At 59.0% G+C, this 105,809-nt stretch carries 103 protein-coding genes, 2 tRNA genes and 1 pseudogene; 47 read left to right on the forward strand and 59 right to left on the reverse strand.

Features of this window, described 5'->3' with window-relative positions; translation table 11 throughout:
* Positions 1 to 115 precede the first annotated feature (115 nt).
* From ACW9UQ_RS00570 to coxB, 5 genes are read right to left on the reverse strand one after another with little or no spacing between them, the layout of a single operon-like run.
* Positions 116 to 922 carry a cytochrome c oxidase subunit 3 gene (locus ACW9UQ_RS00570; protein WP_458929041.1) on the reverse strand — a complete coding sequence of 269 codons (807 nt, stop codon included), beginning with the start codon at positions 920 to 922 and terminating at the stop codon, positions 116 to 118.
* A 23-nt stretch (positions 923 to 945) separates the two neighbouring features.
* Positions 946 to 1,524: a cytochrome c oxidase assembly protein gene (locus tag ACW9UQ_RS00575; protein WP_458929042.1), complete on the reverse strand. Its 579-nt coding sequence runs from the start codon at positions 1,522 to 1,524 to the stop codon at positions 946 to 948.
* On the reverse strand, positions 1,521 to 1,715 hold the full coding sequence (locus ACW9UQ_RS00580) for a hypothetical protein (RefSeq protein WP_458929043.1): 195 nt from the start codon (positions 1,713 to 1,715) through the stop codon (positions 1,521 to 1,523). Before ACW9UQ_RS00580 ends, ACW9UQ_RS00575 begins: the two co-directional genes overlap by 4 nt.
* On the reverse strand, positions 1,712 to 2,665 hold the full coding sequence (locus ACW9UQ_RS00585) for a heme o synthase (protein WP_458929044.1): 954 nt from the start codon (positions 2,663 to 2,665) through the stop codon (positions 1,712 to 1,714). Before ACW9UQ_RS00585 ends, ACW9UQ_RS00580 begins: the two co-directional genes overlap by 4 nt.
* Positions 2,666 to 2,673: 8 nt before the next feature.
* Positions 2,674 to 3,594 carry a cytochrome c oxidase subunit II gene (gene coxB / locus ACW9UQ_RS00590; RefSeq protein ID WP_458929045.1) on the reverse strand — a complete coding sequence of 307 codons (921 nt, stop codon included), beginning with the start codon at positions 3,592 to 3,594 and terminating at the stop codon, positions 2,674 to 2,676.
* Positions 3,595 to 3,913: 319 nt separating this feature from the next.
* On the opposite strand from coxB, the gene ACW9UQ_RS00595 reads away from it, so the two are divergent.
* The 7 genes from ACW9UQ_RS00595 to topA all read left to right on the forward strand — a co-directional run bounded on the left by ACW9UQ_RS00595 (position 3,914) and on the right by topA (position 12,535).
* A complete protein-coding gene (locus ACW9UQ_RS00595) occupies positions 3,914 to 5,338 on the forward strand; it encodes a TldD/PmbA family protein (protein ID WP_458929046.1) in 1,425 nt (474 codons plus the stop codon).
* A gap of 101 nt (positions 5,339 to 5,439) precedes the next feature.
* Positions 5,440 to 6,189, forward strand: coding sequence for a trypsin-like serine peptidase (locus ACW9UQ_RS00600; protein WP_458929047.1), 750 nt, complete (start codon positions 5,440 to 5,442; stop codon positions 6,187 to 6,189).
* 46 nt (positions 6,190 to 6,235) lie between these two features.
* Complete coding sequence (locus ACW9UQ_RS00605) at positions 6,236 to 6,727, forward strand: GNAT family N-acetyltransferase (RefSeq protein WP_458929048.1); 492 nt, start codon at positions 6,236 to 6,238, stop codon at positions 6,725 to 6,727.
* Positions 6,724 to 7,221 carry a hypothetical protein gene (locus tag ACW9UQ_RS00610; RefSeq protein ID WP_458929049.1) on the forward strand — a complete coding sequence of 166 codons (498 nt, stop codon included), beginning with the start codon at positions 6,724 to 6,726 and terminating at the stop codon, positions 7,219 to 7,221. The genes ACW9UQ_RS00605 and ACW9UQ_RS00610 overlap by 4 nt, the downstream gene beginning before the upstream one ends.
* Positions 7,222 to 7,288: 67 nt before the next feature.
* Positions 7,289 to 8,419 carry a DNA-processing protein DprA gene (gene dprA, locus ACW9UQ_RS00615; RefSeq protein ID WP_458929050.1) on the forward strand — a complete coding sequence of 377 codons (1,131 nt, stop codon included), beginning with the start codon at positions 7,289 to 7,291 and terminating at the stop codon, positions 8,417 to 8,419.
* A gap of 69 nt (positions 8,420 to 8,488) precedes the next feature.
* The gene (locus ACW9UQ_RS00620; protein ID WP_458929051.1) at positions 8,489 to 9,883 is read left to right on the forward strand and encodes a hypothetical protein; all 1,395 of its coding nucleotides are present in this window, start codon (positions 8,489 to 8,491) and stop codon (positions 9,881 to 9,883) included.
* A 90-nt stretch (positions 9,884 to 9,973) separates the two neighbouring features.
* Positions 9,974 to 12,535, forward strand: coding sequence for a type I DNA topoisomerase (gene topA, locus ACW9UQ_RS00625; RefSeq protein WP_458929052.1), 2,562 nt, complete (start codon positions 9,974 to 9,976; stop codon positions 12,533 to 12,535).
* 215 nt (positions 12,536 to 12,750) lie between these two features.
* Here topA and ACW9UQ_RS00630 read toward each other — a convergent pair whose 3' ends face one another.
* A complete protein-coding gene (locus ACW9UQ_RS00630; RefSeq protein WP_458929053.1) occupies positions 12,751 to 13,578 on the reverse strand; it encodes a DUF6778 family protein in 828 nt (275 codons plus the stop codon).
* Positions 13,579 to 13,725: 147 nt separating this feature from the next.
* Between ACW9UQ_RS00630 and rnr the strand changes: the two genes are divergently transcribed.
* From rnr to ACW9UQ_RS00650, 4 genes are all read left to right on the forward strand, one after another.
* Entirely contained in the window at positions 13,726 to 15,957 is a 2,232-nt protein-coding gene (gene rnr, locus ACW9UQ_RS00635; RefSeq protein ID WP_458929054.1) for a ribonuclease R, read from the forward strand.
* Positions 15,958 to 16,112: 155 nt separating this feature from the next.
* Positions 16,113 to 17,273 (forward strand): lytic murein transglycosylase, encoded by a 1,161-nt coding sequence (locus ACW9UQ_RS00640; protein ID WP_458929055.1) that lies wholly within the window; start codon positions 16,113 to 16,115, stop codon positions 17,271 to 17,273.
* A gap of 24 nt (positions 17,274 to 17,297) precedes the next feature.
* Entirely contained in the window at positions 17,298 to 18,020 is a 723-nt protein-coding gene (locus ACW9UQ_RS00645) for an NYN domain-containing protein (protein ID WP_458929056.1), read from the forward strand.
* A 118-nt stretch (positions 18,021 to 18,138) separates the two neighbouring features.
* On the forward strand, positions 18,139 to 19,455 hold the full coding sequence (locus ACW9UQ_RS00650; protein WP_458929057.1) for an HlyC/CorC family transporter: 1,317 nt from the start codon (positions 18,139 to 18,141) through the stop codon (positions 19,453 to 19,455).
* Positions 19,456 to 19,751: 296 nt separating this feature from the next.
* Here the strand turns inward: ACW9UQ_RS00650 and ACW9UQ_RS00655 are convergent, their stop codons facing one another.
* Entirely contained in the window at positions 19,752 to 21,005 is a 1,254-nt protein-coding gene (locus ACW9UQ_RS00655; RefSeq protein WP_458929058.1) for a divergent polysaccharide deacetylase family protein, read from the reverse strand.
* 156 nt (positions 21,006 to 21,161) lie between these two features.
* Between ACW9UQ_RS00655 and ACW9UQ_RS00660 the strand changes: the two genes are divergently transcribed.
* From ACW9UQ_RS00660 to lexA, 6 genes are all read left to right on the forward strand, one after another.
* A complete protein-coding gene (locus ACW9UQ_RS00660; protein WP_458929059.1) occupies positions 21,162 to 21,743 on the forward strand; it encodes an anthranilate synthase component II in 582 nt (193 codons plus the stop codon).
* On the forward strand, positions 21,740 to 22,753 hold the full coding sequence (trpD, locus tag ACW9UQ_RS00665) for an anthranilate phosphoribosyltransferase (protein WP_458929060.1): 1,014 nt from the start codon (positions 21,740 to 21,742) through the stop codon (positions 22,751 to 22,753). Before ACW9UQ_RS00660 ends, trpD begins: the two co-directional genes overlap by 4 nt.
* Positions 22,750 to 23,550, forward strand: a complete 801-nt coding sequence (trpC, locus tag ACW9UQ_RS00670; RefSeq protein WP_458929061.1) for an indole-3-glycerol phosphate synthase TrpC — start codon at positions 22,750 to 22,752, stop codon at positions 23,548 to 23,550. Before trpD ends, trpC begins: the two co-directional genes overlap by 4 nt.
* Entirely contained in the window at positions 23,547 to 24,026 is a 480-nt protein-coding gene (gene moaC / locus ACW9UQ_RS00675; RefSeq protein WP_458929062.1) for a cyclic pyranopterin monophosphate synthase MoaC, read from the forward strand. Before trpC ends, moaC begins: the two co-directional genes overlap by 4 nt.
* Complete coding sequence (locus tag ACW9UQ_RS00680) at positions 24,023 to 25,195, forward strand: molybdopterin molybdotransferase MoeA (RefSeq protein ID WP_458929063.1); 1,173 nt, start codon at positions 24,023 to 24,025, stop codon at positions 25,193 to 25,195. Before moaC ends, ACW9UQ_RS00680 begins: the two co-directional genes overlap by 4 nt.
* A 210-nt stretch (positions 25,196 to 25,405) precedes the next feature.
* Positions 25,406 to 26,089, forward strand: a complete 684-nt coding sequence (gene lexA / locus ACW9UQ_RS00685) for a transcriptional repressor LexA (RefSeq protein WP_458929064.1) — start codon at positions 25,406 to 25,408, stop codon at positions 26,087 to 26,089.
* A gap of 77 nt (positions 26,090 to 26,166) precedes the next feature.
* On the opposite strand, the gene ACW9UQ_RS00690 is transcribed toward lexA, so the two are convergent.
* Positions 26,167 to 28,218 carry a ComEC/Rec2 family competence protein gene (locus ACW9UQ_RS00690; RefSeq protein WP_458929065.1) on the reverse strand — a complete coding sequence of 684 codons (2,052 nt, stop codon included), beginning with the start codon at positions 28,216 to 28,218 and terminating at the stop codon, positions 26,167 to 26,169.
* A gap of 75 nt (positions 28,219 to 28,293) precedes the next feature.
* Here ACW9UQ_RS00690 and gltX point away from each other — a divergent pair, with 75 nt between their 5' ends.
* The 3 genes from gltX to ACW9UQ_RS00705 are packed head-to-tail and all read left to right on the forward strand — an operon-like array spanning position 28,294 to position 31,532.
* Positions 28,294 to 29,700 carry a glutamate--tRNA ligase gene (gltX, locus tag ACW9UQ_RS00695; RefSeq protein WP_458929066.1) on the forward strand — a complete coding sequence of 469 codons (1,407 nt, stop codon included), beginning with the start codon at positions 28,294 to 28,296 and terminating at the stop codon, positions 29,698 to 29,700.
* A 53-nt stretch (positions 29,701 to 29,753) separates the two neighbouring features.
* On the forward strand, positions 29,754 to 31,052 hold the full coding sequence (gene gltA, locus ACW9UQ_RS00700; protein WP_458929067.1) for a citrate synthase: 1,299 nt from the start codon (positions 29,754 to 29,756) through the stop codon (positions 31,050 to 31,052).
* A gap of 6 nt (positions 31,053 to 31,058) precedes the next feature.
* Positions 31,059 to 31,532, forward strand: coding sequence for a YbaK/EbsC family protein (locus ACW9UQ_RS00705; RefSeq protein WP_458929068.1), 474 nt, complete (start codon positions 31,059 to 31,061; stop codon positions 31,530 to 31,532).
* Positions 31,533 to 31,637: 105 nt separating this feature from the next.
* Here the strand turns inward: ACW9UQ_RS00705 and ACW9UQ_RS00710 are convergent, their stop codons facing one another.
* The 13 genes from ACW9UQ_RS00710 to pyrH all read right to left on the reverse strand — a co-directional run bounded on the left by ACW9UQ_RS00710 (position 31,638) and on the right by pyrH (position 44,008).
* Complete coding sequence (locus ACW9UQ_RS00710) at positions 31,638 to 32,171, reverse strand: IS110 family transposase (RefSeq protein ID WP_458929069.1); 534 nt, start codon at positions 32,169 to 32,171, stop codon at positions 31,638 to 31,640.
* A 121-nt stretch (positions 32,172 to 32,292) separates the two neighbouring features.
* Complete coding sequence (lpxB, locus tag ACW9UQ_RS00715) at positions 32,293 to 33,435, reverse strand: lipid-A-disaccharide synthase (RefSeq protein WP_458929142.1); 1,143 nt, start codon at positions 33,433 to 33,435, stop codon at positions 32,293 to 32,295.
* A 5-nt stretch (positions 33,436 to 33,440) separates the two neighbouring features.
* Positions 33,441 to 34,301: an LpxI family protein gene (locus ACW9UQ_RS00720; protein ID WP_458929070.1), complete on the reverse strand. Its 861-nt coding sequence runs from the start codon at positions 34,299 to 34,301 to the stop codon at positions 33,441 to 33,443.
* A gap of 3 nt (positions 34,302 to 34,304) precedes the next feature.
* Positions 34,305 to 35,105 carry an acyl-ACP--UDP-N-acetylglucosamine O-acyltransferase gene (gene lpxA / locus ACW9UQ_RS00725; protein WP_458929071.1) on the reverse strand — a complete coding sequence of 267 codons (801 nt, stop codon included), beginning with the start codon at positions 35,103 to 35,105 and terminating at the stop codon, positions 34,305 to 34,307.
* A 3-nt stretch (positions 35,106 to 35,108) separates the two neighbouring features.
* Positions 35,109 to 35,594, reverse strand: a complete 486-nt coding sequence (gene fabZ, locus ACW9UQ_RS00730) for a 3-hydroxyacyl-ACP dehydratase FabZ (protein WP_458929072.1) — start codon at positions 35,592 to 35,594, stop codon at positions 35,109 to 35,111.
* Positions 35,591 to 36,163 (reverse strand): OmpH/Skp family outer membrane protein, encoded by a 573-nt coding sequence (locus tag ACW9UQ_RS00735; protein WP_458929073.1) that lies wholly within the window; start codon positions 36,161 to 36,163, stop codon positions 35,591 to 35,593. The genes fabZ and ACW9UQ_RS00735 overlap by 4 nt, the downstream gene beginning before the upstream one ends.
* On the reverse strand, positions 36,163 to 38,496 hold the full coding sequence (gene bamA, locus ACW9UQ_RS00740) for an outer membrane protein assembly factor BamA (RefSeq protein ID WP_458929074.1): 2,334 nt from the start codon (positions 38,494 to 38,496) through the stop codon (positions 36,163 to 36,165). Before bamA ends, ACW9UQ_RS00735 begins: the two co-directional genes overlap by 1 nt.
* A 27-nt stretch (positions 38,497 to 38,523) precedes the next feature.
* A complete protein-coding gene (rseP, locus tag ACW9UQ_RS00745; protein WP_458929075.1) occupies positions 38,524 to 39,882 on the reverse strand; it encodes an RIP metalloprotease RseP in 1,359 nt (452 codons plus the stop codon).
* A gap of 2 nt (positions 39,883 to 39,884) precedes the next feature.
* A complete protein-coding gene (dxr, locus tag ACW9UQ_RS00750) occupies positions 39,885 to 41,072 on the reverse strand; it encodes a 1-deoxy-D-xylulose-5-phosphate reductoisomerase (RefSeq protein WP_458929076.1) in 1,188 nt (395 codons plus the stop codon).
* 4 nt (positions 41,073 to 41,076) lie between these two features.
* Complete coding sequence (locus tag ACW9UQ_RS00755; RefSeq protein WP_458929077.1) at positions 41,077 to 41,925, reverse strand: phosphatidate cytidylyltransferase; 849 nt, start codon at positions 41,923 to 41,925, stop codon at positions 41,077 to 41,079.
* Positions 41,922 to 42,653: a polyprenyl diphosphate synthase gene (uppS, locus tag ACW9UQ_RS00760; protein ID WP_458929078.1), complete on the reverse strand. Its 732-nt coding sequence runs from the start codon at positions 42,651 to 42,653 to the stop codon at positions 41,922 to 41,924. Before uppS ends, ACW9UQ_RS00755 begins: the two co-directional genes overlap by 4 nt.
* Before the next feature lie 20 nt (positions 42,654 to 42,673).
* Positions 42,674 to 43,234, reverse strand: coding sequence for a ribosome recycling factor (frr, locus tag ACW9UQ_RS00765; protein ID WP_458929079.1), 561 nt, complete (start codon positions 43,232 to 43,234; stop codon positions 42,674 to 42,676).
* 30 nt (positions 43,235 to 43,264) lie between these two features.
* A complete protein-coding gene (pyrH, locus tag ACW9UQ_RS00770) occupies positions 43,265 to 44,008 on the reverse strand; it encodes a UMP kinase (RefSeq protein WP_458929080.1) in 744 nt (247 codons plus the stop codon).
* A gap of 231 nt (positions 44,009 to 44,239) precedes the next feature.
* On the opposite strand from pyrH, the gene ACW9UQ_RS00775 reads away from it, so the two are divergent.
* Positions 44,240 to 46,216, forward strand: a complete 1,977-nt coding sequence (locus ACW9UQ_RS00775; protein ID WP_458929081.1) for an OmpA family protein — start codon at positions 44,240 to 44,242, stop codon at positions 46,214 to 46,216.
* A gap of 77 nt (positions 46,217 to 46,293) precedes the next feature.
* Here the strand turns inward: ACW9UQ_RS00775 and ACW9UQ_RS00780 are convergent, their stop codons facing one another.
* Genes ACW9UQ_RS00780 through ACW9UQ_RS00800 form a run of 5 tightly spaced genes read right to left on the reverse strand, consistent with a single transcriptional unit; the run spans position 46,294 to position 52,465 of the window.
* Positions 46,294 to 46,686, reverse strand: a complete 393-nt coding sequence (locus ACW9UQ_RS00780; protein ID WP_458929082.1) for a VOC family protein — start codon at positions 46,684 to 46,686, stop codon at positions 46,294 to 46,296.
* Positions 46,686 to 48,578, reverse strand: coding sequence for a propionyl-CoA synthetase (locus ACW9UQ_RS00785; RefSeq protein ID WP_458929083.1), 1,893 nt, complete (start codon positions 48,576 to 48,578; stop codon positions 46,686 to 46,688). The genes ACW9UQ_RS00780 and ACW9UQ_RS00785 overlap by 1 nt, the downstream gene beginning before the upstream one ends.
* 57 nt (positions 48,579 to 48,635) lie before the next feature.
* Complete coding sequence (locus ACW9UQ_RS00790; protein WP_458929084.1) at positions 48,636 to 49,370, reverse strand: hypothetical protein; 735 nt, start codon at positions 49,368 to 49,370, stop codon at positions 48,636 to 48,638.
* Between the two features lie 4 nt (positions 49,371 to 49,374).
* Positions 49,375 to 50,193 (reverse strand): SMI1/KNR4 family protein, encoded by an 819-nt coding sequence (locus tag ACW9UQ_RS00795; RefSeq protein WP_458929085.1) that lies wholly within the window; start codon positions 50,191 to 50,193, stop codon positions 49,375 to 49,377.
* Entirely contained in the window at positions 50,186 to 52,465 is a 2,280-nt protein-coding gene (locus ACW9UQ_RS00800) for an NADP-dependent malic enzyme (RefSeq protein ID WP_458929086.1), read from the reverse strand. The genes ACW9UQ_RS00795 and ACW9UQ_RS00800 overlap by 8 nt, the downstream gene beginning before the upstream one ends.
* A gap of 98 nt (positions 52,466 to 52,563) precedes the next feature.
* Here ACW9UQ_RS00800 and nhaA point away from each other — a divergent pair, with 98 nt between their 5' ends.
* Positions 52,564 to 53,763 carry a Na+/H+ antiporter NhaA gene (gene nhaA / locus ACW9UQ_RS00805; RefSeq protein WP_458929143.1) on the forward strand — a complete coding sequence of 400 codons (1,200 nt, stop codon included), beginning with the start codon at positions 52,564 to 52,566 and terminating at the stop codon, positions 53,761 to 53,763.
* 10 nt (positions 53,764 to 53,773) lie between these two features.
* Here the strand turns inward: nhaA and ACW9UQ_RS00810 are convergent, their stop codons facing one another.
* The 3 genes from ACW9UQ_RS00810 to ACW9UQ_RS00820 are packed head-to-tail and all read right to left on the reverse strand — an operon-like array spanning position 53,774 to position 58,225.
* Positions 53,774 to 54,607, reverse strand: a complete 834-nt coding sequence (locus ACW9UQ_RS00810) for a glycosyltransferase family 25 protein (protein ID WP_458929087.1) — start codon at positions 54,605 to 54,607, stop codon at positions 53,774 to 53,776.
* A gap of 37 nt (positions 54,608 to 54,644) precedes the next feature.
* Positions 54,645 to 56,753: a methylmalonyl-CoA mutase gene (gene scpA / locus ACW9UQ_RS00815; RefSeq protein ID WP_458929088.1), complete on the reverse strand. Its 2,109-nt coding sequence runs from the start codon at positions 56,751 to 56,753 to the stop codon at positions 54,645 to 54,647.
* Entirely contained in the window at positions 56,750 to 58,225 is a 1,476-nt protein-coding gene (locus tag ACW9UQ_RS00820) for a hypothetical protein (RefSeq protein WP_458929089.1), read from the reverse strand. Before ACW9UQ_RS00820 ends, scpA begins: the two co-directional genes overlap by 4 nt.
* Before the next feature lie 165 nt (positions 58,226 to 58,390).
* On the opposite strand from ACW9UQ_RS00820, the gene ACW9UQ_RS00825 reads away from it, so the two are divergent.
* The gene (locus ACW9UQ_RS00825; RefSeq protein WP_458929090.1) at positions 58,391 to 58,786 is read left to right on the forward strand and encodes a DUF4174 domain-containing protein; all 396 of its coding nucleotides are present in this window, start codon (positions 58,391 to 58,393) and stop codon (positions 58,784 to 58,786) included.
* 86 nt (positions 58,787 to 58,872) lie between these two features.
* On the opposite strand, the gene ACW9UQ_RS00830 is transcribed toward ACW9UQ_RS00825, so the two are convergent.
* From ACW9UQ_RS00830 to ACW9UQ_RS00860, 7 genes are all read right to left on the reverse strand, one after another.
* Positions 58,873 to 59,445, reverse strand: coding sequence for a hypothetical protein (locus ACW9UQ_RS00830; RefSeq protein WP_458929091.1), 573 nt, complete (start codon positions 59,443 to 59,445; stop codon positions 58,873 to 58,875).
* Positions 59,438 to 60,319 carry a hypothetical protein gene (locus tag ACW9UQ_RS00835; protein ID WP_458929092.1) on the reverse strand — a complete coding sequence of 294 codons (882 nt, stop codon included), beginning with the start codon at positions 60,317 to 60,319 and terminating at the stop codon, positions 59,438 to 59,440. Before ACW9UQ_RS00835 ends, ACW9UQ_RS00830 begins: the two co-directional genes overlap by 8 nt.
* An 8-nt stretch (positions 60,320 to 60,327) precedes the next feature.
* Positions 60,328 to 62,325 carry an acetyl-CoA carboxylase biotin carboxylase subunit gene (locus ACW9UQ_RS00840; protein WP_458929093.1) on the reverse strand — a complete coding sequence of 666 codons (1,998 nt, stop codon included), beginning with the start codon at positions 62,323 to 62,325 and terminating at the stop codon, positions 60,328 to 60,330.
* Between the two features lie 93 nt (positions 62,326 to 62,418).
* Positions 62,419 to 62,619 carry a hypothetical protein gene (locus ACW9UQ_RS00845; RefSeq protein ID WP_458929094.1) on the reverse strand — a complete coding sequence of 67 codons (201 nt, stop codon included), beginning with the start codon at positions 62,617 to 62,619 and terminating at the stop codon, positions 62,419 to 62,421.
* Positions 62,620 to 62,740: 121 nt separating this feature from the next.
* Entirely contained in the window at positions 62,741 to 63,094 is a 354-nt protein-coding gene (locus ACW9UQ_RS00850) for a hypothetical protein (protein WP_458929095.1), read from the reverse strand.
* A gap of 75 nt (positions 63,095 to 63,169) precedes the next feature.
* Positions 63,170 to 63,295 (reverse strand): hypothetical protein, encoded by a 126-nt coding sequence (locus tag ACW9UQ_RS00855; protein WP_458929096.1) that lies wholly within the window; start codon positions 63,293 to 63,295, stop codon positions 63,170 to 63,172.
* Between the two features lie 181 nt (positions 63,296 to 63,476).
* Positions 63,477 to 65,009: an acyl-CoA carboxylase subunit beta gene (locus ACW9UQ_RS00860; protein WP_458929097.1), complete on the reverse strand. Its 1,533-nt coding sequence runs from the start codon at positions 65,007 to 65,009 to the stop codon at positions 63,477 to 63,479.
* A 116-nt stretch (positions 65,010 to 65,125) separates the two neighbouring features.
* On the opposite strand from ACW9UQ_RS00860, the gene ACW9UQ_RS00865 reads away from it, so the two are divergent.
* Positions 65,126 to 66,514, forward strand: a complete 1,389-nt coding sequence (locus tag ACW9UQ_RS00865; RefSeq protein WP_458929098.1) for a helix-turn-helix domain-containing protein — start codon at positions 65,126 to 65,128, stop codon at positions 66,512 to 66,514.
* 13 nt (positions 66,515 to 66,527) lie between these two features.
* Here ACW9UQ_RS00865 and ACW9UQ_RS00870 read toward each other — a convergent pair whose 3' ends face one another.
* The gene (locus ACW9UQ_RS00870; protein WP_458929099.1) at positions 66,528 to 67,043 is read right to left on the reverse strand and encodes a hypothetical protein; all 516 of its coding nucleotides are present in this window, start codon (positions 67,041 to 67,043) and stop codon (positions 66,528 to 66,530) included.
* Between the two features lie 134 nt (positions 67,044 to 67,177).
* On the opposite strand from ACW9UQ_RS00870, the gene ACW9UQ_RS00875 reads away from it, so the two are divergent.
* Together ACW9UQ_RS00875 and ACW9UQ_RS00880 are read left to right on the forward strand one after the other, a co-directional pair.
* Positions 67,178 to 67,252: transfer RNA gene (locus ACW9UQ_RS00875), tRNA-Gly, on the forward strand.
* 111 nt (positions 67,253 to 67,363) lie between these two features.
* Positions 67,364 to 67,690, forward strand: coding sequence for an ArsR/SmtB family transcription factor (locus ACW9UQ_RS00880; RefSeq protein WP_458929100.1), 327 nt, complete (start codon positions 67,364 to 67,366; stop codon positions 67,688 to 67,690).
* Between the two features lie 245 nt (positions 67,691 to 67,935).
* Here the strand turns inward: ACW9UQ_RS00880 and ACW9UQ_RS00885 are convergent.
* A tRNA-Ile gene (locus ACW9UQ_RS00885) sits at positions 67,936 to 68,012 on the reverse strand.
* A gap of 88 nt (positions 68,013 to 68,100) precedes the next feature.
* Between ACW9UQ_RS00885 and ACW9UQ_RS00890 the strand changes: the two genes are divergently transcribed.
* The 4 genes and pseudogenes from ACW9UQ_RS00890 to ACW9UQ_RS00905 form a co-directional block, all read left to right on the forward strand.
* A complete protein-coding gene (locus ACW9UQ_RS00890) occupies positions 68,101 to 68,487 on the forward strand; it encodes an ABZJ_00895 family protein (protein ID WP_458929101.1) in 387 nt (128 codons plus the stop codon).
* Between the two features lie 208 nt (positions 68,488 to 68,695).
* Positions 68,696 to 69,742, forward strand: coding sequence for a phosphoribosylformylglycinamidine cyclo-ligase (purM, locus tag ACW9UQ_RS00895; RefSeq protein WP_458929102.1), 1,047 nt, complete (start codon positions 68,696 to 68,698; stop codon positions 69,740 to 69,742).
* The gene (purN, locus tag ACW9UQ_RS00900) at positions 69,739 to 70,332 is read left to right on the forward strand and encodes a phosphoribosylglycinamide formyltransferase (protein WP_458929103.1); all 594 of its coding nucleotides are present in this window, start codon (positions 69,739 to 69,741) and stop codon (positions 70,330 to 70,332) included. Before purM ends, purN begins: the two co-directional genes overlap by 4 nt.
* Positions 70,333 to 70,411: 79 nt before the next feature.
* Positions 70,412 to 70,540 (forward strand): annotated as a pseudogene (locus ACW9UQ_RS00905) (TfoX/Sxy family DNA transformation protein); the annotation flags it as partial.
* A gap of 267 nt (positions 70,541 to 70,807) precedes the next feature.
* Here ACW9UQ_RS00905 and ndk read toward each other — a convergent pair.
* Positions 70,808 to 71,230 carry a nucleoside-diphosphate kinase gene (ndk, locus tag ACW9UQ_RS00910; protein ID WP_458929104.1) on the reverse strand — a complete coding sequence of 141 codons (423 nt, stop codon included), beginning with the start codon at positions 71,228 to 71,230 and terminating at the stop codon, positions 70,808 to 70,810.
* Between the two features lie 104 nt (positions 71,231 to 71,334).
* Between ndk and ACW9UQ_RS00915 the strand changes: the two genes are divergently transcribed.
* From ACW9UQ_RS00915 to ACW9UQ_RS00925, 3 genes are read left to right on the forward strand one after another with little or no spacing between them, the layout of a single operon-like run.
* Entirely contained in the window at positions 71,335 to 73,194 is a 1,860-nt protein-coding gene (locus ACW9UQ_RS00915; protein ID WP_458929105.1) for an ABC-F family ATP-binding cassette domain-containing protein, read from the forward strand.
* Positions 73,194 to 73,820, forward strand: a complete 627-nt coding sequence (locus tag ACW9UQ_RS00920; RefSeq protein WP_458929106.1) for a MarC family protein — start codon at positions 73,194 to 73,196, stop codon at positions 73,818 to 73,820. The genes ACW9UQ_RS00915 and ACW9UQ_RS00920 overlap by 1 nt, the downstream gene beginning before the upstream one ends.
* Positions 73,817 to 74,392 (forward strand): retropepsin-like aspartic protease family protein, encoded by a 576-nt coding sequence (locus ACW9UQ_RS00925; RefSeq protein ID WP_458929107.1) that lies wholly within the window; start codon positions 73,817 to 73,819, stop codon positions 74,390 to 74,392. The genes ACW9UQ_RS00920 and ACW9UQ_RS00925 overlap by 4 nt, the downstream gene beginning before the upstream one ends.
* Here the strand turns inward: ACW9UQ_RS00925 and ACW9UQ_RS00930 are convergent.
* A complete protein-coding gene (locus tag ACW9UQ_RS00930; RefSeq protein ID WP_458929108.1) occupies positions 74,385 to 74,843 on the reverse strand; it encodes a DNA polymerase III subunit chi in 459 nt (152 codons plus the stop codon). The two genes, ACW9UQ_RS00925 and ACW9UQ_RS00930, sit on opposite strands and share 8 nt — an antisense overlap.
* Before the next feature lie 5 nt (positions 74,844 to 74,848).
* Positions 74,849 to 76,324, reverse strand: a complete 1,476-nt coding sequence (locus tag ACW9UQ_RS00935; protein ID WP_458929109.1) for a leucyl aminopeptidase — start codon at positions 76,322 to 76,324, stop codon at positions 74,849 to 74,851.
* Between the two features lie 138 nt (positions 76,325 to 76,462).
* Between ACW9UQ_RS00935 and ACW9UQ_RS00940 the strand changes: the two genes are divergently transcribed.
* From ACW9UQ_RS00940 to rsmA, 6 genes are read left to right on the forward strand one after another with little or no spacing between them, the layout of a single operon-like run.
* Entirely contained in the window at positions 76,463 to 77,584 is a 1,122-nt protein-coding gene (locus ACW9UQ_RS00940; protein ID WP_458929110.1) for an LptF/LptG family permease, read from the forward strand.
* A complete protein-coding gene (gene lptG, locus ACW9UQ_RS00945) occupies positions 77,581 to 78,681 on the forward strand; it encodes an LPS export ABC transporter permease LptG (protein WP_458929111.1) in 1,101 nt (366 codons plus the stop codon). Before ACW9UQ_RS00940 ends, lptG begins: the two co-directional genes overlap by 4 nt.
* Before the next feature lie 3 nt (positions 78,682 to 78,684).
* Complete coding sequence (locus ACW9UQ_RS00950; protein WP_458929112.1) at positions 78,685 to 80,805, forward strand: LPS-assembly protein LptD; 2,121 nt, start codon at positions 78,685 to 78,687, stop codon at positions 80,803 to 80,805.
* A 26-nt stretch (positions 80,806 to 80,831) separates the two neighbouring features.
* Positions 80,832 to 82,064, forward strand: coding sequence for a peptidylprolyl isomerase (locus ACW9UQ_RS00955; protein ID WP_458929113.1), 1,233 nt, complete (start codon positions 80,832 to 80,834; stop codon positions 82,062 to 82,064).
* Positions 82,061 to 83,026 (forward strand): 4-hydroxythreonine-4-phosphate dehydrogenase PdxA, encoded by a 966-nt coding sequence (gene pdxA, locus ACW9UQ_RS00960; RefSeq protein ID WP_458929114.1) that lies wholly within the window; start codon positions 82,061 to 82,063, stop codon positions 83,024 to 83,026. The genes ACW9UQ_RS00955 and pdxA overlap by 4 nt, the downstream gene beginning before the upstream one ends.
* On the forward strand, positions 83,023 to 83,859 hold the full coding sequence (gene rsmA, locus ACW9UQ_RS00965) for a 16S rRNA (adenine(1518)-N(6)/adenine(1519)-N(6))-dimethyltransferase RsmA (RefSeq protein ID WP_458929115.1): 837 nt from the start codon (positions 83,023 to 83,025) through the stop codon (positions 83,857 to 83,859). Before pdxA ends, rsmA begins: the two co-directional genes overlap by 4 nt.
* A gap of 54 nt (positions 83,860 to 83,913) precedes the next feature.
* Here the strand turns inward: rsmA and ACW9UQ_RS00970 are convergent, their stop codons facing one another.
* From ACW9UQ_RS00970 to prfA, 3 genes are all read right to left on the reverse strand, one after another.
* Entirely contained in the window at positions 83,914 to 84,483 is a 570-nt protein-coding gene (locus ACW9UQ_RS00970) for a DUF4167 domain-containing protein (protein ID WP_458929116.1), read from the reverse strand.
* A 401-nt stretch (positions 84,484 to 84,884) separates the two neighbouring features.
* On the reverse strand, positions 84,885 to 85,712 hold the full coding sequence (gene prmC / locus ACW9UQ_RS00975) for a peptide chain release factor N(5)-glutamine methyltransferase (protein WP_458929117.1): 828 nt from the start codon (positions 85,710 to 85,712) through the stop codon (positions 84,885 to 84,887).
* Positions 85,709 to 86,764 (reverse strand): peptide chain release factor 1, encoded by a 1,056-nt coding sequence (gene prfA, locus ACW9UQ_RS00980; RefSeq protein WP_458929118.1) that lies wholly within the window; start codon positions 86,762 to 86,764, stop codon positions 85,709 to 85,711. Before prfA ends, prmC begins: the two co-directional genes overlap by 4 nt.
* An 80-nt stretch (positions 86,765 to 86,844) precedes the next feature.
* Between prfA and ACW9UQ_RS00985 the strand changes: the two genes are divergently transcribed.
* Positions 86,845 to 87,144: a hypothetical protein gene (locus ACW9UQ_RS00985; RefSeq protein ID WP_458929119.1), complete on the forward strand. Its 300-nt coding sequence runs from the start codon at positions 86,845 to 86,847 to the stop codon at positions 87,142 to 87,144.
* Here ACW9UQ_RS00985 and ACW9UQ_RS00990 read toward each other — a convergent pair.
* The 3 genes from ACW9UQ_RS00990 to ACW9UQ_RS01000 all read right to left on the reverse strand — a co-directional run bounded on the left by ACW9UQ_RS00990 (position 87,094) and on the right by ACW9UQ_RS01000 (position 90,007).
* Positions 87,094 to 87,612 carry a DUF1499 domain-containing protein gene (locus tag ACW9UQ_RS00990; RefSeq protein ID WP_458929120.1) on the reverse strand — a complete coding sequence of 173 codons (519 nt, stop codon included), beginning with the start codon at positions 87,610 to 87,612 and terminating at the stop codon, positions 87,094 to 87,096. The genes ACW9UQ_RS00985 and ACW9UQ_RS00990 overlap by 51 nt on opposite strands.
* On the reverse strand, positions 87,612 to 88,748 hold the full coding sequence (gene ispG / locus ACW9UQ_RS00995) for a flavodoxin-dependent (E)-4-hydroxy-3-methylbut-2-enyl-diphosphate synthase (RefSeq protein WP_458929121.1): 1,137 nt from the start codon (positions 88,746 to 88,748) through the stop codon (positions 87,612 to 87,614). The genes ACW9UQ_RS00990 and ispG overlap by 1 nt, the downstream gene beginning before the upstream one ends.
* Positions 88,749 to 88,828: 80 nt before the next feature.
* Positions 88,829 to 90,007 (reverse strand): helix-turn-helix domain-containing protein, encoded by a 1,179-nt coding sequence (locus ACW9UQ_RS01000; protein ID WP_458929122.1) that lies wholly within the window; start codon positions 90,005 to 90,007, stop codon positions 88,829 to 88,831.
* A 100-nt stretch (positions 90,008 to 90,107) separates the two neighbouring features.
* On the opposite strand from ACW9UQ_RS01000, the gene ACW9UQ_RS01005 reads away from it, so the two are divergent.
* On the forward strand, positions 90,108 to 90,284 hold the full coding sequence (locus tag ACW9UQ_RS01005; RefSeq protein ID WP_458929123.1) for a hypothetical protein: 177 nt from the start codon (positions 90,108 to 90,110) through the stop codon (positions 90,282 to 90,284).
* A gap of 132 nt (positions 90,285 to 90,416) precedes the next feature.
* Here the strand turns inward: ACW9UQ_RS01005 and ACW9UQ_RS01010 are convergent, their stop codons facing one another.
* From ACW9UQ_RS01010 to ACW9UQ_RS01020, 3 genes are all read right to left on the reverse strand, one after another.
* Positions 90,417 to 90,920 (reverse strand): MarR family winged helix-turn-helix transcriptional regulator, encoded by a 504-nt coding sequence (locus tag ACW9UQ_RS01010; protein ID WP_458929124.1) that lies wholly within the window; start codon positions 90,918 to 90,920, stop codon positions 90,417 to 90,419.
* 85 nt (positions 90,921 to 91,005) lie between these two features.
* Entirely contained in the window at positions 91,006 to 91,266 is a 261-nt protein-coding gene (locus ACW9UQ_RS01015; protein ID WP_458929125.1) for an FAD assembly factor SdhE, read from the reverse strand.
* Positions 91,259 to 91,627 (reverse strand): helix-turn-helix domain-containing protein, encoded by a 369-nt coding sequence (locus ACW9UQ_RS01020; RefSeq protein ID WP_458929126.1) that lies wholly within the window; start codon positions 91,625 to 91,627, stop codon positions 91,259 to 91,261. The genes ACW9UQ_RS01015 and ACW9UQ_RS01020 overlap by 8 nt, the downstream gene beginning before the upstream one ends.
* Positions 91,628 to 91,779: 152 nt before the next feature.
* On the opposite strand from ACW9UQ_RS01020, the gene ACW9UQ_RS01025 reads away from it, so the two are divergent.
* Positions 91,780 to 92,940 (forward strand): MFS transporter, encoded by a 1,161-nt coding sequence (locus tag ACW9UQ_RS01025; RefSeq protein WP_458929127.1) that lies wholly within the window; start codon positions 91,780 to 91,782, stop codon positions 92,938 to 92,940.
* A 70-nt stretch (positions 92,941 to 93,010) separates the two neighbouring features.
* On the opposite strand, the gene ACW9UQ_RS01030 is transcribed toward ACW9UQ_RS01025, so the two are convergent.
* The 5 genes from ACW9UQ_RS01030 to ACW9UQ_RS01050 all read right to left on the reverse strand — a co-directional run bounded on the left by ACW9UQ_RS01030 (position 93,011) and on the right by ACW9UQ_RS01050 (position 96,940).
* Positions 93,011 to 93,745: an anti-sigma factor family protein gene (locus tag ACW9UQ_RS01030; protein ID WP_458929128.1), complete on the reverse strand. Its 735-nt coding sequence runs from the start codon at positions 93,743 to 93,745 to the stop codon at positions 93,011 to 93,013.
* On the reverse strand, positions 93,742 to 94,251 hold the full coding sequence (locus ACW9UQ_RS01035) for an RNA polymerase sigma factor (RefSeq protein WP_458929129.1): 510 nt from the start codon (positions 94,249 to 94,251) through the stop codon (positions 93,742 to 93,744). Before ACW9UQ_RS01035 ends, ACW9UQ_RS01030 begins: the two co-directional genes overlap by 4 nt.
* Positions 94,252 to 94,605: 354 nt before the next feature.
* The gene (locus tag ACW9UQ_RS01040) at positions 94,606 to 95,127 is read right to left on the reverse strand and encodes a GNAT family N-acetyltransferase (RefSeq protein WP_458929130.1); all 522 of its coding nucleotides are present in this window, start codon (positions 95,125 to 95,127) and stop codon (positions 94,606 to 94,608) included.
* Positions 95,128 to 95,216: 89 nt separating this feature from the next.
* Complete coding sequence (gene rpe / locus ACW9UQ_RS01045; RefSeq protein WP_458929131.1) at positions 95,217 to 95,903, reverse strand: ribulose-phosphate 3-epimerase; 687 nt, start codon at positions 95,901 to 95,903, stop codon at positions 95,217 to 95,219.
* 95 nt (positions 95,904 to 95,998) lie between these two features.
* The gene (locus ACW9UQ_RS01050; protein WP_458929132.1) at positions 95,999 to 96,940 is read right to left on the reverse strand and encodes a YihY/virulence factor BrkB family protein; all 942 of its coding nucleotides are present in this window, start codon (positions 96,938 to 96,940) and stop codon (positions 95,999 to 96,001) included.
* A gap of 274 nt (positions 96,941 to 97,214) precedes the next feature.
* Between ACW9UQ_RS01050 and ACW9UQ_RS01055 the strand changes: the two genes are divergently transcribed.
* The 5 genes from ACW9UQ_RS01055 to ACW9UQ_RS01075 all read left to right on the forward strand — a co-directional run bounded on the left by ACW9UQ_RS01055 (position 97,215) and on the right by ACW9UQ_RS01075 (position 102,461).
* Entirely contained in the window at positions 97,215 to 98,351 is a 1,137-nt protein-coding gene (locus ACW9UQ_RS01055; protein ID WP_458929133.1) for an ABC transporter ATP-binding protein, read from the forward strand.
* Positions 98,348 to 99,262: a carbohydrate ABC transporter permease gene (locus tag ACW9UQ_RS01060; protein WP_458929134.1), complete on the forward strand. Its 915-nt coding sequence runs from the start codon at positions 98,348 to 98,350 to the stop codon at positions 99,260 to 99,262. Before ACW9UQ_RS01055 ends, ACW9UQ_RS01060 begins: the two co-directional genes overlap by 4 nt.
* A 91-nt stretch (positions 99,263 to 99,353) precedes the next feature.
* Positions 99,354 to 100,274, forward strand: a complete 921-nt coding sequence (locus ACW9UQ_RS01065) for a carbohydrate ABC transporter permease (RefSeq protein WP_458929135.1) — start codon at positions 99,354 to 99,356, stop codon at positions 100,272 to 100,274.
* A 35-nt stretch (positions 100,275 to 100,309) separates the two neighbouring features.
* Positions 100,310 to 101,578, forward strand: a complete 1,269-nt coding sequence (locus tag ACW9UQ_RS01070) for an extracellular solute-binding protein (protein ID WP_458929136.1) — start codon at positions 100,310 to 100,312, stop codon at positions 101,576 to 101,578.
* Positions 101,579 to 101,636: 58 nt separating this feature from the next.
* Positions 101,637 to 102,461, forward strand: coding sequence for a phosphodiesterase (locus ACW9UQ_RS01075; protein WP_458929137.1), 825 nt, complete (start codon positions 101,637 to 101,639; stop codon positions 102,459 to 102,461).
* A gap of 253 nt (positions 102,462 to 102,714) precedes the next feature.
* Here ACW9UQ_RS01075 and ACW9UQ_RS01080 read toward each other — a convergent pair whose 3' ends face one another.
* From ACW9UQ_RS01080 to ACW9UQ_RS01095, 4 genes are all read right to left on the reverse strand, one after another.
* Positions 102,715 to 103,371: a class I SAM-dependent methyltransferase gene (locus tag ACW9UQ_RS01080; RefSeq protein WP_458929138.1), complete on the reverse strand. Its 657-nt coding sequence runs from the start codon at positions 103,369 to 103,371 to the stop codon at positions 102,715 to 102,717.
* A 4-nt stretch (positions 103,372 to 103,375) separates the two neighbouring features.
* Positions 103,376 to 104,599, reverse strand: coding sequence for a BtaA family protein (locus ACW9UQ_RS01085; RefSeq protein ID WP_458929139.1), 1,224 nt, complete (start codon positions 104,597 to 104,599; stop codon positions 103,376 to 103,378).
* Complete coding sequence (locus ACW9UQ_RS01090; protein ID WP_458929140.1) at positions 104,596 to 105,453, reverse strand: UDP-2,3-diacylglucosamine diphosphatase; 858 nt, start codon at positions 105,451 to 105,453, stop codon at positions 104,596 to 104,598. The genes ACW9UQ_RS01085 and ACW9UQ_RS01090 overlap by 4 nt, the downstream gene beginning before the upstream one ends.
* Positions 105,454 to 105,459: 6 nt before the next feature.
* The coding region (locus ACW9UQ_RS01095) for a hypothetical protein (RefSeq protein WP_458929141.1) at positions 105,460 to 105,809 on the reverse strand (350 nt) is incomplete at its 5' end.

The following is a 105,809-nucleotide window of genomic DNA, read 5'->3' on the forward strand; positions in this document are numbered from 1 at the left end:
ACACGCTCCCGAATATCCAGTGATAGCGATTTGCCCATGTTCCACCTCCAAATATAGTGAATCACAAAATCCGCATCGTGGGAATCCCACCGATTCAGATTTCAAGGACGGCGCTCTAGCCGCCCCACACATAGACTGCGAAGAACAGGAACAGCCAGACGACATCAACGAAATGCCAGTACCAGGCTGCCGCTTCGAAGCCGACATGCTGCTCTGGCATAAAATGCCCCCGCAGGGCGCGGAACAGACACACTGCCAGGAAGATGGTCCCGATGATGACGTGGAAGCCGTGGAAGCCTGTCGCCATGAAGAAGTTGGCACCGTAGATGTTGCCGGCAAGGCCAAAGGAGGCGTGGCTGTATTCGTATGCTTGGAATATCGTAAATATAATCCCCAGCAGGACTGAGATCACAAGACCCCATTTCAGACCCTGACGACCATTGTCATGCGCAATCGCATGGTGCGCCCATGTTGCAGCACAGCCGGACAACAGCAGGATCAGCGTGTTGATCAGCGGCAGGTGCCAAGGGTCGAATGTTTCAATGCCGGGCGGGGGCCAGGTGTTGTCGATGGCATCCATCGGATACATGGCGTGCTTGAAGAAGGACCAGAACCACGCGGCAAAGAACATCACCTCGGAGATGATGAACATCATCACGCCCATGCGCAGGCCGATGCGGACCACAGGGGTATGATCGCCGGTTTCGCCTTCGTGGACCATGGCGCTCCACCACTGGAACATCACATAAAGCACCAGCAGGAAACCAGCAAAAAAGACAAAGGGCTGCTTTACCGCATCAGGCGTGTTCTTGCCCCAGGCCAGAACAAAGCCCAGCAGCATAACAAATGCGCCAACCGACCCGAAAAAGGGCAGCCAGCTTGGCGGCAGGATGTGGTAGTCGTGGTTTTTTTCATGCGCCATGGCAGGGCCCCTTATAGGCTTGGCTAGTTAACAGTTTCCCCGCCCGAGGTGGTAAGCGATGTTACCTCTTCGGGCAAGTCAATCTCGCGGAATGTGTAGGACAAGGTCATATCCAAAACATCCTTGGTTTCGCGACTGTCGACCATTTCTGGATCGACATAAAAGCTGACCGGCATATCAACCCGCTCTCCGGGCTGCAGCACCTGTTCAGTGAAGCAGAAACACTCGATCTTGGTAAAATAATACCCCATCGAATAGGGCATCACGCTATAGACGGCAGAGCCTGCAATCGGGCGGTCCGTCGGATTGTAGGCTTCGTAGAAGGCTAGCGCGGTCTCTCCGACCCGCACTTTCATGCTGGTCTGCACCGGTTTGAACTCCCAGGGCATGCCGCGCACTTTCGAGGCATCGAAATGCACCGTCACCTCGCGCTCAAGCACAATGTCGGAGCCTTCATCCGCCTGCTGCGTCACCCCGGCAAAGCCGGTGACCTTGCAGAACCAGGTATAGAACGGCACAGCAGCGATCGAGGCTGCCCCCATAATCAGGACAATGCCCAACAGGCGAAAGGCCGTCTTGTTATCGCTTCGCTCTGCGCTCATTCTGTCACCGGCGGTGTGGTTTCCAATGTGTGATCAAAGCCCACGACATGACCGCCATTTCCGACCTTGACCAGCGTGACGGCAAAAACCATTGCGGCCAATGCCAGTAGCACGACCAGAACGGCCCGGTTGCGCGCGCCGCGCCGGGCATAGATTTCATGGCTGCCGGGGCTTTCGATCCGATTGCTCATAGCAACACCGGCCAGTCCGCAACGCCCCAGCCGGCCAGGCGCAAGACGGCCTCGATCAGAAGGGCAACGAAATGCACGAAGAGATACAGGATCGAGAACCCGAAAAAGCGTTTCTCTGCCTTGTAGTCATCTGCTGCGGCCATATCCGCGCCACGGCGATAGATCTTCCAAGCCCCCACTAAAAACTGCAGGTTCAGCACCGCCGCAACGGTCAGATAGATCGGTCCACCAACCTGGGTAAAGGCGGGCAGGATCGCCAGCGGCACCAGCAAAGCAGTATATGCAAGGATCTGCACCCGCGTTGTGCGCTCTCCGGCGACAACTGGCAGCATGGGGACCTGAGCGTCCTGATAGTCGTCGTTACGGAACAAAGCCAGCGCCCAGAAATGCGGCGGGGTCCAGAGGAATATCAGCATGAACATCAGCACCGGTTCGATGCTGACGGTGCCGGTGGCGACCATCCAACCGATCACCGGCGGGAACGCCCCTGCCGCGCCACCAATCACGATGTTCTGCGGCGTCGCACGCTTCAGCCACATGGAATAGATGACGACATAGAAAAAGATGGTGAAAGCCAGCAAGGCCGCCGCTTGCCAGTTGGCAAAGAGGCCCAGCATCATCACCGAACCCGCTGAGAGCGCGATACCGATGACCTGTGCTTCGTCCGGGGTCACCCTGCCGGTGGGAATCGGCCGTCCGGCCGTCCGGCGCATCACCGCATCAATATCCGCATCCCACCACATGTTCAGCGCGCCCGACGCCCCTGCCCCGATGGCAATGCAAATCAGAGAGGACAGCGCGATCACCGGATGAACGGCCACAGGGGCAGCCAGCAGTCCGACAAGTGCCGTGAAGACGACAAGCCGCATCACACGCGGTTTGAGCAGTTCCACGTAGTCGCCAAACTCCGCATCGCGGGTCTCGGGTTGCGCTGTGTAGGTTTCGGCCATGCTATGCGTCAGTCGGCAGCGGCAACATCGACCGGCTGTTCACCGGCTTCACGAGCCGCAACATTGGGGCCGTAATTTTCCATCGAGCCGCCGTGATAGTTTTCCACCCAGTCGGCAAAAACTTCTTCCGAGACGACCTTAACGACGATGGGCATATAGGCGTGATCCTTGCCGCATAGCTCGGAACACTGGCCGAAATAGATGCCTTCCTGCTCGGCGCGGAACCAGGTCTGGTTCGGACGACCGGGCACGCCGTCAAGATGAACTGAAAGAGACGGGATTTTCCAAGAATGGATCACATCAGCAGCGCCGACCTGCAAAAGGATGTTACGATTGACCGGCACTACCATGGCCTCGTCTACCGCCAGCTTCCAGTACTGCTCTTCATAGCCGTAGTCTTCAAGTTCGGCGCGAACTGCATCGTTCATTTCAGCGGCCCCTGCACCCAGCATGTAAGAGCCAAATCCGACCTCAAGCTCGGGATATTCATATTCCCACGCCCACTGAACGCCCGTTACCTTTACAGTCAGATCTGATTTCGGGATCTCAAGCTGTTTGAACAGTACCGGCAGCGAGAAGGACCCGATCACGATCAGAATCAGAACAGGCACCAGGGTCCAGATAATCTCGATCGGGGTATTGTGGGTAAAGCGCGCTGGTTCCGGGTTGGCTTTCTGGTTGAAGCGCAGGATGATAATCGCCAGCAGGATCATGACGAAAATAGAAATCGGAATGATGATCCACAGCAGCATGTTGTCGACAAAGTGGGTATCCCGCGCCACTTCGGAAACCGCAGGCTGCAATGCCATGCCACCCGGCTTTGGTGCGCCAATCACCTCAAGCCCGGTGATCCCGTCCTGAGCGCGGGCCGCGACGGCCCCGAAAGCCGCACAAAGTGCGGAGACCGTAAAGAGTGACGAAGGTTTCATGCTGCGTATCCCAGTTTTCAGTCCCGCACCGGGCGGGCAACGCTTCCGTAGCTACCGCATCATCGCGGCGAATTGTGGTTTGCCATGGAAAATACACGAACCACTCATGAGAACAAGCGGTGGATGCGCGTCAAACGGCCCCAGCCTTGTGGCAGGCAAGAATTTATGCGCGGACGGGGCAGCATGTGACTTCCTGCCTAAAATGCGCGACCAAAGTCGGCACCAGACACCGCACCCGTTGCTCGGCACCCTAGCACTGGACCATGATTCCGTCTAACAGATTGCAGATCAACCGAACTCTATTTCAGGCAAGGCCAAGATGACTGCACAGGACCGTTTTCGACCGTTCGAGACCGACCTCGATCAGGATACAGCGCTGACAATTCTCAAATCCGCTACAGACGGGGCCGATGATGGGGAATTGTTTCTGGAGCGTCGCCGATCCGAGGCGCTGGTCTTCGACGATGGTCGCCTGAAGACCGCCAGCTATGACGCCTCCGAAGGGTTCGGCCTGCGCGCCGTAAAGGGCGAGGTAACCGGCTACGGGCACAGCACCGAAATGACCGAGGCCGCCTTGCGCCGGGCCGCTGAAACCGCCCGTCTGGCCGTGACCGATGGCCGCGGGGTGCTGGCTGCGGCACCTGCGGGGACCAACCGCAAGCTTTATCGCGATGTCGATCCCGTCTCGGACATCGCATTTGCCCCCAAGGTCGAGACTTTGCGCGCAATCGACGCCTATGCCCGTGATCTGGACCCAGAGGTCGTGCAGGTGAGCGCCTCGCTCTCCGCCAGCTTGCAGGAGGTGGCGATTCTGCGCCCCGATGGCCTGTACCTGACCGATGCCCGGCCGATGACAAGGGCGAATGTCTCTGTCACGGTGGAACGCAATGGCCACCGGGAAACCGGGACGGCCGGTGGCGGCGGGCGGCATGAACTGGACCCGCTGCTGGATCCGGCCCATTGGCAGTCCCTGGTGCAAGAGGCACTGCGGATCGCCCGCGTCAATCTGGAAGCCGAGCCCGCACCCGCAGGTGTGATGGACGTCGTGCTTGGCCCCGGCTGGCCCGGCATTCTGCTGCATGAGGCCATCGGCCACGGGCTTGAAGGGGATTTTAACCGCAAGAAAGCCTCTGCCTTTGCTGGCCTGATGGGAAAGCGGATCGCGGCCCCAGGTGTGACGGTGCTGGATGACGGCACCATTCCTGACCGGCGCGGCTCTATCACCTTTGATGATGAAGGCACGCCGTCGGGCAAGAACACCCTGATCGAAGACGGCATTCTGGTCGGATATATGCAGGACCGGCAAAACGCGCGCCTTTCCGGCGTGGACCCAACCGGTAACGGGCGGCGGGAAAGCTATGCACATGTGCCTATGCCGCGCATGACCAACACCTATATGCTGGGCGGGTCCGACAGTCCGTCAGACGTGTTAAGCAGCCTGAAGGACGGGATATTTGCCGTTGGCTTCGGCGGCGGGCAGGTCGATATCACCAATGGCAAGTTCGTGTTTTCCTGCACAGAGGCCTACCGCGTTCAAAACGGTCAGGTCGGTGCCCCCGTCAAAGGGGCCACATTGATTGGCGACGGGGCGACGGCCCTGAAGCATATTCGTGGGATCGGCAATGATATGGCCTTGGACCCCGGGTTGGGGAATTGCGGCAAGAACGGCCAGTGGGTGCCCGTGGGCGTAGGCCTGCCAACCATCCTGATTGGCGGACTGACTGTAGGAGGGTCAGCAGCGTGAAAAGAACCTTTATTCTCTGCATATCGGTTTTCTTGATGGCAACCGGGGCCTATGCTCAGGCTTCGCGAACAACGGTCAAAGGGGATAGGGAAACCTCGCCCATGCGGCAGCTGCGCTCCATGGATGAGATACGCGAATGGCAGTCGGTCGGACGGTTGCGCCTGCCTGGCGGCTACTGCTCGGGCGTCTTGATCAGCGACCGCCATGTTCTGACGGCAGCCCATTGCGTCGTAATCAACGGTCGGATGCTGAAACCGGAGGCTATCGAGTTTCAGGTCGGTTATCGCAATGGGGGCTTTCTGATCGGCAAGATCGGCAAGTCCATCGTCATCGACCGGGGATACCTGAAAGATGAGGGCAGCCGCAGATTAGCTGATATTGACGCCCAGCGTCGCCATGACGTGGCCATTATCACGCTTCAGAGTCCAATTGCCGATTTGTCTATCGTACCCTTTGACATTGGGCGGCCACTAAAGGATGGCGACACCGTTTCGGTGATCTCTTACGGGCAAGGTCGGGACGAGGCCCCTTCGTTGCAGGAGACATGCTATGTACTGCGCCACCGCTATGACGCGCCCTATATGGATTGCGACGTGACATTCGGGTCCTCCGGCGCGCCTGTCTTCGTGAACCGGGGCGGCGTGCGGCAGGTCGTCTCCGTCGTCTCTGCCGGGCGGCGGCTGAAGGGCGCGGTCTATGCGGTCGGCGCGTCGCCGGTGGATTGGGCACGCGCAACACTGGCAAGGCTCCAGGCCCCGAAACCCGGGCGCGCCCAACGCAGCGTTGGCGGCAGTCTGACGGATCAGCTGGGGCGCAAGGGCGCTGGCGGCCTGCCCCAGATCGGAAAATGAGCGTTGCCACTTGGATCATGCAGCGGACGGGCAGCGGGTGCACCGCATGACCCCGCGCCCGGCCCGTGCAGAAGATATCGCAGCATTGGCCAGGCTTTGGCACATCGCCTGGCATGAGGCGCATGCAGCACTGGTCCCCGCTGCACTGATCGCGCTACGCACGCAAGCATCGTTTAAGGATCGTTTGCATGCCTTTGGCGATGCGCTTCGCTGCGCCGGACCAAAAGGCGCGCCACTTGGTCTTTGCGTCGTGCAAGGCGGGAAAGTTGACCAGATCTTTGTCGATGCCGCAGCGCGCGGGACCGGCTTGGCCCGTGATCTGCTCTATGACGGCGAGGCCCGGTTGGCTGCGGGCGGTACCCGGCAGGCCATTTTGGAGTGTTTGCCCGAGAATACCCGCGCCATCCGGTTCTACGAGAAATGCGGCTGGCAACAGCGCGGGATCGAGGACGTCAACCTGGACACCTCCGCCGGGCCGTTCCAAATACCCGCCCTTGTCCTGACCAAGGAACTACGTCCTCAAGGGGCCACCCCATGACCACTCCTGACACCAACCGCCCCGGCCTGCCGATGTTCCGAACCGATCCACAGACAACATTGCTGATCAATGGGTGGCATTGTCTGATTGGCTATATCGTTATCCTGGCCGGTGTCCCCGTTGGCGCAGGGCTGCTGCACGAGGCGGCTAAATTGCTGCTGAATGATACTGGCATCACGCGAACCGCCATCGGGCCAGCCCTGCAATACGCCGAAGCAGTGGTCGAAATGCTGGGTTTCTCATACCTGGCAGCCTGGGTCGGTGCCATCGTCTCGCTACCTTTCGTGATCTGGGCGCGCAAAACTGCGCTGTTTGGTTGGGGTACGGCAATCGTGACTGGGGTTGCGGTCGCCTATCTGGTTTTGTGGTGGCTCTATGAATTCACGCTGCAACGGATCACCGAGGACATGATCCTGCCAAGCGCAATTCTGGGTTTGGTGTTCTGGGTCACGGTGCGGCTGATAACACCCCGCGCATTTTGCAAATCGAGCTGAGGTGGTTGCGCCAAGGCCAGCCCGATTTCTTCATGGCTGATTAACCGTCCTGCGCGATGCTGGCCCGATGACCCTGCCGTCCAGCACCAAGATCGCACCCGATGCCCTGCCCCGGTCCAAGGCTGACCAGGTCGCCTGGCTGCAACTGGCGCGGTCGCGGCGTGTGGGGCCAGTCACGTTTATCCGGCTGATGCGCGAATATGGTAACGCGGCCGACGCCGTTGCGGCGCTGCCCAAAATCGCAGCTGATGCCGGGGCCAAGAACTATGCCCCAGCGACGGCTGAGGCCATCAAGCAAGAGATAACCACCGGCGAGGCCTATGGGGCTAGTCTGCGGTTCCTCGGCATGGCCGGCTACCCGGCGGCGCTTACTCTGATCGACGATCCCCCGCCTGTTCTATGGATCAAGGGCAACGCTGATCTTTTGCAGCGTGACGCGGTCGCTCTGGTAGGCGCACGCAATGCATCATCACTTGGGCAGCGCATGGCGGATCGGCTGGCCAAGGACCTGGGCGAGGCTAGGTTGGTTGTCACCTCTGGCCTTGCGCGCGGAGTTGATACGGCCGCCCACAAGGCGGCGTTGGCCACAGGAACAATTGCCGTTGTCGCTGGCGGCATTGACGTAACGTATCCGCGCGAGAATGCCGACCTGATGGCCTCAATCGCGCAGGACGGTCTGATCGTTTCGGAAATGCCTATGGGACTGGTGCCGCAGGCGCGGCATTTCCCGCGTCGCAATCGCATTATCTCGGGCCTGTCACAGGCGGTCGTTGTGGTTGAAGGGGCGGCAAAATCCGGCTCTCTGATCACGGCGCGCACCGCCCTTGATCAAGGGCGGGAGGTCATGGCCATTCCCGGGCATCCATTCGATGCGCGCACAACCGGCTGCAACATGCTGATACGCGATGGTGCGACATTGGTGCGGTCGGGCGAGGATGTGATCACAGCCCTGTCCTGCCCGCCTGTCCATCAAGAAACGCCCTCACAGCCCGCGCCTTTGCCCCCGTCACCCGCAGCGATGACCGAAGCGCTGCCTGCAACACTGCTAGACCTCCTCGGCCCCAGCCCGGTGGCCGAGGACCTTTTGATCCGTCAAACCGGCCACCCTGCCCCGCAGGTGTTGGAGGCTCTAATGTTGCTGGAGCTTGAAGCGCAGATCGAACGCCATCCCGGCGGGCTGATCTCACGCGTGGCATAAAAGACTGTTCCAACGCGGGAAGAATATGCTCTAACCTGCGGCAGTGATTTCATTTTTCAGGGTATATTCATGACACTTAAGGGCATCAACTGGTTGCGCCTGAGCTTCTGGGCGGCGTTGCTGATGTGTGCGATCTCAGCACTTTTGGGGGCGGATCGCAGCTTTTGGTATGATGAGGTTTATACGCTGGGCGCGGCTGGAGTGAACGGTGAGCTCGATCAAGCGCGTCTGATGATTGATGTGCATCCGCCCAGCTATGTGCTGATGGTGCATTATTTGTCCGGGATGACCGGTGACAACCTGTTTGCCCTCAGACTGGTCAATCTGATCGGGGCCGCAGCCCTGGCCGCGGCGCTGATGGTATTCTGGAGATGTCTGAGCCGCGACCGCTTTTACATCACCGCAACGCTGCTGCTGGGCAACTACCTGTGCCTGTCGTTGATTGTGGAACTGCGGTCGTACTTTATCCTATTTGGCGGCTGCGCGCTGCTGCAAGCGCTGCTTCTGGCACGGTTGAACGGCAAGACCACCATGGACCTGCCCATGATCCTTGTGGGTCTTGCGACCACCCTGGTGCATTTCTTTGGAGCCGCCTTTGCAACCGCAGCTCTGGGCACCAGCGGACTGCAACATCTGGCTGCGGGCCGTGTGCGTCATGCCGTTTGGCCGATCCTTGGCGCATTGGCCTGCATCGCGCTGACCTTTCTATGGGTATTTGTGATCTCGGACGTGACCCAGGAAATGGGCGGGAAGCTTTGGATCACCAACTCTATCGATCACTATATTCGCTTCATCGCGACCCAACCGCTATTGCTGATCACAGCTATTGTCGCCCTGGCGGGAAATCGCCGCGCCGGGGCAACGGCAGAGCATGGCCAGAACATTGGCTGGCTTATACTGCCCGCACTCGGCGTGCTGGCGGTAGGTATTCTCATCGGCATTCACACACCCGTCATCACGCCGCGCAATCTGGTGGTCATGGTTCCGGGGCTTTGTCTGGCCGTCGCACTGGTCATGCCGCCTCGGCTGACCACACGGCTTGCAGCCTCGCCGCTGGTGCTGCTTGCAGTGGTGGCGCTGGCGGGGAATGAGACGCGCAAAGCGGTCGATGACTGGCAGCATATCGAATGGGCTGTGACTGAGGCCATGCCCGAAGGGTGTGATGATGTCCCGGTCTATGTCATGGGCCCCGATATTATCGACGGCTATGCCCAGCGCGTGTTTACCGGCAAGATGCGCCGCCCGGTTCACGATATCCCTGAGCTTAGAGACGGGTTTGACCGCACGCTTTATACCAACTGTCCGCTGATCATGGGCTGGCATCAACGCGGCGGGGTCGACAATGTCGAGGCGTTCCTGACCCAGTTGAATATCCCGCACAAGGTCCGCCTGCCCGATGATCCCACGGCGCGCAAAACCCGCGCTGCTACACACGGATTTGTGGTCGACCTTGTGACCGAATAGGTCAGTTCCCGCCGATGGCCGCTTGACAGCGCTTAGCGTCGCCCCCAAGTTCCCCGCCACTCAACCACCACCCTGAGGAGGCGCTGCACAATGGCAGTCGTTGTTGTCGAAAGCCCGGCGAAAGCCAAGACCATCAACAAATATCTGGGCTCCGACTTTACGGTTCTGGCCTCTTACGGGCATGTGCGGGACTTGCCGCCAAAGGATGGCTCTGTCGATACCGACGGTGATTTCGCCATGAAGTGGGAGGTCGACAGCAAGGCGCAAAAACATGTCCGCGCCATCGCAGATGCACTGAAGGATGACGACAAGCTGATCCTCGCCACTGACCCCGACCGCGAGGGAGAGGCGATTTCCTGGCATTTGCTTGAGGCGTTGACCAAGCGCCGCGCCGTCAAGAAAAGCACCAATGTCGAACGGGTGGTGTTCAACGCCATCACCAAAACCGCCGTCACTGATGCGATGAAGAACCCACGCCAGATCGACATGGAACTGGTAGAGGCCTATCTGGCCCGCCGGGCGCTGGATTACCTTGTGGGCTTTAACCTTTCGCCGGTGCTATGGCGCAAGCTGCCGGGGGCAAAATCTGCGGGCCGCGTGCAGTCTGTCTGCCTGCGCCTGATCGTTGAGCGCGAGATGGAGATCGAGGCGTTCAAGGCCCGGGAATACTGGTCGGTCAAATCCGTGCTGACCACCCCGCGCGGACAGGATTTTGAGGCGCGCCTGACGGTTCTGGGCGGCAACAAGCTGGATCGCTATGACATCGAAACCGCCGAGGCTGCCGAACTGGCCGTCGCGGCCATCCAGTCGCGCGATCTGACAGTTAAGTCGGTCGAGGCTAAGCCCGCCAACCGCAACCCCGCCCCGCCCTTCATGACCTCCACCCTGCAACAGGAGGCGTCGCGCAAATTCTCTATGGGTGCGCGCGCAACCATGTCAGCGGCGCAGCGGCTTTATGAGGCAGGCCACATCACATATATGCGGACCGACGGCATCGATATGGCACCAGAGGCGGTGATGGCCGCGCGCGATGTGATTGGCAGCCGCTATGGCAAGGAGTACGTGCCGGGCAGCCCGCGCATGTACAAGAACAAGGCCAAGAATGCGCAGGAGGCGCATGAATGTATCCGCCCCACCGATATGGCCGTCAGCCCTGATAAGCTGGCCAAGCTGGAGGCGGATCAGCGCAAGCTTTACGATCTGATCTGGAAACGCACCATCGCGTCACAGATGGAGGCCGCGCGTCTGGAGCGTACTACGGTCGATGCCGGCAGCGCCGATGGCCAAGTGGTGCTGCGTGCAAACGGGCAGGTTGTCCTGTTCGATGGGTTCATGAAGGTCTATGAAGAAGGCCGCGACGATGCGGTGATCGACGATGACGACCGCCGCCTGCCCCAGATCGCTGAGGGTGAGGCGACCGACAAGAAATCCGTCACCCCCGAACAGCACTTCACCCAGCCGCCGCCGCGCTATACCGAAGCGTCGCTGGTCAAAAGGATGGAAGAGCTGGGGATCGGTCGCCCCTCGACCTATGCGTCCATCGTCTCGGTCATTCAGGAACGTGACTATGTCCGCAAGGAAAGCGGCCGTCTGGTGCCCGAGGATAAGGGCCGCCTGGTTACCGCGTTTCTGGAGAACTATTTCCGCAAATATGTCGGCTATGAATTCACCGCCAATCTTGAAGAAGATCTGGACCGCATCACCTCGGGCGATGCGCAGTGGAAAGCTGTGCTGAACCAGTTCTGGACGGATTTTTCCGCCGCGATTGCCGAAACCGCAGAATTGCGCATCACCGAAGTTCTGGAAAAGATCAACGAGGTTCTGGCCCCGCACATCTTCTCCGAAGAGGAACCGGGCATCGATCCGCGCGTTTGCAAGAATTGCGGCAACGGGCGGCTTAGCCTGAAAACCGCCCGCTCAGGCGGGGCGTTTATCGGCTGTTCCAACTATCCGGAATGCCGCTACACCCGCCCCCTGTCGGGCGAGGTTGAGGGCGGCGATATCGCCGGGCCGGATGGCAAGCTTCTGGGCCATGATGAGGCCGGCGAACCCGTGACCCTGCGCACGGGCCGCTTCGGGCCGTATGTGCAGCTTGGCGAACAAACCGAAGAAGTTCCCAAGCCCAAGCGTGCCTCGATCCCCAAAGGCGAGGATCTGGCAGCGGTTGATCTGGAACGCGCCCTGAAACTGCTGTCCCTGCCCCGCTTTATCGGCGAGCATCCCGACGGTGGGCCGATCGAGGCTGCCATCGGGCGCTATGGCCCTTATGTCATGCATGAGGTCCCGTCAGAGGACCCGAAAAAGAAACCCCGCCGCATCTATGCCAATCTGGAAAATGTCGAGGATGTTTACACCATCGGCATGAACCACGCTGTCGAACTGATCGCGAAAAAGGCGGCAGGCGGTCGGGGCCGCGCCAATGCGGAACCTCTGAAAGAACTGGGCGAGCATCCAAAAGAAGGCGGTGCGGTAAATGTGATGGACGGGCGCTATGGTCCTTATGTCAAATGGGAAAAGGTCAACGCGACCATTCCCAAGGACATCAAGCCCGAAGATGTCACCATGGACATGGCCGTCGAACTGATCGCGGCCCAAAAGCCTGCCAAGAAACGCGCAACCCGTAAGAAGACAACCAAAAAAGAAAAAGCCTGACCTTACGGGTCAGGCTGGTTGTTAAAGGCGTCAGCTCAGATGCTAAAGCGTTTCGAGTTTACCTTGAGACATCACGTAAAATCGAAACGCGTACACCCTATCGGCTTATCACTGCGTTTCGGGATAAGCTTGTGTCTTAGGTTTATCCCGAAACGCTTTAGTCAGTAGCATTGTCGGGGACGCGATCACCGCGCCCCTTACTGAGCTTTGACCAGTCAGCAATCCGTGTTTGCTGGCGCGCCTGCACTTCGTGGGCGAACGCAGTCGCGCCCGGCGGTTGCAACCGATATGCGACCGCTATTTCTGGCAACACTGCTGCTATCAGGACCGACATCTTCAACGCCGATGGGCTTGGGCGGCTGCGGCGCCGGCGTGGCCGGTGCAGGTTTTGGTGGGGTCCGCGTTGTCCTTGCGCGCTTTGGCGCCGCTGCGCGGCGAGGCGCGGCTTTGATCGACCCATTGGAATTCAGCCAGGCGCTTACAACACTGGCTACACGCTGGCTTATCCGGGCCTTTTGTGTCTGACCGCGGGCAACAGCCTGCCGTGCCGCATCCCCTTGATAAGCAACGAGCCCGGCGTCAATCACACCCGACTGCGCCAAAGTGTTGCCGCCCGCGTCGCGCACAAAGATCGAGAATTGCACATCATGCCAACCGGCCAGTTGACGCGACCTGGCCTTTGGTGTCAGCGCGTGGAAACGCGCCACATGCACCTCAAGCACCACAGGGGTACCGCCACGCAGGAAAGACGAGCCTTGCTGTGTCGCACGTTTCATGATCGCGGCAACCTGCGCCTTGCGGTCACCTGCAGGGTCCTCCCACCAGGTGATCGGCTCCGATGGTTTTGACACATTCGGGTTTTTAGATACGGCCATCCCCTCAGGGATCACAACACGCACATCGCGCACACGCCAGCTTGCAACCTGCTGTGCGGAAACGGAAATCGGTGATCTGAAGGTCTGGTTGTCTGGTTTCGCAGTGTTTGAGCTGCATGCAGATAGTGCGACGAGCATTGCCGCCGCAACGAAAGATAGAGTTTTCACGTCCATGTCCCCTTGCACGGAATATTTCCTTACGCCCCCAAAGCGAAGCCAACTTATGGCAAACATTGGGATTTAACGACAAATCCTTAAAAAGTCTTCTACTTTTTTGACAGGTGACGGCAACAAGTCCGCATGGTATCCGAGCGCATGAGTAAGCTTCCTGACAAAAACAGCATCCTTGAGTGGATAAGGGACAACCCGCATCACGCCTCAAAACGCGATGTTGCCAAGGCTTTTGGCATCAGGGGTTCGGCGCGAATCGAGTTGAAGCGCCTGCTGAAAGAGCTTGAAGCAGAGGGTGCCTTGGCCAAATCCGGCAAACGGTTCCGTGATCCTGACGGCCTGCCGCCGGTTTCGGTGCTACGGATCGCAGGGCCGGATGCGCATGGTGACTTGCTGGCGGAACCCGCGCAATGGGACAGCGACGATCCGGTGCCGCAGATTCTGTTTCAGCTGCGCCCCGGCGAACCGGCCCTGGGCGAGGGCGACCGCGTGCTAGGCCGTCTGACCCCGACACCGGATGCGGACCACCCTTTCTCGGCCCGTTTGATCCGACGTATTGGCACCGGTCCGCGCAGCATGATCGGCATCTTCCGCCAGTCTGACAAAGGTGGGCGGATCGTGCCCATCGACAAGAAATCTGACCGCGAATGGGTGGTCGAGGCCGCGCATAGGATGGGGGCCCGCGATGGCGAACTGGTCGAGGCAGAACAGACCGCGCCGCGTGGTCAGATGGGCCTACCCAAGGCGCGGATCACCGAACGGCTGGGCGACCCATCGGCCCCCAAAGCCGTTTCGCTGATCGCGATACATGAGCATGGCATCCCCGACAGCTTTCCCGATGACGTGATCGAGGAAGCCGAGGCCGCACAGCCCCTGCCCCTGGGCCAGCGCACCGATCTGCGCCATCTGCCACTGATCACCATTGATCCGGCCGACGCGCGCGATCATGATGACGCCATCTACGCTATCCCCGAAAAAGACGGCTTCACCCTTTGGGTCGCCATCGCCGATGTTGCCGCCTATGTCCGCCCCGGCACGGCGCTGGATCGGGAGGCAAGGCAACGGGGCAACTCCACCTATTTCCCCGACCGCGTTGTCCCTATGCTGCCCGACACCCTGTCCGGTGACTTGTGTTCCCTTCATGAGGGCGTCGACCGCCCGTGTATCGCGGTGGAAATCAAGATTGACCATGATGGCCAAAAGCAATCCCACCGCTTTCTACGCGGTTTGATGCGCTGCCCCGCAGCCCTGTCCTATGAGCAAGCGCAAGCCGCCGACGACGGCAATCCCGATGACAAGGCGGCAGCGCTACAACAGGTGATCTCACCCCTGTTTGCGGCCTACCGCACTTTGTCCAAAGCCCGCGAAAAACGCCAACCGCTGAACCTTGACCTGCCAGAGCGCAAGATCGTGCTGTCGGATGAGGGCAAGGTGGTGTCCGTGGCCTTTCGCGACAGGTTTGACGCACATAAACTGGTCGAGGAATTCATGGTTCTGGCCAATGTCTGCGCCGCAGAAACCCTGGAGCAGAAGAAACAACCGCTGCTCTACCGTGTGCACGAAGAGCCAAGCCCGGAAAAACTCGATGCCCTGCGCGCGACCGCCCAAGAAGCTGGTCTTTCGCTGCCCAAAGGCCAGGTTCTGCAAACCCGGCATCTGAACCAGTTGCTGGACGCAGCGGCTGGCGGTGAAACGGCGGAACTGATCAATCTGTCGGTCCTGCGCTCCATGACGCAAGCTTATTATGGGCCGCAGAATTTCAGCCATTTCGGGCTGAACCTGAAACGCTATGCGCATTTCACATCCCCCATACGCCGCTATGCCGATCTGATCGTGCATCGCGCATTGATCTCGGCACATGGCTGGGGAACAGATGGGCTGACCCTGGACGAGGTAGAGCACCTGCCCCGCACGGCAGAGCAGATTTCAACCACCGAACGCCGCTCCATGATGGCAGAGCGTGACACAACGGACCGTTACCTAGCGGCCTATCTGGCAGATCGGACCGGGGCCGAGTTTACCGGGCGTATTTCTGGCGTGGCGCGGTTTGGCCTGTTTGTGAAGCTCGATGAGACTGGGGCCGATGGCCTGATCCCGGTGTCTACCCTTGGGGATGAGTATTTTGTCCATGACCCAGACAACCAAACCCTGATGGGCGACCGCTCGGGCCGGCGCATCGGTCTGGGCCAGCCGGTACTGGTGCGCCTGTCCGAAGCCGAAGCGATCACCGGCGGTCTGGTTTTTGAGTTGCTGGAGGTTGAGGGCAAGGCCATGCCGCAGACCACGCGCCGCTCAAAAGGGACGCCGCGCCGCAAACAGACCCGCGCACGCACGAAAGCCCGCAAGATTTCGCGCAAACGCAACCGCAGTAAGTGATCTGGCACACTTTTTTTCAGATTAGTTTTAAGCTAAACTCCGCCGAGTGGGGCAATAATACGAATAATTCAACGAGGCAATTAATGTGTATCAGAGCGTTTCTTCTGATTTTCGTCGGTACAATAGCACCCGTTTTTGCAGAGGAGCCACGGCCGATGCCCCGCCCCTCTGAACCGTTGATTGTCGCCCAGAACTCGACATTCCAGGCCTGGAAAACGCGTTTCCGTGCGAAAGCCCTGCGCGCCGGGATCAAGGCAAATGTGTTTGATGCCGCGTTCCGAGATGCAAAAATAAATCAGGACGTGTTGCGGCTAAGCGCCACGCAGCCGGAATTCGTCAAGCCGATCTGGGAATATCTGGATTCCGCCGTTTCCAGCGATCGCGTGACAAATGGTCGGCAGAACGCCAACCAGTTGCAGCGAACCCTTGCCGCGATTGAGAAAACTTATGGCGTTGATGCCGAGGCAATCGTGGCGATTTGGGGAATCGAAACCAACTATGGATCCTACCGTGGCAATATCAGCACCATCGATGCGCTGGCGACACTGGCTTATGCTGGCAAAGACCGGCGCAAATTCGGCGAAGACCAACTGATGGCCGCGCTGAAGATCATTCAGTCTGGCGAAGTGCATCCAAGCCAGATGAACGGTTCCTGGGCCGGGGCAATGGGCCATACCCAGTTCATTCCCACCAGCTATCTGTCCTTTGCGCAGGACTTCACACGCGATGGCCGCCGCAATGTCTGGGGCGAGGATCCGACGGACGCGCTGGCCTCGACCGCAAATTATTTGCGCCAACACGGCTGGACCAAGAACCAGCCATGGGGGATCGAGGTCGCCCTGCCCGCCGGGTTCAACTACGCCTATGCCGATGGCGATACCCGCCGTTCGGTTAAGGATTGGTCCAAGCTTGGTTTGCGACAGGCCAACGGCCAGGCGCTGCGCGATTTCGGCCCTGCGGCCTTGCTGGCCCCGGCCGGTGCCCGCGGGCCGGTGTTTCTGACCTTCGACAATTTCAATGTGATCAAGAAGTACAATAACGCAACGTCTTATGCCGTGGCGGTTGGCCATCTTGCGCAGCGTATCGCTGGCGCACCGGATTTCAGGGCCAAATGGCCACGTCAGGACCGCACGCTAAGCCGCACCGAAAAGCTGGAGATGCAGCGTCTGCTGACCCGCAAAGGGTTTTCCACCGGCGGTCTGGACGGCAAGATTGGCCCAAAGACAATGGATGCGATCCGCGCCTATCAGAAATCTCAGGGTCTGGTCGCGGATGGCTACGCCTCCGAAGGGCTACTTCTGCGGCTGCGCGGATAGTCGGCGCCATTGGAAAAGGACAGCATGCTCGCCGAAAAACGAACCTTTCCGAAACTGGCAGTACTGATAGATGCTGATAACACCTCTCACAGTCTGGCAGGCCCCCTTTTTGCCGAGATCGCAACCTTAGGAGATGCAGCCCTGCGCCGCATCTACGGCGATTTCACCCGCGAACAGCTGAAAGGCTGGCTGGACAAAGTTCAGAACCATGCCCTCCGGCCATATCAGCAGGTCGCCTATACTCAGGGTAAAAATTCTTCGGACATTGCGTTGGTGATTGATGCGATGGACCTGATGCATTCCGGTCGCTTCGATGCGTTCTGTCTGGTGTCTTCTGACAGCGATTTCACTGGTTTGTCAGTGCGGCTGCGCGAACAAGGATTGGATGTATTCGGATTCGGCCAGAAAAAGACGCCTGAAAGCTTCCGGCAAGCCTGCAGTCGCTTTATCTTTACCGAAAACCTGAGCGCAGATCGGAAAACCGGCAAAACGTCAGAGGCTGGCAAAGCCACCCCGGCGCTGATCCGCGCCTATTCGGACCTGGCCGAAGATGCGGGGGCTTGGGTGCATCTGAGCCAGTTGGGAAAGCTTCTGATCACCAACGAACCGGATTTCGATCCGCGCAGCTATGGCTTTGGCAAACTGGTTGAACTGGCCGAGGCGACGGGCGCCTTTCAGGTCGAACGCGCCAGCCAGGGCGCGGTGCGTCTGCGGCAAAAAACCAAGCAGCACCGCAATACCGCCTGATCCGCCCATCTGATGATTCAGATTTTCGCATTTCGCTTTATCTGCGCAGACCAGCTTGCAGCCGCTGCCTCTGCTGCCCATAAATATAGTTGAAACATCACGACGCAAGGACTTTGCAATGGAAACGGAGATCGCGACCACCACCGGCTGGGATGTCGCTTTCTGGCTGACGGTGGTGGCCGTGCTGGCCCTGTTGATGCTGTCGGCCTTTTTCTCGGGCTCGGAAACCGCGCTGACGGCAGCTTCGCGAGGCAAGCTGCACAGTCTGGCCGATAAGGGATCGCGCGGGGCAGAGACTGCGCTGAAGCTGACCGAGGACAATGAACGCCTGATCGGCGCCTTGCTGCTGGGCAATAATCTGGTGAATATCCTGGCAACCTCGCTTGCCACAGCAATGCTCACCGTTGTTTTTGGTGATAGTGGCGTGGCGCTGGCAACACTGGTGATGACGATCCTTGTTCTGGTCTTTGCCGAGGTTCTGCCCAAGACCTATGCCATCACGAACGCCGAACCTGCAGCAGCTATGGTGTCGCCCATTGTGGCCATCGTGGTGCGGGTCCTGTCACCGATTGTGCGGGCGGTTCGGTTCATTGTGCGCGCCATGTTGCGTATCTTCGGGGTGAATGCTGATCCGCAGGCCAAATTTCTGGCTGCCCAGGAAGAGATTGCTGGCGCCATCGCCCTGCACCATTCCGAAGGGGCGGTGGAAAAGGCGGATCGCGATCGGCTGCTGGGTGCACTGGATCTGAAGGATCGCGAGGTGGAAGAAATCATGCTTCATCGGCAGGACATCGAAATGATCGATGCCAGCAGTCCAACTGAAGAGATCATCGCCAAGGCGCTACAAAGCTCTCATACCCGTCTTCCCATCTATAAGGATGATCCAGAGAACATTATCGGTGTGCTACATGCCAAGGATCTGCTACGTAATATCCACAAAAAGATGAGCGAAAGCGGTGGGACATCTGTGAATTTCGATACATTGCGGATCGAGGAAATCACGATGGATCCGTATTTTGTGCCTGAAACCACCTCGCTGGACCATCAGATGCGCGAGTTTCTGCGTCGCAAGTCGCATTTTGCCTTGGTCGTTGATGAATATGGTGCGCTGCAAGGGCTGATCACGCTGGAGGATATCCTGGAGGAAATCGTCGGTGAGATTGAGGACGAGCATGATACAGCGGAGGTTGAGATCGAGAGGGACGGCCAGGGGGCGGTGACCATTGATGGGGCAATGACCATCCGCGATTTGAACCGTGCCTGTGACTGGTCTTTGCCGGACGAAGAGGCCAATACCGTCGCCGGGCTTGTCATTCATGAAGCTCAGACAATCCCGGTGAAGGGACAAGTCTTTAACTTTCACGGCTTCCGCTTCGAGGTGATGGACCGCGAACGCAATCGGCTGACCAAATTGCGTCTTAGGAAGCTGGGTTAAAGCAGAGCGGGCGTTTGCAAGGTCAAGTTGTTGAGCGTCGTTTATATATATCGGGGCAACGGAACTAAAAAACTCGGTTCCTCATTTAATTTGTTACCCAGAATCATCTCGACCAAACGTCCGGAAATCCGATTTCCTCCAAGGAAATCGGTCCGGAAACTTTGAAAGTTTCCGGGCATCTCAGCCAGACGTTCACACAAAACAATATGATCACCTAACAAAGAAAACGCCCGCCATGGGAAACCATGACAGGCGTTTTGAAACTGGCGTCATTGAGCTTATGCCAGCTGCCCTACTCAAAAACCGCCACCCGACATTACCGTCGATACTGGCGCGATGGTCACTGCTGATGCACTTGGGCTTAGCAACCAGGAAAACAGCGTTGTCACCGTGTCAGGCTGCACACGACCGATCACGATCACGCGGCCAGATTTGCTCGCCTCCAGAACCGCGCGATCCAACTCCTGTCGGATTGCAGCAGGGTCCGAGACGTCATCAACGACACGAAAGACAATATCACTGGGAACACCGGCTCCAACCGCTTGTTGCGGTACGTTGTTCAGGCCAGACCCACGGTGGGTCAGCAGGCCGTGGCCAGTAATCTTCAGCGTTTCGAGTGCGGCCTTGACCAAGGCAGGATCGCGCGGCAAGTCGCCATCAATCTGATCCACCAAAGCTGTAGCGCTGGGTACGGCATCAAAAACGCCGCTCAGCAAAGCGTTAACCTCTGCTGCCGGCATACCGCGCTGGATCGGCTGGTCAAGGCTGGGCAGGACCGCCACAATCTCAAAGCCTTTTTGCGCGTAGTTTGCAGATATACCGCTGGCATTATCCAGATTGGCAGTCACCCCAAATGTAATCGGTGCAGACAGAGTCAGAAGACCGCGACGCAACTCATCCGGTACACCGCTGTCCTGCAGGATGATTGCCATCAGCGGACGATCGGAATCGCCATTGAAAGGTATTGCATTGTCGGTCAGCGCCTTGCCTGCGACCAGAGGTTTCGCACTCAACTTGGTCAATGCAGGTTTATCGCTATCGGAAATTGCGGCCGCAGAATCAACACCGCCGACTTCGGGCGCTGCAGTCGACGCGGTGTCGACGGTTGGCCGGCTGGTCACCGGTTCTGCTATTGCAACTTTGGTACTGCCATCATTCGTTCGGCGAGTTGGTGCGCTGTCGGCGTTGGCACCCAAATTGCCCGCCCCTGATCCATCAGCCACATTTGGGGCCGACAAGCTGAGGCCACCACCGATACTCGGGGTCGAATCACTGCCCTGACCGCCGCCGGAGACAGAGGGGGCTGCGATCTGCAAACCAGTCGACTGCTGCTGTGGTGGCGTTATTGTTGGCGCAGACTGCGGTGTAGCCGGGGTCAGCGCGCCGGATTGGCCCTGCGTAGAGGAGCCTTGTGCCGGAGCGTCTTGTTCAGGCCGCTCCAGAATTTCGACGGTCGTATCGCCCTGACGCGGGAATACAATTGCCGCAGCGGAAAAAGCGATGCCGCATAGCACCAGACCAGTGAACAAACCGCGGATGAAACCACCCATTCTCGACTCCTCTTTAGATGTCAGGCGCGCGCATTCTTCAAAACGCTTAGACCCAGTACCTCTTGACCACAACTACATCCCCCGCGCATGTATAGCGTCGGCTTGCAACGCTACGCCACCCCTAACGCATCAGGATGGCAGGGAAACTGTTAAAAAATGCTTCTCCTCATCGATAACTACGACAGCTTTACTTACAATCTTGTCCATTATTTGGGCGAATTGGGCGCAAAGGTGGCAGTACATCGCAATGATGCGTTGAATGTGCAACAGGCCATGGCATTGAAACCTTCGGGAATCGTTTTGTCCCCGGGGCCTTGTACGCCGGATGATGCCGGTGTTTGCATGGCCATGGTTAATGCGGCGCTGGAAACCAACACGCCGCTGCTGGGCGTCTGTCTGGGTCATCAAAGTCTTGCTCAGGCAATGGGAGGAACAGTGATCCGCCATGATCAGATCGTGCATGGTAAGACGGATGCGATCCGGCACACCAATAAGGGCCTGTTTGCTGACCTGCCTTCCCCCTTTGCGGCGACGCGCTATCACTCACTGGTGGTGCAGCGCACAGATCTGCCCGATGACCTTGAGGTGACGGCCGAACTGGATGACGGCACGATCATGGGGCTGCAGCACCGGCATGCGCCGCTGCATGGCGTGCAGTTCCATCCTGAATCCATTGCCTCGGAACATGGACACAAGCTGTTGCAGAATTTTCTGACCACAGTAAGAGAACCTGCATGAGTGATACGTTAAAGCCGTTGATTGCAGCAGCCGCAGATGGGCCGCTCAGCCGTGAACAGGCCGCAGCTGCTTTTGAAATCCTGATGACCGGGGAGGCAACACCATCACAGGTTGGTGGGCTGCTGATGGCGCTGTGCACACGCGGCGAAACGGTCGATGAGATTACTGGCGCCGCTGCAGCAATGCGCGCGCACTGCCTCAAGGTTAATGCTCCTATTGGGGCAATGGACATTGTCGGCACTGGAGGTGACGGCATGGGAACGCTGAATATCTCGACCGCGACCGCCTTTGTCGTGGCCGGGGCTGGTGTTCCCGTAGCCAAGCATGGCAACCGTAACCTGTCATCCAAATCCGGCGCGGCAGATGCGCTTGGAATGCTGGGGGTCGAGGTGATGGTCGGCGTCGATACCGTCGAAAAGGCGCTGGCAGAGGTCGGGATTGCCTTCATGATGGCCCCGATGCATCACCCGGCGATGAAATATGTCATGCCCAGCCGGACAGAACTGGGCACCCGCACGATCTTTAATCTGCTTGGCCCGCTGACCAATCCGGCCGAGGTAAAACGGCAACTGACCGGGGCTTTTTCCCGCGATTGGATCCGCCCAATGGCCGAGACGTTGAAGGCATTGGGTTCGGAAAAGGCTTGGCTGGTGCATGGCAGTGATGGCACGGACGAGCTGAGCATCGCCGGGATAAGCTGGGTCGCCGCACTGGAAAACGGCACTGTGACCGAAAGAGAACTGCACCCCGAGGATGCCGGCCTGCCGGTTCACCCGTTTGAGGCCATCCTTGGTGGCAGCCCCGCAGAAAACGCGGACGCCTTGCGCGCGCTGCTTGGGGGTGAAAAATCCGCCTATCGCGATGCCGTGCTGCTGAATGCCGCTGCTGCGCTGGTGATCGCGGACAAGGCAGCTGATCTGAAAGATGGCGTAACGATAGCCGCCGAAGCAATCGACAGCGGCGCAGCGCGCCTCAAGGCAGACGCACTGGCAAAGGCGACACAGGCATGAGCACCGTTCTTGACCGCATCAAGGTTTACAAACTGGAAGACGTGGCCGCGCGTAAAGCGGCCCGGCCTCAGTCGCAGGTAGAGGACGCCGCCCGCGCCGCCACACCCGTCCGGCCTTTCGCCCGCGCCATCCGCACCACCCACAAGCAAGGACGCGCAGCCCTGATTGCCGAAATCAAAAAGGCCAGCCCGTCCAAAGGCCTGATCCGGGAGGATTTTGATCCACCTGCACTGGCCCGCGCCTATCAGGACGGCGGGGCGACCTGCCTTTCCGTGCTGACCGATGCGCCCTCCTTTCAGGGCGATGACAGCTACCTTGGCGCGGCACGCGGTGCCTGCGACTTGCCCGTGCTGCGCAAGGATTTTTTATATGATCCCTACCAGGTGGCCGAGGCCCGCGCCCTGGGGGCTGATTGCATTCTGATCATCATGGCCTCGGTCTCGGATGCTCAAGCCACAGAACTGGCCGATGCTGCCACCGGATGGGGCATGGATGCGCTGATCGAGGTGCATAACGAAGAGGAGTTGGAGCGCGCCCTGCCCCTTTCCGTCCCGCTGCTGGGCATCAACAACCGCGATCTGCACACGTTTGAAACCTCGCTCGATGTCACCCGCCGTCTGGCACCGCTGGTGCCTGCTGACCGTATGGTCGTGTCAGAATCTGGGCTGTTTAGCGCAGCAGACCTTGCCGCGATGGCCGAGGCAGATGTGCATACCTTTCTGATTGGCGAAGCGCTGATGCGTCAGGCTGATGTCGCGGCCGCCACCCGTTCCATTCTGTCGACGGAGGCGTCATGACCGGAAAGCTGACCCATTTTGATGCCGAAGGTGCCGTGCATATGGTGGATGTCTCCGCCAAGGATGTCACCTCCCGCACCGCTACAGCCAAAGGGGCTATCGAGATGCACCCAGAGACGCTGGCCGTGGTTCGTGAGGGCACCGCAAAGAAGGGTGATGTTCTGGGTGTCGCGCGGCTAGCCGGGATCATGGCCGCGAAAAAGACCCATGATCTGATCCCTTTGTGCCACCCGCTGGCATTGGCCAAAGTCTCGTTGGATCTGACACCAGCGGATAATCCGGCGCGGGTTGAGGTCACGGCGACGGTCAAAACCTCGGGCCAGACCGGGGTGGAGATGGAAGCACTGACTGCGGTCAGCGTCGCGCAGCTGACCGTTTACGACATGCTGAAAGCCATCGATAAGGGCATGGTGCTGACCGGCACAAGGTTGGTCTTCAAGGATGGCGGCAAATCCGGAAAGTACCAAGCCGAATGATCCCGGTGGCCGAGGCGCTGGAGCGGGTGCTCGCCCTGGCTGACCGCATGCCGGTCGAAACCGTTCCGCTGGACCGCACCGGTGGACGGGTGCTGGCTGAAACCGTTACGGCAAAGCGCACTCAACCGCCCTTTGCCGCCTCGGCGATGGATGGATATGCGGTCCGCGATGCCGATGCGCAACCGGGTATGGTGCTGCAGGTTGTCGGCGAGGCTGCCGCCGGATCGCGGCACCAGGCCGTGCTGTCTCCTGGCACTGCCGTGCGCATCTTTACGGGTGCGCCGGTCCCTGACGGCGCTGATGCGATATTGATACAGGAAGACGCCATTCGTGGCGGCGACCGGATCACCGTTCGCGAAGGGCGGGATACCCGCAGCTATATCAGACCAGCGGGTGCGGATTTCGCCCAAGGCGATCCGCTGAACGCGCCCCGGCGTTTAACATCGTGCGATATTGCATTGGCCGCCGCAATGAACCACGCCAGCCTGCCGGTCCGACGCCGCCCGGTTATTGCCCTGATCGCGACTGGCAATGAATTGGTTATGCCCGGCGACATGCCGGGACCCGATCAGATCGTCTCGTCCAACAATTTCGGACTGGCAGCGATGGTGGAGGCTATCGGCGGCCGCGCCCGTCTCCTGCCCATTGCCAGCGACACCGCCGAAAGCCTGACGGCCGCGTTCGACCTGGCCATGGGGGCCGATCTGATCGTCACACTGGGCGGCGCGTCGGTGGGGGATCATGATCTGGTGCAATCGACCGGGACGTCCATGGGGTTGGCGCTGGATTTCTACAAGATCGCCATGCGCCCCGGCAAACCCCTGATGGCTGGAAAGCTGCGCGGCACGCCAATGCTGGGCCTGCCCGGTAACCCTGTCTCGGCCATGGTCTGCGGCGTGCTGTTCCTGCGCCCGATAATCGAACGGATGCTGGGCTTGCCCGACAATGACCGCCGTCAGACCGCCCCTTTGGCCAATGACCTGCCCGCCAATGGTCCGCGGGCACATTACATGCGCGCACGACTGGTGGAGGGACAGGCGGTGGTTGCCGAACGTCAGGACAGCGCGCTTTTGTCCGTGCTTGGTCAGGCCGATATTCTGGTCATTCGGGAGCCACATGCCGATGCCCTGAAGGCCGGACACATGGTCGATTACATCCCGCTGGATTGAGTCCCCCGGATGGACCCTACTGCGATCCGCACGCAATTGTTGACACAAAACGAGAACACATATAGAACTTAATGGAACATTAGTGCGTTTCGTGGTCGAGTAATGACGGCCATCTTGCGAAGCAATGGACTCAACACCGCGCCTTTTGACAAACCCGCTGCGGGTTTTCGAAAGCCAAGAATAGCAGAGTATCCGGGCAGGGAACTTAACATGCTGACAAAAAAACAACTCGATCTTCTGACTTTTATCCATAAGCGGATCCAACGCGATGGCGTGCCGCCCTCCTTCGATGAAATGAAAGAGGCGCTGGATCTACGGTCCAAATCCGGCATTCATCGCCTGATCACAGCGCTTGAAGAACGTGGTTTCATCCGCCGTTTGGCGCATCGGGCCCGGGCGATTGAGATCACCCGCCTGCCCGACAGTATCGAGGACAGTGGCAATGTCACCCGGCTGCAACCAAGGCCGAGCGCGCCGCCACAGGACCCGGGCTTTCCCATCGGGACTGATGCGGTCAGCCTGCCAGTGATGGGACGGATCGCAGCAGGTACGCCGATCACGGCCATCGAACAGGTGTCGCATCACGTCTCGATCCCTGGCACTATGGTCTCGGGCACCGCGCGACACTTTGCGCTGGAAGTGAAGGGCGATTCGATGATCAATGCCGGGATCAACAATGGCGATATTGTTGTGATCCGGGAACAGGACACTGCTGAGAACGGCGATATTGTTGTGGCCCTTGTCGAAGGCCATGAAGCCACGCTGAAACGCTTGCGGAAACGTGGTAACGCAATAGCCCTGGAAGCCGCAAACCCGGCTTTCGAAACACGCCTATATGTTGCCGATCAGGTGCAGGTGCAGGGCAAGCTCGTCGGTCTGATCCGCAGTTACTAAAGCCACGGCCGGTCTTTATTAGACCTGTCGTTCCGCGCACCATCAAGGGCAAGCTGTAGGGTGGGTTTAAACCCACCCTACCCGCCGCCGGTCCAGGGCCGGTCGCCTGCATAATCACGCGCTGTGCGCAGAACCACTCCCGTCGAATGGCTCGGATATATACCATGTGCGCCGTTCCTCGCCAGCGCTTGTGCCCCGATGTAGTGACAATCTCCGACGACCTTATCATTCCACTTCGGGGCAATTAACCACCCTTCCGAATGACACGACGCCTGATCCGGCAGTTTCGCGTTGGTCCAGGTCACAGGCGCCCCCGTCATCAGCTCACCCTGAACGATCTGACGGTCTCGTCGCGGCAAGGGCCGGGCGAAGGCTGCCTCCATATCAGCGGCATCGCCATCATTCTCCAGCCAGACCGAAACGGCAAAGCTGTTGCCTCGCCCCGAACTGATCGCACGCCCCTCAGGCGTCAGAATGCCAATCGTGCGCCCATTGGAAGCCACCAATAAAAGCGGCCGGGGATGTCCGGCCCAAAGAACCAGCGCTACAACAACCGGTATCGCCCCTATCGTACGAAGCCGCCCGTGCAGCAAGACCATCAAGATCAGACCAAAGGTCATAAGTCCCAGCGACACCGAAGGCCCCGACGGCACCCGCAGCAGGGCCCCGTCCATCCCTGCGACATAGTTTGCAACGCCAAGGATATGCGCGATCCCGTATCCCATCACCGCCAACGCCAGCTCTGACAGCCCCAACGGGGCCAGCACCAGCGCAGCCGCAGCTGCCGGCATCACCACAAGCCCCATCACCGGCACCGCCGCCAGATTGGCCACAAACCCGTATTGAGAGATGCCGTTGAAGTGAAACGCCGAAAACGGCATCGTCGCCGCCCCCGCAATGAACGAGGTAAAGGCCACCGCCAGTACCGGGCGCAGGTACCGCCATCTTCCCGCCGACATAGCTTTCCAGAAATGCCACTGGCGCAGCGCGTTAAACCCAACCACCAAAGCCGTTGTCGCTGCAAACGACATCTGGAAGCCCGGTCCCGTCAGACTGTCCGGCCTGAGGATCAGCACCAGACAGGCCGCAATCGCCACCGCACGAAGCGTCAAAACAGGGCGGTCCAGCATCACAGCCCCCAGCGCCACTGCCGCCATGATAAAGGCCCGCTGTGTTGCCACAGAGGCCCCGGACATCACCAGATAGAAGACACCCGCCAGCAAGGCCGAAGCAGCGGCCATCTTTTTCACCGGCAGCCACAGTGACACCGCCGGCAGCAAAGCCAACCCGTAGCGCAGCGCCGCAAAAACAAGACCCGTCACCAACCCCATATGCAGCCCGGAGATCGCCAGCAGATGCGCAAGGTTGGAGGCGCGCAGGGCCTCCAGCTGATCCGGCGCAATCTCGGACCGGTCGCCGGTCAGGATCGCGGCGGCGAATGCACCGGTATCAGGTTGCATCCGCGCACGGATCGCATCGGCCAGCCACATGCGAAAGGCAAAGACCTGCACCTCCCAACTGGCGGGGGGTGTCAAATCAGCGACCACAAGCGGATCACGCGCATAGCCTACGGCCCCAACCCGTTCGAACCAGGCATGACGGCGAAAATCGAACCCGCCTGGCTCTACCGGTGCACCCGGTGGGCCAAGCCGACCGCGCACCATCACGCGCGCGCCGGGCCGCAGCGCGCCCTCTGTCGCAGGCCCGGTCAACGAGATGCGAATCCGCGCTGGGGTTGCGTCAGGCTCTACGCCGCGCAGATAGACCTGATCCAGCGTCAAACGGATATAGTTGGAGGCCGAACGATCCCGATCCACGATCCGCCCCTCGACAGTGCCGAAATAGGTAAAGCCAAGCACCGGTGCCGCAACCCGCTGCGTCTGCCACCAGGCCAGGACCAGCCCTGCCGCGATCAGGCCAGGCAACAGCACCGCCGGGCGGCGCAAAAAAGCCGCGCCTGCAAACAGCATCAGCGCCGAAACAGTAGAGGTCCAGATCAGAGCGGTGGACGGCTCTTGCAGCCGGGCAAAATACCAGCCGATACCGATGGCCAGCATAACCGGGGCCCACAGCATGGCCGTGCCGCGCTGCGCCTCGATCTGATCGGCCATAAATGACGTCAGGCGCACCCTTGTTCTCCAAAGCACTTCCGTCCTACATAGCCGCAAGTTTTCCGGGATCATGGTTGCCAGGAGGTTAAGGATATGACTGCAGCACCGGTGGTGACCCGTTTCGCCCCTTCTCCAACAGGTTTTCTTCATATTGGTGGCGCCCGCACGGCGCTGTTCAACTGGCTGTTCGCCCGCCATCACAAAGGACAGTTCCTGCTGCGGATCGAGGATACGGACCGCGAACGCTCTACCCCTGAGGCGACCGAAGCGATCTATGAGGGTCTGCGTTGGCTGGGGCTGGATTGGGACGGCGACGCGTTTTCGCAGTTTGACCGCGCCGACCGGCACCGCGAGATCGCCGAGGCAATGGTTGCGGCCGGAACGGCCTATCGCTGCTATTCCACCAAAGAGGAAATCGACGCGTTCCGCGAACAGGCCCGGGCCGAAAAACGTCCGCCCCTGTTTCCGTCCCCATGGCGCGACGGCGGCACACCGCCCGATGGCGCGCCTTATGTGATCCGGCTGAAAGCACCGCAGGACGGCGAAACCGTGGTCGAGGATGCAGTGCAGAGCCGTGTCGCCTGGGGCAATGATCAGCTGGACGATCTGGTTTTGCTGCGCTCGGACGGGACACCCACCTATATGCTGGCCGTTGTGGTGGATGATCATGATATGGGGGTCACCCATGCCATTCGCGGCGATGATCACCTGACAAATGCGGCCCGCCAGACCCTGATCTATCAGGCAAATGGCTGGAACCCCCCGGTCTTTGCCCATATCCCGCTGATCCATGGACCCGACGGTGCCAAACTGTCCAAACGCCATGGGGCATTGGGGGTCGAGGCCTATCGCGATATGGGCTATCCGGCCGCCGCGATGCGAAATTACCTGGCTCGCCTTGGCTGGTCCCATGGTGATGACGAATTCTTTACCACTGATCAGGCAATTGAATGGTTCGGTCTGGATGCGGTGGGCAAAAGCCCTGCGCGTTTCGACTTTAAGAAGCTTGAGAACCTGAGCGGACAGCATATCCGCGCGACCGAGGACGATGCCCTGATTCAGGAGCTGCAAAATTTTGCTGCAACGCAAAAACTCCCCGATTGGGGGGCAGAGAAGGCTGTGCTGCTGCGTCAGGCGATGCCGGGCATGAAGGAACGGGTCAAGACATATCCAGAACTTCTTGATATGGCTGGATTCATCCTGAACGACCGTCCATTTCAGCCCGATGAAAAGGCGCTAAATCAACTGACGGTAGAGGCGCGCGAAATGCTCTCTAGATTGACTTCGCGCCTGCGAGATGCTAGCTGGACGCAAGCCAATCTTGAGGATCTTCTCAAGGATTTCGCCGAAGCCGAAGATTTGAAACTCGGCAAGGTTGCACAACCGCTTCGCGCCGCTTTGACCGGTCGAACCATTTCACCAAGTGTGTTCGATGTCATGGTCATTCTCGGCCAGAAAGAATCCCTGTTGCGTCTTGAGGACGCCACCGGACACAACTGAAGGCCCGATGGCGCAACCGGTGCCGGGCATCGACCAGAAAGGTAAAGAACATCATGTCAGAAGGCACGGGACGCACCGCAAAAATCAGCTTTGACGGTAAAGGTTTCGATTTCCCCATGCGATCGCCCACACTGGGTCCGGATGTCGTGGATATTGGCAAACTTTATGGTCAGGCTGACGTCTTTACCTACGACCCTGGCTTCACATCTACGGCGGCTTGTGAAAGCGCTATTACCTATATTGATGGCGACAAAGGTGAGCTTCTTTACCGCGGCTATCCCATCGAACAACTGGCCGAGAAATCGCATTATCTGGAAGTCTGCTACCTGCTGCTCTATGGTGATCTGCCCTCTGCGGCCGAGCTTGAGGATTTTGAGGGGCGCGTGACGCGTCACACCATGCTGCACGAGCAGATGAGCTATTTCTTCCGAGGCTTCCGCCGCGACGCGCACCCGATGGCGATTGTCTGCGGTGTTGTTGGGGCAATGTCGGCCTTTTATCATGACAGCACCGATATTTCGGACCCCTGGCAGCGCGAGGTTGCAACCCTGCGCCTGATCGCCAAACTGCCGACCATCGTTGCCTGGGCTTATAAGTATCACGTAGGCCAGCCTTTTGTGTATCCGCGCAATGATCTGGATTATGCGGCGAACTTCCTGAATATGTGCTTCTCGGTCCCGGCTGAGGATTATGAGGTGAACCCGATCCTGTCGCGCGCAATGGACCGGATTTTCACCCTGCATGCAGATCACGAGCAGAACGCCTCGACCTCGACCGTTCGCTTGTCCGGCTCTTCCGGGGCGAACCCGTTTGCCTGTATTGCTGCTGGTGTGGCCTGTCTTTGGGGTCCGGCCCATGGCGGCGCGAACGAAGCCGCGCTGACCATGCTGCGCGAGATCGGCAGCGTGGACCGTATCCCCGAATATATCGACCGCGCCCGTGACAAGGCCGATCCGTTCCGCCTGATGGGCTTTGGCCACCGGGTCTACAAGAACTATGACCCCCGCGCCAAGGTGATGCAGGAAACCGCCAAAGAGGTTCTGGACCTTCTGGGGGTTGAGGACAATCCCACCCTGCAAGTCGCGCAGGAACTGGAAAAAATCGCCCTGAACGACCCGTATTTCGTTGAGAAAAAGCTCTATCCGAATGTCGACTTCTATTCCGGCATTATCCTTGATGCGATGGGATTCCCAACATCCATGTTCACGCCGATCTTTGCGCTGGCGCGCACCGTCGGCTGGATCGCACAGTGGAAAGAGATGATCGCCGATCCCAGCCAGAAAATCGGCCGTCCGCGCCAGCTTTATGTCGGCGCACCGCATCGCGACTATGTCGATGTCGAAGCACGCTAAGCAGCCATGAGCAAAAGCCTTGCGCGCGTCATTGCAGATGCAGAGGCGCGCGGTATCTCGATTGAGCCGGTTAAGCTGGAAACGGGCACCTTGACTGCCGCGCAGGCGGCGGAAGCGACGGGTACAACGGTTGCCCAGATCATCAAATCTGTTGTGCTTCGGGCCACTGACGATGCCGAACACGGGCTGTTTCTGACCGCCGGGCACAATCGGGTTGACCTTAAGAAAGCAGGTGATCTGTTTGGAAAAACTGTTGAAATGGGTGATGCCACCAGCATCCGCGAGGTCACCGGCTTTGCCATAGGCGGCGTCAGCCCCTTCGGACACAAGACCAGCCTGCGCACCTTTATGGAGCCAGCGATCCTAACCTTTGACGAGGTTTGGGCTGCTGCGGGGACCCCGCATCACGTGTTCCGGATCACACCTGACGTGTTACGTGATGCGCTTGACCCTGTGGTCGCGGACTTCTGCGAGGGCTGAAGGCCGTTCTTTACAACCTGCAAAGCCGCTTCTGGCCTTAACTGACAGCCCCGACCATGCCTTTATGTGCAAATCCAAAGCATTTACACAACGGCGCGGGCAGGCTTACCACCTAGGGTGTCTTACAACAGACCTGAGCGGCCAATAGCCTCCATTCTCGTACCGAAGTCCATGACGTAGAAGAAAGCTGAGCAATTGCTGTTTCGCCACCTTCACGGCGTCCATCGCCTGCTTGCGGGTGCGGATCAGGTCGCGCATGGCCTCCTGTTCTTCGTCTGGTGTCCAAATGGGTGTCAACTCGCCCGCACGCCAAAGTCGCGCCAACATCTCGGCGTCTCGCCGATCTGTTTTGACCCGGTCACCTGCTTTGCGAGGGATCATCGAGGGTGAAACGACCGCGCATTCAAAGCCAAGCTTCGTCAAAAGCCGGTACAGGCCATAGCCACATGGCCCGGTCTCATAGCAAAATGACGGAGTGTGTCCGTACTTGGTAAGCCTCTTCGTAAGACGTAGCACGGCATCTGCCGAATTGACGATGATTCCGTGAAATCTGATCTCGCCGCTACGACCATCTTCAGCAACGGCGACTGCAATCGTATCTTTGTGGACATCCAATCCTATATAAAGCGTTTTGTTCATTCATATTTCCTCCGTCGAACAATCCTATGTTCGTCGAGAAAACCACGAGCACGGCACCCGCCACAAAACGCTCATCTGGTCTAAGCGGCAGACGGTTATAGCAGCCCAAAGCTGCTGACGTTTATGGCTTAATCGCCTCTAGCACAGACCGCGCAGCCCGCGCGCCGGTACTTTCCCCGCCACGCCCCAGCATCCGCATGGCCTCAGCACACAGGCTTTTCTGTTCATGCCGGGCAGCCTGATCTTTGATAAGGCACTCCAACGCAGGCGCAATCTTTGATGCCTGACAATCGTCGAACAAGAATTCGGGGATCACCCGCGTCCCGGTCAGCAAACTAACCAGATTAGCCGCGTCGACCTTGACCAGCCGCTTGACCAAAGCTGCGGTCAAACGGTTAGCATCATAGGCGATGACCATCGGCGTGCCGACCGAGGCCAGTTCCAACGCGACGGTGCCCGAAGCCGCCAATGCGACATCAGCCGCCGCCATCGCCAGATGTTTCTGCGCAGCGTCATCGGTCAGGATAATCGGCGAAGGGGTTAGGTCACCGAACATCGCGTATATGGCCTCAAGACGAGGCTCCAGCGTTGGGATAACGATCCACACCGGCGCTGACAGGTGTGCCAGCACATCCCGAAACACCGGCCCCATGCGGGCCACTTCGCCACCGCGCGACCCGGGCAAGACACAAAGCAGCGTGTCGTCTGCCGCGATACCCTGCACTTCCCGCCACGCCGCAACGTCCTTGTCCGAAGGCACCGCAGCATGCGCCACGGGATGGCCAACGAAGTCGCAGCTCATGCCAGCCGCTTCCATATAGGGCGGTTCAAATGGCAGCAGGGCGAGAACGTGGTCGATGACCTTCGCCATCTTGGCCGCCCGCCCCGGACGCCACGCCCAAACCGATGGCGCGACATAGTGAATGGTTGGAGTATCGGGGGCGGTACGGCGCAGCTTCTTGGCCACGCGCAGGCAGAAATCCGGGCTGTCTATGGTGATCAGGGCGGCTGGGCGAGCGTCAATCGCAGCCTTCGCGGTCTGCGAGATATGGCGCAACAAGGTCGGCAGGCGCGGCAAAACCTCGGCCACGCCCATTACCGACAGGTCATCCATCGGGATCAGGCTATCCAGCCCCTCAGCCTGCATCAGCGGCCCGCCGATACCCATAAACTCGATATCCGGGTGCGCCGCGCGCAGCCCCGCCATCAGGTCAGCACCAAGACGGTCCCCCGATGCTTCGCCCGCTACGACAAACAGGCGCATCCGGCTCACGCTGGGCGGCCCCACAGAAACAGGCCAAGTTCATCTGCCTTGGCGATGGTCTCCTCCAGGCCAAGCACAAGAACCGCATTCGCCTGCACCGCCAGACCGCTTAGGCCAGCGGCATGGGCCAGTTCCACTGTCCGCAGTCCGATGGCCGGCAGATCGACGCGCCAGTCCTGTCCAGGCTTGGGCGCCTTCAGTAAAACCCCCTGCGCGCCTTCTGGGTCAGGGCGAAAACCGCCCGCACTGGTGGCAACGAATTCCAGCATCGCGTCGGTGCCCTGAATGCTCTCCAGTCCCAGGCAGATACCTTGTGCCACCACGGCCCCCTGCCCGGCATCGACCGCTCCGATGGCGGCAACCAGCTCGGCCGCACGGGCGGCGTCGTCGCGATCCTCATCCGTGGGCTGAACTTTGCCAAGAACACCCTCAGGCACCAAAAGCCCGGACAGGAGTTCATGCGCCCCGACCACATCCAGACCTTCTGCCTCAAAGATCTCTGAGACGGTTCTAAGCGCTGCATCATCCCCTGACCGCAGAGCCGAAAAAAGCTTTGGTGCAAGCCGAATGCCGGTCAGGTCAAATCGCAGCGGTGACAGGCGCGGTCGGCGCATGCCACCGGCAAAGGTGATCTTGTTGCAGCCCGCCTTTCGCAGGTCGGAAAACAACCGCCCCGGCTTTTCAAATACACCTTTGATAACCGGGTGATCCCCCAGCCAATCAAGCGTGGTTCCTTCGAATTGCACGACACGATAGGGCTGGGTCTGCCGCGCACGTTCCTCTGCAATCAGCCGGGGCAAATCGCCCTGCCCGGCAACAATTGCCAGCGGTGCCTGCGCTTTCGGAGCCTTTTCGGGATTTGGCATGGGTCAGGCGGGCGAGGTAAAGTGGCGGCCATCCTCGGCCTGAATGAAGCGGATGATATCCGCTATCAGCGGATTATCAGGGTATCGGGCCCCAATCTCGCCTATGCGCGACTTGAGCGTCTCATCGCCCGAGAACATTTCCGTAAACGCGTTACGCAGCTCATTGACCTGCGCCCGTTCCGCCCCGCGGCGTTTCAGGCCGACCAGGTTCAGGCCGACCAGATGCGCCCGCTCGCCCGCGGTTGTGCCATAAGGAATAACGTCTGCAACGATACCGGACATCCCGCCAATCATCGCACCAGTGCCAATACGGCAGAATTGCTGGATCCCGGAAAGGCCGCCAATGACGACATTGTCTTCCAGTGTCACATGCCCGGCCAGTGCCACGGAATTGGCGAGAACATTGCCATCGCCGACATGGCAATCATGGCCGACATGCACGCTCATCATGAAAAGGTTACCGTCGCCGACACTGGTCAGCCCGCCACCGCCTTCGGTGCCCGGGTTCATGGTAACATATTCGCGGATCCGGTTCCGCGCACCAATCGTCAGCCGGGTTCTTTCTCCGGCATACTTAAGGTCCTGCGGCGCATGCCCGATTGAGGCAAAGGGATAGATCTGGGTTTCGTCCCCAATCGTTGTGATGCCTTCGACAACGACATGTGACTTCAACTCAACCTCGGCACCCAGACACACCTCCGACCCGACAACGCAATAGGGGCCGATCCGGCATCCTTCGCCGATCTCGGCACCGCCCCCGATGATTGCTGTGGGGTGTATCTCGGCGCTGGATGCGATTGCCATGGCTCAGGCCTCTTCGTCTTTGGGGGGATCCTGGATCATCGCCGTAAACTCCGCCTCGGCGGCAACCTGTCCATCAACCTGGGCCTCACCCCAGAATTTCCAGACACGCCCCCGGCCCCGCAGAATTTTCACATGAAGCTCAACCTGATCACCAGGCATAACGACTTTTCTGAATTTGGTCTTTTCCAGCGACATGAAATAGACAAGCAATTCGTTGTCGACCATCTCAAGCGTGCGGATAACCAGAACCGAGGCGGTCTGCGCCATCGCCTCAACCAGCATAACGCCGGGCATAACCGGCTGCGCAGGAAAATGCCCTTCGAACAATTGTTCGTTGACGGTAACATTTTTGACCCCAACCGCAGCCTCGCCGGGTCGGATATTTAACACCTTGTCGATCATCAGGAACGGATAACGATGCGGGATCATCCGTTTGATTTTCAGGATATCTGCGTGCTCCAGTTCCGGATCCTGCTTGGTATAGCTCATTCCTGCCTCTGGTCTTCGTTTCTCTCTTCGTCAGGCGGCGGATCATCCGTCGTCGGCACCTGTCCGGCCCGATAGGCCTGATCAAGACGTTTAATCACCTCTTGCGTGATATTCAAATCCTGTCTGGCCACAAGAAGGGCGCGATGCTCCACAATAGCGGTTGCACCGGTTTCTTCCAAGATGCCGACAAGGATAGGGGTCACATTGTTGAAAAACATCTGACGTCGACGCTGGTTTTCCTGTTCCAGCGCGCGCCCCAATTGCTGCAACTCCGCCCGGGTAGCGATGACGCGGGCGTCAAACTCATCCGCAAGTTTTCTGAACTCTTCAGCCGGCAGCGTGGCGCGTTGTTCGGTCAGGCGCAGTTCTTCGGATTCAAAATTCGAATCTATCTCTCGCCCGCGTTGACGCAGTGCATCAATCCTGCTGGCCTCTTCCTCAAGAACCGACTTTCCATATTCGGATTGCTGAAGAACATTCTCCAACTCTACGGTTAGCAGGGGTTGGGCGAGCGCAGCACCAGGCAGCAGCAGAGCCACCGCCAGAAGAAACCTGCGCCACCCTGCCATCAGAACCGCGTATCAACCGTCAGGCGAAACCTTTCGAACACGTCCCCATCTTCCGAGACGATCGGGATGCCGTAGTTAAAGCGCAGTGGTCCGATGGCCGTTTCCCAGAAGATGCTGGCCCCAACCGAAGCGCGAAGATGCGGCGCATCGTCAATCGTGCCCGATGCACCGGCTGTGTCATAAAGCGACCAGATGGTTCCGACATCGGCAAAAAGACCGCCATAGATACCGTATTCCTCAGGCACACCGATAGGGAACGATGCCTCGAACTTGGCAACCGCATACATGTTGCCACCCAGCGAGTCGTTGACATCCTCAAGCCCTCCCCCGGAACATGCAGTGCATCGGTCACGAGGGCCAAGTCCGCCACGGGCAAAGCCGCGGAACGAGTCGCCACCTAGTGTAAAGCGCTCTGTCAGGCGGGTGTCTCCGGTGAACGAAACCAACGCACCGCCCTCAACCTCAGCCGACAGGATGACGTCTTCGTTGAAAAGGCTTGTATAAGCCCGTGCGCTCAATACCGATTTAGAGTACCCGCGATCTGCCAGCCCGGCAAAATCCTGATCAAATGTCAGGATAAAACCGGCAGTCGGATCAATCGGAGAGTTCCGTTTGTCCAGCGTGTATCTAAACCCAAGAGATGTGGTCAACAAATCGCCCTGCTCACGCAGAATGATAGGCGAGGTTGTGTCTGGGCTGGTATTTTTGATCCGGTCCTGAGATACCCGCGCGCGCACCTGCAATCGGCTGTCCTCGGTCAATGGGAACTCCAATCGCGGAGTAAAGCCGATATTGCGTGTCTTCACGCTGGATTCGCTGAGCGATGCCTCGCGGTAAAACAGGTTGAAGCCAAGGGCCAGATCCTGATCAAACAGTGCTGGTTCCGTAAAGCTGAAGGCAAAAGTGTTAATGTCCCTGCCCCGCGCCAGTTCCAAACTGACCGCCTGCCCACGCCCCAAAAAGTTACGCTCTGACAGCGATACCGTTCCGGCAATACCGTCCGAGGATGAGAATGCTGCACCGAAACTCAATGACCCGGTTGCGGCTTCTTCCAAGTCAACGGTAACCACAGCACGATCCGGCCCGCTACCTTCACGAACCCGCGTCTCGACACGGTCGAAAAGGCGCGACGCGCGGATGCGCCCTTCGGCCCGCCGGATTTCACGTGCATTAAAGGCATCCCCTTCGACCACACGGAACTGACGGCGGACCACCCGGTCTTGGGTCTGTCCGTTACCGCGAATGTCGATGCGCTCAATATAGACACGCGGGCCTTCGACGAGTTCGAACTCGATATCGACGGTTTGGTCATCGTTTTTGGTGATCCGCGGCACCACGTCGATAAACGCATAGCCCCGCTGCCCGGCCAGAAACGCCAGCCGTTCAATGACCCGCTCGACCCGTTTGGCGGAATAGACATCGCCGCGACGCAGATCAAGCTTGGCCTCAAATTCTGCGGGGTCCAGACCTGCAGCCAGTGTGCTGACAAACACCTCGCCATAGCGGTATTGCGGCCCTTCCTTGACCGAGAAGTTCAGGAAAAAACCGTTACGCTCACGCGCAATCTCGGCCGAGGCGGCCAGCACCTCAAAATCGATGTATCCCCGGTTCAGGTAGAATTCGCGCAGCTTCTGCTTGTCCAGTTCCAGGCGATCTTGATCATAGACATCGTTCTTGAACAGAAAGCTCAGCAACCCGGCCTGGCTGGTCTCGATCACGCGGCGCAAGCGGCGGTCAGAAAACCGTTCGTTGCCGACGAAACTGATGCGCTGCACCTCTGTGACCCGGCCTTCGAAAATCTCGTAGACAAGGTTCACCCGGTTGTCGGACAGCCGAATAATCACCGGCCGGACAGAGGCCGCAAAACGGCCCTGCGCGGCATAGGCATCAATGATCGCCTGCGCGTCCGCCTCGGCGGCAGCGCGGGAATAGGCGCGGCGCGGGCGAAGCGAGATCACCTGTGACAACTGATCATCCTTAAGCCGACTGTTGCCCTCAAAGTTGATGATATTAATCGTCGGGTTCTCGACCACGGTGATCACCAGACGGTTGCCGGATCGGGTAATCTTCACATCCTCAAAAAGCCCGGTATCGAAAAGACGTTGCAGCGCTTCGTTGATTTCCGCTGCGGAAACACGCTGCCCGGGGATGATTCCGGCGAAAACCCGGATCGTATCGGATTCGATTCTCTGGTTTCCAACCACCTCGACGCCGGAAAAGCTGCTGGTCTGTGCAGTGGCTTTTGGTGCCACCGGTGCCACGGCAAATAGCAGCGCAAAGCCAACAATACATATACATTGCGCCAGACGCGCACAAACCTTGCCAGCGGCCATAATACCCTCTCCCCGTCGGATGACCGGCTAGGAGCTAAACTGCTCCACCAGCCGGAGTAGATCGTTGTATGTGGCAAAAAGCATGAGCAGCACGACCATTGCAAGCCCAACCGGCATGATCATCTGCATCGCCTTCTCGGTCGGCGGCTTTCCGGTGATCGCTTCCCAGGTGAAGAAGCACAGATGACCACCATCCAGGATGGGCACCGGGAACAGGTTTACCAGGCCAACGGCGGTCGAGATGACGCCAACCAGGAAGATCAGTTCCGCGAAACCAAGTTTGGCTTGCTCGCCGGACAGCTGAGCAATTCCTAACGGGCCCTGCAGGTTCTTTGCACTTAGCCCGCCGGTAATAATGTGCCAGACCGCATTCAATGAACTGCGCGCCACGTCATAAACACGCCAGACACCGAACTTTATAGCATCAACGGGCGCCAGCCGTTCCATGACCGTGCTGTAAATAGAGCTTAGAGAAACACCAATCCGGTAGTTGGTGGCGAACGTACCATCCTCGGTCTCGTATTCGGTCGCCTTGGGTGCGACAGGAATGATCAGTTCTTCACCATCCCGCTGGATCGTGAGTTTCAACTCTTTGCCCTCAGATGCCTCAACTGCCGCCAGAAGCTGGCGAAACGCCACTACCTCCTCGCCATCAATCGCGGTGATCAGATCACCCCCTTGAATACCTGCTTTGCGGGCAGCGGTGAAAATCTCGGCCCGGCCCACCAAGGCTGGCATGACATAAGGGACCGTAAGGTTAAGTTCAGCGCCGTCGCGCAGGATCCGCATCTGCATCGGTGCGGGAACCTCCATCTCTGAGGCGGCCTCAAATACCGCCTGCATTGTGGCAACCTCCTTGCCATTTACCGACTGAATGATGTCCCCGGGTTCAAGTGGGTTTTCAACACCGGGTAACTCAAGAACCTCACCGATCAGCGGCTTTTCCGACCGCAGGCCAATGCTCATCGCCAGAACAGCAAATACAACTGCGGAGAGTATAAAATTCGCCACGGGGCCAGCGGCCACTGTCGCCATGCGCTTCCATATGGCGGAGCCATGGAAGGATTTCTTCAACGTCTCTTCGTCCATATCTGCCAGTTCTTCGGTATCGGCCCGGCTGGCCCCGTCTGCATCGCCCAGAAACTGCACCATGCCGCCGATGGGGATTGCCGCAACCTGCCATTTGGTGCCGCGCTTATCATAGGTAGAGGCCAATACAGGCCCCATCCCAATCGAGAACTTAACCGCATGGATGCCGCACCAGCGCCCGACCAGATAATGCCCCATCTCATGCACGAAAATCACGATGGACAGGACAAAAACGAACGCTATGCAATAAAACAGGAATGGCCCGATAAAGGGTATTGTGGAAAACAATTCAAACACGCTTACATCTCCTGCTTCATCGTCGCGCTATCAGGCTGCCAATTCAGTGCAATACGTCGCGCTTGCGCGTCTATATCAAGGATGGCGTCAAGTTGCAGCGCATCCCCGACAACGGACGTCTTTTCACCCAGAACTTCTAACACATCATTTACCAGATCGGCCATCTGCACGAACCCTATACTGTTGGCAAGGAACCGATCAAGCGCCGCTTCTTTTGCGGCATTGAACACGGCCCCGGCATAGCCGCCGATTTCGCAGGTCCGGCGCGCCAGCGCCAACGCAGGAAACCGTGCCTCGTCGGGGGCCTCGAACTCCAGCTTTGCGATGCTGGCAAGGTCCAGCCGCTCTACGGGCAAGGGCACACGCTCGGGGTAATTCAGGGCAAAGCCGATGGCGCCCCGCATATCAGGCGGTCCAACCTGGGCAATCAAGGAGCCGTCACGAAATCCGACCAGCGAATGGATGATCGATTGTGGATGCACCAGCACCTCGATCTGCGAGGGATCAACCTGAAAAAACTCTTTTGCCTCAATAACCTCCATCGCCTTGTTGAACATAGAGGCGCTGTCGATGGAAATGCGCTGCCCCATGTCCCACATCGGATGCGCAACCGCCTGTTCCGGCGTTGCATTGGCCATCTGCGCCGTCGTCCAGTTGCGAAATGGTCCGCCCGAGGCTGTCAGGATCAGCCGGTCGATATGGGCCGGGTCCTCTCCCCGCAAGGCCTGATAAAGCGCGCTGATTTCGCTGTCGACGGGCAGTAGGCGTGTGCCATGAGCGGCACAGACCTGATGCAGCAGAGGCCCTGCACAGACCAGACTTTCCTTATTGGCCAGCGCCAGCATCCTGGTATTGCGCGCCGCCGTCAGCCCGGGCTGCAGTCCGGCGGCCCCAACAATTGCGTTCATGCACCAATCGGTGGGCCGGGATGCGGCCTCCAACACCGCTTCTGGCCCCGCCTCAGCGACTACATTGCTGCCGGACAGGGCGTCACGCAGGTCACCTAAGCGTGCGGGATCGGCTGTCACGGCAACCTCTGCCCCGGCCTCGATGGCCTGTTTTGCCAGAAGCTCAATGTTGGAATGCCCGGTCAGCGCGACAACCTGAAGCTCCGCCCGCCTGCGCGCGATGAGGTCCAGCGTGTTAACCCCGATGGAGCCGGTAGAGCCAAAAACAGAAACGCGGCGCATGGGATTAGAAATAGAAGATGGTCAATAGGCCCATCATCACAAAGCCCGCCAACTGGCCATCCAACCGATCCAGAAGGCCACCATGCCCGGGGATAAGGTTAGAACTGTCTTTAACCCCGAAATAGCGTTTCAGAGCGCTTTCTGCCAGATCGCCGATTTGCGACGCGAAAGCGATGAAGAATGCGAGAGAGATCGTAAGGTACCATGCGTTCCAATCGGTCAGAAAGCCCGGCTCCCGCTCTGCCAGTGCCGGTTCGATCAAGCGTAAAAGTACGACAACAACAATCGCAGCCAGCCAACCACCTATTGCGCCGGACCAGGTTTTCTTTGGGCTGACGCGCGGCCACAGCTTGGGCCCACCGATAAAGCGGCCTGCGAAATAGGCCCCGATATCTGCAGCGGCAACCAGCGCGACAATCATGAAAATCGGCGTGATACCACCGGTGCGCAAGCGCATTGCCACCAATACGGCATATCCAAGGTAAATCAGGAAAGGTGCGGTCCAGATCGCACGCCTCTGATCCACCACAAACAGGGCAGCCACGGCAAATGCTGCCAGTATCAGAAGAACATTCACCCCAAATAGGTTCACACCGTGGAAGAAATACACGTAGAACGGCAATAGCCCGGCAAGGGCCGCCATGGCATAGAAGGCTTCACCGCGCGATCCGCCAACGCCAAAAACGATCCGTCGGTATTCCCAGACCAGCACGACAGACATGACCGACAGCATCGCGGCATAGGCGATGCCGCCCAACCAGATCAGAACCGCCGCCCCGCCTGCAAGAACAAGCGCGGAAATAACACGGGCGCCAAGGTCACCAAATTCACCGCTTTTGCCCGCGCTACTCATCCAGCAACGGCCCCGAACCGGCGCTCGCGCGTTGAATACCGCTCAACGCAGCCTGCCAGAACCTCAGCGGTGAAGTCCGGCCAGCAGATATCAAGAAACTCATATTCGGCGTAAGCGGCTTGCCACAAAAGAAAATTCGACACCCGCACTTCACCAGAGGTGCGCAGGACCAGATCGGGATCCGGGGTGCCCGCGGTGTCCAGATACCCGTCAACCGTGGCCTCGGTAATCGCATCCGGGTCCAGCGTGCCCTTGGCGACATCCGCCATCATAAGGCGGGTCGCGCGGATCACCTCGTCACGGCCGCCGTAGTCCAGCGCCACCGTCACCGTCAGCTGCTCGTTTTGCGCCGTAAGCTCTTCCAATTGCGACATCAGCACTTGCAGATCACGGCTTAGCCGATTCCGCATTCCGATAAACCGGACCCGAACCCCCGCCTCGAGCAGCTTGGTGCTTTCCTTGCGGATATAGCGCTGGAACAGTCGCATCAGGCCGCTGACCTCGACCTCGGAGCGTTTCCAGTTCTCTGTCGAAAACGCATAGAGCGTCAGATGCGTGATCCCCAGATCGGGTGAGGCCTTGATGGTTTCGCGCACCCGCTCAATGCCGGTCTTGTGACCGGCAAGCCGTGGCAGGCCACGACGCACGGCCCAGCGACCGTTTCCATCCATGATGATGGCGACATGTTGCGGTGTTTCGCGGCGGTGGAGGGCTCGGGTATTTGCCATGAATGCTTTGGGGACCTTGTTCAGACCTGCATGATTTCGGCTTGCTTGGTTTCAAGTGCCTCATCAACCCGCTTAATCATGCGGTCGGTCAGTTCCTGGATCTCGTCTTCCCAGATCTTCTGGTCATCCTCGCCCATACCGTCGGTTTTGGCCTTTTTCAACTGGTCCATGCCATCACGGCGCACATTTCGAATGGCGATGCGGGCCGTTTCGGCATATTGTCCGGCTACCTTACCCAGTTCACGGCGGCGTTCCTCGTTCAGGTCGGGGATCGGCAACCGCAGTATGGTGCCGTCCATTTGCGGGTTGATCCCGAGACCAGAATTGCGAATCGCCTTGTCCACGGCGTTGACCAGACCCTTGTCCCAAACGTTCACCAAGACCATACGCGGTTCCGGCACGTTGATGGTCGCACATTGGTTCAGCGGCATGGCCGAGCCATAAGCATCTACCATCACCGGATCCAGCATAGACGCCGACGCACGCCCGGTGCGCAGCGACGCAAATTCTGTCTTCAGCGCATTAAGCGCGCCATACATACGCTTTTCCAGCGCAGCTACATCAATGTCTTCTACGGACATCTCATCCTCCAACAATTGCCCAAGCATAGCTCAAGCAGCAGATTTTTCCACGATTGTATATTTGCCCCTGCCCTGGATCACCCCGGCCATGCCTTTGGGCTCATCCAGCGAGAAAACGATGATCGGCAGATCATTCTCGCGCGCCAGCGCGATGGCGGACGCATCCATGACGCGCAGGTTCTTTTGCAGCACCTCATCATAGCTGATCCGCTCATAGCGAAGCGCATCCGGGTTGGTCTTGGGGTCGCTGTCATACACCCCATCCACCTGCGTTCCCTTGAAAATTGCCTCACAAGACATTTCCGAGGCCCGCAACGTAGCTGCTGTATCCGTTGTAAAATAAGGATTTCCGGTGCCTGCTGCAAAAATGCAAACGCGCCCTTTCTCAAGGTGGCGGACCGCGCGGCGGCGGATATAGGGCTCGCAAACCTGATCCATCGGGATGGCCGAGATCACGCGGGTAAAGACACCCAGCCCTTCCAGTGCAGACTGCATACCCAGCGCATTCATCACTGTGGCCAGCATCCCCATGTAATCAGCGGTGGTCCGCTCCATCCCCTGCGCACTGCCCTGCAATCCGCGAAAAATGTTGCCACCGCCGATGACCATGCAGACCTCGACCCCCATATCAACGACGCTTTTTATCTCGGAAGCGATTCGCTCAACAGTCGGAGGATGCAGCCCAAATCCCTGCGATCCCATCAAAGCTTCGCCCGAAATTTTCAGAAGAACCCGTTTATACTTGGTGTGCGGGACTTCCGATCGCTCAGGCATGCCGACTGCTCCTTTTGCTTTTGGCGCAAACTGCCGGAAAAGTGCTGAGTGTTCAACGTCGAATTGTCGGAATTTTGCCACGGAAAGGACGTGTTCCGTCTGTTGAATCCAAATTTGTGAAGTTCACCGGATTGCCCGAAGGGCAGCAACCGGGTTACCCATGGAAACCGAAACTTGTCTCGAAGACGGCCGCGTATTGAGTGGATGACAATGACCAAGAGGGTTCAGCGCATGCGATCTTTCGTTCCGATTACAGGATTTGCCGCAGGCCTCTTGATTCTGTTCGGACCCGATCCGCAAGCCTTGGCAGAGGTGGCACTGCGCTCGCTCGACGGCAAAGTATCGCTCAGCGGTGAGCTTATCGAAGTCACCGACGAGACCTTTACCCTGCAAACCGCCGCAGGGCAGCTGCGCCTGAACCGCAGCGACGTGAATTGCGAGGGCGAAGACTGCCCGCAAATTCCGATGGTCACCATTTTGGCTGACGCAAAAATCGGCGAACAGGTCTCAGTGGCTGATGCCGACGCGACATTTCAGATCGGCGGTACATTGGTTTCGTTTGAAGATCAGGTTTACGGCATCGAAACCGGGGTCGGCCGCCTGAATATCCCTGCCCTTGGTGCCACCTGCGATGGTCCCGGCTGCCCGCGTGAGGTCACGGTGCCCGAAAGCGAGGTGTCCGAGGCAGTGCTGGCCGCGCTGCGCGCCTATCAGGGAGACAGCACAGCGAATGCCACGACACCCGGCGGCGCCACCCTGCCAAAAGACCGCGCCGACAGCGGCACCCTGCCTGCGGAGCAGCCGGGCACGAAGACACCTGTCCAAGATGTCGCCACAGACCTGCCCCGGCTGACAGATGCCAGCGCCCCCGGCTTTGACGGTGTAAAAGAAACCGAGGCAGGGCGCGGCCCGCTGCTTAGCCGCCCCGAAGGTGATCCGGCCGCCGACGCCCCCAACCTGCCAACGGCGCAGAACACCGGAACGCGCACCGTCCTTGGTGGCGCCAGCGACGCACCAGATCCCGACCTTGGTGCGGCCTTGCGCATCGCGCTCGCCTCTCCGTCGGATCGTAATATCGTCTCGCCGCTGCTGATTGCCTTTGCCCGTTCTAGAGATGCGGAAATCAGTGCGGTCGGCAAGAATTTCCAGTTGGACAACGGCGATCTGATTGCTCTAGTGGGCGAAAAGGCCAGCGCAGATTTGATCCTGACCGGCGACCCCACCGCTGCGGCACAGAATCGTCGAACGACGCATCGGCTGCTGGGATATCAGTCGCATGTGGCGGTGGTCGCACCCGAAAATTCGCTGGATGCCATCAACCTGACCGATCTGCGCGATGTGCTGAGCGGCCGTTTGCGGGACTGGAGCCTGCTGGGCGACGACGATTCCGAGGTCGTGCTGCTGGCGCTGGAAGGCGATACCGGGGTCGCGGACAATGCTCACCAGACATTTGCCGATACCGATAGCCTGCTCAGCGCCCTGACAAGGGACCCGACCGCGCTTGCCGTCATCCCCACCGGCAGCTTCCCGGGCACCAAGCTGTTGCCGGTTCGCGAAAGCTGCGGCCTGCAGTGGCAGCCCGATCCGATCGCGGTGCAGACCGGCGAATATCCGATCAGCCGCAGCATCGGGCTTGGCCTGTCATCAAACGCCGGCGAACTGGCCAAAGCGTTTTTCGATTTTACCGGCACAGAGGCGGCGCGCGCACCGATCAAAGCCGCGGGTCTTGTCCCCGTGGACATTCTGCGCGCATCGCAGGCGGACCGTGCTGAGGCGTTAGAGAACGGTATCGACACACTTCGCGAGACGAATGCCCGCACCCAGATGCGCAGCCTGATTGATCTGATGCGCGGCACCGAACGTCTGTCGACAGTCTTCCGCTTCCGCAGCACGTCGTTGCGGCTTGATGATGTCTCGCGCACGGCTGTGCGTGACTTGCTGGACTATCTTGAGGCAGAGAACGCGACTGGGCGTCTCATGCTGGTCGGGTTCTCTGACAATGTCGGCGGCTATTCCGGCAATCTGCTGCAATCCCAGCGCCGCGCCTCGACCATCGCGGATATTCTGCGTCAGGCTGACACCAGCGGTGTCACCGAACGGCTGGATATCGTTGAACTGGGTATGAGCGAACTGGCCCCGATGGCCTGCAATCAGCAAGCCCTGGGCCGCGCCGTAAACCGCCGCGTTGAGGTCTGGCTGTCAAACTAACGCTTTTGCAAAGCTCGCGCTGAAACGACCCGCCTTATGTGATGCCAAACGGTAGTCGGGGTGCCGGAGCGGCGTATTTATTCAGACCGCTGTAGCAGATCCCAGCGATTGCCGAACGGGTCCTGAAACACCGCAACCTTGCCATAGCTTTCGGTTCGCGGCGCTTCTTCGAAAAGCACCCCCTCAGCCTGCATTGCGGCATGGTCGCGATCAAAGTCATCCGTCTCAAGAAAGAAGCCGACCCGCCCACCAGTCTGCGCCCCGATGGCGGCGCGCTGCTTTTCATCCACCGCGCGCGCCAGCAACAGGGCCGTCCCCTGCCCGCCTGGCGGCGCAACCACAACCCAGCGCTTGCCCGGTTGCGGTGTATCCTCGATCAGGTCAAAGCCCAGCGCGCCGCAATAGAATGCAATCGCCGGATCATAGTCTGGCACGACCAGTGCCACCAGCGCAACGGCCCGGCGCGCCATCAGTTCTTACCATATCCCAGCGGTTGCATGGCCGCGCGGATCTCATCAAGGATCGTCGGATCGTCTATAGTTGCGGGCATTTTGAACTCTTCACCATCCGCAATCTTGACCATTGTCGCGCGCAGGATCTTGCCCGAGCGGGTCTTAGGTAAGCGATCCACCACCACGGCGAGCTTGAACGCCGCAACCGGTCCGATCTGTTCACGCACCTCGGCGATCGCCTCTTTCACAATATCCTCATGCGGGCGCGTCACCCCATGGCTGATGCACAGAAAGCCCATTGGCAACTGGCCTTTCAACTCATCCGTCACCCCGATCACAGCGCATTCGGCAACATCCGGCAGGGTGGCCAGAACCGCCTCCATCGCACCGGTGGACAGACGGTGACCGGCGACGTTGATCACGTCATCCGTGCGCGCCATGATGTAGACATAGCCATCATCATCAATGATCCCCGCATCCCCGGTTTCGTAGTAGCCCGGAAAGGTTGTCAGATAGGATTTGCGGAACCGGTCCTCGGCCTGCCAAAGCGTCGATAGCGTACCCGGCGGCAGCGGCAGCTTTATCGCAATCGTGCCAAGCTTTCCCGCTGGCATCGGATGCCCGTCTTCGTCCAGCGCCACAACCTCGTAGCCCGGCATCGGCACGGTTGGCGAGCCGACCTTGACCGGCAGCAACTCCAACCCCACCGGATTGCCGACAATCGTGTATCCGGTTTCGGTCTGCCACCAGTGGTCGATCACCGGCACGCCAAATTTCTGCTTCGCCCATTCAATGGTGTCGGGGTCTGCCCGTTCGCCTGCAAGGAACAGCGTTTTCAGGCAACTGAGGTCATATTGACCAATGAACTCCCCCGCCGGATCAACCCGTTTGATCGCCCGGAACGCGGTTGGGGCAGTGAACAACGCCTTGACGTTATGCTCGGAAATCACGCGCCAGAAGGTCCCGGCATCCGGCGTGCCCACTGGCTTGCCCTCAAACACGATAGAGGTCGCCCCCTGGATCAGCGGCGCATAGCAGATATAGGAATGCCCTACGACCCAGCCAACGTCGGAGGCGGCCCAGAACACCTCTCCGGGTTGAATGTCATAGATGTTGTCCATGGTCCATTTCATCGCCACGGCATGGCCCGCATTGGGCCGCACGACGCCCTTGGGCTGGCCCGTGGTGCCAGAGGTATAAAGGATGTAAAGCGGATCATTACCGCCGACCGGAACGCAATCTGCAGGTTCCGCACCCTCGTGAAATGCGTGCCACTCATGATCACGGACGTCGATCAATGTGGCCTGTTCCTCAGGCCGTTGCAGGATAACGCAGAAATCGGGATTGTGGTGCGACTGGTCAATCGCATCATCCAGCAGTGGTTTGTATTCAACGATCCGCCCCGGCTCCACCCCGCAGGAGGCGGCGATAATCGCCTTGGGCGTCGCATCATCAATCCGCACGGCCAGCTCATGCGCGGCAAAACCGCCGAACACAACCGAGTGCACCGCTCCGATCCGCGCACAGGCCAACATCGCGACAATCGCCTCGGGCACCATCGGCATATAGATGATCACCCGGTCACCCTTGGTGACGCCGCGCGCGGCCAGCGCCCCGGCCAGCGTGGCGACCTGATCCTTTAACTCGGCATAGGTGGTGGTGCGTTTGTGATCGGTGATGGGGCTGTCATAGATCAGCGCGGCCTGATCCCCGCGCCCGGCGGCGACATGCCGGTCCACAGCGTTATAGCAGGTGTTCATCTGACCGTCGGGATACCACGCATAGATCGGCGCGCGGCTGTCATCCAGCGCACGGGTCGGCTTTTTCACCCAGTCGAGCGCCTCGGCCGCCTGCATCCAGAAACCTTCGGGATCGGCTTTCCAGGCGGCGTATTCTTCTTTGTATCCCATGTCTCTCCCTTTCGTTTTTGTCAGATCGCCGGTGGCACCTGAAAATGTATGTGGTCGTCATGCCGCGCTGCCCGGCAGCCCTGAAACCGCAGGCGCGGTCCCGCAACGCCCCAGGCCTCTGCCAAAGGCGGCTCTACGAACAGCTTCGACATGCGGGCTCTCCGTCAGCCAGCGCACCGCCTCGGCATTGCGCGGCGCATCAAGGGTCAGGTCCTGCCGGAAAAGCGGTTGGAGCCAAGCCAGGTCCCAGCGCATCGTCACAGCAACCGGCGGGCAGTCCACCCCCTCGCTATCAAAGGCAAAATACCCAAGCGGAGACCGCGTCACATCCCGAAGATATCCCCCCTCATCCCGATAGAAAAACGCCAAATCCACCTTTCGACCATCGTCATGGCTGAGATGCGGCAACAGGGGAAACCCATCCAGGAATGGGAAATTAGCGTCCAGAACAACAGTGCGCGTGCCCGGAAAGACCTGATCCAGATGCGCGGCCAATTCTTGCGCCACGGCGGCGGCCTCTGGCGTCGCATAATGCCGGTTGAGCAAGCAATAGATCGGCTTGACCTTCAGCACCGCCTCCTGCCCGACAAAGCATGGCAGAGCCTGCCGCCCGAAGGCCGGTGCGTTCCAGCTTGCCCCAACCCAAAGCGCGGCATAAGCGACCATAAACGTCCCCACTCGCCGCACCAGCCCGCGCTGCGTCACGACCGCCGCCAGCCAGGCAATCCCGCCGACCTGCGTCGTGATGGTCAGGGCGGCGATGATGATGATATGAGCGAGCAAGCGGATCATGGCGTCAAAACGGCTCCATCCCTGCACCGAGTGTGGCAACAAGCTGCGAAACGCCGGTGGCATCAGGGTGTTTGGCCAAGCCCGGAAAGCCTGCCCAGCGACAGGCAAAGCGCAGATACTCTGTGAAGGGCATCTCTATCGGCGCAAAGGCAAGAACAGGATCAGCATTCCACTGCGGCAGAAAAATCGTGTACCCGGCGCCACCACTGACATCTTCCTTGTGATAGTAATCCATAGAAAGCTCAATATCATAAGGGGGGTATATGCTGTCTTCTTCCGCTAGAACATCCCTCAAACGCTCAAGGTCTTTCCACCCCTCCAAACTCCACTCAAGATCGCGCGCCGGGCTTAGGAACAGCGCGTCCAGATATCCTGTAGATGCATCAAGACCAAGGTCGGGCTTCGTTTCCTGAAGTTTATAGCTCCAAACAAAATCAACCCCGCCAACCACGCGCCAGAAGGCCAGAAGGGATGCTGGAACCGGACACCCTGCGATGCTTTCAATAGCCTGAATAACGCTGTGATCTTTTGGGCCTGGTTGCGGTCGTAATTCCCCCATCAGAGGGTGCCAGCCGATCGCATCAAGCCGCTCAGAAATGAGATCAAGGTTATGACCCGCACGGCGCATGGTTTCGGTCGCAACGGCTGCAACCTCTTGTGCCAGATCGTCGCTTTGCGCTGGAAGCTCACGTATGAACTGCCAAACGGCCTGATGTTCTCCGCGCTGGTACCGCGTTAGCAGATCGCCCACCGGGAAGCTTTGAAACAACGGGCTGGGGAACCCCGCCTTTATCTTTTCCCTCAGGCCCGCCAGATCATCCATATTCAGCCACCGGTGTTCCGGCCAATGCCGCGATATTCAGCAACCCCCGCGCCGTAATAGATGGCGTGACGATATGGGCGGTGTTGCCCATGCCCATCAGGATCGGCCCAACCTCCAGCCCGTTGGCCAGCATGCGCAGGATGTTGCGCACGCCCGAAGCGGCATCAACATTGGCGAAGACCAATGCATTGGCCGCCCCCTGCATGCGAGAGTTGGGGAAGATGCGGGCACGCAATTCGGGGTCGAGGGCGGCGTCGGAATGCATCTCTCCTTCATAGGAGAAATCGCGCGGCTCACTGTCGAGAATGGCCATGGCCGCACGCATCCGCTGCGCGCTTTCGGTGTTAAGGTTCCCGAATTGGGAGTGCGAACACAGCGCGATATTCGGCTCCAGCCCAAAGCGGCGGATATGGCGGGCTGTCGCGCAAACTGTCTCGGCCAGTTGTTCCGGTGTCGGGTCGGGATGGACCTGGGTGTCCGCGATAAAGAGCGGCCCGGTTTCCTGTATCATCAGGCTGAGCGCACCAACGGGATGCAGGGTGTCACTGCCCAGCACATGCTGCACGTAGTTAAGATGCCAGAGATACTGCCCGAATGTTCCGCAGACCAGACTATCGGCATCACCGCGATGCACCGCCACAGCCGCAATTGCCGTGGTATTGGTACGCAGGATGGCACGGGCCAAATCCGGCGTCACGCCGCGGCGTTCCATCAGGCGGTGATAGGTTTCCCAGTAATCCCGGTAGCGCGGGTCGTTTTCGGGGTTCACAAGATCGAAGTCCTTACCGGGCCGGATCGGCAAACCCGTCCGCTCCAGCCGGGCCTCTACCACGTCGGGTCGGCCAATCAGGATCGGGGTGTCGACACTTTCGTCGATCATGGCATGGGCGGCACGCAGAACACGCTCATCCTCGCCCTCAGCAAAGATGACGCGCCGGGTGGCGGAACGCGCCGCATCAAACACCCGCCGCATAATCAGGGCCGAGCGGAAGACTGAGGTATCAAGATGCTGCTTATACGCCTCCACATCCGCAAGCGGGCGGGCCGCCACACCGCTGTCGGTTGCCGCCTTAGCCACCGCGCTGGCCACCACGGCCAACAGGCGCGGGTCAAAAGGTTTGGGGATCAGATACTCTGCCCCGAACACCATTTTCTCACCACGATAGGCCGCGGCCGCCTCTGCGCTAGAGGATGCCCGGGCCAGCGCGGCAATCCCCTCCACACAAGCGATCTGCATGGCATCATTGATCTGGGTCGCGCCGACATCCAGCGCCCCGCGAAAGATGAAAGGAAAGCACAAGACATTGTTGACCTGATTGGGGTAATCCGAGCGCCCGGTGGCGATGATCGCGTCAGGCGCGACGCTTCGCACCTCCTCGGGAAGGATCTCCGGCGTCGGATTGGCCAATGCAAAAATGATCGGCTTATCGGTCATTTTTGCCACCATTTCAGGTGTCAGCACGCGCGGGCCAGACAGGCCCAGGAACAAGTCGGCCCCTTCGATCACATCGTCCAGACTGCGCGGCCCGCCAGGTTGGGCGTAGTCTGCCTTTTGCGGCGTCATCTCTTCGGTTCGGCCCTCATGAACCAGCCCGGCAATGTCGCACAGGTAAACGTTTTCGCGCTTTACCCCCAGTTTCAGCAGCATGTTCAGACAGGCAATGCCTGCCGCCCCGCCGCCGGTGGAGACGATCTTGATATCGTCAAACGACTTGCCGACCACGCGCAGCGCATTCGTGGCCGCAGCGCCCACAACAATCGCCGTCCCGTGCTGATCATCATGGAACACAGGGATATTCATCCGTTCCTGACACAGCTTTTCAACGATAAAGCAATCGGGGGCCTTGATATCTTCAAGATTGATTGCACCGAAACTGGGTTCCAGCGTGGTGATGATATCGGCCAGCTTTTCGGGATCGGTCTCGTCGATCTCAATATCAAAGCAATCGACATTGGCGAATTTCTTGAACAGAACCGCCTTGCCTTCCATCACCGGTTTGGAGGCCAACGCGCCGATATTGCCCAGCCCCAGCACCGCCGATCCGTTGGAGACCACCGCAACCAGATTGCCGCGCGCCGTATAATCTGCGACCGTTGCGGGGTCGTTCTTGATCTCAATACACGCCTCTGCCACGCCGGGGGAATAGGCCCGCGCCAGATCGCGCCCATTGGCCAGCGGCTTGGTTGCGCGGATCTCCAGCTTACCGGGGCGTGGCAAGCGATGGTAATCCAGGGCAGAGCGGACGTTCGGCGCATCCTTGCGATCAGTCATGAGTATATTCCCTTGGTCAATTGGTCGCAGGTGTGGCAGGTTGAAACCAAGCCAATACCCCCCATTTCGGCCCTAACGTCAACCAGCATAGCGGGAGCATAACGGTGAGCATCATCAGGGCATTTTTCAAACATGAAGCGGCAGGTGGCATCATTCTGATGATCGCCGCAGTCACCGCCCTGATCGTATATAATTCGCCGCTTGCGGGCTGGTATGATGCGACGCTGAACTCGACCCTGTCGATCCTGATCAATGGCGAAGGGCTGCAAAAGCCGCTGATCCTGTGGATCAATGACGGTCTGATGGCGATCTTTTTCTTCCTGATCGGGCTGGAGCTGAAAAAGGAGTTGCTGGAAGGTAAGCTTAAAAATCCGCGCGATGTCATCCTGCCCGGTCTGGCGGCCGTCGGCGGCATGGCGGTTCCGGCGCTTATCTATGCGGCGTTCAATTGGGATGATCCGGTGGCTATCGGCGGTTGGGCCATCCCAGCGGCGACCGATATCGCCTTTGCCCTTGGTGTACTGGCCCTGCTTGGCCCCCGCGTTCATCCGGCATTGAAAGTGTTTCTGCTGACCCTCGCCATTCTGGACGATATGGGCGCAATCCTTGTTATTGCGCTGTTTTACACCGCAGAACTGAAAGCCGGGTACCTGCTGGCGGGCCTGATCCCGCTGACCCTGATGCTGATCCTGAACCTGCGCCGGGTTCATAGGGTAACGCCAATCCTTGCACTCGGCGTTGTGCTGTGGGTGCTGGTGCTGAAATCCGGTGTCCATGCGACACTGGCCGGTGTTGTGACGGCGTTTCTGATCCCGCTCAAGGATGTCTGGGGCAAATCCCCACTGCATTCGCTTGAGCATGCGCTGACACCTTACGTCAATTTCCTGATCCTGCCGATCTTTGCCTTTGCAAATGCCGGTCTGGCGCTGACTGGCCTGTCGCTGGCGGATTTGTTTGCACCCGTACCGCTGGGCATCGCTGCAGGGCTGTTCTTTGGCAAGCAGATCGGTGTCTTTGGTTTTACCTGGGTGGCAGTCAAGCTGGGCATTGCCAAGCTGCCGCAGGGGGTCAGCTGGGTTCATATCTATGGTTTGGCCTGTTTGGCAGGCATCGGCTTTACCATGTCGCTGTTTATCGGCGGGCTGAGCTTTGACTCGCCTGATCTGGCCGCAGATGTGCGCCTTGGCGTGTTGTTCGGCTCGACCCTTTCGGCAATCCTTGGGTATGTCCTTCTGCGCCGGGCGCGTGATGCCCGGCTGGAAGAAATTGACGTACAGGAGGCCGCACGGGCGGACTAAGTCACGTGTGCTACACATCGGACTGATGTGCCGTCTTAGCCCGAGGCATATAGTTGGTGTCCCGCAGCTCGGTCAGACGTGCTTTGCCGCATAAAGCCATAAACAACTGGTAGGGAAGCAAGCGAATTTCTGACCAGCCGCGGCGCAGGCGATACCGCAGTGTGCGCTGCTTGCGAAGTTCTTTCATCGGGATGTCTGAGATAAACTCGGTCCGCCTTTGCTCTGCAATGGCGGGCTGCATCATGCCTAAACCTGTCCTCCATGCGAAGTCCGAGATACTGGCGTTAAACAGGAAATGATCGACCGGAAAGTTACTATCTTCGGCGATGTCCAGTGCGCGCTGTGCAGCGGCACGGGTAATGAGGTAAGTTCCGGTCCCACCTGAGCGGGAGTAAAGACGATGCACCCTGTTTGGACATTCAGGAACGCCCCATGATCTGCGGCTGAAAAGTTTTTTGCTTTTCCGGGTACTGAACCGCTCCATCTGAAGAACGCCAAGCCAATCAGGGATCCAGTCCGCCCTTGCCACAATAGCGGCAAGGGCCGGATCAAGCCAGACGTCATCCTCTACCACGACAGCCGCAAGCTGATCGCTGTCCACAAGCCGTTTCCAGATCGAAATATGCGACAGAAAGCAGCCTTTCGCGGCATTGCTGACAAACACGATCGGATCAGCCGCCGGGATTTGCTCAGCCAGGTCTTCGTCAGACATCTGGCTGGCATCGACAGCAGACACCCGGGTCCAGGACACACCCATCTCGTCCAACATGTCTGACACCGCTGCCAGCCGATCCGTGCGACGATCAAGATTAATTACAAAAACCGGAATGTCCTGAGATTTCATAAGCTGTCCACGCTAACCGAAGATGTACCGATACTCATCACGCCTTCGCCGCGCGGATCAGCTCCAGAATATCTGCTGCCGCCTCCGGGATGTTGGTGCCCGGCCCAAAGATCGCCTTGACCCCCGCCGTTCGCAGAAAGTCGTAGTCCTGCTGCGGAATGACGCCACCGCAAATCACCAGAATATCCTCAGCCCCTTGCGCCTTCAGCGCGTCTATCAATTTCGGGGCCAGGGTTTTGTGCCCCGCCGCCTGAGACGAAATCCCCACCACATGCACATCATTGTCGATCGCGTCCTGAGCGGCCTCATCCGGGGTCTGAAACAACGGGCCGACATCAACGTCAAAGCCGATATCGGCAAAGGCTGTGGCGATGACCTTAGCCCCGCGGTCGTGCCCGTCCTGCCCCATCTTGACCACCAGCATGCGCGGACGGCGGCCTTGTTCGGTTTCAAAGGCCTCAACGTCCTTCTGGATCGCAGCAAAGCCTTCATCGCCCTCATAGGCCGCACCATAGACACCGGCGAGGGTTTTGACCTCGGCCCTGTGCCGACCAAATGCCTTTTCCATTGCCATAGAAATCTCCCCAACCGTGGCACGCGCGCGGGCGGCATCGACAGCCAGCGCCAGCATGTTGCCATCCGCTTTTGCGCCCTCTTCCAGTGCTTGCAGGGCCGCATCACAAACCGCCTGATCCCGGCCGGCCTTGATCTGCTCCAGCCGTTCAATCTGGCTGGCCCGTACTGCGACATTGTCCACATCCAGAATGTCGATCGGATCTTCCTTGTCCAAACGGTATTTGTTGACCCCGACGATCACCTCTTCGCCCCGGTCGATGCGCGCCTGCTTCTGCGCGGCTGCTTCCTCGATCCGCAGCTTTGGCATACCGGACCCCACCGCCTTGGTCATGCCGCCCATCGCGTCGACCTCTTCGATGATCTTCCAGGCGGCGTCTGCCAGTTCATCGGTCAAAGCCTCGACGTAATAACTGCCCGCAAGCGGGTCGACGGTTTTGGTCACGCCGGTTTCATGCTGCAAGATCAACTGCGTGTTTCGCGCGATCCGGGCCGAGGTTTCCGCAGGCAAAGCAATAGCTTCATCGAAAGAGTTCGTGTGCAATGACTGCGTCCCACCCAGCACGGCGGCCAGCGCCTCATAGGCTGTGCGCACGACATTGTTCATCGGGTCCTGCTCTTGCAAGCTGACGCCGGAGGTCTGGCAATGCGTCCGCAGCATTTTTGAGCGCGGGTCTTTCGCCCCAAACTCATCCATGATCCGCGCCCAAAGAACGCGCGCGGCGCGCAGCTTGGCGGCCTCCATGAAAAAGTTCATTCCGATGGCGAAAAAGAAGGACAGACGCCCGGCAAATTGGTCGACATCCATGCCACGGTCCAACGCCGCTTTGACGTATTCCTTGCCGTCGGCCAGCGTGAAGGCCAATTCCTGCACCAGCGTCGCCCCCGCCTCCTGCATGTGATAGCCGGAGATCGAGATAGAGTTGAATTTCGGCATTTCTTTTGCCGTATATTCAATGATATCCGCGACGATCCGCATCGAGGCTTCGGGCGGATAGATATAGGTATTGCGGACCATAAACTCCTTCAGAACGTCGTTCTGAATGGTCCCCGAAAGGGCTGCACGGTCTACGCCCTGCTCCTCTCCTGCTACGATAAAGCTGGCCAGCACCGGGATCACCGCGCCGTTCATGGTCATGGAAACGGAGATTTTTTCCAGCGGGATGCCATCGAACAGGATTTTCATATCCTCAACGCTATCAATCGCGACCCCGGCCTTGCCGACATCCCCCTCGACCCGGGGGTGGTCACTGTCATAGCCCCGGTGCGTCGCCAGATCGAAGGCGACCGAGACGCCCTGCTGCCCCGCATCCAGCGCCTTGCGATAGAACGCGTTGGATTCCTCAGCCGTCGAGAACCCCGCATACTGGCGGATCGTCCAGGGCCGCCCAGTATACATCGTGGCGCGCGGCCCACGGCGGAACGGTTCAACGCCCGGGATATTGGTGTCATTGCCCAGATAGACCGGCTCCACCGCGATCCCTTCCGGCGTCTGCCAAACCAGACTGGCCGGGTCACGGCCCTTCAGTTCCTTTTGCGCCAGTTCATTCCAGCGGGTCTTTGCATCACTCATGCCGGGTCCTCCGTCTGAGGGGTGTTCACTAAATCAAGGGCTGCACCGGTTGGCAGCTGGTTTGCTAAATCGCGTAGCTTTTGGTTCAGCATCGGCACATCTTCCTTACGCAGCGCATAGAAGCTGACAGTCTTGCCCCCCTGATACCCACCGGGCGTCAGTAACCGCAGTTTTGCAATCCGAATTGCCTGTGACGCGGGCGGTGCGGGCATCCAGTCATCATAGATCATCATCAGGCGCACATCATGGTGCTGCAGCAGGAGATCTGCCCATCCCGGTGCCGGCTCGCTGGTTCGCAGACGCAACGCCTCACGCGACGCAAGGCCCCAGAGGTCCAACACATAAACCGGGTTGGCCCAACTGACCCGTCCGATATCGTTGACCGCCACGGGTAGTCCAAGCTCATCCGCAAAACGGGCCATCTGCGCTTGCTGCAAATGCTGCGCCTGGCTGGCAAACTGGGCACGCCCCGTCAGACTTGGTAAGTAGGCGACGCAAAGCACCAGCCCACAAGCAAAAAAGTCTACAAACGCCACTTTTCGAAGACCAGAACCGGCTTGGGTAGCAAGATAAAGACACCCGACAATGCTTGCCGCGATAATATAGTTTTCATATCGCGCGCCCCATCCAAACTTAGCAAACAGAAGATGCGCAATAGCAGAGGCTGCAATGACAAGGGCAAATACCTTATGACTGCGGTTTGATTGGAATACCAGTAATACCAGCAGCAAACAGACGGCTGCCAAAACCATTCCCGGTATCCACTGCAAATTTCCCCAGAAATGCTGCAGTATATTGTTATTGTCCATCTTTGCCATGACCGAATTCGGCAGCGGCCCAATCCCATGCGCCGTCAAGAACCAAACAAACCCTGCAACCGGCATCGCAGCGGCAAACATCAACAGCACCCCAGCCCGCATCTGTCCCAACAACACAAGCCCGCCAGCACTGGCCAGTGACAGCGCCAACCCTTCAAACCGCAACACAGGGGCCAGAATACAGCCCAGTACAAGCGCTGCGCCGATCCCATCGCCTTGCAGAAACCTGATCCAGCCCAGAACAATTGCCAATGATGCGGTGGTATGCAGCGCATTCTCCATACCGGTAAAGCCCACGGCGCCGATATGCAGCGCAATCCCAGCAAAAGCGGCTAACAGAACCGCACGACCACCATTTAGCATCTGCTGAAGACCAGCCCGCAACAGGCACTCTGCCAGCAGCAGACCAGATATCGTCACTGCGATAGCATTCCAAAGCAAAGGTAATAGTCGCTGAGCTTCGGTATCAGGGAATGGCATCAGCAGCAGCGGATAAAGCGCAGAAGACGCCGCGGACGCCAGATCACCGGAGTTTATTCCATAACCGCCGCGGGCCATCTCTGACGCCATTGCCATGTGGATATAGACATCATCCAGCGGATATTCGAACAACCCTGCGCGATAGAGTGCTAGCAATTGGATTGCCACAAACATCCCCAACGTTCCCGCCAGAGCCGCCAAGCGGATCGCCCTTGCCGACGCCTGAGCCCCTGGTATTTGTGCTGTAGTACTCATCCCCGAACCTTCTTTTGTGGAAACCGCAAAGTCATCTCGCATCCTGACGAATCCTGCCTATATTCAGGAGGAAAGGAGAATTCAGTGCGCCATATCCTTGCCGGTTTGATCTTTGCAATGTCCCTGCCTGCCCTGGCGGCGGACACCCCCCTGCCAACCCCGGAAGACATGGTCTGGGTTGCGCGCCCGGTGCTGATCTTTGCCGATACCGAAGCCGACCCCCGGGTGGCGCGCCAATTGCAAATGCTTGAGGCCGAGGAGGACGAACTGAAAGACCGCGATGTGGTGATCATTGTGGACACCGACCCGGCCGAAAAATCTGCCTTTCGCCAGAAAATCCGTCCGCGCGACTTTCGCTTTGTGCTGATCGATAAGGACGGCAAGATCGTGTATCGCAAACCCGATCCGGTATCGTCGCGAGAGTTGATCCGCCTGATTGACCGCCTGCCATCCCGCAAGCTGGACCTGGGCCGGCAATAGGGCTGTACTTGAAAAAACCAGCCGTTTCCCGTATATTCAGACGTGTAAGCAAAAATGGGTGGTAGATATGACTGCACCAACAAACCCTAGGCCTCCTCTGGGCCGGACCGGACCGGATCCGTTCTACTAGGACTGTAGGCATCGCCGATAGTTCTGGTCAGAGCGGTGATGGCATCCTGCCCCAACTTTTTCCCTTCGATTTTCATACGCATGTAATCGTGCAGCATCTTTTTGCGACGACTGCTGTCCAGTTCGGCAAAGCGGTCGCTGCGCAAATCTGTTGCCATCAATGCGATGGAAACAGCCTGGTTGTAGTAAAGGATCACCGGCTCGACGGTTTCCGTCGGCAGCAGGTGAATTTCGCTTAGCAGGGCCTGATAGACAGTGTCGTGCTTTTCATGCGGGATAAACGGCAGATACGGGTCATCCTCTGTCTCGGCATCGAAACGGGCCATGCCCCGCTCCAGCGATCCCTCAAGGTCACTGTTCTGTGGTGCCTCGACCAGTGCTTTGATCTCGGCCCGCAATGCCTTCTGCACGTCCATCTCTTTGTCGCGCCGCTCATCGCGATAGCGTTCACGCTCCAGCCGATAGCTGATCAGCCAGCCGGTGGCGACAACGATGGCACCGATAAGGGCAGCAATGATGCGTTCATCCATGAGCAGCCTCCTGTTGGTCGGACATCTCGACGAAGGTCACATTCGTCAGGTGACTGTTGCGCAGCGCAGTCAGATCTTCAACATAGCATCTACTAAGTTCGCTGACCTCAGCCGGGGACCAGGGGGTGAAGGGGCGATTTTGCACCCGTCGGCTTCGCTGCACCACCCGTCGGCGCAGACCACGGCCCAGATGCGGCGGGATCCAGCGCAAGATCGCAATCGCCTGGGGCGAAATCGAGGCATTGCTCCGCCGGTCCCTATAGCCTGCCAGACGAATGCGCGGCAAACCTGTGACCGCGCCAAGAACCTTTTGCAGACGGCCACGCTGCCCGACACTCTCATCAAAATCCCAGATCCGAAACTCCGCTTGCGGAAAAGCGATGGCCAGCCGCTCCACCAGATGCGGCCAGCGCATGACATCTGCCTGCAACCGGTGTTTATAGGCAGCAAAGCCCCGTAACGGACGGCGCAAGACCACCTGCGCATAGATCGAGGCCCAGAACGGGGCATAGTTGCGCAAGGACAGGCAGATCGTCAGCGTATCATGCGGCACATCAGCCACCACCTGCTTCAGGTTGTCGATGGCAGCGGGATAAAACTGTCCCTTTGTCAGCAAATGAAGCATCGCGCCCAGCAGGTTTTCCTCGGAATAGACGACGATTTGCGGCTTCACCTCAGCGATGCGGGCCACCATCTGCGCATGTGTTTGCGCAACGTCCTCCCGCGATAGCCGGTCCGACTGCGGTCGGATTTCTGCCGGGCCGAAATAAAGGATCGAGTGATCGGTCAGCAGATCGTCCCGAATTTCCGACAACGCCCGCTGGATGCGGGTAGTTCCGGTCCGGTGCGCGCCGATATGCAGCCTTAGGTCCATTCCCTTGCCTATTCGAACTCCATGATCACGTCATCAACGGCCAGACTATCACCGGCGGCTGCGTTGATCTTGCTGACAACGGCGCGCTTTTCGGCGCGAAGGACGTTTTCCATCTTCATGGCCTCAACGGTACAAAGCACCTGTCCATCCTCGACGGTATCGCCCTCAGCGACAGCTAATGAAACGACAAGCCCCGGCATCGGGCAAAGCAGCAGTTTCGATGTATCAGGCGGCAGCTTTTCCGGCATCAGCGCCAGCAGATCGGCCTGGCGTGGTGTCAGCACCTGCACTTTCAAATCCGCGCCGCGATAACGCAGCTGCGCGCCGCCGGGGGTAAAGGTGGTCTTGACCACCATCGGCGCCCCATTGATCGTTCCTTTGCTCAGGGTCTGCCCTGGCATCCAGTCCGACGCTACGTCATACTGGTCATCCCCCAGCAGCACGCTGGTCTTGCCGTTATGCTCCCCTATCTTGACGTCATAGCGCTGACCGCCCAGCATCACGGCCCAGTCAGGCCCTACCTTGCGCTGGTGATGCGGCATCGCGCCTGAAATCTGTGCCGCGCGCTCCTCAACCCGCATTTTCAGCGCTGCGGCCCCTGCAACCAGACGGCGCAATTCACTTTCAGGCAGGTCAACACCGCCGAAGCCTTCGGGATATTCCTGCTCAATGAACGCGGTGGTGATGTCGCCTGAGACGAATTTCGGATGGTCCATCACGGCAGACAGGAAGGGAATGTTATGACCGATCCCTTCAATTTCAAAAGAATCCAGTGCGACCCGCATCTCCTCAATCGCGGTCGAGCGATCCGGTGCCCAGGTGCATAGCTTGGCGATCATCGGATCGTAGAACATGCTGATCTCGCCGCCTTCATAGACGCCGGTATCGTTGCGCACGACATGGGCTTCGCTGGTCACCTCCTCAGGCGGGCGATAGCGGGTCAGCCGCCCGATAGAGGGCAGGAAGTTGCGATACGGATCCTCGGCATAAAGACGGCTTTCCATGGCCCAGCCGGTCAGTTTCACGTCATCCTGGGCCAGGGGCAGCTTTTCGCCCGCGGCAACACGGATCATCTGTTCGACCAGATCAATGCCGGTGATCAACTCGGTCACCGGGTGTTCGACCTGCAACCGGGTGTTCATCTCAAGGAAATAGAAATTGCGGTCACCATCGACGATGAATTCGACCGTCCCGGCACTGCAATAATCCACCGCCTTGGACAGCGCCACCGCCTGTTCGCCCATCGCCTTGCGGGTGGCCTCATCCAGAAACGGGCTGGGGGCCTCTTCGATGACTTTCTGGTTGCGCCGCTGGATAGAGCATTCACGCTCCCCCAGATAGATCACATTGCCATGCTGATCGCCGAGGACCTGAATTTCGATATGGCGGGGCGAGGTGACGAATTTCTCGATAAAGATCCGGTCATCGCCAAAGCTGGCCTTGGCTTCGTTCTTTGAGGATTGGAACCCCTCGCGCGTTTCCTGCTCGTTCCAGGCGATGCGCATCCCCTTGCCGCCACCGCCCGCGCTGGCCTTGATCATCACCGGATAGCCGACTTCACCCGCAATCTTAACGGCCTCATCCGCATCCGCGATCAGACCCATATAGCCGGGGACCGTCGAAACCCCGGCCTCTGCCGCCAGTTTCTTGGAGGTGATCTTGTCGCCCATCGCCTCAATCGCGCCGACCGGTGGGCCGATAAAGGCGACACCTTCCTTGGCCAGCGCCTCGGCAAATTCTGCCCGCTCGGACAAAAAGCCATAGCCTGGATGCACAGCCTCTGCCCCGGTCTGGCGAATGGTGTTTATGATCTTGTCGATAACGATATAGCTTTCCGCTGCGGGCGGCGGGCCGATATGGACCGCTTCATCGGCCATCTTCACATGCAGCGCATTGCGATCCGCATCGGAATAAACCGCAACGGTGGCGATACCCATCTTGCGGGCGGTCTTGATGACGCGGCAGGCGATCTCGCCCCGATTGGCAATCAGGATCTTTTTGAACATGAACGGACCTCCGTAACCGCACGGAAAGACATCAAAAAACCGCCCGGACGCACGGCCCGGGCGGCTGAATTTGATTTCAGATGGTTCAGTCGGTCAGCACTTGGACGGGTAGCGCTGACAAAAGAGCACATTGGCCCCTGCACCGACGACGGCGCCTGTAGCGACATCGCCATCCAGAATGACCGCCGTACCCGCACCAGCGCCCGCACCGATAAGCGCCTGTTCTCCGATTGTGTCGCCACAGCTGGCAAGCGCCAGAAGGGCTGCGAACGACAGAGACGTAGTTTTGAACATTTTAGGTCTCCTTTGCCTGTGTTCCTCAATAGAGTGGATTCTACAGGCAAAATCGCATGATCACGAGAGGTTTCATCAACCTGGTCGGCGGATTTCTGCTGGGTTTGCAACATGTTTGACATCATCCCGTGACCTTAATGACGTCTGGAAAGCTGGCGCGGGCCACATCTGGATCGATTTGCAGCAGGGCATCATAGCTTTCCGGATCGAAAGGATCCTCCGCCGCAACCACCTCGCGCCCGAACAGCCAGGACAGCCGCCCGGCATCCAAATTCCCACGTTCAAAGGGTTCAGCGCCGAAATGCGTCCACAAAGCTTCCATAAACGCGGTATCCGCGGCCCGGTCAGCAGGTCGGCGGTCAGCGTGCCGCGCCCGTTCGGTCAGCTTAGTCGGCGTCCCCTTGGCGGGCCGTCGCAATGTGAACTGGAAATCTGTGCCGGTCAGACGGCTGGGGAACCTGCGGTGCTTTAGCATGGCACCGCTCCGACATCAGGGTTCAGCCGGAAAACGGATCGGCGATAAAAAACCGCCGATCCGGGAAACCAGGTATTAGTACTTACCGGTGAATACAGGCTCCGGCGTGGGTGCTGGTGCGGGTGCCGGCTCTTCCTGCTGTGCACAGGCGGATACGGCCAGAGCGGCTGCGATAGCAGCGATTTTGAGTGTGGTCGACATTCCTCGATCCTTTCACGGATTTTGTTTGTTCCTACGCTCCCCCCTCGTGGGTAGGCGCGAGTCCAGACCCTATCGCGGAAATCGCGAATTGCAATGCACTGCAACAGTTTACAGCGAAAAACGGCAAAACCTGCGGCAAAACGGCCAAAAAAACTGCGGGCGCAGGGGGAAACGAGCAGCGTCATAGCGGGATATTGTCGTGTTTCTTCCAGGGATTTGTCAGCTGCTTCCCCTTTAGCGCAGCAAAGGCACGAGCCACCCGGCGACGTGTTGAGTGCGGCATGATCACATCGTCGATAAAGCCTTTTTCCGCGGCCACAAAAGGGTTTGCGAAGCGATCTTCATAGTCTTTCGTGCGCTCAGCGATCTTCTCGGGATCATCCAATTCGGACCGATAGATGATCTCCGTCGCACCTTTCGCGCCCATCACCGCAATCTCAGCTGTGGGCCAGGCGTAGTTGATGTCACCGCGCAGATGCTTGGAGGCCATCACGTCATAGGCTCCACCATAAGCTTTGCGCGTGATCACGGTAACTTTGGGAACCGTCGCCTCGCCATACGCAAACAGAAGCTTCGCACCATGTTTGATCACACCGCCATATTCCTGGCTGGTGCCGGGCAGAAAGCCAGGCACATCAACCAGTGTCAGAATCGGTATCTCAAACGCATCACAGAATCGCACGAACCGCGCCGCCTTGCGCGAACTGTCGATATCCAAGCAGCCCGCCAGCACCATGGGCTGGTTGGCCACCACACCGACGGTTGATCCTTCCAGCCGGATAAAGCCTGTCAGGATGTTCTTCGCGAAATCCTTCTGGATCTCATAAAAATCACCCTCATCCGCGAGCTTCAGGATCAACTCCCGCATATCATAAGGGGTGTTGGGGTTGTCTGGCACCAGCGTATCCAGGCTTTCCTCGATCCGGCCCGGATCATCGAAGAACGGTCGAACCGGCGGCTTATCGCGGTTCGACAAGGGCAGAAAATCAACCAGACGGCGCACTTCGATCAGCGCCTCGACATCGTTTTCAAATGCCCCATCCGCGACCGAGGATCTGCTGGTATGGGTCTTGGCACCGCCCAGTTCCTCTGCGGTCACCACCTCGTTGGTCACGGTTTTGACCACATCGGGACCGGTCACGAACATGTAGGAACTGTCGCGCACCATGAAGATAAAGTCTGTCATCGCAGGGGAATAGACCGCCCCGCCCGCGCATGGCCCCATGATCACGCTGATCTGCGGCACAACACCTGATGCCAGAACATTGCGCTGGAACACTTCGGCATAGCCAGCCAGCGAAGCGACCCCTTCCTGAATCCGCGCGCCGCCGGAATCGTTCAGCCCAATCACCGGCGCGCCATTGCGCAGCGCCATATCCATGATCTTGCAGATTTTCTGCGCATGAGTTTCCGACAAAGAGCCGCCCAGCACGGTAAAATCCTGACTGAAGACATAGACCTGACGCCCGTTGATCGTGCCCCAGCCGGTCACTACCCCGTCCCCGGGATGCTTCAGCTTGTCCATACCGAAATCCGTCGCCCGGTGGGCCACGAACATGTCGAATTCTTCGAAACTGTCAGGGTCCAGCAGGACCTCGATCCGTTCGCGCGCGGTCAACTTGCCTTTGGTGTGCTGCGCTGTGATGCGCCGCTCACCACCACCGGCCTGGGCTTCGTCGCGCCGGGTTTCCAGTTCGCCGAGGATATCTTTCATCGCGTCCCCCTGTTTTGCGGCGCAGCCTAGGCGATCCCGGGGCGGGGGCGAAGCGAATTTTGGTGAATTTGCAAAATTAGCTTTCGCGACGGGTTGAAAATTGCAAAGTTGCGAAGATGGTGGCACAGAAACTCTATGCCGGGGTGAAGTTGCGCGAATTGCGCACGGCCCGGACCCTGACCCAAAAGGACTTTGCCGCACGCCTTGGCGTGTCGCTGTCCTATCTCAACCAGATGGAAAATAACCATCGCCCGATCTCGGCCGCGGTGGTTCTGGGGCTGGCGCGTGAATTTGGCTACGATGTCACCGAGTTGAGCGTGGGTGAGGCCGATCGCATGGCCATCGACATGCGCGAAGCGCTGGCTGATCCCGTGTTTGATGGCGATCTTGTGCCGCAAGGCGATCTGCAGCTTATGGCCTCAAACGCGCCGGGGCTGGCGCGAGCCTTTTTGAAACTGCACCGGGCGCACCGCGAAAAGGCTGAGCGTCTGGCCAGCCTGTCCGAAGCCATCGGCAGCGAAGATGCCGCCATGGCCCCCCTGCCCTGGGAAGAAGTCCGCGACTTCTTCCATTACTGCGACAACTACATAGATGCCGTCGACCGGGCCGCTGAAAGACAGGGCGCAGAACTGACCGGCGATCGGCTGGCCGCGCTGACCCAACGGCTAAGCGACGCGCATGATGTCACACTGGATTTCACCAACGGCCCCCTACGCCATTTCGATGCCGCAACACGCCGATTGTCCCTGTCGCAAGAGGCCGACACGGCCACAAGGGATTTCCAGATTGCGCATCAGCTTGCGCTTCTGGACCAGAACGACCTGCTGGAAGCGACACTTGACCTGGCCCGGTTTCATCTGCCCGAGGCACGCGCCATCGCCAAGATCGGACTGGCCAACTATTTCGCCGGGGCCTTGTTAATGCCTTATGGTGCCTTTCTGCAGGCCGCGTCCGAACTGCGCCACGATCTACAGGCGCTGTCGCAGCGCTTTGGCACATCGCTGGAACAAACCGCGCATCGACTGTCAACGTTGCAACGCCCAGGGGCCAAGGGCGTGCCGTTCTTCTTTGTGCGTGTCGATCAGGCCGGGACGATCACCAAGCGGCACTCTGCCACTTCGCTGCAATTTGCCCGGTTTGGCGCGGGCTGCCCGCTATGGAATGTCCACCGCGCCTTTGAAACGCCCGGGCGATTTCTGCGGCAACTGGCCGAGATGCCCGACGGCAAACGCTATTTCTGTCTGGCGCGCGATGTCTCAAAACCCTCGATGCGCTTTACCGATCCTGTGCGCCGCTACGCCATCGGTCTGGGCTGCGAAATAAGCCACGCTGACAAACTGATCTATGCAGATGGTATGGACGTCAGCGCCGGGTTTGCGCCGATCGGTGTTTCGTGCCGCATCTGCGAGCGCCCGGATTGCCATCAGCGCGCAGTGCCGCCGATGACCCGGGGCCTGACGATCAATCCCGATCATCGCGGCGCGCTGCCTTATGAGTTAACGTAACGTAACGTAAAAATCAGCTCGCGCTGATTTCAAACGGCATCTCGAACTCCACCACCTCCTCGGAGCCGAGGTCATGCATGCGGATGCGCAGCTTGAAATTGCCCGGGGCCAGCCCCTTCAGCGTGATGGTCAGGTTCAGAAACATCTCCCGCGCCTCATTGCGGGATTTCAGCGAGATGGTCTGAAACGCGTTCTGCTGCAGGATCACCACTCCGCCTGCGGTCTCTACCTCGAAATCGAGAATCACGCCGAATTCGTTCTCGCCGCCGAGATCAAAGAACCCGTATCCTTTGGGCTCTGCATAGATGTAAAATGGCTCATCTGCGGCAAAGGGCCCATCCGGGCGGCGCTTGTAACCCCCATAAGAGCTTGCCTTTTCCGAAACGAACATCGCGTTCTCGACGGTCATCGGGGCGGCATTCCAAGCCTCGGCATATGCCGCCTCTGCCGCCTTCAGATCATCTTGATCCTGGGACCAGGCAACAGGCGCGGCCAGCAGTAATGCGGCCAGTGTAAACAAGGTCTTCATCAAAGGGCCCCCGGTTAGACTATCTCTTTTGACAGGACCTTAGTGGGGCCAGACCGGGAAAACCAAGATGTTTTTGAAAGCTTTCCGGTGGCTGTGTTGACGCGCCAACGGCAAGGGGCTAGATCAGTCCAGACGCGGGTGTAGCTCAGTGGTAGAGCGTCAGCTTCCCAAGCTGAATGTCGTGAGTTCGATCCTCATCACCCGCTCCAACACCTTTTCGCCATGTTTCGCCGCAAAATGATCATTCTGTCGTGTTTCTTTCACATGATGAATGGCGGTGGAGTGCCAGTATTTTGGTTGAGAACGACGGGCGTATGGTTATGAGGGATCAGGGTGCCGAGACTGGCAATCGTGAAGAGTTAAAGACAGAGGTTGCTGAGGCAGCCGGATTCCTGAAAGCACTAAGCCATTCAGGTCGGTTGCTGATCATGTGTCATTTGGCCGAGGGTGAAAAATCCGTAAACGAGCTTGAAGCCATTGTTGGCATCCGGCAGGCAGCCGTATCCCAGCAACTTGCGCGCCTTCGGCACGAGAGCATGGTGACATCCCGCCGTCAGGGCAAAATGATCTACTACTCTCTTGCTGATGAACGTGCCCGACGTATGGTCGGGATCCTGAAAGAGTTGTTTTGCAAGTCAGCCCTCTAGGGCTGACCCATACCCCGACGAAACTTCTGCACTAAATCGTATCTCGGGATGCTAGCGCGACCCTCGCCTGCGTCGCCGGCCGCTTCGATCTAGCCTGATGAGGGAAGGTTGATGCCTTGCCTCAGGGAGCTTTTCAGAACCACACAAACGCTGCGGCTTAGTAGAGAGCCTGAAACAATGGCGTGTCCCGCAATGGCCTTTCGCTGGGGGTTTGCCCCTTGGAAACACTGCGCTTTTCAGCGGGATGGTAGGCCCGGAGGGACTCGAACCCCCAACCAAAGCGTTATGAGCGCTCTGCTCTAACCAATTGAGCTACAGGCCCGACCTTTGCGCAGGCCTAGCAGACTGATCAGGCTGGTCAAGATCATCCTTTTGCGACATCCTGACAGACAGAAAAGGACAAAGGCAATATGCAACCATCATTCCCATCTATTCTGCTGCGCTTCTTTCTGGTTCTGTTGGCGGTCAAAATCGTTCTTTCTGGGCTGATTTGGGTATTTCCAGCGCTGGAAAATGCCAGCATGGCAGTAATTGCCGGCATCGTGGCGGCGATGGCTGCGGGACAGCACTACTATTCCATGACCAACCGTGTTCCCACCAGCAAAGAGTCTTGGCGTTATGCGCTAGCTTTCGTCTTTCTGGAGATATTAAAGCGTTTCGGGATAAACCTAAGACACAAGCTTATCCCGAAACGCAGTGATAAGCCGATAGGGTGTACGCGTTTCGATTTTATGCGATGTCTCAAGGTAAACTCGAAACGCTTTAATCGCTATTCCGGTCGTCTTTCTTCTGTTTAGGGATATGTGGGTTCAGACTCAGGGCTGGTTGAATGTCTTTCTGCTCATCCTGGCGCTGCTGCTGCTGGTCAAGATACTTGCCGCAAGATGGATTTTTATGTCAGGCGCTAAGCAGATGGCTAAGCACACCAAAACCTGAGCAATGGACAGTCAAGGCCACCCTTGATAGGTGGCTTCTATCCAAGCCAGCGAAGCGGAGTGCAGTAAGATGACCCAGCCAGAAAAAGGCCTGACCTATGCGGATGCCGGGGTCGATATTGATGCGGGCAACGCGCTGGTCGAAAAGATCAAACCAGCTGCAGCTTCGACGGACCGGACCGGGACAATGTCCGGGCTGGGCGGGTTTGGTGCGCTGTTTGATCTAAAGGCCGCAGGCTATCACGATCCCATTCTGGTGGCCGCAACCGATGGCGTGGGGACCAAGCTGAAGCTGGCGATCGAACAGGACCGGCTGGATACGGTGGGCATTGATCTGGTGGCGATGTGCGTCAATGACCTGGTGTGCCAGGGGGCTGAGCCCTTGTTCTTCCTGGACTATTTTGCCACCGGCAAGCTGGAAACCGACCGTGCTGCCGCCATTATCAACGGCATTGCCGAAGGCTGCCGTCAGGCGGGGTGCGCCCTGATTGGTGGGGAAACCGCCGAGATGCCGGGTATGTATGCGGGCAGTGATTTCGATCTGGCAGGGTTTGCCGTCGGCGCAATGGAGCGCGGCACCGCCCTGCCCCGGACGGTTCGGGCCGGGGACGTGATCGTTGCCCTGACATCATCCGGCGTGCATTCCAACGGCTATTCACTGGTGCGCAAATGCGTCGAGCGGGCCGGGCTGGCCTGGGACGCCCCCGCGCCCTTTGCCAATACGACATTGGGCACCGCACTGCTGGAACCAACCCGCATCTATATCCGCGCCGCCCGGGCTGCGATGTCACAATGCGATATTGGCGCATTGGCCCATATCACCGGCGGCGGATTGACCGAAAATCTGCCCCGTGTTCTGCCCAAGGGATTGGGGGCAGAAATCGACCTCGGCAGCTACACCCTGCCACCTGTGTTTGGCTGGCTACAGGAACAGGCCGGCGTGGACGATGCTGAAATGCTAAAGACCTTTAATTGCGGTATTGGCATGGTCGCGGTACTGCCCGAAGCTGAGCTAGCGACTTGCTTGCAGGTTTTGCAGAGTACAGGCGAAGACGCCTTTATGATTGGGCGTGTCACCGATGGCGAAGGTATCAGATACTCCGGCAGCCTTGCATGAGCCGCAAGCGCATTGCGATCCTGATCTCCGGCTCCGGCACCAATATGGCAGCCCTTCTGGCCGACATGGCCACCGCTGATCATCCGGCTGAACCGGTGCTGGTCGTCTCCAATATCGCAGGCGCTGGCGGTCTGGCCAAAGCTAAGGCTGCAGGCGTGCCAACGGCGGTAGTGCCGCATCAGGGGCGCGAGCGGGAAGAATTTGAAGCTGCCCTGCTGGTGGCGCTGAACGAGGTCGCGCCGGATATCATCTGCCTTGCGGGGTTCATGCGGATTCTCAGCCCGGATTTTGTCAGCCATTACAAGGGGCGCATGCTGAACATCCACCCTTCGCTTTTGCCTTTGTTCCCAGGCCTCAACACACATGCACGCGCCCTGGACGCAGGCATGGCTGTACATGGTGCAACGGTGCATCTGGTGACACCGGAACTCGATGCAGGCCCGATTTGCGGCCAAACGGTCATTCCGGTCCTAAGTGGTGACACACCCGAGACCTTGGCTGCGCGCTTACTGCCAAAGGAAAACAAGCTTTACCCAGCCGTGTTACGCGCGTTCTTGTCAAACGAACCAAAACCCATCTGCGTCATGTAGGGTGGGTTTCAACCCACCCCACCCAAAGCGCTGCGCCATGTCCGACACAATCACCAGTTTAAGAAACCTCGGCCATGCAATGGCCGAAGCCTTTGCTGCCGCAGGTATTCACACAGCAGACGACCTGCGTCATCTTGGCCTGGACGAGGCGTACGCCCGCCTGATCGCCGCCGGGACGAAGCCACATTTCATCGCCTATTGCGCTGTGGCGATGGGGTTGCCGGATCGCAGCCTCAAGGACCTGACACCGGATGAGAAAGACGTCCTGCGCATTCGGTTCGATGCCATCAAGGCCGCAAAACAAAAGGCCCCTTCCGAACTGGAAGAGGCCCTTGATGCGTTAAAGCGTTTCGAGTTTACCTTGAGACATCACATAAAATCGAAACGCGTACACCATATAGGCTTATCACTGCGTTTCAGGATAATCTTTTGTCTCAGGTTTATCCCGAAACGCTTTAGGTGTGAAACCGAAGGCTTAGCCGACCAGTTCCAGACCCGAGAAGAAGAACGCAATTTCCTCAGCCGCAGTTTCCGGTGCGTCGGAACCGTGGACGGAATTCTCACCGATCGACAGGGCGAATTCCTTACGGATGGTGCCATCAGCAGCCTCTGCCGGGTTGGTCGCGCCCATCACTTCGCGGTTTTTGGCAATCGCATTCTCGCATTCCAGAACCTGAGCAACGATCGGGCCCGACGACATGAAGTCGACCAGTTCCTGGTAGAAGGGGCGCTCTTTATGCACCTCGTAGAACTTGCCGGCCTGTTCTGCGCTCAGCTTCAGGCGCTTTTGCGCGACGATGCGCAGGCCTGCTTCTTCAAACTTGGCATTGATGGCACCGGTCAGGTTACGTTTGGTGGCATCGGGTTTGATCATCGAATATGTGCGTTCAAGCGCCATGGGTATCCCTCATGAAATCTGGTTTCGCGGCGGCGATAGCATGGTGACGCTGCGGGGAAAAGGGCGAAGTTGACAAGCCTGCCTCAGCCCGTCAAACCCGGTCCATGCTGACGATCCGCAATATCTCTTTCGCCATCGAAGGGCGCCCCCTTATCGAAGATGCTTCGGCGGTGATCCCGGCGGGGCACAAGGTGGGGCTTGTGGGGCGCAACGGGACCGGCAAGACGACGCTGTTCCACCTGATCCGGGGCGAATTGAATCTGGATCAGGGAGAGATTGAATTGCCGCGCGGCGCGCAGATCGGCGGTGTCTCGCAGGAAGTGCCCAGCAATGAGGTCAGTCTGCTGAACACGGTGCTGGCCGCCGATACCGAACGCGCCGCCCTGCTGGCCGAGGCGGAGACCGCGACCGATCCCGGACGGATCGCTGATATTCACACACGGCTGGCTGATATCCGCGCCCATTCGGCCGAAGCGCGGGCCGGGGCGATCCTGAACGGGCTCGGCTTTGATGTCGCCGCCCAGCAGCGCCCCTGCTCGGACTATTCCGGCGGCTGGCGGATGCGCGTGGCACTGGCCGCCGTGCTGTTTTCCGAACCGGACCTGTTGCTGCTGGATGAGCCGACCAACTATCTGGATCTGGAAGGCACGATCTGGCTGGAAAGCTATCTGGCTCGCTATCCCCATACCGTTATCGTCATCAGCCATGACCGCAACCTTCTGAACCGGTCGGTTGGCGGTATCCTGCATCTGGATCAGCGCGACCTGACTTTCTATCAGGGCAATTTCGAGAATTTCGTGCGTCAGCGCGCGGCCCGGCGCGAACAGCAGATGGCTGAAAAGAAAAAAGTCGATGCGGCGCGTGCGCATATGCAAAGCTTTGTTGACCGCTTCCGCTACAAGGCGTCGAAGGCCAAACAGGCACAATCGCGCCTGAAAGCGCTGGAGCGGATGGGCACGGTGGATGCGGTCATCGAAGACAGCATCGCCGCCTTCAACTTTCCCCAGCCCGAGGACCTGTCGCCGCCGATCATCCGGCTGGAAGAGGTCGATGTCGGCTATGACGGCAAGCCGGTCCTGCGGAACCTGAACCTACGGATTGATCAGGATGATCGCATCGCGCTGCTTGGCGCGAACGGACAGGGAAAGTCCACGCTTTCCAAGTTGTTGTCGGATCGCCTTAAAGCAATGGATGGCCGGTTGCATCGCTCATCCAAGCTGCGGATCGGCTATTTCGCACAACATCAGGTGGATGAGCTGCACCTGGACGAAACACCGCTGGATCACGTCCGTCGCCAGCGTCCCGGGGAAACACCGGCGAAGCTGCGCTCGCGCCTTGCGCAGGGCGGTATCGGGGTGGAGATCGCGGAAAACAAGGTCGCCAAACTGTCTGGTGGGCAAAAGGCGCGGCTGTCACTGCTGCTGGCAACGCTGGACGCGCCGCATCTGATCATTCTGGATGAGCCCACAAACCACCTTGATATCGAAAGCCGCGAAGCTTTGGTGCAGGCCCTGAACGAATATACCGGGGCCGTCATTCTGGTCAGCCATGACGCGCATCTGATCGATTGCGTGGCGGATCGGTTGTGGCTGGTCAAGGATGGCCATGTCCGGCCCTTTACTGATGATCTGGACGCCTATCAGAAACTGCTGCTCTCTGAACGCGGCGGGGTGGAAAAGCCCAAGCCGGTCGCGAAGCCAAAACCCAAATCCGCCCCGCGCAACGTCATCGCGCCATTGCAGGCCGATGTGACCAAATGCGAGGCGCGGATCGCCAAGCTGGAGGAGTTGCGCGACAACATCGATATCCGCCTGTCCAACCCCGTTCTTTACAAGAGCGGCGACACAGAAGAGATTGAAAAGTGGCAGAAAAAGCGGGCTGAGGTTATGGACGGGCTGGACCGGGCCGAGGCCCTGTGGATGGCCGCGGTTGAGCGGCTGGACACAGCCAGAAAGGCGGGCTGATGCTGGAAATCGCGCTGACCACCTTTGCCACGCTCTTCGTGATCATTGATCCGATCGGGCTGGCCCCGATTTTTGTTGCGGTAACGCGCGGCATGACCAATGCCAATCGCAGCGCGGTCGCGGGCCGCGCCTGTCTCATCTCAATCTTCGTCCTTGCCGCGTTTGCCTTGGGCGGAGAGCAATTGCTGACCCTTATCGGCGTCAGCATGCCGGCCTTTCGCATCGCAGGTGGCCTGTTGCTGTTCCTGATCGCCGTTGAAATGCTCTTCGAACGGCGGACAGAGCGCCGCGGCAAACAGGCTGATCCCGAACTTGTGGACGATCCATCCGTCTTTCCCCTTGCAACGCCACTGATCGCGGGTCCCGGTGCCTTGGCGACGATGGTGCTACTGGCCAATCAACATCAGGGCTGGACCTCCATGCTGGTGATCCTGGGCATGATGGCGGTGGTGATCCTGTCAGTCTACATCCTGTTTCGGCTGGCCGCCCCGCTGGAGCGTGTCCTCGGGCAGGTCGGCACCAATGTTGTCACCCGGCTTTTGGGCATCCTGCTGGCGGCCTTGTCCGTGCAATTCGTTATTGATGGTTTGCGCGACGCCGGATTTCTGGCATTGTCTGGATCATGAGTGAAGATCAATCGTTGCGCCTGCTATATTTCGTGCTGCTTGGCTTATTTGTCGGCAGCTATTTCTTGTTCAATGCGGGTAAAAGACTAAGCGAAACGCTGAAAAACGCGCTTCTATGGCTGTGTATATTCATCGTTGTTCTGATCGGCTATGCCAACAAGGACCTGCTGCAAACTCAGTTAATGGGTTCAGCGCAGAGCCTTGGGGACGGCAAGGTAACGCTGACCCGGTCCTTCGATGGGCATTATTACGCCGATCTTGAGATCAACGGTGCCATCATTCCATTCGTCGTTGATACCGGTGCCAGCCAGGTTGTGCTGAACCGCGAAGATGCGGCGCGGGCCGGTTTCGATGTCGATGAATTGCGCTTCTGGGGCCGTGCCAGCACCGCCAATGGCGAAGTGCGAACCGCGCCGGTGCGGCTGGATGATGTGCGGTTTGGCGATTTCCATGACACCAATGTTCAAGCCTCGGTTAACGGGGCAGAGCTTGACACCTCGCTGCTGGGCATGAGCTATCTTGAGCGTTTCGAACTGCGTTTTGTCGACAACAAGCTTCACCTGATCAGGTAGAGGCTTTTTCGACCCATCTTCCGCCGTCCTGTGCCCAGTATTTGCCGGTCAGACCCGCCGGTTGCAAGGCACGCCAATCCTCGCGCGCGGCCTCGACTGCAGCAGGCTCATTGCCATTGAAAATCAGGCAGGTACGTTCGAAACCTGCGGCTTCCTCGGGCTGAAGGCGCGCGCCATCAACCAACATCAGGATATTGGCTGCGTTGGGGATGTCGTCTGTGTCCGTCAGAAACACCGGCTGCTGGTCGGCATGGTCCATCGCGGCTGTGCCATGGGGCAGGAAACTGTCCGGGCGATAGCGCCACAGATGCTCGTCCAGCGCATTGATCCGCGCAGCAGACGGCGCGCGCACCACAGCGCGCCAGCCGCGCTGCAGGCTGCGCTCCAGCAAATCAGGCAGGGTCTGTTCCAGCACACTGCTGGTCAGGTGATAGAACAGAACCTCGCCCACGGGGATCAGGCCTCGTATGTATCGCGGATCAGCCGATCCAGTGCCCGCACACCCCAGCCGGTGGCCCCTTTTGGCGCAAACTCCGTCGCCTTTTTGACCGAGGCAACGCCAGCGATGTCCAGATGGCACCAAGGGACATCATCCTTGACGAAACGCTTCAGGAACTGGGCCGCCGTGATCGACCCGGCCATGCGCCCGCCGGTATTCGCGATGTCTGCAATCTTGCTGTTGATTAGCTTGTCATAGGCTGGCCCCATGGGCATCCGCCATGCGCCTTCGCCCTCGGCTTCTGCGGCGGCAAGAAAGGCATCGGCCAGCCCGTCATCATTGGAGAACACGCCCGCATTCTCATGCCCCAGCGCGATCAGCATTGCGCCGGTCAGCGTGGCCAGATTGATCATGCCTGCGGGTTTGAATTGTTCCTGCGTGTACCAAAGGATATCGGCCAGCACCAAGCGCCCTTCGGCGTCGGTGTTGATGATCTCGATCGTGTCCCCTTTCATCGAGGCCACCACATCGCCCGGGCGCGTTGCCTCGCCGTCCGGCATGTTTTCCACAAGGCCGACCACGCCGATAACATTCGCCTTGGCCTTGCGCTTGGCGACCGCCATCATCACGCCCGAGACAACACCGGCCCCGCCCATATCCATGGTCATGTCTTCCATGCCCGCCGATGGTTTCAGGCTGATGCCGCCAGTGTCAAAGACCACGCCTTTACCGACAAGCGCAAAAGGGGCGGCTTTCTTTGGCCCGCCATTCCATTTCATCACCACAACCTTCGACGGGCTGGCAGAGCCCTGCCCGACCGCCAGCAGCGACCGCATTCCCAGCCGCTTCAGTTTGGTTTCTTCCATCACCTCAACCTGCACGCCCAGTTCTTTCAGAACCGACAGTCGCTTGGCGAACTCCGTCGTGGTCAGAACATTGGCCGGTTCATTGGTTAGATCACGGGTAAATAACACACCCTCGGCAATGGCCGCCAGCGGCTTGAACGCGGTGCGTGCGGCTGCGGGCTGCGCCACCATCATCTTGGCGGCATCATTGCGTGTATCCCCAGCCTTTCCAGTGCGATAAGCGTTGAAGTTATAGCTGCGGAGCGTCAGGCCATAGGCCAGTTCCGCACCATGCGGATGGGCGTCGGCCAGAACGGTCAGAGCCCCCTTGCCCTTAAACACCGCCGCCGCCGCCCCAGCCTTGCGCGCAACCTCCGGGTCCGCTGCCGCGTCCAGCTTCAGGACCTGCAGCGCATCCGCGTCCATCCCGGCGGGCATTGAAAGCGTATGGCCGCTGCCAGCCTCCAGCGCATCCCAGACGTCGCTGGCCGCCAACCGCTTCAACGCACCGCCAGTCAGCTTGTCGACGGCCGATGCCGCCTTGCTTAGCTTGCCATCGGTGGCCATCAGCACACAGACCTTCCCTTTGGCCTTAGCGAATGTGTCCGTGTTGGTGGCGGCGAACGTGATTTTCAGCGGTTTGGTCATAAGATGCTCCGACTTTTTTTTGGATATTTCCAACCTGTTTAAGCGGTTCCCCGCGCCTTGGCCAGAACGGGGTGGCGCGCGGCGTCTGCTTGTCTATTATGCGCCCGATTGATCCACGACCAAAAACACAGGAGTAAGATGCGCCGACTGGATGCATATGTGCTGCGACACTATGTGGGTGCGTTCCTGTTTTTCTGCCTGATCATGGTGGGGGTGATCTGGCTGGTGAAAGCCGTTCCGCTGATTGATGCGATCATCGCCTCGGGCAAATCGATTCTGGTGTTTTTGCTGTTCTCCACCTTCGTTCTGCCGCTGGTGTTGAAAATCGTCATGCCCTTGGCCTGTCTAGCGGGGGCGATCTATGCGCTGAACAAGCTTTATACCGATGCGGAACTGGTGGTGATGATGGCCGCAGGGCAAGGGCCGTTTTCGCTGGCCCGTCCAACGCTGATCTATGCCCTGTTGGTCGCCGGGCTGACATTGCTTGCCACCCTGTTTTTCGATCCCTGGGCCGAGACAAAGATGGCCGAGGAACAGGCGGCGATCCGCTCGGAACTGGCCAGTGCTGTGCTGGTGGAGGGGCGGTTCATTCACCCGATGGACGGTCTGTCCATCTTTATTCGCGACACCTCAGATGCGGGGCAGATGGCTGGGCTGTTCCTGCATGATGAGCGTGTGCCGGAACAGACAACGACCTACACCGCCACCCGCGCCGTGTTGCTGCGCGATGGTGATCTGGCACGGCTGGTGATGTCGGACGGGATTGCGCTGAACTACGATACCGACACCAAGATCCTATCCCGCGTGCAGTTCGACGAATTCACGTATGACCTGTCAGACCTTTTGGCCAAGAAATCCCAGACCTTCCGCCGGATCGGCAGTTTTACGCTGTCTGAGTTGCTCAACCCAACGCAGGAGATGATCGACAGCACTTGGTATGAGCGCGGCGATTTCGTTGCTTTCGGGCACGAGCGGCTTGTTCTGGCACTGAACGCTTTTGTCATGCCGTTTCTAGCGCTGGCCATCATGCTGACCGGCAGCTATCAGCGCAAAGGCTTCGGGCGGCGGATCACGGTGACTATCCTGGCCGGCGTGGCGCTGGCCGCGACCGGCATCGCGATAAAGTCCGTGGTGATCGGCGATCCGGATAGCTGGCCGGTATTCTATGCGGCACCGTTTCTGTTTGGCCTGACTGCGACCCTCTTGCTGTGGCGCTCTTCCCGGGCGCGGTCGCGAAGCCCGGAGGCTATAGCGACATGACGGTTTGGCGCTACATCACGCTGCGCTTTCTAAGCCGGGTGCTGATCGTCTCAGCCCTGATCCTTGGCCTTGTGCTGCTGTTGACCATGATCGACAACATGAGTCGTGCAGCCGCAGTTGGGCGCGGTACGGATTTCGCCGCCAAGCTGACCCTGACACAAGCCCCGGCGACCCTGTCCAAAGTGTTCCCGCTGGTTCTTATGCTGGCATCCTTATGGACCTTTCTTGGCCTATCGCGCAGCTCGGAACTGGTTATATTGCGCGCCGCAGGCGTGTCCGCCCTGCGGTTTTTGTTGTTCCCGCTTATCGCAGCCATCCTTTTGGGCGGGATTGCCGTGACCGTGTTCAATCCCGTGGTCGCCGTCACCACACAAGCCCATAGTGCCCTGCGTGATGAGATGTCGCGCGGCAGCGGCAATGTCCTGTCTTTGTCCGAGGATGCCCTATGGCTTCGCCAAGGCGGGGATGACGGACAGACGGTGATCGAGGCCCGGCGCGTCAGCGCTGATGGTCTGATTCTGTTTGGGGTCCGCATGCACCGGTTCAACACAGAGAACACATTAACAAGCCGGATCGAGGCGCGGTCCGCAGCACTGAGTGACGGTGTCTGGGTCTTGCGCGGCGTGACGCGCTGGGACCTTTCGCCCGGTGATGACGGGCGCTTGCGCCAGCCCGAACAATTGCCCGAGCTACGCTTGCCAACCGACCTGAGCCAAGAGCGTATCCTTGATACTTTCGCCTCGCCCGAGGCTGTGTCGATCTGGGAAATGCCTGAATTCATCCAATCGCTGGAGAATGCCGGTTTCTCTGCCCAGCGGCATCGCGTCTTTTTTCACACCGAACTGGCCCGCCCGGCGTTGTTCGCAGCGATGGTCCTGATCGGAGCCGCTTTTGCGCTGCGTAATGTGCGTTTCGGTCAAACCGGGGTAATGGTGCTGATGGCGGTATTTTCTGGCTTTCTGCTGTATTTCTTCAAGGATCTGACGGAATCATTGGGCAATGCGGGGTCCGTGCCGAGCGTTCTGGCCGCCTGGACGCCGCCGATGGTAGCCATCCTGTTATCAATCACGATCCTTTTGCATCTGGAAGACGGCTGAGACATGCGCTTTCTATTGGGTCTTTTGCTGCTCTTTCTGCCGGTTACCGCGGTGGCGCAGGATATTGCCGGGTTGCTGGCGGACCGGGTTGAGGTGACGGATGACGGCAATCTGATCACCGCAAGCGGCTCGGTTCAGGTGACGTATCAGGGCCAGACACTTAGCGCGGTCTCTTTGACCTATGACCGCAGTGCAAACACCATCCGGGCCACCGGGCCGCTAAAGCTGACAACGACCGATGGTATTGTGTTATTGGCCTCGGCAGCAGACCTTTCGGCTGATTTTCGTGACGGTATCATTCGCGGCGCACGGCTGGTGCTGGATCGTAAGCTGCAAATTGCTGCCGTGGAGGGCCGACGGATCGCAGGCCGCTACAATACCCTTTACAAATCACTCGCCTCGTCCTGCCATGTTTGCGCCGATAACCCAACGCCGGTTTGGCGGATCCGCGCGCGGCGGGTGATCCACGATCAGGAAAAGCGCCGCATCTATTTTCAGGATGCCTATTTCGATGTGTTCGGTGTGCCCGTCGCCTACCTGCCAGCATTGCGCATTCCAGAACCCGGTGTCACGCGGGCAACCGGCTTTCTTGCGCCTGAGTTCCTGACCTCCGATATCTTCGGCTACGGGCTGAAGCTCCCCTACTATGTCACGCTTGGTGATCACGCGGATATCACTCTGGCCCCGTTCATCACCTCTGCAGAGGGCTTTTTGTTGGATGCGGAGTACCGCCAGCGGTTTCGCCGCGCCGGGTTGACCGTGTCGGGCGCACTGAAATTGAATGAAACGCTGGACGGCGGGCCGCGCGGATTCCTTGATGCAAGGGGAGAGGTTGAGCTAGGCCCCAACTTTCGCGGGACGTTCCGGTTGAATGTGGCCAGTGACAAGGCTTTCCTGCAGGAGTTCAACTATTCCGATACTGACCGCCTGGTCAGCTATGCACGGCTGGATCGGGTATCCCCCAACGACTACCTCGATTTCCGGGTAGAGGGGTATCAGACCCTGCGCGAAGACGAACTTCAGGACGAAGTGCCGTTTCTGTTGCCCGGTGCAGAGTATCGCCGCGTTGTCCCGGCCCGTGGTATTGGCGGGCGGATCGGGCTGACGGTCAATCTGGCCAATCTTGAACGGATCCAGGGTGGCGACCTGCTGCGCTTTGGTGGAAATGTGGACTGGCGCCGCGAACATGTCACACGCGGCGGGTTGATGATCGAAACTCTGGCAGATCTGAAATTCGACGCCTATCGCACCCGTAATGATATGCTTTTTGACGATGCTTTTGAAACCCGTCTGGTGCCAACAGCAGCGGTACAGTTACGTTGGCCGCTCAGCAAACGGACCCGCCGGGCCACTCATATTGTGGAACCGATCGCACAACTGGTCTGGTCAGACAGACTGCAATCCGGTCTGACACCGAACGAGGACAGCCTGCTGCCGGAACTTGATGAGACCAACCTTTTCGAGCTGAACCGTTTTCCTGGCCGCGACGCTGACGAAATAGGCTTTCGCGCCAATATTGGCGTGAACTACCAGATGATCCGCGACGGTGGCTGGAGTTTCGGTGCGACCCTTGGTCAGGTACTGCGGTTCGAGGAAAACCCTGACTTTCCAACCTATTCGGGCCTAAGTACCGCCGCGTCGGATATTGTCGCGGCGGCGTATCTGGAAACGCCTGGTGGGTATCGCGCGCTAGCCCGCGCCTTGTTCTCACCAGCTGATCTGGTGTTTCGCCGGGGGGAGTTGGAGTTCCGTTATGACAGCCCTCGGTTTGGAATAGATACCTCTTATGTGTACCTGGCCCCGGACCCGTTCACCCTGACCCCGGACCCATTGCCACAACGTCAGGAGTTTGACATCGGGGCGCGCTATCGTGTTGCGCCAAACTGGGAACTGTCAGCGAACTGGCGCTATGATCTGGCGGAAACCCAGACCACCGCCCTGAAGGGTGGGATTACCTATGGTAACGAATGCGTCCGGGTTCGCCTGACGGCAGAACGGCGTCTGACCAGCGCCAATAACGTGCCGACATCGACCAATTTCGGTCTGACAGTAAACCTGGCTGGACTTGGCAGTAAGGCAGATGATAACTGGCCTTCCAGACGCTGCGGTTCAGGGTTAAGGTAGCGGCGAAATTCAGGGGTATCTAGGCAATGCGTCAGCATTTGGCAGCACTTACAACGGCATTTGCACTGGCTTTTTCGGGACCGACGGTGGCACAAAACGCCAATCCGTTCGAACCTGCGCTGATCGTCAATGAGCGGGCCATCACCCATTTTGAGCTGGAGCAACGCACCTTGCTTCTGCTGGCCTTTGGCGCTGGTGGCGATGTGCGGGATCTGGCGCGCGAGCAACTGATCGGTGAGCGCCTGCAATTGCAGGCCGCCGACAGTCTTGGCATCGAACTGACCACCGAGCAGTTGGATGCAGGCTTTGACGAATTCGCCACCCGCCGCAATCTGACGCAGGAACAGGTTCTTGGTGCGCTTAGCGCACGAGGGATTGCGCCGGAAACCATCATGGATTTCCTTGAGGCTGGCCTGACATGGCGCGCCGTTATTCAGGCACGGTTCCGCCCTCTGGCAACGCCGTCCGAATCCGATCTGGATGCCGCGCTCGATTTTGCATCGCGCGGGGTTCAGGAAAGCGTTCTGCTGCAGGAATTGTCGATCCCGTTCGGCAACCAGGACGAGGCGCAGATTCAGGACCTGGCCCGACGCCTGTCACGTGAGTTGAACCGTGGGGGCAATTTCAACGCGGCCGTATCCCGTTACTCCCGCGCGGCATCACGTGCCCGTGGCGGTCGGCTGGGCTGGGTCGCGGCATCGTCTCTGCCGCCGCCAGTTGCCGGTCAGGTTCTGGCCCTTCAGCCCGGTGAAGTCACCGCGCCGATCCCGATCCAGCGCGGCGTGACCATCCTAAAGCTGCTCGACTACCGCGAAGAGCCGCGCAGCGCTCAGGAAAGCGGCGCGCTGACCGTGACTTATTCTCAGTTGATCATCCCCCTGCCCGCCAATGCCAGCGCGCAGGCCGAGGCCGCTGCCCGCAAACAGGCCGAAACCATCCGCCGCGATGCCCGGTTCTGTCTGGACCTGGATGAAAAGGCTGACGAATTCGGCTTTGGCTCTGGCCGCAGTGAACCAACCCCGGCCAATGCCGTGCCGCAGGATATCGCCTTGTTGCTGTCTGGCATGGATGCCGGCGATATCGAGATCCAGCGGGATTCGCGTGGTGTGGTTCTTGTGATGCTGTGTGGCCGCTCTGACGAAACCTCCCCCGAAGAGCGCGAGGCGCTGCGCCGCCGCCTGTTCAACGAACGGATGCAGACCTTTGCACAAGGCTATCTGCAGGAGCTGCGCGGCGACGCCGTTATTGAGGAAAAATGACGCGCGCCCTCGCGCTGACACTTGGCGATCCGGCCGGTATCGGGCCGGAGATCGCGCTGAAAGCCTACGCCAAGCTGAAAGATGACTGCGATTTCTTTGTCATAGGCGATGCCGACCTGCTGGCGCGGCTTGGTCAAGAGACTGGCACCCCTGTATCCGCCATTACCTCTCCATCTGAGCGGGCCGACGGCCTGCGTGTTCTGCACACCCCCCTGCCCGGCCCGATCACCCCCGGCCAGCCGACGCCCGCCAACGCCCCGGCTGTGGTGGAGTTCATCCGCACCGGGGTTGATCTGGTGCGAACCGGCGCGGCCTCGGCCCTTGTAACCAATCCGATCAACAAGGCCGCACTTTATGATGGGGCTGGTTTTGCGTTCCCGGGACATACTGAATTTCTGGCCGATCTGACCAATGCGCCTTTGCCGGTGATGATGCTAGGTTCGGGCGATTTCCGGGTCGTGCCAGTGACCATCCATATTCCACTGGCCGAGGTCCCGCGTGCCCTGACGGCGGACCTGCTGGCCGATACGATCCGCACGGCTGAGGCCGACCTGCGTCACCTGCTTGCCCTGCCCCATCCGCGTATCGCTGTGGCGGGCCTGAACCCGCATGCGGGCGAAGGCGGGGCCATGGGCGATGAGGAAATCAACCTGATCACCCCGGTGATCAAGACCCTGCAATCTGAGGGATTGGCGGTAACCGGCCCCTATCCCGCCGATACCATGTTCCACGCGGAGGCGCGCGCGCGCTACGATCTGGCGGTCTGCATGTATCATGATCAGGCGCTGATCCCGGCCAAGACAATTGACTTTGCCGGTGGGGTGAACACGACGCTTGGGCTGCCGATCATACGCACCTCTCCTGATCATGGGACAGCCTATGATATCGCTGGTCAGAGCATTGCTGATCCATCCAGCCTGGTTGCCGCCCTGCGTCAGGCCGCAGCCTTTGCCGCAGCATGACCGATCCGCTGCCCCCATTGCGAGAGGTCATCGCAACCCATGGGTTGAGCGCGCGTAAGTCGCTGGGGCAAAATTTCCTGCTGGATCTGAACCTGACCCGCAAGATCGCCCGGGCCACCGGGGACCTGACAACATGCGATGTGCTGGAGGTTGGTCCCGGTCCCGGTGGCCTGACCCGGGCCTTGCTGATGGAAGGCGCGCGCCGGGTTGTTGCGATTGAGCGGGACGACAGATGTCTGCAGGCACTAGAGGATATCGCAAGCGCATATCCTGACCGTCTGACCGTGGTGTCCGGGGATGCTCTACAGATCGACCCGGCACCGCATCTGACGCAACCGGTGCGCATCGCGGCTAACCTGCCCTATAATATCGGAACCGAATTGCTGGTGCGCTGGCTGACGCCCAAATCCTGGCCGCCGCTTTGGCAAAGCATGACCCTGATGTTCCAGCGCGAGGTGGCGGAGCGGATCGTCGCGACGCCGGGCAGCAAATCCTATGGCCGTCTGTCGGTTCTGGCGCAATGGCGGTCGGATGCGCGGATCGTGTTTGACCTGCCACCGCAGGCCTTTACGCCGCCACCAAAGGTCACATCTTCGGTCGTGCATCTTGAGCGGCTGAAAACACCGCGCTACCCGGCGGATGCTGACAAGCTGCAACGCCTGACGGCCGCGGCATTTGGTCAGCGGCGCAAGATGCTGCGAGCCTCGTTAAAGTCTCTGGCCCCGGATGCCGAGGCGCGGATCGCGGCCTGCGATATCGACCCGACGGCGCGCGCCGAAACGCTGACGCTTGAACAGTTCTGTCAGCTGAGCAACGCGCTCAGCGGCGTTTAACGAAAACGCCTGACCTACGACCTTGTCGGGTATTCCTGAAACTTACAGCGAAGCTTACTCTGCTGCCGGTGCAGCATCGCCCTCTTCGCTTGTGGCTTTGGCACGCGAAGACCGGCGCTTGCGCGGCGGCGGGGTAGTCTCTTCCGCGCTCGCGGTGCTGCTTTCGGGGGTTTCCACCAGACCGCTTTCGTCAGTGTTCAGAAAATCAACTTCAGCAAGGCTGCTTTCCGCAGGCGCGCGGTCATGGCCATTTGACGCCGGGGCCTTTTCAGCCGACGGCGCATCCTCAGCGGGCTGAGCCTGTTGCTGTTGCTGCGGTTGTTTCTGTTGCTGATCGCGGTTGCGCTGATCATTGGCAGCCTGTCGTTCCGCCATTTCACGCTGCGCTTCATTCAGCATACGCGTGTAATGCTCAGCGTGCTGCTGAAAATTCTCGGCCGCCACCGGATCGTTCGACAACTGCGCGTCATGCGCAAGGGTCTGATACTTTTCGATGATCTGCTGCGGGGTTCCCCGCACCTTGCCTTCGGGGCCAGAGCTATCAAACACGCGGTTGACGACGTTGCCGACACTACGGTTACGGTTATTCTTATTGCGCGAGCGCGACTTGTTGGAAGATCTCATCTCTTACGTCTTCTAGGGTTCCATGCCGGGATGCAGGCGATGTGTTTCCGCCAGGGGCAAAACCCGGTCTTTGCCATAATTTCGCTTAATGGTCCGCGGTGCGGAGGAATGCAGTATTCCCCGCCAGACACCAAAAGCTATACCTGTCAGGTGTTAAATATCAACTGCTTTTTTAGCAGATTAGCGGTTATTTGCAGCTTTCTGAGGTGTTTCGAAGGAAACCTATGGCGCCCTACGGTATGTCTGACACCTCAAACATCACCTAATGCGTTGAAATTTTTTACTCCAGGCGGCTCCAGATGAGATAGGTTTTCGCACTCGTCCTTAAAGACAGAATGTCTCGATGCGCAGTTAAAGGCACTTATTTTGCACGTGTTTCGACTTCGTCGGATGCCTAAGCATCAATCGTAACACTGTAGCAGAACAATGCGATCACGCCCGTCCATATCTGCTCGGCTTTCGGCATCCCAACCCGAAAACAAGTCACGAAGGGCGGGCCCCTGCCCTACACCATGCTCCAGAAGCGCCCGCCCGCCGGGCGTCAGATAGGTATCCAGCCCGGCAGCTATCGCGCGATAGGCCTCAATCCCGTCTGGGCCGGCTTCCAGCGCCAGATGCGGTTCCCAGTTGCGAACCTCGGGCGACAGGGCTGTCATTTCGGCGCTGGTGATATAGGGCGGGTTGCTGACGATCAGGTCAAACTGGCCCTCAAGCCCGTCAAACCAGCTGCCATGGTGAAAGATGACACGGTCCGCAACGCCCAGCCGGTCCGCATTCCGGGCCGCGACGGACAAGGCGGCCTTAGACAGTTCCACCGCCACCGCCCTTGTGTCGGGCCATTCAACCAACAGTGTCAGCGCAAGAATGCCGCTACCGGTTCCCAGATCGAGAATGCGCTTGGGCGCAGGGGCGTCCAATGCTGCGGCGATCAGGGTTTCGGTTTCCGGACGCGGGTCCAGAACGTCACCGGTAACGATGAAGTCACGCCCCCAGAACTGCCTCTGCCCGATGATCTGGGCGACCGGCTGACGGGCGATACGGCTTTCCAGCATCCGGTCAAAGTGGGCGGCCTGTGTCTCGGTCAACTTGTCCTCGGTCATCAGGCTGATACGTGCGGGATCGGCGCTCATCGCAGCCGCCAGCAACAAGCGGGCGTCGCGGGCAGCACCGTCGATACCGGCCCCGGACAACCGGGCCGCGCCAGCACGCAAAGCCTCAACCACAGTCATGGGTCGAGAGCAGCCAAACGCTCTGCCTGATCGGCGGCGATCAGTGCCTCGATCACCTCATCCAGATCGCCAGCAACCACCTCATCCAATTTATAAAGCGTCAGGTTGATGCGGTGGTCCGTTAACCGGCCCTGTGGAAAGTTATACGTCCGAATGCGCTCCGACCGGTCGCCCGAGCCGACCTGCCCGCGCCGTGCCTCGGCCCGTTCGTCGGCCAGTTTCTGGCGCTCCAGATCATAGAGACGCGCACGCAGCACCTGCATGGCACGGGCCCGGTTGGCATGTTGGGACTTTTCCGAACTGGTCACCACGATACCGCTGGGCAAATGGGTGATGCGCACCGCACTATCGGTAGTGTTGACGTGCTGGCCCCCGGCCCCGCTGGCCCGCATCGTGTCGATGCGAATGTCACCGGCAGGAATGTCGATATCGACCTCCTCTGCCTCGGGCAGAACCGCCACCGTTGCAGCCGAAGTATGGATGCGCCCGCCTCTTTCCGTCACCGGAACACGCTGGACACGGTGCACGCCGCTTTCGAATTTCAGCGCCGCAAAAACACCGTCGCCCTTGATCGATGCGACAACTTCCTTCAGCCCGCCGATTTCTGTCCGGCTGTCCTCCAGCACCTCAAAGCGCCAGCCCTTGGTTTCGGCATAACGCTGATACATGCGCGACAGATCAGCGGCGAACAGGGCAGCCTCGTCTCCGCCAGTTCCGGCGCGGATCTCAAGAATGGCAGGGCGCGCATCGGCGGCATCCCGGGGCAGAAGGGCCAGGCGCAGGGCGTCTTCCTCTTCCTCCCGGCGTTGTTTCAGCGTCTCCAGCTCATCTGCCGCCATCGCCTTCATCTCGGGGTCATTCAGCAATGCCTCCGCCCCCGATATCTCGTCCAGAAGGTCGCTATATGCGGCTATCCGGTCGGTCACCGGCTTTAGCTCGGAATACTCGCGCGACAAATCCGCCAGTTCCGCAGGTTCTGCCCCTTCGGTAAGTTTCGCTTCCAGAAACCGAAAGCGTTGTACAATTTTGTCGAGTTGTTCATCTGCGATCATCATGACATCCCTGACGGCAGTTTCAGAGGGGGTCAAGGCTCCGCCTCGCTCAAGGTGGAAAAATATGCTATGATTGATGTATGAAACCGCCAATCGCCGCCCTTATGGTACTGGCAATCGGCGCGGGACCAGCGACCGCGCAGACGGAAAAACGCGGCCTTTCCCTTGTGTCAAAAATCGACTGTTACTGCACCGATACCCAAGGGACACGGCGCGAAATGGGCGAAGAGATTTGCCTTTACGTCGACGGGCGGGCCTATATGGCGCGCTGCGTCATGGCGCTGAACACACCGTTCTGGAAAGACATCGGGGATGGCTGTCCGTCAGCCTCACTCGCTCGCGGCGGGCGTGGCGGCGATGGGTTCATCCTGTACGAATGACTCGATGGATTTGACCCAGCGTTCGACCCGCGCCTTGTTCACGCCCATATCCGAATAGCCGAACCGAGAGCGGGAATAAATCGCGATGGTCGAGGTACCGGTATCGCCCAGGTTATAGAACTGGACCGATATATAATCCGGGAACTGCAGGTATTCCGACCGCTGCACATAGGTGACCCACCCAGCCTGGGTAGACCCCGCAACACGTTCCACGCGCGGCTGGCCCATAACAAAACGGTCAAAGGCCTGGGACAGGGTGGCAGCGTCAACCGCATAAGTCGGCGCTTCCATATCCACACGGAACTTTGTCAGGTTCGACTGGATCAGGCGGAAGTCATTCGGCGTTTCAGAATTCGGCGCGTCGCGGGGGTCGACATGCCAGACTTCTGGATCATGAGCGACAGAGCGAATGAAGAAAACCGTATATGCCGACATCCCCAGGATGCCGAAGACAATGATGAGCAGCATTATCCGCATGTTTTGACCGCCGTCGCCTCCGCTGTATCTTCTATCTCACCGGCCTTTTTTTCAACGAGCGCAACGATATGGTCAATCATTTTCTCATTTGACAGGCGATGATCCTGCTTGCCTGCCAGATAAACCATACCATGACCTGCACCGCCACCCGTGAAGCCGATATCCGTCATTAAAGCCTCACCTGGGCCATTTACGACACAGCCGATGATCGACAGCGTGATCGGTGTACGGATATGCGCCAGCCGCTGTTCAAGTGCTGAGACCGTGTTGATCACATCGAACCCCTGCCGCGCGCAGGACGGGCAGGAGATGATGTTGACCCCGCGATGGCGCAATCCCAACGCTTTGAGGATTTCGAAACCGACGCGCACCTCTTCGACCGGATCGGCCGACAGACTGACCCTTAGGGTATCGCCAATGCCCATCCACAGCAGATTGCCAAGCCCGATGGCCGATTTCACGGTGCCCGATGACAGGCCGCCCGCCTCGGTAATACCAAGATGGATCGGCGCCTCGGTGGCGTCTGCCAGCCCCTGATAGGCCGCGGCAGCCAGGAACACATCTGAGGCTTTGACACTTATCTTGAACTCATGAAAGTCATTGTCTTCAAGGATTCGGATATGCCCCAGACCGCTTTCGATCATCGCTTCGGGACAGGGTTCGGCATATTTATCCAACAGATGCTTTTCCAGGCTGCCAGCGTTGACGCCAATGCGGATGGAACAGCCGTGATCCCGGGCGGCTTTGATAACCTCCCTGACCCTTTCTTCGCTACCGATATTGCCCGGATTGATGCGCAGGCAGGCCGCACCGGCCTCGGCCGCTTCGATGGCACGGCGATAGTGAAAGTGGATGTCAGCCACGATCGGCACCGGACTTTCGGCAACAATCTGATGCAAGGCTTTGGTCGAGGCTTCGTCCGGGCAGGACACGCGCACTATATCTGCCCCGGCCTCGGCGCAGGCCTGCACCTGAGCTACAGTGGCCGCGATATCGTCGGTCGGCGTGTTGGTCATGGTCTGCACCGTGATCGGCGTATTTCCGCCGACAGGAACGGGTCCGACATGGATTTGACGGCTTTTTCGGCGCTCGATATGGCGCCAGGGGCGGATGGCGGTCAGGGACATGGGCGGCCTTGCAATCGGTGTTGATGGTTTCCGACTGTCAGATAGTCCGGGAAGAGGCGCTTGTCACGCTGTTGCGCGCGTTATTCCACTTCGGCGCTGGCGGAACTGATCGTCGGTTGCAGTGCCTCGGGGATTTCATCGAGTGCTGGCATGGCTGAACGGACGTCATCAGCCAGCAATGAGATATTCTTGGCGACACCTGTGCCCTGTCCAATCGGGCCAAACACATTGTCTTCGACGATTACAAAGACATAACCCGAGTTACCCGAGCGTAGCAGTGGTGCGGCAATATCTTCCGGCACTTCATAGGCCTCGCCCGTCTCAAGAATTTTCTCGAAAACAACAGTACCATCTGCATCAGACACACGGATCCAGGCTGGTATTTGTGCGGCAACACGAACATTGGGGGCGACCCGTGTTTCGCGCACCACCGGCCCCTGTTGCGTGACGGCCTGCTGCAGGCCGGCATCCACATCGTGTACTGTATCATCGACTTCACTGGCCAAGGCGAACTGGCCAGCGCTTTGAGGATCGATATCAAGAATTGGACCGTCGCGGCTGGTGACCACAGGCACATCCAGTTCGCGCGGTTGATACAGGCGTCGGAGGTCCTGATCACGGCTACTGGTTCTGGCATCGGCCTGCAATTCAGGCAGAACCTGTTCTGTGCCAAGACCTGGTGCGGCAATCTCGGCCATTTCCGCCAAAGCACCAGGGCGCTGATCCAGGGGCGCAATCTCGACACGTTGCAGGCGTTCCACAACCTGGAGGCCGCCATAGCCAAGCCCCAGGATCAATGCGACCAGTACGGCCAGCGAGCCGAGCGCGGAAAACGACATCTCGCTGAAACGACCGGGCGCGGCGGCGGCATTTGCAGTCAGCGAGGCAAAGGACAGATCTGGCGCACTGGCGTCAGAGATAACATCGGTTTTGGCACCGGGCTCGCGTTTCGGTGTCAGCCCGGCGTTAACGCCGCTGAAACCGCTTTCATGGCAGAAGCGACCGAACACCTCTTCGGAATCAAGCCCCAGATAGCGGGCATAGGATCGTACGTAACCGGCAACAAAGCCCTTGTTGGGAAACACATCCGGGTCGCAATCTTCGATCGCAGCGATATAGGCGGCCTTGATCCGCAAATGGCGCTGAACATCAAGCAAGGAACGGCCAAGGGTTGCACGCTCTCCGCGCAACTCATCACCCAGCTTGAACTCATAAGAGTCAAAGCCCTTCAGTTCCGTATTTTCTTCTACGCCGCTCATGGATCTGCGCCAGACCCCTTGCCCACTCGCACACGAATCGTTTGCGTGCACCATTTGCCTGTTTTATCACAAGCTAACACGATTTCTTGCAGATGTTCACATGGGATTTGTTTTGGCGCAGGCAACCTACAACACCGCGCAACATTTAGCAAATATTGTGCGCGAGAAGATTGCGCGCACTAAATATGCCTATCAATCAGTTGCAAAATACGCCTGGTCAGCGATCAATCGCCGATCCTACGCCCGTTCTTCCTGCATGGTTCGAAGCCAGCTGTAAGCAAATCCATGATCACTGGGCCAGGACTCTACGGTACTCCACCCTCTTCAGATCTTATGGAGATCACAGTAGTTTTCTGCCGCCGCGCAGCTCATGCCGTATCAGACAATCTGGTGGCATGGATGGAAAGCCTCAGTAGATATACCGGATCTGATCCGTCCAATACCGCTCCATCCGGCGCAAGGAATGGTTGATTTCCTTTATGCCCAGATCACCCAGCACCCGCCGGTCGATAATCCCCGCGGCATGGCGTTCAAACAATGCACCCAACTTAAAGCAAACATCGCGCCCCTGTTCGGTCAGGCGCACACGCACGGCCCGCCGGTCGATGGTGCATTTCTGGTGGTGCATATACCCCGCCTCCACCAGTTTCTTAAGATTGTAGGAGACATTGGACCCCTGATAATAACCACGGGTCTTCAACTCCCCGGCGGTCACCTCATTGTCGGCGACATTGAACAGCAAAAGGGCCTGAACCGGATTGATGTTCAAAAGACCGATCCGCTCAAACTCGTCCTTGATGACATCCAGCAGCAGGCGATGCAGCCGTTCGACCATCGACAAGGTTTCCAGATAGCCGGTAAGGAAATCACTGCCATCATCGACATTCCCGACAACCGCATGGTCCAGTCGCATGTTCATCTCATACTCCGCCTGCCTATTCCGCTGACAGACAAATGGCGAACAAAATGAAATATTCAGTTAAAATGCGGGACGTTTATTATCTTTCCCGCAAATCATGGAATGTGCGAAGCTCTGCAATCATCGTTTCCAGCCCGTCCGGTGCGGGATCCTGCCCGCCAAACACCCCGAACAATGTCTGGTCATCAACCTCCAGAAGTGCCTCATAACGCTGGACCATTTCCTCATCCATCCCGGCAAGCCGCGCATCGGCAAAGGGCCCCAGGATCAGGTCCATCTCGCGCATGCCGCGCCGCCAGCTGCGGATACGCAGGCGTTTCAGACGAGCATCCTCAATCATTGAGAACCTCGCGCAGCCGCGTTTCAAGCTGTCCCAGACGTTTTGACAATCGCGACTGACTGCGCCGGATTTCCGACATATCTGCCAGAATGCTCTTGGCGACATCGACGCTGGTATCCGCCTCCGGATCCGGGCCTGCCCCGCTGATCAGCCAAACGACCGAGACATTCAGAAGACCCGCCAACATCTGCATGCGATTGCCGCGCGGCTCGGACCGGTCATTTTCCCAGCGCCCCAAAGTTTTTGGACTGACACCCAGACGACCCGACAATTGCTTTTGCGACAGGCCTGCATGCTCTCGTGCAAGGGTCAGGCGGTCGCCCAGCGTTGCTGTCATATCAGAATAGTCGTCCTGCTTCATTGCGTCTCCTTCGCGTTGGAGCCTGTCTAACCTACGCGATCCGCAATAGCCACCATGCGCCAGAAGCACCGCACATTTGCGGTTGATTTTATTCCGCCGGTGCCGCTTGTTGGATCGGATAAGTCCCGCCCCAGCTTTCACGGTACATGCTCATGACCTCCCGCATCCAGTTGCAGCCGCAGCATTTGGTATTTGCCGCATTCTATCTGTATGCGCTGGGGCTGGGCGGCGTGTTTCCGCGGCTGGGCGATCTGCAATTGGCGATGGGGATCGGCAAGGACGTTCTGGGTCGGGCACTGATCGGGGCCGCCCTTGGCACACAGGTCGCGCTGATGTTCGCCGGTCCCCTGATCGAACGAATGGGCTATCGCCTGACATTGATGATTGGCCTTCCGGCATTGGCTTTTTTCATGGCCCTCGCCGCAATGACCACCGGCCCCTGGGGATTGTTTGCCGTGCTGTTCTGTGCCGGATTGCAGATCGGCGCGGTGGAAATCCTTGTCAATCTAGAGGCCGACCGGGTGGAACATCAAATCGGCCGCCGGATCATGAACCGCTCACATGCTTTCTGGAGCTTTGGTTTCTTCAGCGCTGGTCTGATCGGTGCAGCGACAAAGCAGGCAGAGGTGCCTGCAGGTCTGCATCTGGGCATTATGGCGCTGCTGATCACCCTGATTTCCGTTATTCTGATGCGGCACTACCACCCTGCGCCTGCACGCATGACGGAATCCCCCTCTCCTCAGCGTTTTGTCCGCCCGACCGGGCCGATCCTGGTTCTGGTTGCCTTTACGCTATCGGCCATGTTGCTGGAGGGTGGGGCTGCGGATTGGTCGGCCATCTATATGCGCGATGTGTTTGCTTCCGCCCCGTTCACACAAGGCTTTGCCTTTGCCATCGGCGCGTTTGCGCAGGCGGTGACACGGTTCTTCGCCGATGGCCTCGTGGAACGGATTGGACCGGTTCGAGTGGCGCGGGTTCTGGTTGCTGTGCTGGCGGCGGGCGTGCTGGCGGTGACCTTTGCGCCGCATGCCTTTGTCGCCCTGGTCGGTTTTGCCCTGATGGGCATTGGCACAAGCGCAATGTTCCCACTTGCCATGTCCGCCGCCGCACAGCGCACAGATCGCCCGGCCCGGATCAATGTCGCAGCGCTTGCCCAGCTATCCTTTGTCACATTCCTGATCGCCCCACCACTATTGGGCGAGATCGCTGAGGCTTTCGGCATGCGCGCCAGTTTTGGCATCGGCATTCCGCTGGTGGTTCTGTCCTGGTTCACCTTGTCATCACTGGCGCCGAAACCAGAGGGGCCATCCTGACGCGGGAAGCCGCGCCCCTTAGCGCAAGTTGCGTTTGACCGGAAACAGACAAAACGCAACTTGCAGTAGATCAGACCTGCGTCGCGGCAGCAGTGGCAACGTCCTTTAGCTTTTGCGCCTCTTCTTCGCCGACGATCACATAAGCTGCGCCACCATCGCGCCATTCCACCATGGTGACACCATTGATCACATCTTGCTTAAACGCATCGGTCGCGGGCTTGTCGCTTTGGATGATACAAAGCGCAATCACTTTCCCACTGGCATCGGTATAGATCAGCTGCGCCGTCAGATCCGGTATCTGGAACGAAGCCCCCACGGTGTTCGACAACCAGGTCTGCAAGTGATCGGCCTCATCCGCGCCAACCTCAACCAGATGGCGTTTTTGACTGGCATAGACGACATGGTATTCGGCAATGTCCTGCAGCCAACCGGCCGAGGCGACCTGCATCCCGGCGGGGCTGGTGCTGCGCCCGGCCATGTAACCGCCGGTTCCGGCCAGTACCGCCAACACGGCCGCTGCCGCCATCGCCGCCCATCCGGGCAGACGCGACACTGTGGCGGGGCGTGCGGGTTTGTCGTCCTCGGCCTTCGGTGCCTCATCCAGGGCGCGGTAAAGCGCAAGGGGTGCAGGCTCGTTCAGCATCTCATCGAAGGCGTCACAGGCACTGCTATTGGCCGCGATCAGCATCTCCATCTCGGCTCGCGCCTCGGGATCGATCTCAAGCAGCTTTTCAACCCGGGCGGATTCTTCGGCCGTCAACTCGCCATCGAGATACGTGCTTAGTTTTTCTCCGATCTCGCTCATGATGTCACCTGTTCGGCAATCCTGAGGCCATCGGCCAAGGTTTTACGGGCGCGATGTATCCGGCTCATGACGGTCCCGATTGGAATTTCCATCAGATCAGCCACTTCGCGGTAACTGTAGCCTTCGGCGCAAACCAGCATCAGGACCGAGGATAACTCGGACGGCAAAGCCGCGATACCGGCATTGACCTCGCCCATCAGCACCTTGGTTTCGTCCTGCGCCTCGACCTGCAATTCACCGGTTTCGGCAGCATCGACAACCCCCTCACCGGTACGAACCTTGCGCTTGCGCAATTCGCTGAACCAGTGGTTCCGGGTGATGCGAAACAGCCAGCGATCCAGCGGCTTATCCGGATCCCACTGCGCCCGATTGGACAGCGCTTTCATGCAAACATCCTGAGCCAGATCATCGGCATCGGCAGCATCTCGGGTCAGCGTCCGGGCGAACCGTCGCAGACGTGGCAGAAGGGCAATTATTTCCCTTCGGAACTGCTCTGTTTCACTCATCCCACCCCCACAGGATTCTCTTACGTTCTGCGTAAGCCTGCCTGACCTTTCTGCGCAATCTGTAGCGTCAGCGCGGTCAGGACAACCCCCAACTATCACGTAAGGGAAACCAGCGAAAGCGGGCTCGCGCTGCGGCTCTGACCTGTCGGTCTGGTATGTCAGGCAAGCTTGAGGCATCGTGGCTCTGAGTGGTTTTGGTTTCACAAAGGGTACGCCCCGAAGGCCGGGTTTATTCCCGCAGGTCATCATTTGTGACCATCGGCAATGCGCCAAGGGACGCCTGGCGGACAATCTGTTGGGGGGTTACGCGAAACCGTCAAGCTGATCATCCGGGACAGGCTTGGGCATCCTACCTTAGTCACGCTCAATCGGGTGAACCCAGATTTCTGCATCAGGCTCATGCGGGGCCTGCGTTCCGTCAGTGACAGCATCCAGCCTTTTCGCAACCGCCTGTGAGCGCGTATTGCCTCGGTCTATGTAGCTGCATAAGCGATCCAACCCCAGTTCCTTGCAGGCCCATTCCTTCACCGCCATCGCCGCCTCTGTTGCATAACCGTGCCCTTCAGCGCCTTCGAACAGATGCCAGGCCAGCTCAATCTCGGGCCAGTTGGAATGCTTGATCAGGCCCACACGGCCAACGGGTTGCCCAGTCTGCCGCAAGGTGACGGTAAAAAAGCCAAAGCCGTGCCAATGCCAGTGTCCTATTCCTGCAAGAAACCCGAACCAGGCCTGTTCTTTCGTAACCGTCTCTCCCTGCGCGACCATGGATGGGGCACTGGTCATGAAGCGTGTGAACGCCGCCAGCTCACTCCGTTCGGGGCCACGCAGCACCAACCGTTTTGTCATGAGCGTCGGTGCAGTCGAAAGATTTTGCATCCGTTCCCTTTGCTTTCGCGGAGTATCTGTTTCCATAGCGCCAAAGGCCGCATATCGGCCTTACCCCATATAGCTGGACAAACTACAGATCACTCAGCCTTATTCGCAGCGGCACGAATGGCCCGAATGTTGTCGCCATAGACATCTGGGGTCCCGACAGAACCGCCCCGGAACACAGCCGACCCGGCGACCAGCACGTCCGCACCGGCGGCAGCCACCAAAGGTGCGGTGCCGGGATCAACACCGCCGTCAATCTCGATATGGATCGGACGGTCGCCAATCATGGCTCTCAGGCTGCGAATTTTCGATGTCATATCGATGAATTTCTGCCCGCCAAATCCCGGGTTCACCGTCATCACGCAAATAAGGTCTGTTAGATCCAGCAGATGCGAGACGGCTCCCGCCGGGGTGCCGGGGTTCAAGGCCACGCCCGCCTTCATTCCCGCGGCCCGGATGGCCTGCAAGGTGCGATGAATATGCGGCCCTGCCTCAACATGCGCCGTCAGAATATCGGCACCGGCCTCGGCATAAGCGTCGATATACGGATCGACCGGGGCGATCATCAGGTGCACATCCATGACGGTGGTCACGTGGCGGCGGAAAGCCTTTACTGCCGGCGGGCCGAAGGTGAGGTTGGGCACGAAATGGCCGTCCATCACATCCACATGCACCCAATCAGCACCTTGCGCTTCGATCGCCGCAATCTCGCGTCCGAAATCGGCGAAATCGGCGGACAGGATGGATGGCGCGATCTTGATGGAACGGTCGAATGGCATGGTTTTCCTCCAGCAGGCGTTCGGATTGATGCGTCTTTCCCCTATCGCGATGAAAAGTGCAACCGCCGCGCGCAGAACCCCAAGCTGCTGCGCCCTCAATCGCCCTTGGAGTTTTCGCCATCACCGGAGGGATTTGCATCACTTTGCTCAGGATCGGCGGACGCTGCGCGCAGCGCTCTCCCTTCAATCTCGGCGTTCAACTCTGCCCCAATCAGCACCACAAGAACCGTCAGCCACAGCCACAGCATCAGAACGATAACCCCGGCCAGCGCACCGAAACTCTCATTATAGCTGGTAAAATGTGAGACATAGATGGTGAAAGCGACGGAGGTGGCGACCCAGCTGAAAAATGCGAATAGCGCGCCCGGTGTCAGCCAGACCAGCCGGACCTGACGGCGTGACGGACCGAACCGATAGAGAACCGCAAGTCCTGTCAGGGCGGTCAGCGACAGCAATATCCAACTGCCGCCCCGCGCAGCCGCATCCGCCACCGGCCCCAGGGGCACATAGGCCAACAGAACTGGGATGCCCACCATGGCAATAGCGACCAGCACCAAACCAATGACCATAGCGATGGTCATCCCCAGAACGATCAGGTTCCGCAAGACAATGCCGCGGCTTTCCTGCACGCCATAGGCCACATTCAGCCCGTCACACAGCACATTGATCCCGCGTGAGGCAGACCACAGCGCAAAGGCGACGGAGACCACAACGGTAAGTTCCAAGCCGCTGGAGGCCGCAACCGACCCCGCCTGATCGCGGATGATGCTAAGCACATCCTCCGGCACAAGACCATTGAGCTGATCAAGTTGTTCAAGGATTTCCTGACGTTCCAGTACCAGGCCACCGATGGCCAGCACAGCCGTCAGCGCCGGGAACAGGGCCAGCAGGCAAAAGAAGGCGACACCGGCAGCGATCAGCGACAGCCTGTCCTTGCCGACCCGGCCCAAAACCCGAAAGGCAAGCGCAAACCACCGGGCAAGTGGTCCTTTTAGCATTGCGCGGATCGCGGTTCTGATCATACGCCCAGATGTCACTTCAATCCGCCCAAATGCAACGGTCTTCCTGTTCTGGCCTAGGTCGCGGGCGTGGCTTTGTCAGCACGCCAGCCCCTTACACGAAACCCGGTATCCACCCGTGGCGTCTGATATGGCAACGGCTTGGCAGTATTGCTACCCGGATTCCCAAAAACCGAAGGGTAGCTTAAGGCCCCACCAGCAAGTCCCGCTTCCGAAACAAGACTTTAGCACCGTCACAGTTCTGAGATGTAACCTCGCTATGGTCTTCCGCCAGAACGTGTTGAGTGTGGGCATGCAGCATCTACATCTAGCCGGAGTCGAAAAGGCTTTTGGTGATACCCCTGTGTTACGTGGCATTGATCTGGCAGTGGAGCCGGGGGACTTTCTGACCCTCGTCGGGCCGTCCGGCTGCGGGAAATCTACGCTGCTGCGCATCCTTGCTGGGCTTGAGGCACCGGATGCGGGCCGGGTTATTGTCGACGGTCGCGACATGACGGATGTACGGCCTGCGGCGCGCAATCTGGCGATGGTGTTCCAATCCTACGCCCTTTATCCGCATCTGACTGTGGCCGAGAACATGATGACGCCGCTGAAGCTGCGCGATCTTGGCACGGTGGAGCGCCTGCCGCTGCTGGGGCCATTGCTGTCACGCTCCAAGCGCACCGAGCTGCTGAAGCAGGTACACAACGTCGCCGAGACACTTCAGATCACACCGCTTCTGGATCGCAAGCCCGGCCAGTTGTCCGGCGGGCAACGCCAGCGCGCCGCTTTGGGCCGGGCCATGGTGCGGCGTCCCGAAGCCTTTCTGATGGATGAGCCGCTGTCCAACCTTGACGCCGCGCTGCGGGTCCATATGCGCGCCGAACTCAGCGAATTGCACCGGCGGCTGGAAACGACCTTTGTCTACGTCACCCATGATCAGGCCGAGGCACTGACCATGTCCACGCGCATGGCGGTGATGATGGGCGGGCGTATCCTGCAACTGGGTGCGCCGGATGAAATCTACACCAATCCCACCTCGATCGAGGTGGCGCGCTTTGTTGGCACGCCGCGCATCAACATCCTGCCGACCGAGGTGGGCCCGGACGGCGCACTTGGGCTTGAGGGGGAGTTGCTGCCGGTCAGGGTCGATGCCAAAGGACCGCTGCAGCTTGGCATAAGGCCAGAACATATCGCCCTTGCCCTGCCCCGCCGGGCCAAGCTGACCGCAAGGCTGAAGTTCCGGGAAAACCTTGGCGCAGATGTCTTTCTGCACGCCACCACAGGCGAAGGAAACGAAATCATCGCCCGCGCCCTGCCTGCCGAGGCACAAGGCCTGAATGAAGGCGACATGCTGCACCTGTCGCTTGATCCCACGAAAGTTTTGCTGTTCGGCCAGGATGGCCAGCGGGTGAATGCGACCACCCAGCCAGCGCGAGCCTACGCATGACGCGATCCCGCGCGCATCTTTGGTTCATCGGCCCTGCGGTATTTCTGATGCTGGCGGTGCTGATTGCGCCGATCCTGGTGGCCGCTGCGCTTAGCGTGACGGACTATTCGCTGGGCAATGACGGCGCGAGCTATGTCGGGCTGGAGAATTACGAGAACCTGTTCACCAAATCGACCTACAAAAAGATGTTCTATGCCAGCATCCTTTATGTGGTCATCGTTGTGCCAGCCTCGGTCATTCTGGGTCTGGGCACGGCACTGCTGATCAGTTCCGTCACGCGTTTTGGCGACCTTTACAAGACTATCTACTTCCTGCCGGTCATGGCCGCCCTACTGGCCATGGCCATCGCCTGGGAATTCACCCTGCATCCCACACTCGGCCTTTTGAACAAAACGCTTGAGCTGGGCTGTGGCACGTTTCTGGAACGGCTGGACTTTTTCGCAGAAGGCTGCGGGCGGACCTTCCCGGTATGGCTGGGCGACAAGCGCTACACGATCTGGATCATTGCCTTTATCGGCGTCTGGCAGGCCTTTGGCTTTAACATGGTGCTGTATCTGGCTGGCCTGACCTCCATCCCGCGGGAGCTTTACAACGCAGCCGATGTCGATGGCGCTGACAGCGGCTGGGAACGGTTTCGTCTGGTCACCTGGCCGATGCTGGGGCCGACCACGGTTTTTGTCGTGACGATCACAACCATCCGCTCATTCCAGGTGTTTGACACGATCGAGGCGCTGACCAGCGGCGGGCCGTCCAAGTCCACCTACCTGATGATGTACGCAATCTACGAAAAGGCCATCAAACAGAACCTGATGGGCGTCGGGGCGGCGATCACTGTCGTCTTCCTGATCTTCGTTCTGATCCTGACCCTGTTCCAGCGTTGGCTGGTCGAAAGAAGGACCCACTACACATGACCGAGATTGATCCGTTCCGCTTTACCATGGCCTGCATCTTCGGTGTCTCTGACGACAGCTGGATTGCCCGCCTGCGCCGCCGTATCTGGAAATGACCGCCGCCGCCCCTGTTGCCACGCAAAGCGTCCGGTTTTCCACCGCGGAGGCGATCAAGCATGTCGTGCTGATCCTGGGCGCGGTGATCGTGCTGATCCCCTTTTATGTGATGGTCAGCTATTCGCTGAAAGCCCCGGCCGAGATCATGCAAGGCACGGGCGGCTTCTTCGGCTCTCAAGCTCCGTTCCGCGATGACTATTGCATCAAGCTGGGCCGCGATGCGGCGGAGTGCATGGTTAACCCGGCGGTCTACAACTACACCACCGCGTTCGAGAAAGCGCCGCTGCTGCGCTATCTGCTGAACGGTGTGATCGTCACCGTCTCCATCTTTGTTATTCAGGTGATCATCGCCCTGCCCTGCGCCTATGCACTGGCCAAGTTGCGCTTTTGGGGGCGCGAGGCGGTGTTTTCCATGGTGCTGCTCTGCCTTCTGATCCCCGTCCATGCCATCGCCCTGCCGCTTTATATCATGCTGGCCAAGCTGGGGCTGACCAACAGCTATGCCGCCCTTGTGATCCCTTGGACGATCAGCGTTTTCGGCATTTTCCTGATGCGCCAGTTTTTCATGACGGTGCCCGATGATCTGATTGATGCCGCACGGATGGACGGGATGTCCGAATTCTCGATCATCTGGAATGTCATGTTGCCGGTGGCGATCCCGGCGCTGATGGCCTTTGCCATCTTTTCGGTGGTCGCGCATTGGAACGACTATTTCTGGCCGCGCATTGTCATCACCGGCAATCGCAACCTTTTCACCCCGCCCTTGGGTCTGCGTGAGTTCAAGGGCGACGCCGATGGCGACAATTTCGGGCCGATGATGGCCACGGCTGTTGTCATCGTCACCCCTTTGATCGTGGCGTTTCTGCTGGCGCAGAGACGGTTTATCGAAGGCATCACGCTTTCAGGGATGAAGTGATCCCGTTTCCTTTCCATCCAACAGGAGTGAGTAAGATGAGAAAGACTCTCAGTGCCCTTGCGGTGCTTATGGCTGCGGCCCCAGCCGTTGCACAGGACGAGAAAATCGTCGTGGAATTCGCCTATCCCTACAGTCACCTCTTTGATGTGACCTATGAAAAGATCCTGCCGCAGTTCTATGCGCAGCATCCGAATATCGAGATCAAGATCCGCGCCACCTACGAAGATTACGAGGACGGCACCAACACCATCCTGCGCGAATCTGTCGCTGATGAGCTGCCGGATGTGACAATGCAGGGTCTGAACCGTCAGGCCATTCTGGTGGAGAAGGGCATCGCCCGGTCGCTGGAGCCGTTCATCGCAAAAGAAGCTGATTTCGCCAAGGATGGCTATCACGAGGCGATGCTGGAACTCGGCACGTTCAATGACGAAGTGTACGGTCTGCCCTTCTCGGTCTCGCTGCCGGTTGGTTATTACAACTGGGAAGTGATGGCGAAGGCCGGGATCACTGAGGTCTCTCAGCTGCCCAAGACTTGGGACGAGGTGATCGCCACATGCGGCAAGCTGCGCGAAGCCGGTGTCGAGAACCCGATGTTCTGGGGCTGGAACATCACCGGTAACTGGTTCCTGCAGGCCCTGATGTGGTCGCAGGACAAGCCGACCGTTGTGGATGCTGATTTCCAGCTGGACACGCCTGAAGGTCTGACCGCGCTGAAAACCATGCACAAGTTGTTCCGCGAATGCGAGATGCAGAACCTGGAATGGAAAGCCGCCCTGACGGCGTTCTCCGCGGGCGAGGTTGGTATGATGTTCTGGTCCACCTCTGCCGTTGGTGCCGTGGAACGCTCTATGGGTGATTTCACGCTGGTGACCAACGAATTCCCCGGCCTGACCGCCGAGGGACCGATGGGCCTGCCTGCAGGCGGGAACGCGGCGCTGCTGGTCTCTACCTCGGACGATCCGAAAGAGCTGGAAGCGGCATGGCTGTGGCTGAAGTTCATCACCTCGGGCGAAGGCGCTGCCGAAGTCGCCCGGACCACCGGTTATATGCCGCCGAACCAGGCTGCCAACGAAATCATCCTGAAAGATTTCTACGCCCAGAACCCCGCCAAGGCGACCGCCGTGCGTCAGCTGCCGCTGCTGCGCGAATGGCAGGCCTATCCGGGCGATAACGGTCTGGCGATCACTCAGGTGATTTATGACGGGCTGGAGGGCATCGTCACCGGCGATTACGACGATATGGAAGAGCTGCAACAGGAACTGAACGAAGAGGTTCAGGACTTGCTGCCCAGCGACGGCTCGTAAATGCCAATCGGCCCCTCCGGTTCGCCGGAGGGGCCTTTTTGATCAAGGGACCCCTGCCATGAAACTGCTGCAACTGACCGACATCCATCTGACCACCCCGGGCCAGTCCATTGGCGGGCGCGATCCCAACGAGAATTTTGAGCGCGCGCTGACACATGCGCTGGCAGATCACGCCGATGCCGAAGCGCTGTTCATCACCGGAGATTTGTCCGACTGGGGCGAGCGGGCCGATTATGAACGCCTGCGCGACCGGCTTGCCGACCTGCCCCTGCCCGCGCATCTGTGCATCGGCAATCATGATGACCGCGAGACGCTGCTGTCCGTCTTCCCTGAACTGGCGGATGAAGACGGCCACGTACAGAAAGTCGTACCGCTAAGCCTTGGCCATGCCATCCTGCTGGACACATGGGGTCCCGAGACCCATGCCGGGCATTTCTGTGCCACCCGCGCAGCATGGCTGGATCGCCAGCTGTCCGCGCTGGATGGGCCGGTTTGGCTATTCATGCACCACAATCCAGTGCCCCTTGGTATCGGCCCGATGGACAAGATCATGCAGCTTGACGCCAAGGTGATGGCCGAGGCGCTGGCGCCGCATAAAGGTAAGGTCCGGCATATCTTTCATGGTCACTGCCACCTGCCCCTGTCCGGCTCCTGCTGCGGTATTCCGTTTTCAGCACCGCGCGGGACCAACCATGCGGGTTGGCCGGATTTCACCGCGACAGAGCAACTGGCGGCCTCTGACCTGCCGGAAGGCTATGCCGTCATTCTGACCCATGGCGACGATGTGATGGTGCATATGGTGGAGTATGGCTATCAGGGCGAAGTACGCCGCGAAGGCTCGCCCGATTACGCAGACTGGGACCGGCTGACGATGGTGCGGTAGGCCGCCCCCTTACCTCCCTGCAACCTAAATGGAGTGCCAGCGCGGAGCAAAGGCCGAAGGCCGCCGCGCATCGCCGAGCCGTCCCGTCGGCACGGCGATTGGGTGGGTCTTGGTGCGCCGGATGGATGGTGCGCGCCTGTGGTGAAGATAAACCGCTGCTGAACCGACGCAGGATCGCCGCGCCACGGCTCGGCGATCCACGGCTCTGCACCCGGTAAAACAAAGCTCAGACAAGGTTTAAGGTAGCGCCAATCTACCCCGGCGCCCGGATCACCAGATATTGCGCATAATCGCGGTAAAGCGTGCGCCACTCCGACGCCCCACCAATCTCATCCGCGATATCGGCACCCACAATCGCCAGATCCGCGCGCGGCGTGACATGGAACTTTGCCAGCCATGCCGTAAGGCCCCGTCCGAACCAGCGCGGCAGGCGGTTCTGGCTTGAAAAATCCACCACGTGAACCTCGCCGCCGGGGGCCAGTTGCCGGGCGGCATGGCGCAATGCGGCTTGCCAGCCGGGGATCATCGACACGGCATAAGACAAAACAATCCGGTCAAACCCCTGCACGCCGAACACCGCTTTGGGATCAAAATCTGTCGCATCGGCCCGCGCCAGTTCCACGCGCCCCTCCAACCCCTTGCCTTGCATCTTGGCCGTGGCCGACCAGAGCATCTCGGCCGAGATATCCAGCCCACAGAGCAGACATTCAGGATGCCGCTTGGCAATCAGCGCCAGATTGCGCCCGGTGCCACACGCCACCTCCAGCACCCGTCCCTTGGGCGGCGGGGCTAGCTCAGAGATCAGGTGATCGCGTCCTAACAGGTAATATCGCCGGGTCAGATCATAGATCCGGCGCTGATGCCGATAGGTCGCATCCATCAACTCTGCATGAGAGGTATCGCTCGGCATCCGCTTATCCCTCGAACCGGTAAAGATGCACACCACCATAGATGGCCGAACGGTCCGACTTAAAGGCCGTTTCGGAAGCAGCCGCATCATAGGCCCAACGATCCAGCACCGCAGGCTTGACCCGGCCGGGCAGGATATCAGCCGCCCCGCCCGTTCGGAACAGAACCCGCGCACCCGGCGCGGCGGTGCGGGTGATTTCCTGCCACAGCGCATTCAACTGATCGTCATTCATCCAGTCCTGAGCATCCAGCAACACGAAACAGTCTTTGCTGGCGGCCGGTTGCTCCGCCAGCAAATCGGTCAGCGACCGGTTCAGGACAGTGACATTCGCCCTCCCCTCCCGCACCGCATCAAAATGCGCTGCTTCAAGATAGGGTGGTAAGGCCCGCGGCGCATCGGGTTTGTAATGCCGGGCAAAGGCTTGCCAGGCGAAATAGTTCTGATCAATCGGGAAATCGCACATCAGCTTGCGCACCCGCTCGCGCAGCACCGGCAACACGTCGCCGCCGCCATCTGCGGCCAGCTTGTCATATTGCGCAGGCGGAATGCCCAGCCCAAACAGCGAGGCCCGGCGACGCACCAGCGCCTTGACCAGCCAGCGCTCAAATTGCGGGGCGATCTTGGCATCAAAGAACGCTTTCTGTTCCTCCAGCGTCTTGCACTCCAGCAACGGGCGAAATTTCACGCCGCCCATCCAGGCGATCACATGCACACTGGCCAGAAACCGGCCGAGCAAACCGAACCGATAGAACCCGCGGGAAAACCGGCTGATCCGGCGGCGCACCAGCGCCCGCCCAGACCAGTAGGCCTGCGTATCCGCATCAAGGTGCGGGGCAAGGTCGCGGTGATAGACGTCAATATTCTCCGCTTTGTCCGCCTCGACAAAGAAGCGCTGGAATGCAGCGTGATCCAGATGCCGGGCGGCCGTCAGTTTCAGCCGGTTCAGCGCCACATGCGCGGGCGACAAGTCCACAGCGGTGATGCTGGCGGGGCGCGCAGATAGATAGGACATCACATTGCAGCCGCCCGATGCGATACAGACCAGATTGTCCGATGGACCGATCTGCAGCGCCGCCATATCCGCAACCGGATCTTCCCAGATTTGCGGATACACCAGGCCGCGGAACAGGCGCGAAAAGCTGCGCTCCAGCAGGCCAGAGCGGCTCATCGCCTTGTTCTGATGCACCGCCTGGGCCAGTTGGCCATCGACATTGGCAAGGTCGGTCATGAGGTGCTTTCCTTTTCCCGGTTGGTCGCACGCTGGCGGTCTTTGCGGCGTTGGACGGCCCGGCGACGGCGGGCAAATGATTGGCCCGTGCCGTTCTGCTGTGCCCATTCGATCAGTTTAAGCTGCCCTTCATGGGTTTCGATCACGGCCGTGCAGCTTTCCACCCAATCGCCTGTATTGATATAGTCAATCTCGCCGACCCGGCGCATGGCAGCACTGTGGATATGGCCGCAGACAATACCGTCATACCCGCCGCGCCGCGCCTCATCTGCAAGGACGGTCTCGTATTCCGAGATATAATTGACGGCTTTCTTGACCTGCTGCTTGGCCCAGTTCGACAAAGACCAATACTGCCCACCATAAAGCCGCCGGGCTTTGTTGACCCAACGATTAAGCCAGAGCGAGAATTCGTAGGCCTGGTCACCAACATGGGCCAGCCATTTGGCATTCATCACAATGGCATCGAACTGATCGCCATGGGTCACCAGAAAGCGCCGACCGTCAGCGGCCAGAAAATCCGCTTTCTCCAACACCTCGATCCCGCCGAAATGCGTGCCGAGATAGTTGCGGGCAACCTCGTCATGATTGCCGGGCACATAGATGATCTGGGCTCCGTCATGCGCCTTTTGCAGAATCGCATGCAACACATCATTATGCTCCTGCGGCCAATGCCACCCCCGTCGCAACCGCCAGCCATCGACAATATCGCCGATCAGATACCAGGTCTCCGCCTCGTGGCGTTCCAGAAAATCGAGAAGTTTATCGGCCTGACACCCCCGGGTCCCCAGATGGATGTCCGACAGAAAGATCGTACGGCAGTGCCGGCTCATATCGCGCGGGTCGAGGGCGTTCATGAGAGATCAATCCTGCATTTTGATTGCATTTTTGCGACAGCTAGCTAAATCTTGTGTGTCAGATGCGAAGTGACGCAATGGGGAGCTCAACCCCTGCCTCAATTTCAGTTGTTCGCATCCGACAGCAGCCTCCAAATTCAACCTGAAGATGAAAACATATTTTCTATCCGGTCCTTCGATCATATGACAGATCCCGGAATCGGACCATGCGATGACTTCAAAAAACCTGACCTGCCCCCCGAAACTTCCCTCGTTCTGATGTAGAGTTTGCTCAACCTTTTGAAGGAGCAAACGAATGCGAAAGAGCCGTTTCACGGAAGTCCAAATCATTGGGATGATCAAAGAACAGGAAGCCG

It is taken from the genome of Halovulum sp. GXIMD14793, assembly GCF_054457435.1.

What these genes read in the sequence shown, in the direction of transcription:
- ACW9UQ_RS00570 (WP_458929041.1), bottom strand. Translation starts at nt 922, where the DNA reads ATGGCGCATGAAAAAAACCACGACTACCACATCCTGCCGCCAAGCTGG.
- ACW9UQ_RS00575 (WP_458929042.1), bottom strand. Translation starts at nt 1,524, where the DNA reads ATGAGCGCAGAGCGAAGCGATAACAAGACGGCCTTTCGCCTGTTGGGC.
- ACW9UQ_RS00580 (WP_458929043.1), bottom strand. Translation starts at nt 1,715, where the DNA reads ATGAGCAATCGGATCGAAAGCCCCGGCAGCCATGAAATCTATGCCCGG.
- ACW9UQ_RS00585 (WP_458929044.1), bottom strand. Translation starts at nt 2,665, where the DNA reads ATGGCCGAAACCTACACAGCGCAACCCGAGACCCGCGATGCGGAGTTT.
- coxB (WP_458929045.1), bottom strand. Translation starts at nt 3,594, where the DNA reads ATGAAACCTTCGTCACTCTTTACGGTCTCCGCACTTTGTGCGGCTTTC.
- ACW9UQ_RS00595 (WP_458929046.1), top strand. Translation starts at nt 3,914, where the DNA reads ATGACTGCACAGGACCGTTTTCGACCGTTCGAGACCGACCTCGATCAG.
- ACW9UQ_RS00600 (WP_458929047.1), top strand. Translation starts at nt 5,440, where the DNA reads ATGCGGCAGCTGCGCTCCATGGATGAGATACGCGAATGGCAGTCGGTC.
- ACW9UQ_RS00605 (WP_458929048.1), top strand. Translation starts at nt 6,236, where the DNA reads ATGACCCCGCGCCCGGCCCGTGCAGAAGATATCGCAGCATTGGCCAGG.
- ACW9UQ_RS00610 (WP_458929049.1), top strand. Translation starts at nt 6,724, where the DNA reads ATGACCACTCCTGACACCAACCGCCCCGGCCTGCCGATGTTCCGAACC.
- dprA (WP_458929050.1), top strand. Translation starts at nt 7,289, where the DNA reads ATGACCCTGCCGTCCAGCACCAAGATCGCACCCGATGCCCTGCCCCGG.
- ACW9UQ_RS00620 (WP_458929051.1), top strand. Translation starts at nt 8,489, where the DNA reads ATGACACTTAAGGGCATCAACTGGTTGCGCCTGAGCTTCTGGGCGGCG.
- topA (WP_458929052.1), top strand. Translation starts at nt 9,974, where the DNA reads ATGGCAGTCGTTGTTGTCGAAAGCCCGGCGAAAGCCAAGACCATCAAC.
- rnr (WP_458929054.1), top strand. Translation starts at nt 13,726, where the DNA reads ATGAGTAAGCTTCCTGACAAAAACAGCATCCTTGAGTGGATAAGGGAC.
- ACW9UQ_RS00640 (WP_458929055.1), top strand. Translation starts at nt 16,113, where the DNA reads ATGCCCCGCCCCTCTGAACCGTTGATTGTCGCCCAGAACTCGACATTC.
- ACW9UQ_RS00645 (WP_458929056.1), top strand. Translation starts at nt 17,298, where the DNA reads ATGCTCGCCGAAAAACGAACCTTTCCGAAACTGGCAGTACTGATAGAT.
- ACW9UQ_RS00650 (WP_458929057.1), top strand. Translation starts at nt 18,139, where the DNA reads ATGGAAACGGAGATCGCGACCACCACCGGCTGGGATGTCGCTTTCTGG.
- ACW9UQ_RS00655 (WP_458929058.1), bottom strand. Translation starts at nt 21,005, where the DNA reads ATGGGTGGTTTCATCCGCGGTTTGTTCACTGGTCTGGTGCTATGCGGC.
- ACW9UQ_RS00660 (WP_458929059.1), top strand. Translation starts at nt 21,162, where the DNA reads ATGCTTCTCCTCATCGATAACTACGACAGCTTTACTTACAATCTTGTC.
- trpD (WP_458929060.1), top strand. Translation starts at nt 21,740, where the DNA reads ATGAGTGATACGTTAAAGCCGTTGATTGCAGCAGCCGCAGATGGGCCG.
- trpC (WP_458929061.1), top strand. Translation starts at nt 22,750, where the DNA reads ATGAGCACCGTTCTTGACCGCATCAAGGTTTACAAACTGGAAGACGTG.
- moaC (WP_458929062.1), top strand. Translation starts at nt 23,547, where the DNA reads ATGACCGGAAAGCTGACCCATTTTGATGCCGAAGGTGCCGTGCATATG.
- ACW9UQ_RS00680 (WP_458929063.1), top strand. Translation starts at nt 24,023, where the DNA reads ATGATCCCGGTGGCCGAGGCGCTGGAGCGGGTGCTCGCCCTGGCTGAC.
- lexA (WP_458929064.1), top strand. Translation starts at nt 25,406, where the DNA reads ATGCTGACAAAAAAACAACTCGATCTTCTGACTTTTATCCATAAGCGG.
- gltX (WP_458929066.1), top strand. Translation starts at nt 28,294, where the DNA reads ATGACTGCAGCACCGGTGGTGACCCGTTTCGCCCCTTCTCCAACAGGT.
- gltA (WP_458929067.1), top strand. Translation starts at nt 29,754, where the DNA reads ATGTCAGAAGGCACGGGACGCACCGCAAAAATCAGCTTTGACGGTAAA.
- ACW9UQ_RS00705 (WP_458929068.1), top strand. Translation starts at nt 31,059, where the DNA reads ATGAGCAAAAGCCTTGCGCGCGTCATTGCAGATGCAGAGGCGCGCGGT.
- ACW9UQ_RS00710 (WP_458929069.1), bottom strand. Translation starts at nt 32,171, where the DNA reads ATGAACAAAACGCTTTATATAGGATTGGATGTCCACAAAGATACGATT.
- lpxB (WP_458929142.1), bottom strand. Translation starts at nt 33,435, where the DNA reads ATGCGCCTGTTTGTCGTAGCGGGCGAAGCATCGGGGGACCGTCTTGGT.
- ACW9UQ_RS00720 (WP_458929070.1), bottom strand. Translation starts at nt 34,301, where the DNA reads ATGCCAAATCCCGAAAAGGCTCCGAAAGCGCAGGCACCGCTGGCAATT.
- lpxA (WP_458929071.1), bottom strand. Translation starts at nt 35,105, where the DNA reads ATGGCAATCGCATCCAGCGCCGAGATACACCCCACAGCAATCATCGGG.
- fabZ (WP_458929072.1), bottom strand. Translation starts at nt 35,594, where the DNA reads ATGAGCTATACCAAGCAGGATCCGGAACTGGAGCACGCAGATATCCTG.
- ACW9UQ_RS00735 (WP_458929073.1), bottom strand. Translation starts at nt 36,163, where the DNA reads ATGGCAGGGTGGCGCAGGTTTCTTCTGGCGGTGGCTCTGCTGCTGCCT.
- bamA (WP_458929074.1), bottom strand. Translation starts at nt 38,496, where the DNA reads ATGGCCGCTGGCAAGGTTTGTGCGCGTCTGGCGCAATGTATATGTATT.
- dxr (WP_458929076.1), bottom strand. Translation starts at nt 41,072, where the DNA reads ATGCGCCGCGTTTCTGTTTTTGGCTCTACCGGCTCCATCGGGGTTAAC.
- ACW9UQ_RS00755 (WP_458929077.1), bottom strand. Translation starts at nt 41,925, where the DNA reads ATGAGTAGCGCGGGCAAAAGCGGTGAATTTGGTGACCTTGGCGCCCGT.
- uppS (WP_458929078.1), bottom strand. Translation starts at nt 42,653, where the DNA reads ATGGCAAATACCCGAGCCCTCCACCGCCGCGAAACACCGCAACATGTC.
- frr (WP_458929079.1), bottom strand. Translation starts at nt 43,234, where the DNA reads ATGTCCGTAGAAGACATTGATGTAGCTGCGCTGGAAAAGCGTATGTAT.
- pyrH (WP_458929080.1), bottom strand. Translation starts at nt 44,008, where the DNA reads ATGCCTGAGCGATCGGAAGTCCCGCACACCAAGTATAAACGGGTTCTT.
- ACW9UQ_RS00775 (WP_458929081.1), top strand. Translation starts at nt 44,240, where the DNA reads ATGCGATCTTTCGTTCCGATTACAGGATTTGCCGCAGGCCTCTTGATT.
- ACW9UQ_RS00780 (WP_458929082.1), bottom strand. Translation starts at nt 46,686, where the DNA reads ATGGCGCGCCGGGCCGTTGCGCTGGTGGCACTGGTCGTGCCAGACTAT.
- ACW9UQ_RS00785 (WP_458929083.1), bottom strand. Translation starts at nt 48,578, where the DNA reads ATGGGATACAAAGAAGAATACGCCGCCTGGAAAGCCGATCCCGAAGGT.
- ACW9UQ_RS00790 (WP_458929084.1), bottom strand. Translation starts at nt 49,370, where the DNA reads ATGATCCGCTTGCTCGCTCATATCATCATCATCGCCGCCCTGACCATC.
- ACW9UQ_RS00795 (WP_458929085.1), bottom strand. Translation starts at nt 50,193, where the DNA reads ATGGATGATCTGGCGGGCCTGAGGGAAAAGATAAAGGCGGGGTTCCCC.
- ACW9UQ_RS00800 (WP_458929086.1), bottom strand. Translation starts at nt 52,465, where the DNA reads ATGACTGATCGCAAGGATGCGCCGAACGTCCGCTCTGCCCTGGATTAC.
- ACW9UQ_RS00810 (WP_458929087.1), bottom strand. Translation starts at nt 54,607, where the DNA reads ATGAAATCTCAGGACATTCCGGTTTTTGTAATTAATCTTGATCGTCGC.
- scpA (WP_458929088.1), bottom strand. Translation starts at nt 56,753, where the DNA reads ATGAGTGATGCAAAGACCCGCTGGAATGAACTGGCGCAAAAGGAACTG.
- ACW9UQ_RS00820 (WP_458929089.1), bottom strand. Translation starts at nt 58,225, where the DNA reads ATGTTTGTGGCAATCCAATTGCTAGCACTCTATCGCGCAGGGTTGTTC.
- ACW9UQ_RS00830 (WP_458929091.1), bottom strand. Translation starts at nt 59,445, where the DNA reads ATGGATGAACGCATCATTGCTGCCCTTATCGGTGCCATCGTTGTCGCC.
- ACW9UQ_RS00835 (WP_458929092.1), bottom strand. Translation starts at nt 60,319, where the DNA reads ATGGACCTAAGGCTGCATATCGGCGCGCACCGGACCGGAACTACCCGC.
- ACW9UQ_RS00840 (WP_458929093.1), bottom strand. Translation starts at nt 62,325, where the DNA reads ATGTTCAAAAAGATCCTGATTGCCAATCGGGGCGAGATCGCCTGCCGC.
- ACW9UQ_RS00845 (WP_458929094.1), bottom strand. Translation starts at nt 62,619, where the DNA reads ATGTTCAAAACTACGTCTCTGTCGTTCGCAGCCCTTCTGGCGCTTGCC.
- ACW9UQ_RS00850 (WP_458929095.1), bottom strand. Translation starts at nt 63,094, where the DNA reads ATGCTAAAGCACCGCAGGTTCCCCAGCCGTCTGACCGGCACAGATTTC.
- ACW9UQ_RS00855 (WP_458929096.1), bottom strand. Translation starts at nt 63,295, where the DNA reads ATGTCGACCACACTCAAAATCGCTGCTATCGCAGCCGCTCTGGCCGTA.
- ACW9UQ_RS00860 (WP_458929097.1), bottom strand. Translation starts at nt 65,009, where the DNA reads ATGAAAGATATCCTCGGCGAACTGGAAACCCGGCGCGACGAAGCCCAG.
- ACW9UQ_RS00865 (WP_458929098.1), top strand. Translation starts at nt 65,126, where the DNA reads ATGGTGGCACAGAAACTCTATGCCGGGGTGAAGTTGCGCGAATTGCGC.
- ACW9UQ_RS00870 (WP_458929099.1), bottom strand. Translation starts at nt 67,043, where the DNA reads ATGAAGACCTTGTTTACACTGGCCGCATTACTGCTGGCCGCGCCTGTT.
- ACW9UQ_RS00880 (WP_458929100.1), top strand. Translation starts at nt 67,364, where the DNA reads ATGAGGGATCAGGGTGCCGAGACTGGCAATCGTGAAGAGTTAAAGACA.
- ACW9UQ_RS00890 (WP_458929101.1), top strand. Translation starts at nt 68,101, where the DNA reads ATGCAACCATCATTCCCATCTATTCTGCTGCGCTTCTTTCTGGTTCTG.
- purM (WP_458929102.1), top strand. Translation starts at nt 68,696, where the DNA reads ATGACCCAGCCAGAAAAAGGCCTGACCTATGCGGATGCCGGGGTCGAT.
- purN (WP_458929103.1), top strand. Translation starts at nt 69,739, where the DNA reads ATGAGCCGCAAGCGCATTGCGATCCTGATCTCCGGCTCCGGCACCAAT.
- ndk (WP_458929104.1), bottom strand. Translation starts at nt 71,230, where the DNA reads ATGGCGCTTGAACGCACATATTCGATGATCAAACCCGATGCCACCAAA.
- ACW9UQ_RS00915 (WP_458929105.1), top strand. Translation starts at nt 71,335, where the DNA reads ATGCTGACGATCCGCAATATCTCTTTCGCCATCGAAGGGCGCCCCCTT.
- ACW9UQ_RS00920 (WP_458929106.1), top strand. Translation starts at nt 73,194, where the DNA reads ATGCTGGAAATCGCGCTGACCACCTTTGCCACGCTCTTCGTGATCATT.
- ACW9UQ_RS00925 (WP_458929107.1), top strand. Translation starts at nt 73,817, where the DNA reads ATGAGTGAAGATCAATCGTTGCGCCTGCTATATTTCGTGCTGCTTGGC.
- ACW9UQ_RS00935 (WP_458929109.1), bottom strand. Translation starts at nt 76,324, where the DNA reads ATGACCAAACCGCTGAAAATCACGTTCGCCGCCACCAACACGGACACA.
- ACW9UQ_RS00940 (WP_458929110.1), top strand. Translation starts at nt 76,463, where the DNA reads ATGCGCCGACTGGATGCATATGTGCTGCGACACTATGTGGGTGCGTTC.
- lptG (WP_458929111.1), top strand. Translation starts at nt 77,581, where the DNA reads ATGACGGTTTGGCGCTACATCACGCTGCGCTTTCTAAGCCGGGTGCTG.
- ACW9UQ_RS00950 (WP_458929112.1), top strand. Translation starts at nt 78,685, where the DNA reads ATGCGCTTTCTATTGGGTCTTTTGCTGCTCTTTCTGCCGGTTACCGCG.
- ACW9UQ_RS00955 (WP_458929113.1), top strand. Translation starts at nt 80,832, where the DNA reads ATGCGTCAGCATTTGGCAGCACTTACAACGGCATTTGCACTGGCTTTT.
- pdxA (WP_458929114.1), top strand. Translation starts at nt 82,061, where the DNA reads ATGACGCGCGCCCTCGCGCTGACACTTGGCGATCCGGCCGGTATCGGG.
- rsmA (WP_458929115.1), top strand. Translation starts at nt 83,023, where the DNA reads ATGACCGATCCGCTGCCCCCATTGCGAGAGGTCATCGCAACCCATGGG.
- ACW9UQ_RS00970 (WP_458929116.1), bottom strand. Translation starts at nt 84,483, where the DNA reads ATGAGATCTTCCAACAAGTCGCGCTCGCGCAATAAGAATAACCGTAAC.
- prmC (WP_458929117.1), bottom strand. Translation starts at nt 85,712, where the DNA reads ATGACTGTGGTTGAGGCTTTGCGTGCTGGCGCGGCCCGGTTGTCCGGG.
- prfA (WP_458929118.1), bottom strand. Translation starts at nt 86,764, where the DNA reads ATGATCGCAGATGAACAACTCGACAAAATTGTACAACGCTTTCGGTTT.
- ACW9UQ_RS00985 (WP_458929119.1), top strand. Translation starts at nt 86,845, where the DNA reads ATGAAACCGCCAATCGCCGCCCTTATGGTACTGGCAATCGGCGCGGGA.
- ACW9UQ_RS00990 (WP_458929120.1), bottom strand. Translation starts at nt 87,612, where the DNA reads ATGCTGCTCATCATTGTCTTCGGCATCCTGGGGATGTCGGCATATACG.
- ispG (WP_458929121.1), bottom strand. Translation starts at nt 88,748, where the DNA reads ATGTCCCTGACCGCCATCCGCCCCTGGCGCCATATCGAGCGCCGAAAA.
- ACW9UQ_RS01000 (WP_458929122.1), bottom strand. Translation starts at nt 90,007, where the DNA reads ATGAGCGGCGTAGAAGAAAATACGGAACTGAAGGGCTTTGACTCTTAT.
- ACW9UQ_RS01005 (WP_458929123.1), top strand. Translation starts at nt 90,108, where the DNA reads ATGGGATTTGTTTTGGCGCAGGCAACCTACAACACCGCGCAACATTTA.
- ACW9UQ_RS01010 (WP_458929124.1), bottom strand. Translation starts at nt 90,920, where the DNA reads ATGCGACTGGACCATGCGGTTGTCGGGAATGTCGATGATGGCAGTGAT.
- ACW9UQ_RS01015 (WP_458929125.1), bottom strand. Translation starts at nt 91,266, where the DNA reads ATGATTGAGGATGCTCGTCTGAAACGCCTGCGTATCCGCAGCTGGCGG.
- ACW9UQ_RS01020 (WP_458929126.1), bottom strand. Translation starts at nt 91,627, where the DNA reads ATGAAGCAGGACGACTATTCTGATATGACAGCAACGCTGGGCGACCGC.
- ACW9UQ_RS01025 (WP_458929127.1), top strand. Translation starts at nt 91,780, where the DNA reads ATGACCTCCCGCATCCAGTTGCAGCCGCAGCATTTGGTATTTGCCGCA.
- ACW9UQ_RS01030 (WP_458929128.1), bottom strand. Translation starts at nt 93,745, where the DNA reads ATGAGCGAGATCGGAGAAAAACTAAGCACGTATCTCGATGGCGAGTTG.
- ACW9UQ_RS01035 (WP_458929129.1), bottom strand. Translation starts at nt 94,251, where the DNA reads ATGAGTGAAACAGAGCAGTTCCGAAGGGAAATAATTGCCCTTCTGCCA.
- ACW9UQ_RS01040 (WP_458929130.1), bottom strand. Translation starts at nt 95,127, where the DNA reads ATGCAAAATCTTTCGACTGCACCGACGCTCATGACAAAACGGTTGGTG.
- rpe (WP_458929131.1), bottom strand. Translation starts at nt 95,903, where the DNA reads ATGCCATTCGACCGTTCCATCAAGATCGCGCCATCCATCCTGTCCGCC.
- ACW9UQ_RS01055 (WP_458929133.1), top strand. Translation starts at nt 97,215, where the DNA reads ATGCAGCATCTACATCTAGCCGGAGTCGAAAAGGCTTTTGGTGATACC.
- ACW9UQ_RS01060 (WP_458929134.1), top strand. Translation starts at nt 98,348, where the DNA reads ATGACGCGATCCCGCGCGCATCTTTGGTTCATCGGCCCTGCGGTATTT.
- ACW9UQ_RS01065 (WP_458929135.1), top strand. Translation starts at nt 99,354, where the DNA reads ATGACCGCCGCCGCCCCTGTTGCCACGCAAAGCGTCCGGTTTTCCACC.
- ACW9UQ_RS01070 (WP_458929136.1), top strand. Translation starts at nt 100,310, where the DNA reads ATGAGAAAGACTCTCAGTGCCCTTGCGGTGCTTATGGCTGCGGCCCCA.
- ACW9UQ_RS01075 (WP_458929137.1), top strand. Translation starts at nt 101,637, where the DNA reads ATGAAACTGCTGCAACTGACCGACATCCATCTGACCACCCCGGGCCAG.
- ACW9UQ_RS01080 (WP_458929138.1), bottom strand. Translation starts at nt 103,371, where the DNA reads ATGCCGAGCGATACCTCTCATGCAGAGTTGATGGATGCGACCTATCGG.
- ACW9UQ_RS01085 (WP_458929139.1), bottom strand. Translation starts at nt 104,599, where the DNA reads ATGACCGACCTTGCCAATGTCGATGGCCAACTGGCCCAGGCGGTGCAT.
- ACW9UQ_RS01090 (WP_458929140.1), bottom strand. Translation starts at nt 105,453, where the DNA reads ATGAACGCCCTCGACCCGCGCGATATGAGCCGGCACTGCCGTACGATC.